The organism is Tsukamurella asaccharolytica (genome assembly GCF_007858435.1).
GTDB lineage: Bacteria > Actinomycetota > Actinomycetes > Mycobacteriales > Mycobacteriaceae > Tsukamurella > Tsukamurella asaccharolytica.
In genome coordinates this window covers 115,344-230,686 of sequence record NZ_VIGW01000003.1, presented here as the reverse complement: position 1 = coordinate 230,686, position 115,343 = coordinate 115,344, and the positions used below count along the sequence as shown (strand labels likewise).

The following is a 115,343-nucleotide window of genomic DNA, read 5'->3' as shown; positions in this document are numbered from 1 at the left end:
GGGCGGAGAAGCGCTCGTCGGACTTGCTGAAGGCCTCGTCGAGCATGAGCGGCGCGAAGGCCGGCTCGTTCGATCCGTCGATGCCGTGGCTGCCCAGGGCGAAGCTCAGCGCCGCCGCGAGGCAGAACGCGACCAGTTTCTCCTGCTCGCCGCCCGAGTTCGTCGCGGTGTTGCGGTAGGTGACCACCGCGGGGGCGTCGGGCTCGGCGCCGACGGCGTTCTCCTTGCCGTAGAAGGAGTAGCCCGTGCGCACGTCGAGGACGTTCTCGGTCCAGCGCCGCGACTCGGGGTCGTCGCCCGTCAGGCGCAGCACCAGGCCGCGGATCCGCTTGAACTGGGCGGCCATCGCCGCCGGCTCGGCGCGCTTCGCCGCGGGGGCGTCGCGCACCATCTCGTCGACCAGCTTGGCGAACTCCGTCGCCTCCGGCGTGGGCCGTGCGGCGTAGGCGATCTGCAGGTACGTGCCCTCGTTGAACTCGACCCGGCGCAGGCCCGCGTTGACGTCGGCGATGCCGCGGGTGATGGCCCGGTGCGTGTCGTCGACCTCCTTGAACAGGTTCGACACCGAGTGGCTGACGTCGGTGGTGATGAGCCGCCGGAACTTCTCGGTCGCGGCCGCGAGCCCGTGCGCGACGAGGTTCTCGTGCACGGCGACGAAGTCCGGTGCGGAGGCGACGTCGGCCGAGAGCTCCGTCGAGGCCTCCGGCCACTCGCGGAGGAACTGCTCGGCGGTGCGCACGATCCGCGCCTCGGCGGCGTCGCGCTCCGCCGTCGCCGCGGCCTGCTGCCGTTCCAGCTCCGCGCGGAGGTCGGCGCGGACCTCGCCGAAGGTGTCGAGCGTGAGCCGGCGCGGCTTCGCCTCGTCGGCCGTGAGCAGGTGCCACAGCGCGGTGGCGAGGAAGTCCTCGTCGGGTTCCGAGAGCTTCGGCGCGCTCTCGCCGTCGATCTTCTCGAACTCGGCCAGCAGATCGTCGAACTCGGTGCCGGCCCGGTTCATGGTCTCGGTGAGCGCGCCGATGCGGGTCTGCGCCTCGGCGAGCTCGCCGTAGGCGTTGTCGGCCTGCAGCTCCAGCTCGCCGAGGTCGGCGTTGCCGGAGCGGGCGTCCGAGATCCGGTCGGCCAGCTCCTCGGCCTCGGCCTTGGCCGCCCAGTGGTCCAGTTCGGCCCACGAGGAGTAGCCCAACACGCCGGCGGCGCTGTCGGCGACGGCCTTGTGCTCGGCGAGGTCGTCGCGCAGCGTCGCCGACGCCTCGGCCGCCTTGGCGTGCACCGCGGCCAGTTCCTCGCGGCGGCGCTGCAGCGCCTCGCGCTTGCTGCCGGTGTTGGTGCCGAGCACCCACTGCGAGCGGTCGGCGACGGCGCGGCGGTCGTCCTTGCGGAACCGTCCGCCCGCGCTCTTGACCAGGCCCTCCGGGGTGACGGCCTGGTCGTGGCGCTCCAGCTCGGCGGGGGAGTCGACGCAGATGTGCCGCGCCGCCCGCGCGACGGCGCCGGCGAGCCAGCGCCCCGCCGGCGAGCTTTCGTCCACGGTCAGCTTGGTCGCGAGGGAGCCGGGCTCCGGGCGGGTGGTGTCCGCACCGTCGACCACCTGGTAGGTGAGAACGCCCTGGACGCGGGTCTCGTTGACGTGGTCGGCGACGGCGCGCTGGTGCTCGGCGGGGACCAGCAGCGTGGTGGCCAGCGGGCGCAGCACGCGCTCGGCGGCACCGGCCCACGTCGCCTGTTCCGCGGGTTCGACGTCGATGAGCTCCGCGGCGTAGGGCAGATCCTCGGCGGGAACGCCCGTGGCGCGGGCGATCGCGTCGCGCTGGTCCAGCAGGGCGGGCGGCAGCAGCGAGGCGCGGCGATCGAGCACGGAGAGCTCGTCGTCGACGGACTCGACGGCGCGGCGGGCGTCCGACTCGTCGGTGTACGCGGAGTGCACTCGGCCCGCGAGCGCCTCGGCCGCTTCGGTTGCGCGGTCGCGGATGCCCGGGACCTGTTCCCGCAGGGCGGCGAACTCCTCCGCCGACTCCGGCGCTCGCTCGCCCAGCTTCTCCACGGCCGCGGCGAACCGCTCGTAGGCGCGCTGGCGGGCCTGGGTCTGCAGCTCGCGGGACTGGAGCTCGGCCTCGAGCACGCCGACCTCGCCCTGCTCCTGCCGCAGGCGGTGCAACAGGTCGTTGTAGCGCATCTTGCGCTCCTCGGCCCTGTCCTCCCAGCGGGCGATCTGCGCGTCCATACCGGCGCGCTCGCCCTCGATCCGGTCCATCTGTTCCTGCAGCAGCCGCAGCCTGTGCCCGCGCAGGTAGGACCGCACGGGCGCGCCGAGCAGGTCGGCCGCGCGCGTCGTACCGACGGTGGCGGAGCGGTAGCGCTCGTAGGCCTCCGGCATCGGGCGCAGCACCTTCTCCTGCGCCTCCGCGCGCGCCGCGGCGCGGTAGGCCTCGTCGAGCTGGGTGAAGTTCTCGACGAGGCGCTCCGCGCGGGCGTAGGTCTGCGGCCGGTCGAGCATGTAGGTGCGGATGAAGGCGTCGAGGTCGCCGACGTTCTTCATCGCCTTGGCCTTGCCCAGCAGCGCGAGCGCGGCGCTGGACGTGCCGATGCCGACCCGGCGGCGCAGCGCGTCCTGGTAGGCGGCCTGGGTGTCGAAGGACTCGACGCCGCTGTGCCGCGAGCGCCAGCCGCGGGTGTCGAAGCCGGCGGTGGCCCACTCCTGCAGGTCCAGGAGATCGAAAGCGCCGGAGTGGAGCTGGTACCAGGACTTGAGCGAGGCGCCGTCGGTGCCGCTACCGGGGAACCACCTCACCGCGACGGCCGTCGTGACGTTGCCGGCGCCGTTGTCGTAGGTCGCCGCGACGGCCGACCACGTCGCCGATTCGCCGCGCAGGTACTGCACCTTGGACTGCTGGTGCTCGTCGTCGTTGACCGACCACGCGCCGCGCACGTAGTCCGCCATCGAGCGGGCCGCGCGCTTGGCACCCTTCGCCGTCATGTCCGCGGAGGCGTTGAAGGACTGGTCATAGGTGGGCAGCAGCACCACCGAGTGCGCGTCCATCAGCGAGGACTTGCCGGAACCCGACGGGCCGGTGAGGATCACGCCCCGCTCGTCGATGGGGAAGTCCTTGTACCCGTCGAAGGTGCCCCAGTTGACCACCTGCAGGCGGGTGAGGCGGTACTGGCCGAGATGCTTGCGGGTCACTGCTGCTCCTGCGTCTCGTTCTCGGGCTCGACGGTGCCGTCCTCGCCGTCCTGTTCATCCGCCCCGTCGACGGGGGCGGCCGCCTCGCCCAGGTCCTGATCGGTGCTGGCGAGATCGCGGTACGCGGCGGTGTACAGGTCCACCTGCTCGGGGGTGAGCAGGGAGGCGATCACCGAGTGCACGGCGTACCGGTCGCTCGTGCCGACCCGGCGGATCAGGCGGCGGGTCTCCAACTGGTTGATCGCCGCGTCGGCCTTCTTCACGAAGCCGGCCTCGTCGGTGTCGCGGGCGGGCCGGAAGGTCAGCAGGTGGTCGATCATCTCCTGGCGCTCCACGACCGCCGTCTCGTCCGGGCTGGAGAGGTGCTTGAGCCGGAGGAACAGCGCCAGCACCGACGCGGCGAGCGAAAGGCTCTGCGCGCGCAGCAGATTGCGCTGCCGCGGGTCGTTCTCACTGACCTGGCGGGTGAAGGCGTGCTTGGTCTCGCGGTTGATCTCCAGCAGCAGGTTCAGCTCGGAGAGCCGGCTGCGCAGCAGCGTCTCCTCGGCCTCGATCACCGCCCAGTTCTTGGACTTCGCAGAGACGTGCGGCGCGGCGATCAGCTCCTGCAGCGCGTAGCAGACCGAGTTCGGCAGGGCTGAGGTGTCGCCGTCGAACCGCGGCGCGGTGTCGGCGCCGCGCAGGGACTTGATGGCCTCGTCGTCGGCGATGGAGAAGTCCGCGAGGTCGATCTCGGGCAGGCCCTCGTCGGCGATGTCCAGCGATTCGTCGGCCAATCTCACTCCTCGAACAACGTGGTGGGCTCGGGCGCGGCCGAGGCGGGGGTCAGGGGCGGGAGCGCGGCGGCGAAGGCGACGTGCGGCACCGTCAGCTCGCGGGGGCCGCGTGTGGTGTGCGCGACGACGGTGACGGACCGTTCCTCGTCGACGGTGCCGTACCGCGCGCCGAGCGACCAGACGCCGACCACGTCGCCGGCGCGGGGGGCGTCGATGGCGTCGAGGACCTCCGTGAGGGTCGCGCCGTCGGACGCGCTGACGGCCTCGTTGACGGCGGCAGCGAGCGCGTCCCAGTCGATCGCCTCCCGGCCGACGAGGCGGGCGGGGTCGATGGTGAACTCGCCGGAGGTTTCGCGCACCTCGGGCGGCAGGGTGACGACGCCGTCGTGGAAGCGCAGGGCGCCGACGGACCTGGTGTCGACGGCCGACATGGGGACGGCGAGGCCGGTGTCGCGGCCGGGAGAGGCGGCGTCGAAGGCGTCGACGGCCGCCCGCTGCGCCTCGGTGATGCGGGCCCGCAGCGATTGGTACTGCAGGAAGTCGCCGTCCTTGACGAAGGTGTTGATGCGCCGATACACCTGCCCGCGGATCTCGTCGACGCGCTGGACCTGCATCCACATGCGATCGAGGAAGCCGGTGAGGGAGTCGCGCAGGTCGTCGGGGAGGTCGACCTCGGTGACCACCGCGGCGACGGAGGTCTCCAGCTGGCGGCGCAGGCGGTGGTCGGAGAGGAGGGTGTAGAAGGCGTCGAAGGCCTTGCCCTCGGGGGTGTTCGCGAGCTCGTCGTGGCCGTCGAAGAGGCGCTGCAGCGTCGTGGCGTAGGCGGTGGCCTGGCCGGCCTCGCTGGAGTCGGAGGCGTCGAGCCCGTGCGTGAGCAGGGCGCGCGTGTGCTCGCGCAGCTTCTCGCCGTAGCCGAGGATGTCGGCGGGCATGCGCTCGGCGAGCGAGCTGACGATCTTGAGGTCGTCCACCACCTTGCCGTGGTCGTACTCGGGCACGAGGCCGGCGCGCAGGGCCTCGCGGCGGCGGGTGAGCTCGGCGATCTGCTCGTCGAGGGCGCGGAGGTGGTCGTCGGGGTCCGCGCTGACTGTGACCGCGACCGCCGACAGCCGGGCAGTGACCAGCTCCAGCGCGGTCTCGGTGGCGACGTTGCGGTCCAGCGACACGGCCTGCACCTGGCCGAGGGCCGTCGTGGCGCCGCGGGTGAGCTGGATGACCTCGCGGTCTGTGTCGTCCAGGGTTCGCGAGACGTAGCCGGCCTTCACCCAGCTGTCGAGGACATCCGGACCTGCGGGCACGGGCCGGGCGCGTTCGGTGAAGTGGTGCGCGAGGGACTGCAGGTCGACGGTGAGCGCGTCCCCCAGCTCCTCCGCGTCGACGGGGCCCGTCCCCAGCCGGGCGGCCATCAGCGCCAGGTAGGCGACGGCGTGGGGGGAGCGGAGCAGGCGGAGCGCGACGTCGCTGTCGGCGTTGTCCGTGAACGCGGCGTACAACTGCGCGGCTGACTGCGCCATCGCGTACCTCCCGTTCGTCAGCGACGGTCCAGTGTATCGGGGCGCCCGTCACCTCGCGGACAGGTCGGGTTCACCGTGGCGGCCTAGCGTGCGGCGGTATGAACCTGCGCCGCCTGTCGATCGCGTCCGTGACCCTCGCGCTGCTGCTCGGGGCGGCTCCCGTCGGGGCGGCGCCGCGCACCGTCGACCTGCAGGCGCACCGGGGCGGGCTCGGCCTGCAGACGGAGTCCACACTGGAGGGCTTCTCCGAGGCGATGCGGCTCGGCGTCACGACGCTGGAGCTGGACACGCAGGTGACGAAGGACCGGAAGGTCGTGATCACGCACGACCGGAAGGTGGACGCGAAGAAGTGCGTGGACACCGCGCCCGCGACGCCGGGCGACCCGCAGTACCCGTACGTCGGTAAGTACGTGCGCGACCTGACCTATGCCCAGATCCGCACCATGAACTGCGGGTACGAGAAGGCGGCCCCGTCGCAGCGGGTGGTGGCCGGCGCCCGCATCCCGGAGCTGCGGGAACTCTTCGACCTCGTGCGCGAGCGTCGCTCGCCGGTGCGGATGAACATCGAGACCAAGGTGGAGGCCGGTGCACCGGCGGAGACGGCGCCGCGCGGCGAGTTCGTGCGGACGGTGGCGGGGGAGATCACGCGCTCCGGCCTCGCCCGGCAGGTCACGATCCAGAGCTTCGACTGGACGGCGCTGCGGGAGATCGGGCCGCTGCTGCCCGGCGTGGGCTGGTCGCACTCACCAACGGCGAGCAGTTCCTGCAGACCGGCAAGCCGGGCGCCTCGCCGTGGCTCGGGCTCGACGTCGATTCCTACGGCGGGGATTGGGTGCGGGCCGCGAAGGAGACGATTCCGGGGCTGACGGCCGTCTCGCCGGTGCAGGGCGACCCGCAGGACGGCGGCATCGGCGAACCGGACTTCGTGCGGTTCACCACACCGGAGCTGATCCGGCGCGCGCACGATCTCGGACTGCAGGTGATCCCGTGGACGGTCAACGACCCCGCGACGATGCGGGCGCTGCTGCGGGACGGCGCGGACGGTCTGATCACCGACTACCCGGATCGGGCGCGGGCGGTGTTCCGCGAGCTGGGGATCGCCCTCCCCGCATCCTCGTAGGCAAGCACCGACCGCGCTCCCGGCGTGCCCGGACGTGGCACCGAGCACGAATCATCATTCACGTGTGCAACACACGACTCAGTGGTGTAGTTTCCCACCGATAGACTCATTTGTCACGGAGGGCAGCATGCGTGTCTCTGGTTTCTTCCGCTCGATCGCTTCGCTCACGGCCGCTGTTGCCGTCGCCGCCACGCTGGCGACCGGGACGGCGGGGGCGGCACCGTCGACCTCGACGGCGTCCCTGACCGACCAGGCGATCGACCGCCAGGCCGCGGGCGACACCGCGGGCGCGCAGGCCGCCATCAATCAGATGCCGATCGACCAGGCGCAGAAGGTCGTGGCGCTGATGACCAACGTCAACAAGGCGCTCACCTTCCCGCTCACCGATCAGGTGCCCGGCGGCGTCGCTCCGGGCACCGCGATCGTGATCCTCGGCTACGGCCTGGAGGACAACGGCGCGCTGCGCCCGATCCTCGTCGAACGGCTGACCAAGGGGCTCGCCGTCGCGCAGGCGTACCCGGCGTTTCCGATCGTCGTGACCGGCGGCGCGCCGAAGGCAGGCAAGACCGAGGCCGCGGCGATGAAGGAGTGGCTGCTCGCGCAGGGCGTCTCCGGCACGCGCATCTACACCGAGGAGAGGGCGGGCTCGACCCAGGGCAACGCCATCAACACGGCGGCCCTCATGCGGCAGAACGGCTTCGGCAACGGCGCGGTGCTCGTCACCTCCGCCGACCACACCCGCCGTTCGGTCGCCGACTTCCTCGTCGCGGGGATCACCCTGCAGGCCGTGGTCGCCTCCGACGCCAAGATCCAATCCGGGCCGATGTCCGCCAGCGGCGTTGCGGGCGTCTACCGGGACGCGCGGGGCGTCGCCAAGATCTGAGCCCGACGGTGCCGCGGGCGGGTTCGTCGCCCGGTCACGGTGATCGGCTTCGCGGCCGAATCTGCGATCGCAATCAGATGCGGGGCGAACGCTGGAACTTGTCGACGCGGTGTGCCACGGTTATCGGCATGACCGCGTACAACGCGCCGCTCGGCGGCCCCGTGTGGATCGATCTCATGACCTCGGACGTCGAGCGGGCGGTGGACTTCTACGGCGCCGTCTTCGGCTGGAAGGCCGATCCGCCCAACGAGGAGTTCGGCGGCTACCGGAACTTCCGGCAGGACGGAAACCTCGTCGCGGGCGTGATGTCGCCGCCCGACGGTGGCGGCGGCCCCGGCGACGTCTGGTCGACCTACCTGCGGGTCGCGGACGCGAAGGCGTCGCTGCGCGCCGCCACGGACGCGGGCGCCTCCCTCGTGGTCCCGGTCGTCCCCGTGGGGGAGCACGGGCGTTTCGTGTACATTATCGATCCGGTGGGCGCCGCGATCGGACTCTGGGAGCCGGCGCAGCACAAGGGTTTCGTCGAGCGAGCCGTGCCCGGCACGCCGTACTGGTTCGACTGCATGAGTCGCAGCTACGACGCGACGAAGGCCTTCTACCGCGACGTCTTCGGCTGGAGCACGGTGGAGGTCGGAAGCGGCGGCGCGGAGGGGTCGTTCGGCCCCGACCGCTACAGCCAGGTGTTCGCCGGTCCGGAGGGGCAGCAGGAGGCGGTCGCCGGCATCATGGACGCGGCTCCCCTCTTCGACGCCGGCATCTTCGGGGACGGCATGCCCTCGTTCTGGCAGATCTACCTCACCGTGGAGGACACGGCCGCCGCCGAGCAGCGGATCGTGGCCGCGGGCGGCGAGATCCTCCGCGCGGCCGAGGTGACGCCGTGGGCCACCATGGGCTCGGCGAAGGACCCGGGCGGCGCGGTCTTCCTCTACGCGACGCCGCCCGCGGGCAGGTAGCTCAGTCCGCCGGCCGGCGCACGCTCGCCTCGACCAGATCGAGGACGGCCTCGAGGCCCGCTGTCGGGCGGCCCGAGGCGAGGTGCGTGACCAGGCCGTCGAGCACGAGATCGAGGTAGCCGAGGATGACGTCGGTGGGCAGGTCGTCGCGCAGCCGGCCGCGCTGCTTCTGCCGTTCCAGGCGGCGGAGCGTGGCGTCGGTGAGTTCTGCGCTGCGCTCGGTCCACTCGGCGCGGAAGTCCCCGTCGTTCTTGAGCCGGCGGGCGATCTCCAGCCGGGTGCCCAGCCAGTCGAAGCGCTCGGGGTGGCTGAGCATGTCGCGCATGACCTGCACGAGGCCCTCCTCGGCGGCGATATCCGCCATCCGTTCCGCGTCCTCGCGGGCCAGCGCCAGGAACAGCGCGTCCTTGTCGCGGAAGTGGTGGAAGATCGCCCCGCGGGAGAGGTCGGTCGCGGCTTCGAGCCGCCGGACCGTGGCACCGTCGTAGCCGTACTCGGCGAAGCACGTCCGCGCCCCGTCGAGGATCTGACGGCGCCGGGCGGCGAGGTGATCGTCGCTCACCTTGGGCATGTGGATGCTCCTGATAACGGGAACGGCGGGCCCGGCCGCTGGGGCCGGACCCGCCGTCACTGGTCGAACTCTGCGATCAGCTCTTGACCATGTTCCGCAGCACGTACTGCAGGATGCCGCCGTTGCGGTAGTAGTCGGCCTCGCCGGGGGTGTCGATGCGGACGACCGCGTCGAACTCCACCTTCGTGCCGTCCGTCTTGGTGGCGGTCACGTGCACCGTCTTCGGGGTCACGCCCTTGTTCAGCTCCGTGATGCCCGCGATGTCGAAGGTCTCGGTGCCGTCGAGCCCCAGCGACTTCCAGGACTCGCCCTCCGGGAACTGGAGCGGGACCACGCCCATGCCGATCAGGTTCGACCGGTGGATGCGCTCGAAGGACTCGACGATCACGGCCTTGACGCCCAGGAGGCTGGTGCCCTTGGCCGCCCAGTCGCGCGACGAGCCGGAGCCGTACTCCTTGCCGCCCAGCACGACGAGCGGGACACCCGCGGCCTGGTAGTTCTGCGATGCGTCGTAGATGAACGACTGCGGGCCGCCCTCCTGCGTGAAGTCGCGGGTGTAGCCGCCCTGCGTGCCCTCGAGGCCGATGGTGTCGAGCACCCGGTTCTGCAGGCGGATGTTCGCGAACGTGCCGCGGATCATCACCTCGTGGTTACCGCGCCGCGAACCCAGCGAGTTGTAGTCCTTGCGGGCCACGCCGTGGGAGTCGAGGTACTGCGCGGCGGGCGTGCCGGGCTTGATCGGGCCCGCCGGGCTGATGTGGTCGGTGGTGACCGAATCGCCCAGCAGCGCCAGGACGCGGGCGCCCGAGATGTCGGAGACGGGCTCCGGCTCCATAGTCATGCCGTCGAAGTACGGCGCCTTGCGGACGTACGTCGACTTCTCGTCCCACTGGAAGGTGTCGCCCTCGGGGGTGTCCAGGTTCTGCCAGCGGTGATCACCCGCGAAGATGGTCGAGTAGGACTTGCGGAACATGTCCTGGCTGATGGCGTTCTTGATCGTGTCGTCGATCTCCTGCGCGGACGGCCAGATGTCCTTGAGGAAGACGTCGTTGCCGTCGTGGTCCTTGCCCAGCGAGTCGGTCTCGAAGTCGAAGTCCATCGTGCCGGCGAGGCCGTAGGCGATGACCAGCGGCGGGGAGGCCAGGTAGTTCATCTTCACGTCGGGCGAGATGCGACCCTCGAAGTTGCGGTTGCCCGAGAGCACCGCGACCACGGTCAGGTCCTCGTCGTTGACGGCCTTGCTGATCTCCTCGGGCAGCGGACCGGTGTTACCGATGCAGGTGGTGCAGCCGTAGCCGCCCAGGTAGTAGCCGAGCTTCTCGAGGTACGGCCACAGGCCGGCCTTCTCGTAGTAGTCGGTGACGACCTGCGAACCGGGGGCCATGTTGGTCTTGACCCACGGCTTGGTGGTCAGGCCCTTCTCGACTGCATTGCGGGCGAGCAGCGCGGCGCCGAGCATGACCGACGGGTTCGAGGTGTTGGTGCAGGAGGTGATGCCCGCGACCACGACGGCGCCGTGGTCGAGGATGAACTCGCCGCCCTCGCCCTGGACGCGCACCGGCTTGCTCGGGCGGCCCTCGGCGCCGTTGGCGGCGGACTGCACGTTGACCGCACCGTCGTCGGCGAAGGACAGAGCGGCGGGATCCGACGCGGGGAAGGACTCCTCGACGGCCTCGTCGAGCTGCGTGTGCGTGGCCGGGTGCTGGTCCTCGACGTAGTTGTGGATGTCCTTGCGGAACGCGGCCTTCGAGTCCGAGAGCGCGATGCGGTCCTGCGGGCGCTTCGGGCCGGCGATCGACGGCACGACGGTGCCGAGGTCGAGCTCGAGGTACTCGGAGTACGCGGGCTCACGATCGGGGTCGTGCCACATGCCCTGCTCCTTGGCGTACGCCTCGACGAGCGCGAGCTGCTCGTCGGTGCGGCCGGTCAGGCGCAGGTAGTTGATGGTCTCGGCGTCGATGGGGAAGATCGCCGCGGTGGAGCCGAACTCCGGGCTCATGTTGCCCAGGGTCGCGCGGTTGGCGAGCGGCACCTCGGCGACGCCCTTGCCGTAGAACTCGACGAACTTGCCGACGACGCCGTGCTGACGCAGCATGTCGGTGACGGTGAGCACCACGTCGGTGGCGGTGACGCCCGGCTTGATCTCACCGGTGAGCTTGAAGCCGACGACGCGCGGGATGAGCATGGAGACCGGCTGGCCGAGCATGGCCGCCTCGGCCTCGATGCCGCCGACGCCCCAGCCCAGGACGCCCAGGCCGTTCTGCATCGTGGTGTGCGAGTCGGTGCCGACGCAGGTGTCGGGGTAGGCCTGGCCGTGGCGGGTCATGACGACCGGCGCGAGGTACTCGATGTTGACCTGGTGGACGATGCCCATGCCCGGGGGGACGACCTTGAAGTCGTCGAACGCGCCCTGGCCCCAGCGCAGGAACTGGTAGCGCTCGCCGTTGCGCTGGTACTCGAGGTCGACGTTCCGCTCGAGTGCGTCGGCCGTGCCGAAGAAGTCGAGGATCACCGAGTGGTCGATGACCATGTCGGCGGGGGAGAGCGGATTGACCTTGTTCGGGTCGCCGCCCAGGGCGGTGACGGCCTCGCGCATGGTGGCGAGGTCGACGATGCAGGGCACGCCGGTGAAGTCCTGCATGATCACGCGCGCCGGGGTGAACTGGATCTCGACGCTCGGCTCAGCCGAGGGGTCCCAGTTCGCCAGGGCGTTGATGTGATCGGTGGTGGTGTTCGCGCCGTCCTCGGTCCGCAGCAGGTTCTCTGCGAGGACCTTCAAGGCGTAGGGCAGCTTCTCGGTGCCGGGCACGGCGCTGAGGCGGAAGATCTCGTACGACTGATCGCCTACCTCGAGCGTGCCGCGCGACGAGAAGGAATCGATGCTCTTGCTCACGTCAGCTCCACTCAACGTTGTGGTGTGCACCGACGGGCTGTGTCGGTGCCTGGAGTCAATATTACAGTACGCTTGTCCTGTGAGGGTTCCTGGGGCTGAACTCTCCCAACGCTGCTCATTGTGCCTCGTTCCGGGCGTGGCCGCGGGCGTGTCGTACTGTGAGGCGCATGGGCCCGCTGCCGATTCTCACCGAAGTGCCGACCGACGTGGATCTGTCCGCGCTCCAGGCGGATCTCGCCGCCGACGGCGTCGCCGTGCTCAACCCCGCGCACGTCGCTGCGGTGCCGCAATTGGTGCAGGTCGTCAAGGACGCCCGGGCGCAGGGGATCGAGAACTTCCAGGTCGTCGTCCTCGCGCACGACTACATCCCGGATACGTCGCTCCGGGACCTCGGCAGCGAACTCGGTCGGCGGATGGACGCCGATGCCGAGCATCCGTTGACCGTCCTCGTGATGTCGCCCAATCAGGTGGCGGGCTACTCCACGCAGCTCTCTCGCTACCAGATCGAGAAGGGGCAGGACGGCCACACGGGCCGGCTCACGCTCAACAACCCGCCGAAGGCCGCCGAGGACTTCGCCACGATCGCGAACGGCGCGACCTTTCCGTGGACGGGCTTCACCGTCGGGCTGATTCTCATCGTCGCCGCTCTCGCGGGATGTGCGCGCGTGGTGACGCGCCGCCGCAGCCGCGCCGTGGACGCCGCACGGCGGGCCGCCGCGGGCGGTCCCGCCCCCGCCGCAGTCGGTGCGGATCGCGCCACCGGTCGGGCCGCTGAGTCCGGGTCCGAAGAGAATGGCGGCTCCACTGTTCCGCGGAACGGATAACGCACATTCATTCGAAATTCCAGCTGTGTTATTAGTTGCAGCTGTCCGATTCGAACAGAATTCGATCTAGCCTGATTCGCGCTGGTCAGAGCGTCAGTTCGGCTACTCACACGAGTGTAATTTGTGAATCGTGTTTTCTAACGTTGCAAAAGTGCCGTACGGTACATCTGAAGCCAATGTTGTGCGTGTTGCCCACGCGTACTCATCGGGTATGAACCAGTCTTGAGATGAGGGAGACACCTTGAGGCGTACGGCACACCCCGCCAGGAACCTCGCTGCGCGGTCGTTGCTCGCGGCAGTCGCCACCGGGTCGCTGGTCGTCGGCACCGTCGCCGGCGCGGGCTCGGTCTTCGCCGAGCCCAACGGACCCGACGCGAACCCCGCCAACGTCGTCGCCGCGCTCGTCGACCGCATCGCGCAGGCGGACCAGCGCATCGCGGACCTCCGCGGCGACGTCGCGACGAAGCGGCAGTCCGTCAACCGCGCCGTCGTGGATCTGCAGTCCGCCCGCGACGCGGCGAACGCCGCCACCGGCGCGATCGCCGTGTCCGAGACCGCGGTCAAGGATTCGGACGCGAAGATCAAGACGGCCCAGGCCACCTTCGATCAGGTGGTCCGCGCCGCGTACGCGCAGGGCAACAGTGCCGGCGCCCTGGTGAACACCCTCGGCGGGAACGATCCCGGCGAGGCCGTGGACCGGGCGACGACGCTGCGCATCGTCGCCGACAAGCAGAAGGCCGCCCTCGGAGACCTCCAGGCCGCCAAGACGCGCGCCGAGGCCTCCCGCACCGCGGCGCGCGCCGCCAAGGTCCAGGCCGACGCTGCCACCGCCGCCGCGGCGGAGCGCAAGACCTCGGCCGAGGACTCCATCACGCAGACGGTGTTGGCACTGAACACGCAGGAGCAGGCCCAGACCGCGCTTACCGCGCAGCGCGAGCTGGCACAGCGGGCGCTCGACCAGGCCAAGCGGGCCGACGACCGCGCCGCGCAGCAGAAGATCTACGCGCAGTACGTCGTCGACGAGCAGCAGACCCAGCAGATCGCCGCCCCGGCGGCACCCGCGGCGCAGCCGGCGGCCCCTGCAGCCCCGGCAGCACCCGCGGCGGGGGCAGCGGCCGCTCCCGCGGCTCCGGCTGCCCCGGCCGGCCAGGCTGCCCAGGCCGGCACCATCAACCCGGCGGACCCGCTGGCGGCGGCCCGGAACTTCGCGCAGAGCATCGTCGGCCAGGCGTCGTCCCTGTTCTCGAACCCGTTCGGCGCCGTGACGGGGCAGGCGGCCCCCGCCGCCCCGGCCGCGCCCGCCGCACAGGCGCCGGCCGCCACCGCCGGCTCGAGCGGCGCGCAGATGATCGACACGGTCGTCCAGCGCGGTATGTCGGTCATCGGCGTGCAGTACGCGTGGGGCGGCGGCACCTGGAACGGCGCGACCAAGGGCGTCCGCGACGGCGGCGTCGCCGACAGCTACGGCGACTACAACCGCATCGGCTTCGACTGCTCGGGCCTGATGGCCTACATGTACGCGGCCGTCGGCATCGCGCTGCCCAAGTACTCGGGGTACCAGTACACGACCGGCAACAAGGTGCCGATCAGCCAGCTCAAGCGCGGCGACATGGTCTTCCGCGGCCCGGGCGGCACCCAGCACGTGGCGATGTACCTGGGGAACAACCAGATCATCGAGTCGCCGCAGTCCGGCGGAGCGGTCCGCATCGCCCCGTTCGACGCCTCGACGTTCCTCTCGCAGGCCGTCCGCGTGATCAACAGCTGACCGCGAGCCATTCAGTACGCTCGTGGTAACGGGCCGCCGCGGTCCGGGATCGGACGGGCCCCGGCGGGGCCGGGGGAACGAACGACGAAGGGGAGTTGCGTGACGCACTCACAGGGGCAGGACGTCGCCTCGAGCGACGAGGTCAAGCTGCTGGAGCGGGCGGTCTACGAGGTCAAGCGCGTGATCGTGGGCCAGGATCAGCTCGTCGAGCGGATCCTCGTGGGCATGCTCGCCAAGGGACACGTGCTCCTCGAGGGCGTCCCCGGCGTCGCCAAGACGCTCGCGGTCGAGACCTTCGCCACCGTGGTCGGCGGCTCCTTCTCCCGCATCCAGTTCACGCCCGACCTGGTGCCCTCCGACCTCGTCGGTACCCGCATCTACCGGCAGGGCAAGGAGCAGTTCGACACGGAGATCGGCCCGGTATCCGCGAACTTCCTGCTCGCCGACGAGATCAACCGCGCGCCCGCCAAGGTGCAGTCCGCCCTCCTCGAGGTCATGGCGGAGCGGAAGGTCTCCATCGGCGGCCAGACCTACCCGATGCCCGACCCCTTCCTCGTGCTCGCGACGCAGAACCCCATCGAGAACGAGGGCGTGTACCCGCTGCCCGAGGCACAACGCGACCGGTTCCTGTTCAAGGTCGTCGTCGGCTACCCCTCCGTCGAGGAGGAGCGGGAGATCGTCTACCGCATGGGCTCCGTGCCGCCCGTGCCCTCGCAGGTCCTCGACCCCGCGTCGGTGCAGCGCCTGCAGCGCGCCGCGAGCGAGGTCTTCGTGCACCACGCGCTCGTCGACTACGTGGTCCGCGTGATCGCCGCGACCCGCACTCCGCGCGAGTACGGCCTCGACGACGTGGCCTCGTGGATCACCTACGGCGCCTCGCCCCGCGCCACCCTCGGCATCGTCGCCGCGGCGCGCGCCCTCGCGCTGCTGCGCGGCCGCGACTACGTGGTGCCCCAGGACGTCGTCGAGATCATCCCCGACGTGCTGCGCCATCGCCTCGTCATGAGCTATGACGCGCTCGCGGACGAGATCACCGCCGACCAGGCGATAGGCCGCGTGCTGCAGACCGTCGCGCTGCCGCAGGTCGTCGGGCAGCCCGTCCCGCAGCAGGCGGCCCCCGGCCCGCAGCAACAGGCGGCGCCCGCGCCGCAGCAGTTCGCGCCCGCGCAGCGGCCGCAGGGCTGACCATGCCGGCCACCCCCTCCGGCCCGCCTCCCGGCCCCGGAACCCGGCGCAGCCCGCTCCCGAGCTTCGCCGGCGGCGAGGTCGACGAGACCCGCATGCAGGCGTCGCTGAAGATGCTCGAGCTGCTGGTCCGTCGGCGGCTGGACGGCGTCCTGAAGGGCGATCACCAGGGACTGCTCCCCGGCCCCGGCTCGGAGCCGGGGGAGTCCCGCCCGTACACACCCGGCGACGACGTGCGCCTGATGGACTGGTCGGTCACCGCGCGCACGACGCATCCCCACGTCCGGCAGATGATCGCCGACCGCGAGCTGCAGACCTGGATCGTCGTCGACCTGTCCGCGTCGATGGACTTCGGTTCGACGGGCGGCACGAAACGGGACCTCGCCGTCGCCGCGACGGCGGCCGTCGTGCACCTGGTGAGCGGCGCCGCGAACCGCGTCGGCTGCATCGTCACGAACGGCGCCCAGCTCGTGCGCGTGCAGCCCAAGGCGGGGCGGGCGCACAAGCAACAGGTGCTCAAGGCCGTTGCCGCCGCGCCCCGCGCCGTCGAGGGCACCCGGGGCGACCTGCGCATCGCGCTCGACGCCCTGCGCCGGCCCGAACAGCCGCGCGGGCTCGTCGTGGTGATCAGTGACTTCCTCGGCGAGGTGGACTACGTCCGCGAGCTCCGCGGCATCGCCGCGCGGCACGAGGTCCTCGCGGTCGAGGTCCTGGACCCGCGCGACGTCGAGCTCCCGGACGTCGGCGAGATCGCGCTCCGCGACGCCGAATCCGGCGCCGTGCGCGAGCTCACCGTGACCCCCGAGCTGCAGCAGCGGTTCGCCGCGGCGGCGCAGGAGCACCGCAAACAGGTAGCCCGCACGCTGCGCGGAGTGGGTGCGCCGGTGCTCGAACTGCGCACGGACCGCGACTGGCTCGCCGACATCGTGCGGTTCGTCGCCGCGCGCCGACGTGGATTGGCTGGTGCTTCCTGACATGGGCGGACTGACCTCGCTCGCCACCCCGGTCTGGCTGCTGGGCATTCTCGTCGTGCTCGCCATCCTGGCGGGGTACGTCTACAACGAGCGGCGGCGCAGCAAACGGGCGCTGAAGTTCGCGAACATGTCCGTGCTCGACTCTGTGGCGCCGCCCGGGGCCAACCGGTGGCGGCACGTGCCGATCGCGCTGCTGAGTATCGGCATGATCCTGCTCATGGTCGCGCTGTCCGGGCCGCAGGCGATGCGGAAGGTGCCGCGGAGCAAGGCCACCGTCGTGCTGGTCGTCGACGTCTCGCTGTCGATGCAGGCCACCGACGTCAGCCCCAACCGGCTCGCCGCCGCCAAGGAGGCCGCGAAGAAGTTCGTCGGCGAGCTCCCGCAGGGCATGAACCTCGGCATCGTCTCCTACGCCGGCACCGCGCAGCTGCTGGTCTCGCCCACGCCCGACCGCACGCTCGCGACCAACGCGATCGAGCACCTCGAGCTGGCGCAGCGCACCGCCACCGGTGAGGGCATCTACGCGGCGATCCAGTCGATCAAGAACATCCGTGACGTGCTGGGCGGCAAGGACGCCGCGCCGCCCGCGCGGATCATCCTCGAGTCCGACGGCAAGCAGACGGTGCCCGTCGACCTCGACGACCCACGCGGCGGGTTCACCGCCGCCCGCAAGGCGAAGGAGGAGGGCATCCCCATCTCGACCATCTCCTTCGGTACGCCCAACGGCACCGTCGACATCGAGGGACAGAGCATCCCCGTTCCCGTCGACGACGCCTCCCTCAAGCAGATCGCGGACCTCTCGGGTGGGCAGTTCTTCTCCGCCTCGTCGCTGAGCGATCTCAACGACGCCTACGGCACCTTGCGCGACGAGATCGGGTGGGAGATGCAGAAGGGTGACAACTCGCGGATCTGGGTGCTCTGGGGCACCGGGCTGCTGGTGCTCGGGGCGGCGGGCGCAGTGATCTTCAACCGGCGTCTGCCATGACCGAACCGGATCCGGCGACGACTCGCGTGCCCGGAGATTTCCCGGGTCGCGAGCGCGATTGATACGTTGTCATCCATGTCGACTTCTGAATTCACGCCCCGGTCCGTCCTCGTCACGGGCGGCAACCGCGGTATCGGCCTCGCGATCGCGCAGCGCCTCGCCGCCGACGGCCACAAGGTCGCGGTGACGCACCGCGGCTCCGGCGCGCCCGAGGGTCTCTTCGGCGTGCAGTGCGACGTGACCGACACCGAGTCGGTGGACGCCGCGTTCGCAACGGTGGCCGAGCACCAGGGCCCCGTCGAGGTGGTCGTCGCCAACGCCGGCATCACCGAGGACACGCTGCTCATGCGCATGAGCGTCGAGAGCTTCGGGAAGGTCGTCAACGCGAACCTCACCGGCGCCTTCCGGGTCACCAAGGCCGCCACGCGCAACATGCTCAAGAACCGCTGGGGCCGCTTCATCTACCTCGGCTCCGTCGTCGGCCTGATGGGCACGCCCGGCCAGGCCAACTACGCCTCCTCGAAGGCCGGCGTCATCGGCCTCGCCCGCTCCGTCACCCGCGAGCTCGGCGCCCGCAACGTCACCGCCAACGTCATCGCCCCCGGCCTCATCGACACCGACATGACGCGCGACCTGCCCGCCGAGTACGTCGAGGGCGCCGTGAAGCAGGCCATCCCCGCGAAGCGGATGGGCCAGCCCGAGGAGGTCGCGGCCGTGGTCTCCTTCCTCGCCTCGGACGACTCCTCGTACGTCTCCGGCAACGTCATCAACGTCGACGGTGGCCTGGGCATGGGCCACTAGGCCCGTACCCGTTCCCCGACGGCGCACCGTCGCACCAGCCCTGCAGCATCGAAGAAACTTGAAGGAGGCACGTCCGTGACCGGACTGCTCGAAGGCAAGACCATCCTCATCACCGGCATCATCACCGATGCCTCGATCGCCTTCTCGGCCGCCAAGGTGGCTCAGGAGCAGGGCGCCAAGGTGATCATCACCGGCATTCCGGAGCGGCTCCGCCTGATCGACCGGATCGCCAAGCGCCTCCCGCAGGAGGTGCCGCCGGCGATCCCGCTCGACATCACCGACGAGGAGTACCTCGGCGGCCTGGCCGACAAGGTCCGCGAGCTCGCGCCCGAGGGCATCGACGGCGTGCTGCACTCCATCGCCTTCGCGCCCCGCACCCTCATGGGCCCGGACGCGCTGCCCTTCCTCGAGGGCCCCGGCCCCGACGTCGCGAAGTCCTTCGAGATCTCCGCCTGGAGCTACGCCTCGCTGGCCCGCGCCGTCCTGCCCGTCATGAACGAGGGCGGCTCCATCGTGGGTATGGACTTCGACCCCCGCACCGCGATGCCCGACTACAACTGGATGGGCGTGCAGAAGGCCGCCCTCGAGTCGGTGAACCGCTACGTCGCCCGCGAGGTCGGCTACGCCAAGAAGATCCGCTCCAACCTGGTGGCCGCCGGCCCGATCAAGACCCTGGCCGCGAAGGCGATCTCGGGCACCGCGACCGACGACGCCAAGAAGCTCAACATGCTCAACCAGTACTGGGACGGCGCCTCGCCCATCGGCTGGAACGTCGACGATCCGGAGGTCGTGGGCAAGAGCATCTGCGCGCTGCTCTCCGACTGGCTGCCCGGCACCACCGGCTCCATCGTCTACGTCGACGGCGGCGCCAGCCACAACACCTGGTTCCCCGAGGAAATGATCAACGCACAATCGTGACCCACGATGCGCTGCTCGTGTTGTCCTTCGGTGGGCCCGAGCACCCGGACCACGTGCGACCGTTCCTCGAGAACGTCGTGCGTGGGCGTGGGGTACCGCCTGAGCGGCTCGACGCCGTCGAACAGCACTACCAGCGGTTCGGCGGCGTTTCGCCGATCAATGAGCAGAACCGCGCCCTCATCGCGGCGGTCTCCGAGGAGTTCGGACGCCGGGGCCGGGAGCTCCCCGTGTACTTCGGCAACCGCAACTGGCACCCGATGGTCGAGGATACCGTCGCCCAGATGAGGGACGACGGCGTGCGCGATGCGCTCGTCTTCACCACCTCGGCGTGGGGCGGATTCTCCGGCTGCCGGCAGTACGACGAGGACATCGCCCGCGCTCTCGCCGCCGTCGGGGCCGGCGCGCCGCGGCTGACGAAGCTCCCGCAGTTCCACGATCAGGAGCTGTTCCTGGAGTGCTTCGCCGATGCCGCCCAGGCCGCCCTGTCGACGGTGCCACCGGGGTCGCGGCTGGTGTTCACGGCGCACTCGATTCCCGAGGCCGCGGACGTCAACGCCGGGCCGCCCGGCGTGTCCAATCTGTACTCGCGGCAGGTGCGTGACGCGGGCGCGAACGTCGCGGCCCGGCTGGGCGTCGCCCACGACGTCGTCTGGCAGTCCCGCTCCGGCCCGCCGCAGGTCCCGTGGCTCGAACCCGACATCTGCGACCACATCCAGGCGCTGTGGGACCAGCGGGTACCCGGCGTGGCGGTCGTGCCCATCGGCTTCATCTCGGACCATCTCGAGGTGATCTGGGACCTCGACACCGAGGCGAAGGATCTCGCGGCCGAGCTGGGCTTGCCCTTCGCCCGCGCCGCCACCCCGATCCACGATCCGCGGTTCGCCGCGATGGTCGCGGACCTGGTGGACGATGCCGATGCGGGCCGATCGACCGGGCTGGGCGTCAGCGTGGACGGCGCGTCCTGCGTCGAGGGCTGCTGCCCCGCGGTGCGGCGGCCTGCCCGCGCGTAGGCGTCACCGCGCCGTCGGGACCGGGATCAGCTCCGGAGTTCGTCGCGGCAGACCGCGTTGACCGCGGCCACCCGCGCGGCGCGGACGGTGCGCCACAGGTCGCGGTAGGCGGCGTCGCCGCCCTGCGCAGAGGCGAGAGTCAGGCCGGCGTACGGGTTCTCCGCGCCCGCGACCAGCAGGATCGCCTCCACCATGCTGGCGCTGTCGAGCACGCGATGCGCGCGCTCGGTGGCGCCGCGCGGCAGGCGGTGCGCGCCCAGGTAGCGGGTAAGTTCCATCACTACGCCCCGCGGGTCCGATGCGTCGTCGGGCGCGGGCGGCAGGCTGGCGAGCGCCGACGGTGCCTCGCGGACCGCGTGCCGGAGCGCGTGCTCGGCGGCGCCGAGGGAGACCGGATCCGGATCGACCAGGGCCGGCTCGTGCAGGAAGGCCTGCCACCGCATCACGTCGGCGGCCTCGGGCGTCGGCACGAGGGCGATCGTCGCCGCGGCGCCGTCGAACAGCACCACCTCGCCGCGCGCCATCGCCGCCTGCTCGAGATCGGTGCCCGCGGGCAGCCCCCGGGCGTCCCCTGGTGCGGGCAGCAGCAGCCGGACGGCGTGCGGCTCCAGGGCGCGGATCTCCGCCAGCAGGTCGGGGAGGTCGCCGTCGACGACGGACTGCACCGGTGCCCACTCGCCGAGCGCCGCGAGCAGCTCGTCCGTGCCCGCCGAGCCCGCCAGCCACGCCGCGGACCACACCGCGAAGCCCTGAGCGGGCCCGGCGGTGGCGCGGCGGGCGAGGGTGGTGACGGGGGAGCTCATGATCGTCCATCGTAGACGCGCCGACCGCGGGGGCACCGTCGTCGGGCACACGCTGCGCCTCACGCGGTTCGCGGGTCCCGCGCCGTAGAATCACCCGCCGTGGCGAACAGCTATGGAGACATCTATTCCGGGCACGCGAGCCGGAAGGCGCGCGTCGCGCCCGAGGTGCCCGCGGACCGCGACCTCGTCGTCGAGGACGCGGCCACCGGCTTCTGCGGGGCCGTCGTCGGCTTCGACAAGAGCTACGACGGGGACTTCGTCAAGCTCGAGGACGGCCGGGGCGCCGTCCGCGTCTTCGCGATGCGCAAGGCCGCCTTCCTCATCGACGGGAAGCCCGTCACCCTGGTCAAGCCGCGGGCGAAGGCACCGTCGGGCCCCACCCGCAGCGCTTCCGGCTCGACCCGGGTGGAGGGCGTGAAGGCGCGCGTCGCTCTGCCCAGCCGCATCTGGGTGGAGGGCATCCACGACGCCGCGCTCGTCGAGCGCGTCTGGGGCCACGACCTGCGGGTCGAGGGCGTCGTCGTCGAACAGCTCGAGGGGCTCGATCACCTCGGCGCCCGGCTCGCCGAGTTCCGGCCCGGACCCGGCCGCAAGGTGGGCGTGCTCGCCGACCACCTCGTCGAGGGCTCCAAGGAGTCCCGGATGACGCAGTCGCTGGGCGAGTACGTGATGGTGACCGGCCACCCGTTCATCGACATCTGGGCTGCGGTGAAGCCCGCCTCAGTGGGCATCGAGGCCTGGCCCGACGTGCCGCGCGGCGAGGACTGGAAGACGGGCACCTGCGCCCGGCTCGGCTGGGGCACCCCGCAGGACGGCTGGCGCCGCGTCCAGGGCGCCGTCACGTCCTTCCGTGACCTCGACGCCTCGCTCATCGGCGCCGTCGAGCGGCTCGTGGATTTCGTCACCGAACCCGCTTCCTGACCCGGCCGCGGGGGCGCGGTTGTAGAATCCGCAGGTGGCACCGACCCCGACGAAACCCGACACCCGGCAGCAGATCCTGCGCGCGGCGCTCGACTGGGTCGACGAGGCCGGGCTGACCCGGATCTCGATGGGCGCGCTGGCCAAGCGCGCGCGCCTGGCGCGAGCCACGCTCTACCAGCACTTCACCGGCAAGGATGCGCTGGTGGAGGCGCTGGTGGCCAGTGAACTGGACAAGTTCTACCGGCGGATCCACGACTTCGCCGACCAGATCGCCGACAACGACGAGCGACTGGCGTCCGGCTTCGGCTACGCCTACGCGTACCTGCGGGAACATCGCGCGCTGCAGCACGTTCTCGCCTCCAATCCCGCGTTGCTGCTGCCCTACATCACCGGCGACTCGCCCCAGATTCAGCAGGGGCGGCGCTTCTTCCTGGGGGAGATCCGGCGCGGCGAGTACCGCGACGGCGCCGACGTGCACGCATTCGCCGACTACTTCGTGCGCCAGCTGCACTCGCTCCTGCTGACCCCGCTCCCGGCCGTCGAGGGCATCACGGACGACGCCGATCACCGGGGGCCGAGCTCGGCGAACGTCGAGGCGGGCCGGCGGTACGCGCAGGCCTTCGTCCTCCCGGTACGCGCGACGATCGCTCAGTGACACGCCCCTGAACTGTTCGAATAGACAGTTCATTGCGAAGTGTCCGTCCGTGGTGTTACGTTCGCCACATGACCGATACGACTCTGCCCGAACGCACCCGAGGCTCCGACATCGATCGCTCACGCGACAGTGTCGCCGACCGGCTCCTCGGTGGTTCCGTCAAGCGCTCGTACGCGCCCGTCGTCGATATCGACTGGGACGCTCCGATCGACCCCGACAAATACTTCCTGCCGCCGCACATGTGCACCCTCTACGGCACGGACATCTGGAACGGCATGACCCGCGAGGAGCAGATCGCGCTCTCGCGCCTGGAGATGGTCAACCTGCTCTCGATGGGCATCTGGTTCGAGAACCTGCTCAACCGCCTGCTCCTGCGCGACCTGCTGGACAAGGACCCCACCTCGCGTGACGCCTTCTACTCGCTCACCGAGATGGGCGACGAGTGCCGCCACATGGTGATGTTCGGGAAGGTCATCGACCGTATCGGCGAGCGACCGTTCCGGCTGCGCGGCTGGCAGTTGGGCGTCGTGAAGTACGTTCTCGCCCCGGTGATCCGCGGCCAAGCCGTGTGGATCGCCGCCCTGGTCGGTGAGGAGATCTTCGACGCGCAGCAGCGGCAGATCAAGGACGACCCGGACCTGCAGCCGATCGTCGCGCGCCTCATGCAGATCCACGTGACCGAGGAGGCGCGGCACATCGGCTACGCCCGGGACGGCGCTCGCCGCGGCGTCGCCGACCGGAGCCGGATGCAGACCCTGATCGTCGGGAACATGCATGCCGGTGCGGCGTTCGGCTTCCGGATGCTGTTCGCCAACCCGCGCATGTACGCCCGCGCCGGCCTGGATCCGAAGGCCGCCTACCGCGCCGCGATCACCAACCCGCACCACATCAAGTCCAAGCAGGACGGTTTCCGCGATCTCGGCCGCTTCCTCGACTCCGTCGGCCTCATGGGCTCGTTCGCGCGGTGGTCCTGGAAAAAGGCGGGGTTCCTCGCGTGAGTGCGGAGGAGCAGCCGCGCGTCGTCGTCATCGGATCGCGCGTCCCCGGGGTCGACGGGGCCGTCGTGGCACCGTCGGACGTGTCGGGCCTGCGGTTCCGGCCCGATCGCGACGCGTGGACCCTTACCACAGCCGCGGGCGCGACGGACTACGACCTCGTGGTGCTCGCCGGCACCGCGGCCACGGTCGAGGTGCCCGTGCTGGATCCGCGCGTCGCTCCGCCCGGCGCCGTCGGACCTGCGGATGCTGACGGCGCCTACCTGGGCATGCTGGTCGACGGGGTGCCGAACCTGGTGCTCCTGGATGGCTCGAAGCTCCAACTGGAGACGCTGCAAGCCTGGCTGCGGTGGATGTACGCCGAGGCGGCGACGCGCCTGCTGTCGCGGCCCCCGGTCACCTCGCGGTGGATCCAGCGGGGCCGCCGCACACCGTCGAGGCCCGACCGGGACGCGATCGACCTGTCCAACGATCACGTGCGCGACGAGGGCGTCTACGCCGGCGAGGCGGTGTTCCGCTCCGGCGACTACGAGGCGGTCGCGGTCGTCCGGCTCGCCGGGCACCTCGAGCCGCTCGACGGCAACTACCACTGGTACGGCACCGTGGACGACGGGGACATCGGCGCAGCGCTCAAGAAGCTGCCGCGCGGCAGTGTGACGGTGTCCGTCGGCGGGGGAGAAGGATCACCCGCGATGGTCACCGACAAGACGGTGTGGGGCACCTACCGCCTCGTCGGTGTGGGTGCACCGCCGTACCCGCTCTGACTCAGCCCCGCCCGCCCGCCGGGCCGACCACGAGTCGGTGGACCTCGTCGACGATCAACGCCGGGTCGGTCAGCGGGACCTGGTGTCCCGAGTTCGCGGCGACGACGTGCCGGCCGGACGGCGAGGCCGCGGCGCGGCTGGCGTGTGCCTCGTTGACGCGTGCGCGGACCGCCTTCCCGAGGCCCCCGCTCTTCGCCCCCGAGATCACTGTGACGGGAAGGTCTCCCAGTTCGGGAGAGGACGCCCGCCACGACCGGAGTTCGGGATAGTAGGTCTTCAGTTCCTGCGCCATCGTCTCGACGGCGCGCGGGGTGGCGCCTTCGCGCGCGAGGTCGGCCCGCACATCCGCGGGAGCGCTGCGGAATAGGAGCCCGCCCAGTACCCGGACGATCCCGGTGCGCGCAAGAACCCGCATGAGCGCCGTTGAGATGGCTGCGCGCCGTTCGAGGTTGCCGCGGAACACATCCACCGCCGCCTCCTCCGACGGATCAACCAGGAGTAGCGCCGCGATCCGCTCCGGTCGCTGCGACGCTGCCAGACGTACGATCAACCCGCCCAGGCTGTGCCCGACCAGGACGAACCGGGTGCTGCTTCCGTTGGCGAGTCCGTCGAGGAGGTCGTTCAGATCATCGGCCATCCGACCGAACGTCCTGTCTTCGGCGTCGGGCCCGCTGCGGCCGAGCCCGGAGCGGTCGTACGCGACCGCGGGCGCGAAGGCGGCGACCGCGGGCTGTACCGCGCCCCAAGAGGATCGGGTCGCACCGGCGCCAGCCTCGAAAACCACGACAGGAGCGCCGTCCGGCCCGTCCAACACCGCCGCGTGCAGGCTCCTGCCGTCCCGCGTGTCCACGTAGCGACTCCGCCCCTGCGTGTGTGTCATGACCTCAGGCTAGCCGCGCGCACCGACAGAGAGCGTCGATGGCGCAGAGAGCGCCCTCCTGTCCGCTTTCTGGCAGGATCGAGGTATGGCAGCGGCGCTCTGGTTCATCGGCGCGATCTTGCTGGCCGTGGCGGAAACGGCGGCCGGCGAGTTCATCCTGCTCATGCTCGGCGGAGGCGCGCTCATCACCGCCGGCGCGACGGGCGTCTTCGATCTGCCGCTGTGGGCACAGGGCGTCGTCTTCGCCGTCTCCTCGATGCTGATGCTCGTCCTGGTGCGTCCGCCGCTGCGGCGCTTCGTCGAGAGCAAGCGGGGCGAGGCACCGTCGTATCTGGAATCGCTCCCCGGCACGAAAGCAACTGTGCTGCAATCCGTCTCGGGCGAAACGGGGCGCGTACTCATCGGCGGGGAGGAATGGTCCGCGCGGACGCCGTACGACGGCGTGCCGATCGCCGTGGGCGTGGAAGTGACCATCGTGGAGATCGACGGCGCGGTCGCCGTCGTGGTCGACAGCTGACTGAACGGGCAACGGAGAGGAAGAGGCATGGACGGCATAGGAATCGGACTGGTCGTACTCGTCGTACTGATCCTCGCGGCGGTGGTCGTGCTGATGAAGGCGCTGGTGCTCGTCCCGCAGGCTCAGGCGGCGGTGATCGAGCGGCTCGGCCGGTACACGAAGACGGTGTCGGGGCAGCTGGCGCTGCTGATCCCGTTCATCGACAAGGTGCGCGCCAGGGTGGACCTGCGCGAGCAGGTGGTCTCCTTCCCGCCCCAGCCGGTGATCACGCAGGACAACCTGACGGTGAACATCGACACGGTCGTCTACTTCCAGGTCACCCGACCCGAGGCCGCGGTCTACGAGATCAGCAACTACGTGGTGGGCGTCGAGCAGATCACCACCACCACGCTGCGCAACGTGGTCGGCGGCATGACGCTCGAGGAGACGCTGACCTCGCGCGAGAAGATCAACGGCCAGCTCCGCGGCGTGCTCGACGAGGCCACTTCCCGCTGGGGCCTGCGCGTCGCCCGCGTCGAGCTCAAGTCGATCTTCCCGCCCCCGTCGATTCAGGAGTCGATGGAGAAGCAGATGAAGGCCGACCGCGAGAAGCGCGCCACCATCCTCTCCGCCGAGGGACACCGGGAGGCGGCGATCAAGTCGGCCGAGGGTGACAAGGCCAGCCGGATCCTGCTCGCCGAGGGCGAGCGTCAGGCGGCGATCCTCTCCGCCGAGGCCGACCGCCAGGCCGAGATCTTGCGCGCCGAGGGCCGGCGGGCCGCCGCGTACCTGGAGGCGCAGGGCGAGGCGAAGGCGATCGAGACCACGTTCTCCGCGATCAAGTCGGGACGCCCGACCCCCGAGATGCTCGCCTACCAGTACCTGCAGACACTGCCGGAGATGGCGCAGGGCGACGCGAACAAGGTGTGGGTGGTGCCCAGCGACTTCAACGCCGCGCTCCAGGGCTTCATGCGCAACCTCGGCACGCCCGGGACCGACGGTGTCTTCCGGTTCGAGCCGTCGGAGGACGCGCCGGCGAGCGCGCCGGACATCGACACCGCCGGCTGGTTCGACACGCCCGATCCGGTCGCGCCCGTCGTCGTGACGAAGGACGAGGTCCCCGACGCACCGGTCGCCGCCGGTCCCACGGCGGCTGTGGCGCCCGATCCCGAGGCACTCACCTCGGAGACGACGCGCGAGCTCTCGTCGGACACCATCGGCGAGCTCCCGCGCACCCAGTCCCCGGGTCAGTTGGGGCAGGGGCACACGCGCTGGCAGAAACCCTCGCCCTACGAGGTCAAGCAGCCGGGTTACGCGCCGCCTCCGCAGCACGAGGGATGACACCGCGGCCGGGCCACGACGCCGGTCACCGGCCCAAGGCCACCGCGACACCGGCGCACGCGACGGCCCACAGCACCGATACGAACGTGCCGATGATGAATTGCTCCGCGGCGCCGGGATTACGCAGCTCCGGGTAGCGCGCCAGTCCCTTGGCGGCCACGATCACGGCGAGGCCCGCGGCGAAGTTCGCGAGCACGCACACCGCGATCGCGGCGCGTTCGAGCACCCCGATCGCGAGGCCGCCGCGGAGTGGCGACTCGGGGACCGGATCGCCGTCGGACTCCTCGCCGTCGCCCTCGCCCGCGGACGGTGCCGGATCCGGCGCGTCCTGCCCGGATGCGCCGGCGAGGGTGAATGCGGCGGTCACCAGGGCGCTGCCTCCCGCCATCGCGGCGACGACGGCCGCGACGCGGACGGCCGCGAGCCCGAAACCGGTGGCCGCCGGTGCCGCGAGCGCGACCACCGCGGCCGCCCCGACGAGCAGCGCGGGGACGGCCGCCGCCGCGATGCCGCCGGGCCCGTCGGTGCCCCGCCGGGCGACGATCACACCGGCGATCGCTGCCGCGAGCAGCAGCGCGACGACGACGCCGATCACGCGCCGGCCCCCGTGTTCGGCGCCGCCGCAGCGAGGAGTTCCACCGCGAGCGTGCGTCCTGCCGGCTCGACCGACCAGCCGGCCGCGGCCGCGCGCTGCGACGCGGCCTGCCGCGAGACGCCGAGTTCCGCGGCGGCCGCCGTGATCGACATGCCCGTGTTCAGCAAGGCCGTCACCTCCCGTCCCTCCCGTGATCTGCGGCCCACGATAAGCCCGAGCACCGACAGGATCGCCTCGGCGCGGCCGGCCGCGGCACCGTCGGGCCCTCGGACCTGCACGGGAACCGCCGCGCCCTTCGCGGCTTCGACCGCCTCCCGCGCCGCCTCGAAGGCGCGCCCCCGGCCCGCCCTGGTCTCGGCGGGGAGGGGCAGTTCGACGGGGCCGACGCCGAGGCCGATGCTCCAATGTCCGTCGGAGAGGAGCGCGAGTGCGGCATCCACGGCGACGGCGGCGTCGTCGGTGACCGCCTGCAGCTCGTCGCCGGCCGTGCGGTCGGGAGGGCGCAGCCACCGGAGGGGCGCCAGGAGTGTGCGCGCCGCCTCGACCCGGTCGGAGTCCGAGCGGCTGTCCCGCTGGTCGGCGGTGAGGACGATCATAGCGCAAGCGTAAGGGCTTGCTTAGGTCAAGCGCAAGGCTTTTGGCTTGCAGGGGTTCAACTCGCCAACGCGGGATGCCGCAACAGGGCCCCGCTCGCGAGGGCGCGGTGCACGGTCCCACGGGCGGTCACGATCCAGCCGGTCACCAGCCCGAGGAAGTAGACGATGGCGAGCACTGCGTATCCGGTGGCGCCGGTGGCGGCCCACATCGCGCTGAATCCGGTGGCGCAGGTGCCGACGGGGAAGGTGAAGGACCACCAGGTCAGTGCGTACGGCAGGCCGTCCGCGGTGCCCAGGGCGGTGCGGAGGGTGAGGGTCAGCGCCACCGCGGTCCACATCAGCACCGCCACCGTGACGGTCCAGCCGTAGTCGGTGCCGAAGCGCTGCAGCCCGGCGGAGAGGTCGCCGCCGACCGCGAGGTGGGCGCCGGCGCCGAGGCCGTTCGCCGCGGTCATCGACTGGCCGAGCGGGCCCAGCGCGATCCAGGCCGTCGGGACCATCGTGGGCGCCCACCGCGGCCCGCGCAGGAGGCGCAGCAGCACCGCGGGCAGCACGATCAGGGAGGCCAGGAGCGTGAAGGCGAAGCAGCCGTAGCTGAACCACAGCAGCGACGTGCGCACGACACCCTCGGCGGCGTAGGGCAGCAGGACCGCGCCGCCCGCCGCGGTCACCATGGGGGAGACGACCGGCATCAGCCAACCCGCGAAGGCGGCGTCCTCGCGGTAATGCCCACCACGGACCATGAGTACGGGGATCAGCAGGGCGAAGAACAGGCCCAGCACCGAGCCGATCACCCACAGGGTGGTGCCCAGGGCGAGGGCGGCGGTCGCGCCTATCCAGTCGCGGCCCACCAGCACCGCGCCGATACCGACGGTGAGGTAGGCCATCGCCATCGCTCCGTAGAAGTTCCCGGTCACGGGGTCGCGGTGATGGCGCCGGGCGAAAGCGGGGTACCGGATCCAGTGTGCGACGGTGCCGGCCGTGAGCACGGCGAGCAGCGCCGCGGCGAGCACCCACACCGCGGCGGCGGCCGGGCGCAGGCCCGGGACCTGCACGGGGAGGCCGACGGCCGCGTTCGCAATGATGCCGGTGCCCATGACCGAGGCGAACCAGTTCGGCGTGAGGTTGGAGACGACCTCCCACGGGCTGCGGAGATCGGCCAGGAGACCGGCCCGGGCCGGACGGGCGGCGCGGTTTCCGGTGGTCGTCGGGTGCATGACGACTACTCTGTCCCGGCCCCGGTGGGCACGGAACCCACAGGGTGTCGATATGTCTATAGACTCATTCTATGGAGACGCCATCGGTGGATTCGCTCCGCCTTCTCGTGGCCGTGGCTGACCTGGGATCGATCTCAGCGGCGGCGCGCGCGTGCTCGATCTCCCAGCCCAGCGCCAGCTCGCGCCTGCGTCACCTCGAACGACAGCTCCGGCTCGACCTACTGGACCGGCGCACCCAGGGGGCCGAGCTCACTGCCGAGGGCGCCGCGATCACCGAGTGGGCGCGGTCCGTGACCGCCGCGATGGACGCGCTGCAGACCGGAGCCGAAGCGCTCCGCTTCGACCACACCGTGCGCATCGCGTGCAGTCAGACCATCGCCGAATACCTCATGCCGGCGTGGCTCGCCCGGCTGCGCGAGTACACCGACGAGGCCGTGCACCTCACGGTCGGCAACACCGCGACCGTGATCGCCGAGGTCCGCGGTCACATCGCGGACCTGGGCTTCATCGAAGGCCCGACGGTGCCCGACGACCTCGCCTCGCGCGTCGTCCGGACCGACCGGATGGTGCTGGTCGCGGCGCCCGGTGACGCCCTCGCCCGACGCGGCGCCGACCGGCCCGTGACCGCGGCGGAACTCGCCGAGCTGCCGCTGGTGACGCGGGAACCGGGGGCCGGTACCCGCGATGCCCTCGAGGCCGCGCTGCGGCAGGTGGGCCTCGAGCCGGATGCGCGGTCCATCGCCCTCGGCACGAACGCTGCCGTCAAGATCATGGTCGCCGCCGGCGGACCGGCCGCGGTCCTCAGCGAGCTCGCGGTGGCCGCGGAACTGCGCGACGGCCGCCTCGTCGAGATCCCCACCGCGGGCGTCGACCTGCACCGATGCCTGCGCGCGGTGCGACGGAAGGACGCCGCACCGCGCGAGGTGGTCGATACGCTCACGGCCGTGGCGAGCGGGCGCGCCGCGGGGCCGCCACGCTGAGGAACGGACCCCCCGGCCCGGCGCCGAAGATCAGGCGCGCCGCCGGAACGCCGAAAGCACGCCGAGGATCACCACGGTGACCAGCACGAGGAACATCGTGTTCGCCGCCGCACCGAACAGGTCGCCGCGGTCGGATTGGGTGAACACCGTGACGGGCAGCGTCCGCCACGACGCGGGGTATACCATGATCGTCGCCCCGAGTTCGCCCATGCACAGCGCCACCGACAGCCCGGCGGCCGCCGCGATGGACGGCAGCAGCAGGGGCAGCCGCACCGTGAGCAGCAGGCGCAGGGACGACGCCCCCAGTGAGCCGCCGACCTTGTCCAGCATAGGATCCAGCTGCGAGACCGCCGCCGACACCATCGAGTAGGCGAACGCGAAGACCAGGATCGCCTGCACCAGGATCACGATCGACGGGGTGCCGCCCAGCACCAGCGGCGGTGCCGAGAAGGCCACGAGCACCCCGAGGCCGACCACCACCGACGGCACGGCGACCGGCAGGTGGAAGAACGCGTCGACCGCGCCGCGCAGCCGCCCGGGGAGGCTCGGTACGGCCAGCGCGGCCCAGGTTCCGGCCACGACCGCGAGTCCGGAGGCGAGCAGCGCCGTCTGCACCGAGACGCCGATGCTCGCCGCGTTCTCGGGAGTGAAGACGCCGGCGACGTGCTCGGTGGTCAGCGCCGACGGCAGGACCGAGGTCCAGCTCGCGCTGAACGCGGTGATCACCGTGACGGCGATCGGCGTGATCACCAGCGTCACCAGGACGACGGCGAAGACCGCCCACACGGCAAGGCGAGCTACCGGATTGCGGACCAGCATCAGCGCGTTCCCTTCGTCATGAGCAGGCGGTACAGGGCGTACGCGCCGATGGAGATGACCAGCTGCACCGTGGCGAGGACGGCCGCCGAGGCGAAGTCCTGGCCCACGATCGAGCGGGTGTAGATCAGCATCGGCACCGTGATCACATCCTTGGCGCCGGTGAATAGCACGATCCCGAACTCGTTGAGGGTGAGCAGGAAGGTCAGCGAGCCCGCGGCGGCCAGCGCCGGGAGCACGGCGGGCAGGATCACCCGGGCGATGATCCGCAGCGGACCGGCGCCCAGCGACGAGGCCACGTCGATCTGCACCGTCGGGAACTGGTCGAAAGCGGCGAGCATCGGCCGCACCACGAACGGGGTGTAGAAGGCGATCTCCGCGAGCACCACGCCCCACAGCGAGGTGGTGAACGAGCCCGTCGGGACGCCCATCGACTGCGCCACCCCGACCGGCCCCAGCAGCACGCCGAGCGCCAGCGGGATCAGGAAGCTCGGGAACGAGACCACGACCTCGATGAGCCGCGCGACCGCGGCGGAGCCGGGGAAGGGCACGAAGGCCAGCACGAGGGCGAGGAAGGTGCCCGCGACCAGGCAGCCGGCCGTCGACAGCGCCGCGACCTTCACCGTGGTGCCCAGGGCATCCACCACGGCACCGTCGGTGAGGGTGTCACGCCAGGTGGCGAGGCCGGCGGGGCGCTCGGCCTTGTCGGTGAACGTGCGCGCGACGATCCCGACCAGGGGGTACACCACGGCGATCAGGATGAACGCGACCGGCGGCAGTACCCACACCCAGCGCGGCACCGCGAACGACGGGCCGGCGGACGGCGCCGGGGGTGTGGGCGGCGCGTCCAGCACGGCCGTCATTGCGGCACCACCATCACGTCGGCGGGGTCGACCTCGACCCACAACGTCTCCGCCGTGAGGGGCGCCTCGGTCAGGACCGGCACGTCGACCCCGATCGCGTCCCCCGTGTCGGCGACCCGCGCCGTCACGTGCCGGACCGCGCCGCGCCACTGCTGCTGCTCGACGGTCACGCGCAGCCCGTTCGACGGTGCGCTGCGGGTGAACCGCCAGGCCCACGGGCGGACAGCGAGGACGTGGTCACCGTCGGGCAGCGGGCGCGTGGTGCGCAGCGCCCCGCCCGGCAGGACGTCCGCGCCGCCCAGGAAGGTCGCGGTGAAGCGCGTGGGCGGCCGGTGGAAGAGCTCGTCGGTGGTGCCGATCGCCTCGAGCCGGGCGTCGCGCATGATCGCGACGCGGTCCGCCAGCGCGAGGGCCTCGCTCTGGTCGTGGGTCACGTAGACCATCGCGACGTCGGGCAGCTCGCCACGCAGGCGCTGCAGTTCGCCGAGCATGTCCTTGCGCAGGCCGGCGTCGAGCGCCGAGAGCGGCTCGTCGAGCAGCACCACGTCGGGGCGGGTGGCCAGCGCGCGGGCGATCGCAACGCGCTGCTGCTGGCCGCCCGAGAGCTGCCGGGGCAGGCGATCCGCGTACTCGGCCATCCCGACCATGTCGAGCACCTCGGCGACGCGGGGCGCGATCGCGGCCCGGTCGGCGCGCCGCGACTTCAGGCCGAAGGCGACGTTCTTCGCGACGGTCATGTGGGGGAACAGGGCGTAGCTCTGCACGACGATGCCGATGCCCCGCTTGGCCGGCGAGAGGTGCGTGACGTCGCGGCCGTCGATGGTGACGGTGCCCGACGAGACCTGCTCGAAGCCGGCGATCGCCTTGAGGGCGGTGGACTTGCCGGAGCCGGACGGCCCGAGCAGCGCGACGGTCTCGCCGCGCGCGACCTCGAAGCTGCAGTCCCGCAGCGCAACCGTCTCGCCGTACACGACGCTCACCTCGTCCAGCCCGACTGCCACCGAACGGCGGACCGTCCGGTCCACGGAGTCGTCGTCGAGCCCCTGCGGAACGGCGGGGACGGCGGTGGAGCGGGCGTCCTTCGGCGCGGTCACTGCCCCGTCGCCTTGTCGTAGTCCTTGATGTCGGCGTCCAAGCCGCCGAGGATCTCGTCCCAGTTCGGGTTCCAGATCTCGACGCCGTCGATCGCCTTCTGGAAGGCGTCCCACTGCGGGCCGGACGGAGTGACGTCGGTGCGGACGGGCGCGCCCCAGGCGCGGGCCGGGACGTTCTGCTGGACGTCCTTCGAGAGCAGGTGCTCCATGAGCTTCTTGCCGTTCGCCGCGTGGGGCGCCTTGTCGGCGAGACCCATGTAGTACGGCAGCGACAGCGTGGTCCGCTTGCCCTGGTAGGTGGGGTAGAAGACTTCGTAGGCGACCTTGTCGGCGGCGATGGCGGCGAGCGCCATCTGCACGTCGGAGTTCGCAACGATCAGCTCTCCCTTGGACGTCTTGGGACCGAGCTTGCCGGTGGACGTCGACGGGCCGACGTTGTTCGGCTGGAGGTCCGTGAGGTACTTCAGCGCCGCCTCCTTGCCCATGATGTGCTGGAGGAGCAGCAGCAGGGCGGTGCCGTCCCCGGCCTTACCGGGCGTGGAGTACTGGATCTTCTGCCGGTAGGCGGGCCCGGTGAACTCGGCCCAGTCGGCCGGCTTCGGCTGCGCCGCGGTGTTGCGGATCATGGCGAAGTAGTTGTTGACCAGGGCGACGTAGGTGCCGTCGGCGGACTTCAGCGCGTCCGGCACGGCGGACGTGTCGACATCGGACTTCACGAGTGAGCCCTGCTGCTGGGCCTGTTGGATGAACGGAGGCAGGGTGACGAGGACGTCGACCTGCGGGTTCGCCTTCTCCTTCTGGGCGCGGGAGACGACCTCGCCGGAGCCCGCCTCGACGAGCGCGACCTTGACGCCGGTGTTCTTGGTGAAATCCTCGAACTCGGCCTTGTACCAATCGCCGAGGCCGTCGGCGCTGTAGACGGTGACGGTGTCCGACGAGCCGGTGCCGCCGCCGGTGCCGCCGCACGCGGCGACCGCGAAGACGGCGGCCACGGCCGTGATCGCAGAGAGGGAACGGGTGATGCGCATGGGGGAGTGTCCTTCGGTGTCTGTGGAGCGCAGGTGGGTGGTGTGGGAGGGGAGTTCGGTCGGGTCAGGTCGGGAAGTGGCGCCGGGCGAGGCCGTGGGCGATGGTCATGCCGACGCCGGAGGTCACGATGCGCACACTGAGGCGCTCCTCCGGTTCGGCGACGAGGTAGGGGCGCACCGGGCTCGAGGCGTAGACGCCCTGCCAGCGCTCGATGATCCGTAGCCCGCCGACGCCCAATACGCGGGCGGCCTCGGTGCGGAGGATCTCGGTGACGGCCTCGTCGAGGAAGGGCTCGACGGCGACATCCGTGTGGTGCGAGTCGCCGATGAGCAGGGTGCCGTCGGGGCGTTGCGTGAACATGACGTTCGCGTCGATGCCCAGCAGGTCGGGCCGGTCGGCCTCCATCCGCGTGCGGAGCGCGGCGGCGGCCGCGGTCTCCGCGAACGCGGGGTAGCGCAGTAGCGAGGTCGCGGTGAGGACGGCGGGCGCGACGACGGCGCCCGGGTCCGCCGCGCGGGCCATCTGCAGGGCGCACCGCTGCACCTGGTGCTCCTCGGCGAGACCGGGGTACAGGTGGTCGAGATCGTGCCCGACGCAGACGATCACCCGTTCCGCCGCGATGTGACCGCGGCTGGTGTGAGCGCGCGCGCCGTCGAAGCCGAGATAGGAGGTGCCGAACCGCACCTGCGCGCCGGCCTGCGCGTCGACCCAGGCGGCCAGTCGCGCGACGGTGACCCGCGGGTCCACCCGCAGATCGGCGAGCAGCGCGGCGCCGCCGACGATGTCGTTCGCGCCGCCGCCGGGGAGCGCAGCCCGGACTTCGTCGACGGTGCGCAGGGCGACCTCGGCGGGCCGTGCCGCGGCGAGCTCATCGAGGACGGCGAGCTCGGTCGCGTGGCGGGCGACGGCGAGTCCGCCGGTGGCGCGGACAGCGAGGCCGGCGCGACCGTCCAGGTCGAGCCATCGCTCGCGGGCCAGCTGTGCGAGCTCGGCGAGGTCGCCGGACTGGCCGGTGACGCACGCGTGTCCGAAGTTGCGGATCGAGGCGCCGACGGCGCGACGGTCGCGGTCGACGACGGTGACCGTCAGGCCCCGGTCGAGGGCTTCGACGGCGTGCGCCAGGCCCACGATGCCGGCGCCGACGACGAGGACGTCCGTTGCGGTGTTCATGGCTCCTAGAGTGGCGACCCGGCGGCACGCTTGGCAAGACAGATCTCCAGATGTCTATACAAGTTGTGTCGCTGTACATCCAGGTAAAGCCATAGTTCACCCGGCGTTCACCCAAGAATCGGGTCGGGAATACTCCGGCTTGTATACTCAACGCTATGAGTGCAGCTCCCCTTCATCAACGCCTCGCCACGGAGTTCCGTGCGCGGATCGCCTCCGGTCGCTGGCCCGAGGGAGAACAGGCTCCGAGCGAGGCCCTGTTGTGCGAGGAGTTCGGAACGTCCCGCGGGCCGGTTCGGCAGGCGCTGGCGACGCTCCGCGCGGAGGGCCTGATCGTCGGCGGCCAGGGGCGCTCGCCGATCGTCCGCCGCAACGTCCCCAGTCACAGCGCCAGCGCCCTCGGATCGTTCACCGCCTGGGCGCGCGAGCAGGGCCGCGAACCCGGGCAGCGCACCACCCTGCAGGCGCGGGTCCCCGCCACCGCGGACATCGCCGAGCGGCTCCAGGTCGACCCCGGCGAGCCAGTGCTCGAGCTCCGCCGCGTCCGCACGCTCGACGGCACGCCGGCCCTCTGCGAGACCATGTACTTCGTCTGGGCGCTGGGGCGGCGCCTCATGGAGTTCGATCCTGACTCCGGCTCGGTGAACCGCTTCCTTCTGGACGCGGGCGCCGACCTCTACGCCTCCACGCATCGGATCGACGCCGTCGCCGCCTCCGCCGAGGACGCGGCGCAGCTCGGTCTCCCGGAGGGCGCCCCACTGCTGCGAGTGCGCCGCACCACCACCGACGCCGCCGGCGACGTCGTCGAATACAGCGAGGATCGCTACGTCCCCGGCGTGACCACCGTGATCGTCGAGAACCGACTCTTCGCGGCGCCCCCGGCGAACCAGCCGGCGCTGCGATCCGTACCCGTCAGGAGAGACGCATGACCGCATCCGACCGCACCATCGAACTCGTCGCGCTGGATATGGCCGGCACCACGATCGACGACGGCGGCGCCGTGTACGAGGCGCTGCGCGGGGCCGTCGAGGACGGTGGGGCGTCCGTCGCGCAGGCCGACCTGCAGGTGTGGATGGGCACCGACAAGGTGGAGGCCATCGCCAACCTGCTGCGACTGGGCGGCGTCGAGCCCACACCCAATCGCGTCGACGCCGGCTTCGCGCGCTTCCGCGAACGCCTGCAGGAGGCCTACGCCGCGAGCCCGCCCACCGCGATCGACGGAGTGCCCGCCGCGCTCGCCGAGCTGCGGGGCCGGGGCGTCAAGGTCGCCCTCACCACCGGCTTCGACGATGCCGTCGCCCTCCCGCTCCTCGCCGCGCTCGGCTGGACGATCGGCGACGGTGCCGACGCGGTCGTCGACGCCGTGGTCACCACCTCCGACGTGGCCGCGGGCCGCCCGGCGCCGTACATGATCCACCGCGCGATGGAGCGCACCGGCGTGCGCGACGTGCGCCGCGTGCTGGCCGCGGGCGACACCGCTGTCGACGTGCAGGCCGCGAGCAACGCGGGTGCGCTCTCCGTGGGGGTGCTCACGGGCAAGGCCGACCCGCAGGTACTCGCCGACGCGGGCGCCGACCACGTACTCGGCGGCGTCGTCGACATTCCGGGGCTCCTCGCCACGTCCTAGAACGGCGGCGGTCGGAGGGGCGCGGTGTCGTCGTAGCCCTCGCCCACGGTTTCGGCTTCGGCACGCTCCCGCTCCCGGGCGCGTTGTTCCGCCGCGGCGGTGCGGTGTTCTCGGTGTTCCTCGCGGAGGAGCTGGTTCTGGGCGCGGAGGGCGCGGCGGGCTTGCGCGCGACGTTTCGCGGCGGAGGCGAGCCAGTCGGGGTTCCTGAGTTTCGCGGGTGCGGGTTCGGGTACGTCCCAGATGATCCGTTCGAGCCCCGGAAGGAGTTCGCGGGCGGTGCCGGGTGGGACGGCGTGGACTCCTCCTGCGGGGTGTCGCCATTCGACGGTGCCGTCGGGCAGCAGGTCGGAGAGCCAGCCCGTCTCGGTCTTGATGCGGTGGTGGAAGCCGCACAGCGGTACCAGGTTCCCCGGTGAGCCACGGCCGGCGACGGCGGTGGTTCCCCCGGTGGCGGGATCGTGGTGGTCGTATTCGGCGACGTGGTCGGCCTGGCATCGGTCTGAGGCCACGCTGCAGCCGGGGAAGACGCAGGTCGGGTAGGTCAGGCGCATGACCAGCAGCTGGTACCAGGTGGGCCGGTATCCGCCGGCGCCGCGGGCGTGGACCTCCCCGGTCGCCGGGTCGCGGCGGCCCAGGACCCGCCACTGCGTCTGCGTGGCGGCGATCAGCTCCCGCGCCTGTTCGACGGTGGCCGGGCCGGTGATGCCCGGGTCCCCGGCGAGGATCACCGCCCCGCGGCGGCGCGGATCGATACCGCTACCGGCCTCGGCGCCCTCGTCGTGCTCGTCCGCGGTGTCATCGGTCGCGACGTGACCCGCCTCGTCTACGGCGTCATCGGTGACCAGGTCGAGTTCGGGTTCGGGCGGGGCCGCCGCCTCGTCAGTGGCGTCGGCCGTGGCGTCGGCGAGGTCGGTCTCGTTGAGGACGATCACCGCCAGGGCCCGGATCTCCTGCGACACCGCACTGGTCCGCGGACGAGCTTGACGCAGGTCGCAGGATTTCTTGCCGCACAGGCATGCCAGGGTCTCGTAGCCCTCGGCCAACGCGACGAGTGCGGCCACCTGCCGCTGCCCCAGGGTGCGGCCATCGTCCCGGCACACCGACTGCGCCAGCGGACCGATCAGCGCGGACAACCGCAACGCCTCCGACTTCGGCATCACCGCCTCCAGATCGACCAACCCGTCCGCACGGGTGTGGAAGTCGAGCCGCTCCCGTGGCGGCGCCGGCGGCGTGTCGCGCGCCGCAGCGGGGTCGAGTCGGGTGAGGACACTCTTCGCTGCGTCCGCCACCGCCCGCACCGTGAGCGACTGCTCGCACCGGACCGCGAGCCACGCGGTGATCCGCTCATCGAAGACCTTCGCGACCTGCCCATCGAGCACCGCGGTAGACGCCCGCAGCACCTCCCGCGCCAACGACAGCGACACCTTTCCGGCGGCGAACAACTCGAACAGGCGCGGGCACCGCTCCCGCAGATCCAGTCCACGATGCACCGCCGCGGCCGCGGCGCTGCGGCCGGTTCCCAGCGCGGCGCCGACCTCCGCCACCAACTCGTCCCAGTCGTCGACGAACCGCCGGGAGGATTCCTCCCGGACTCGACGCGCGTCGTCACGCAACTCGTACAGCCTGGTCAGCACCGCCGACCGTTCCGCCTCCAGCCGGTTCTGCTCCACCGTCAACACCCGCAACCGCGACAGCGCACCCGCCGCGGTCAACCCGGACACCGCACCGTCGAGCACCGCCGGCAGCGGCGTCGACACCCGCCTGCCCAGCGTGAATGCGTCGTCCGAGTAGCTCATAGCTTCTATTATCGTGGGTCACATCGAACAAAAACAGATCTTGACAAGGACTTTCTAGGATGACATAGAGAATCTTCTTCGCGTCAGCGCACGACAGCGCAGGCCCAGATCCTTGCGGATCTAATGATCAAGCCTCAGGTCTTGCGGGCATGCGAGCGTCAAGGAGCAGGCCCGCGATGCCGATGGCCATCAGCGCGCCGCTGATCACCACGAGCCACGGCGACGACTCCCCGGTCAGCGCGTCGCCGAGGAGGACGACCGCGATCGTGCCGGGCGCAAGGCCCGCCACCGTCGCGCCGAAGTACGGCCAGAAGCGCACCGGAGACAGCGCCGACGCGTAGTTGACGAGGGAGAAGGGCGCGGGGGCGATGAGTCGCAGCGACCCGACGGCGAGCCAACCGCGGGCCCGCAGGCGGGCGGCGATCGGGGCGTACGCGCGGTGCTCCCGGGCCCGTGCGATCACGCGCGACGGGTGCCGCCGATCGACCTCCCGCACCCCGAGGAAGGCGATCGACGCCGCGACGGTCGATGCGGCCATGCACACCGCGATCCCCACGACGGGGCCGAACAGGAATCCCGCCGAGACCGTGAAAATGGTCCGCGGGATCGGAAACACCGTGATCACCGCGTGCGCCACGAAGAACAGGACGAGGAACCACGGCCCCGTCGAATCCGCCCAGGCCCTGATCGTGGCGGCGCCGGGGTGCGGTAGCAGCATGCCGAGGACGACCAGTCCGAGGATCGCGGCGCCGCCGACGGCCGCCCGGAGCACCAGTCCGCGGTCGCCGGGCCGGATCCGAGATTCGTTGGCACCCACGGGACGACCCTACTGGGGCGTAGTAGGTGCAATCGGTTAACGTGAGTTCTCGGACGCCGTTGTGACGCGACGGCGGGTGCGGGGTCGTGCGTGTGCGCGGCCACAGGTGAGGAGGCCCACGTGGTGGACAGTCCGTACGAGGCATGGCGCGAGTCCGTCGGCGCCGTGCTCGCCAAGTCGCGCGGCGGCACGGCGCCCGAGGACCCGATCGCCTCGCTGACCGCCCTCACGGAGGACGACGGCGTGCAGATCGCGCCGCTCTACTCGCAGCGCGACGAGCTACCCGAGGATCCGCTGCCCGGCACCTTCCCGTTCGTCCGCGGCGGCAATCCCACCCCGGACGTGCGGCTCGGCTGGAAGGTCGCCGAGCGTTTCGACGCCACCACCGATGCCGCCGACGTGCTGGGCGCGCTGGAGTCCGGTGCGAGTGCGCTGTGGCTCACCCGACCCGACCCCGCGGCGCTCCTCGAGGGCGTCTACCCCGACATGGCGCCGATCCTGCTCACCGCCGGGGGCGGGGCCGCCGACGCCGCGGCGCAGGTCTACGCCGCGCTCGACAGGGCAGCCGAGTCCGACGCCTACCGCGCCGACCTGGTCCGCGTGAGCCTCGGCGCGGCGCCGCTGACCTCGCAGGTCGTCGGTCGTGCCGACGTCTCCGTCGACGAGGCCGTCGAGCTGGCCCGCGCCGCCGACGCCCGCACCGAGGACGTGCGCGCCCTCGTCGCCGACGGTGCCGACCTGCACAACGCCGGCGCGACTGCCGCCCAGGAGCTGGGCCTGACCGCGGCCGCCGCGCTGGACACGGTGCGCGTGCTCACCGCGGCCGGCCTGACCGCCGCCGCCGCGCTTAATCAGCTCACGATCCGGCTCGCCGCGACCGACGACCAGTTCCTCACACTCGCCAAGATCCGCGCCTGGCGCACGGTCTGGGCCCGCGTCGCGCAGCACCTCGGTGCCCCCGCGGCCGGGAACGCGCCCGTGCACGCCGTCACCTCGCTCGCCGCGACGACGCAGCGCGACCCCTGGGTGAACCTGCTCCGCACCACCGTCGCCGCCTTCGGCGCGGGCCTGGGCGGCGCCGACTACGTCACGACCCTGGACTACGACGAGGCTCTGCCCGCCGGCATCGAGGGCTATTCGGCCGCCTTCGCCCGGCGCATCGCCCGCAACACGCAGCTGCTGCTGCTCGAGGAGTCGAACCTCGGCCGCGTCGTGGACCCCGGGGCCGGCTCGTGGCACGTTGAATCGCTCACCGACGACCTCGCCCGCGCCGCCTGGGGCGTTCTCCAGTCCGTCGAGGGCGCGGGCGGCTTCGCCCGCGCCGCCGCGGAGGAGGTCGTCGCGGCGCAGCTCGGCGAGTCCGCCGACCGCCGCGACGCCGCCGTGGCCCGGCGCGCGCGCAAGATCACCGGCGTCAACGAGTTCCCCAACCTGGCGGAGCCGCCCGTGGCACCGTCGGCCGCGACGAACGGCCCCGTCGTGCGGTCGTACGCCGCGCCCTTCGAGGCCCTGCGCACCCGTTCCGACTCCTTCCTGCGCGAGCACGGCGTCCGGCCGCGGATCCGGATGGTGACGATCGGCACCGTCGCGCAGCACAACGGCCGGTCGACCTTCCTGACCAACCTGCTCGCCTCCGGCGGGATCGAGACGGTCCCCGACGCGGCCGAGCAGGCCGCCGGCACCGCGACGCTCGACGGCTCGCCGGGCGTGCGGGTCGCCGCTCTCGCGGGATCCGATGCTGGCTACGCCGCCGAGGGGGAGGCGCTCGCGCGCTCGCTCCGCGACGAGGGGTGGTTGGTGCTGCTCGCGGGCGCGCCCGGCACGGTCGACGACGGCCTCATCGACATCTACCTGCACGCGAAGATCGACGCCGCCGCCGCGCTCGACGATCTGCTGACCCGGCTGGGGGCATGAGATGACTGACACCACCATCGGCAGTTTCGCCGACGTCCCGTTCGAGGAGCTGCCCGGCGCCGCGCCGTCGACCGCCGACGTGGACGCCTTCGTGGAGGCCGCCGCCGCGGCCTACGCCTACACCCCGGACCAGCTCACCTGGACCACCCCCGAGGGCATCGACGTCAAACCGGTCTACACCCGAGCCGACCGCGACGCCGTCGCCGAGGCGGGCTACCCCGTCGACTCGTACCCCGGCGCGGTGCCCTTCATCCGTGGTCCGTACCCGACGATGTACGTCAACCAGCCGTGGACCATCCGGCAGTACGCCGGCTTCTCGACCGCGGCCGAATCCAACGCCTTCTACCGGCGCAACCTGGCCGCGGGCCAGAAGGGCCTGTCGGTGGCGTTCGACCTGGCGACCCACCGCGGCTACGACTCCGACCACCCGCGCGTCACCGGCGACGTGGGCATGGCGGGCGTGGCGATCGACTCGATCCTCGACATGCGCCAGCTCTTCGACGGTATCGACCTGGGCGGCGTCTCCGTCTCCATGACGATGAACGGCGCCGTCCTGCCGATCCTCGCGCTCTACGTGGTGGCGGCCGAGGAGCAGGGCGTCGGACCGGAGAAGCTCGCGGGCACCATCCAGAACGACATCCTCAAAGAGTTCATGGTGCGCAACACCTACATCTATCCGCCCGCGCCCTCGATGCGGATCATCTCCGACATCTTCGGGTACACCTCGCAGATGATGCCGAAGTTCAACTCCATCTCGATCTCCGGCTACCACATCCAGGAGGCCGGGGCCACCGCCGATCTGGAGCTCGCGTACACGCTGGCCGACGGTGTCGAGTACATCAAGGCCGGCATCGACGCGGGCCTCGACGTGGACAAGTTCGCGCCGCGCCTGTCCTTCTTCTGGGGCATCGGGATGAACTTCTTCATGGAGGTCGCCAAGCTCCGCGCCGCACGCCTGCTGTGGAGCGAGCTCGTGGCGGAGTTCGACGCCAAGAACAGCAAGTCCCTCTCGCTGCGCACCCACTCGCAGACCTCGGGCTGGTCGCTGACCGCGCAGGACGTCTTCAACAACGTGGCGCGCACCTGCGTCGAGGCGATGGCGGCCACGCAGGGCCACACCCAGTCGCTGCACACCAATGCCCTCGACGAGGCCATCGCGCTGCCGACGGACTTCTCCGCCCGTATCGCCCGCAACACGCAGCTCGTGCTGCAGCAGGAGTCCGGCACCACCCGGCCGATCGACCCGTGGGGCGGCTCCTACTACGTCGAGACGCTCACGCACGAGCTCGCCGAGCGGGCCCGCGCCCACATCCGCGAGGTCGCCGAGCACGGCGGCATGGCGAAGGCCATCAGCGAGGGCATCCCGAAGCTGCGCATCGAGGAGGCTGCGGCCCGCACGCAGGCACGCATCGACTCGGGTCGCCAGCCGGTGATCGGCGTCAACAAGTACCAGGTCGCCGAGGACACCGTGATCGAGCTGCTCAAGGTCGACAACTCCAAGGTCCGCGCCGAGCAGCTCGCGAAGCTGGAGCAGCTGCGCGCCGAGCGCGACCCCGAGGCCGTCGCGGCCGCGCTGGCGAATCTCACTCGTGCGGCCGCCTCATCGGAGGGCGGCATGGAGAACAACCTGCTGGCGCTCGCGATCGACGCCGCGCGGGCGAAGGCCACCGTCGGCGAGATCTCCGACGCGCTCGAGCAGGTCTACGGTCGGCACCAGGCCGAGATCCGTACGCTCAGTGGCGTGTACCGCGACGAGGCCGGGGCGGCCGACAACATCCACACCGCGACCGAGCTGGTGGAGAAGTTCGCAGAGGCCGACGGCCGTCGTCCGCGCGTGCTCATCGCCAAGATGGGCCAGGACGGCCACGACCGCGGACAGAAGGTGATCGCCACCGCGTTCGCAGACCTCGGCTTCGATGTCGACGTGGGCCCCCTGTTCTCCACGCCGGAGGAGGTCGCGCAGCAGGCTGCCGACAACGACGTGCACGTCGTCGGGGTCTCCTCGCTCGCGGCGGGCCACCTGACCCTGGTACCCGCACTGCGGGACGCCCTCGCGGAGGTGGGCCGCCCGGACATCACGATCGTGGTCGGCGGTGTCATCCCGCCCGGCGACTTCGACGAGCTGTACGCGGCCGGCGCCTCGGCGATCTACCCGCCCGGCACCGTCATCGCCGATGCCGCGGTGAACCTGCTGCACGAGCTGGGCAACAAGCTGGGGTACCAGCTGGCGTGATCACCGTCGCCGAGCTCGCGGACGGGGTGCGGGCCGACAAGCGCGCCCTGTTGGCGCGCGCTATCACGATGGTCGAATCCCGCCGGCCCGATCACCAGGCCCTGGCGCAGGAGCTGCTGCTCGCGGTGACGCCGGGACCGGACGCGCCGATCGCCACCCGCGTCGGGATCACGGGCGTGCCGGGGGTGGGGAAGTCGACCACCATCGAGGCCCTGGGCAACCACCTGATCTCGCTGGGGCACAAGGTCGCCGTCCTCGCGGTGGATCCGTCGTCCACCCGCAGCGGCGGTTCGATCCTGGGCGACAAGACCCGGATGGGCACGCTCGCGGTGAACCCGCGCGCGTACATCCGTCCGTCGCCGACCTCGGGCACCCTCGGCGGCGTCGCGAAGGCCACCCGCGAGACCATGGTGCTCATGGAGGCCGCCGGCTTCGACGTGGTCCTGGTCGAGACCGTCGGCGTCGGGCAGTCCGAGGTCACCGTCGCGAACATGGTCGACACCTTCACCTTCCTCACCCTGGCGCGCACGGGCGATCAGCTGCAGGGCATCAAGAAGGGCGTCCTCGAACTCGCCGACGTGGTGGCGGTCAACAAGGCCGACGGTGACCACGTCGTCGAGGCGCGCGTCGCCGCCCGCGAGCTGTCGAGCGCGCTGCGCCTGATCCACCCGCCCGGCTCCCTGTGGCGCCCGCCGGTGCTCACGCAGAGCGCCGTCGAGGGTACCGGCATCCCCGAGTTCTGGGACGCCGTGCTCCGGCATCGCAGCACGCTGCAGGAGGCGGGGGAGTTCGACCGCCGTCGCCGGCAGCAGCAGGTCGACTGGACCTGGACGATGGTCCGGGACGCGATCCTCGGCCGGGTCGAGCACTCCGACGGTGTGCGGGCCGTGCGGTCCGAGGTCGAGGCGTCCGTGCAGAACGGCTCGCTGACGCCTGCCCTCGCCGCGCAGCGCCTCCTCGACGCCTTCGACGGCCGCTCGTGAGGAGCGCGGCCGCCCGAGCGGCGGGTGCGGGATCCACCGGATAAGCGGACGCCGTTCGCCTGGTGTGTTGTGATTGCGATCACGCAGGCCTACTGTGAAGATTGTGACTTCAAGCGTCGCTGAGCGAATTGCAAATGCTTTGTATGCGTTTGGTTTTCGCTTCGTATACGGCATTCACGGGGCCAATTCCGAGGACCTGTTCGCCGCGCTTCTCCGCGCGCCCGCGGATCGTCGCCTCACGGTGACCATCGCCAAGCACGAGTTCGGAGCCGGCGCCATGGCCGACGGCGCGGCGCGCATGACCGGCCGCCCCGGGTGCCTCATCGCCACCTCCGGGGGCGCCGCCATGAACTGCGTCCCCGCGCTCGCCGAGGCGTATCAGTCCCGCTCACCCGTCCTCGCGCTCATCGGCAGCCCGCCGAGCGCCGCCGAGGGGAGCGGCGCCTTCCAGGACATGTGCGCGGCTCCGCGCACCGTCGACGCCCTCGCGGTGCTGCGCGGGGTCACCGGATTCGCCGCCAAGGTCAGCGGCCCGGAGGGCCTGGCGGCAGCGCTCGACGGCGCGTTCGCGGCGCTCGAGCAGGGCCTGCCCGCGGCGCTCCTCCTGCCGAAGGACGTCCAACTCGCCGAACATCCCGGACCGGTCGGGCGCACCCCCGCGCCGGCCCGATTCGTGGCGCCGTCGGACGAGGTCGTGCGCCTCCTCCGCGCGGCCCGCCGACCGCTGATCCTGCTCGGCGAGGCCGCGTCCCGGGCGCGGCTCGCGGGCCCGGTCGCGGAGCTCGCCGGCGCGACCGGTGCGGTGGTCGCCGTCGGGCCCAATGGCCGGGACGCCGCCCCGCGGACCGGGGTCGTGGGCATCGCGGGGGTCATGGGGCACCCCGCCGTCGCAGGCGTCGCCGCCGACGCCGACCTGATCCTCGCCCTGGGCACCGACCTCGACCTCATGGACCGCACCGGACTCGACGACGTGATGGACGTGACCTGCACCGTGCACGTCGGCTCCGAGCCGCCGCTGCGCGACGTCACGGTCCACGAGGGCACCCCCGACCTCGCCGCGTACGCGCGGGCACTCACGGCCGCCGTCGAAACGCGTCCGCGCGACCCGTGGACCGATGTCACGCCCACGCCGATGACCGTGCCCCGGAACCAGTCCGGCCGGATGACCTGTGCGGACGCCGTCGACGCACTGGCCGGAGCGATCCCCGCCGATGCGCTGGTCTTCGCCGATGCCGGCAACGCCGGGGCGGCCGCGGTGCACCGCCTGCCGCTGGGCAGTGGCGATCGGTTCCTCGTCGCACTGGGGATGGGTGGGATGGGGCACGGCATCGCCGCGGGGATCGGCGCGGCGATCGCCACCGGCAGGCCGACGGTGATCATCGCCGGCGACGGCTCCTTCTTCATGCACGGTATGGAGATCCACACCGCGATCGAGGCGCGCGCGCCGGTCCTGCTCGTGGTTCTCAACAACGATGCGCACGGCATGTGCGTCGCCCGCGAGGACAAGTTCTTCCCCGACCTGCCCAGCATCAACACGTTCCGGCCCAGCCGTATCGCCGAGGGCTTGGGCGCCATGTTCCCCACGCTGCCCGTGCGATCGGCCACCACGCCCGATGCTGCGCGCGCCGCTGCCGTCGGGCTCCTGGCCGCGGCGTGGAGGGGACCGTCGTGCCTGGAGATCGGCACCGACCCGGCGGAGATCCCGCCGTTCGCAGCCCTACTACCCGATACCGCGAAGGAGCATTCATGATCCCGGCGATCGACATCGACGGCACCATCCGGATCGAGAGTCACCCGCGCCCGGTGGCGCAGCCGATCCTCGTCGACCGGATGCGGTCGGTGTACCCGCACGAGCAGATCTACGGCGATTTCTGCCCCGTGCAGTCGTACGTGAACGCCCCACCCGACGAGCTGTACGACTGGCTCTCCGATACCCGTTCCCTCGAGGAGTGGACGTACAGCCTGCGTGGCTTCCGCGAGACGGAGGAGCCGGGCCTGTGGGTCGCGCAGGACATGCTCGGCGCCGACACCGAGATCTACACCCGCACCGTCGCGCAGCCGGACGCGCGCACCATCGACTACCACTGCGCGTGGGACCAGGGGAAACACCTCTGGATGATCTACCTGATGCGGGTGGTCGACGCGCAGCTCGTGCTGAACCGCCCCGGCTCCGTCGTACTCTGGGTCAACTGCCACCACCCGTTCTACGACGAGAACCCGTATCCCGAGACGGCGCCGCCCGACCGCCCGGTCTGGGTGGGTGATCTGTGGGAAACCTTCGGCGCCGGCCACCAGATGGAACTCGAGAACCTCAAGGCCATCGCCGAACACCGGCACGCCAACGGCGAGCCGGTCAAGCCCGAGTGGATGGCCTCGTGACCGCCGCGCTCGTCAACCCGCGCATCGTCGGGTTGGCCTCCTACCTGCCGGAGAACCGGGTGCCCGCCGAATACTTCCGCGAGTACGCCGACGCCGACAGTCGCACGCTCACGTCGAACCCGATGTTCGCGCCGCCCGCCTACCGGCACCACGCCGCAGCCGGGGAGTCGAACGTCGACCTGATGTGCGCCGCGATCGACCGGCTCCGGGAGCAGGTCGGCGACGCGATCGAGCAGGCCGACGTGATCCTCAGCCACTCGCAACTGCCCGACCTGCCCGTGGTCGGCTGCGGCGGCGACGTCGCGCGCCGCCTCGGATCGAAGCCCTCGCTCGTGCTGGACCTCCACAACGGCGGTTGCGCCGCCTTCCTCCTCATGCTGCAGCTCGCGCGGACGATGTTCACCGCCGGGACGGCGCGCTCGGCGCTGTTGCTCACCGCGACCAACGCCGCCGGCAGCGTCTTCACCCAGGACCGGGTGCGGAACCTGCCCCAGGCGGCCATCCCCGGCGACGGTGCCGCCGCGGCGCTCGTCGTCGCCGATCCGCAGGGCGGCGGTCTCGAGGTCCGCGAGGTGGTGTGCGCGCAGCACAGCGAGTACGCGGGCGACATGACCGCGGCGGTCGAACCGCCGCGCAAGTACTGGGAGGCCGGCGAGGGCCAGCTGCACGTCGGCTTCACCGAGGCCAAGATCGCCAAGGTGCTCGCCCGCGGCAACCGGCTCGTCCCGGAGGTCGCACTCGCGGCCGCGGCGGCGGGCGGGCTGCGCGGGCCCGACGTCGGGCACCTCGTCACGAACCAGCCGAACCGCACCTTCCTGCGGAACTGGCGCGAGGCCCTCGAGCTCCCGCCGGAACGGCACCCCGACACCTTCGACGAATGCGGCAACCTGTTCGCCGTCGGCGTCCCGCACACCTTCGCCACGGCCCGCGCCGACGGTCGGATCGGCGCCGGCGAGGACGTCGTACTGGCCGCGTTCGCGCACGCCGGTGACTTCGCCGCCGGGGCCCTGCTCCGCACCTGACCGGCCGAAGCCCTGCGTCCCGGAGGTCCTGCGGCTCTAGCCCGGTAGGCCCAGGCGTCGGCCGAGCCAGTCCAGCTCCGCCGTGAGGCCGCCCGACCACACCGTGAAATTGTGGCCGCCCCGCAGGGGCAGGGTCCGCACCTCCATGCCCGCCCGGCCCGCGGCCGCGGCGACCCGCCGTGCGGCCGCGGTCGAGGCGGCGTCGTCGGTGCCCGCGACCAGCACCCCGGCCGAGTCGGGGTAGCGGTGCAGCGAGAGCTGCGTCATCGGGTCCGCGAGAGCGTAGGCGGCGCGGTCGCCCGCGAAGGCGTCGCGGATCGTGCTCTCGAGCCCGCCGCCGAGGTCGGGCTCGGCCTCCGGCGACAGGGCGAGGAAGGTGCGGAAGACCTCGGGGAAGCGGGTGGCGAGCTGCAGCGCGCAGGTACCACCGTACGAGTAGCCGCCGACCGCCCACGCCTGCGGCGCGGCGTCGACGGCGAGGTTCTGCCGCACCCATGCGGGCACGTCCTCGGCCAGGTAGGTCGCGGCGCGGGCGCGCCGCGTGTCCGCGCACAGCGGGTTGTCGAACTGACCGCCCGTCGTGTCCGGCACCACCACTACGGGGGCGATGCCGCCCTTGCGCTGGGCGTAGGCGTCCATCGTCCGGGCGAGCTTGCCGCCCGCGAACCAGTCGCGCGGCGAGCCGGGCTGGCCGTGGAGCAGCATCAGTACCGGCAGCCGCTCGCGCGCACCCGACAGATAGGCCGGCGGGAGGTAGACCAGGGCCTGCCGGGCGGCGAAGCGGGACCGGACCGGCGGCACCGTCGCGCGCACGACGACGCCGCGCTCGGCGGACGTCCCGGGGTTCGGCCGCGGCACCGTCGCCGGGTAGTCCACCGGCAGCAGGTCCTCCACCGACGGGTACGCCGAGTACAGCGAGTTCACCTGGCCCGCGCCCATCAGCAGCACGACGCCCACCGCGACGCCGCTGAGGCCGGCGGAGCGCCACGACGGGGCCCGCGCCACCCGCACCCCGGCCAGGAGTAACGCCAGCACTGCCAGGGCGATCCACAGCAGCACAAGCGGGTCGAGCCGATCCGGGAACGGCTTCCACACGTCCTCGACGAGGAAGTCGACGAGCGCGCTCGCGGCGAGCGCCGCGCCCAAGCACAGGAGCACGGTGCGCGCGGACCCCGTGCGACGGGTAGCGCTGATCAGGCCTGCCAGCGCGGCGGCGCCCGCGAGGAGCAACAGGAGAGGTACGGGACCTGCTGTGAGCTGCAGGTTCCGCAGGGGGTTCACCGGCCGCACTCCCGTCCTCGCACGCGCTCACGATAGGTGGCCTCGGTAAGACGAACCTGTGGAGAGGCGCCGGATTCCCGACGTTCTACGCTGTGAGCCACGACACTCTCGGACGCCTCCGCGTACGGGGACGCCGGGCCTGACGGTGCTCCGCTACGCCTCCGGCGCATCCGGGGGCGGAGTGGGTGTACCCAGCGACCGGCGGATCTCCTCGAGCTTCGCCTTCGCGGCCTTCTCCCGCTCGGCGAAGGCGCGTTCGGCGTCCTGGCCGGCGGCGGTGCCGTGCGCGAGCTCCTCCGCGCCCACCGCGGTGGTCGTGCGGCGCTCGATCTTCTCCCGCACATGGTCGAAGGTCGGGACCCCGGCGCTCGTGTAGCCGGTGACCTCTTCGTACGACGGTGCCACTGGTCCGCTCGGCGGGAGGTCGACGATCTCCGCCTCGATCGGTTCGGACGAGGCGGTGCCCGGCTCCGTTGGGGCCGGCTCGGTGTTCGGAGGCTGTGCGGCGTCGCCGGGGTGCGTCATGCCCCCAGGGTAGCGCCGGTCGGCGGGAGAGCGCGGACCGTCGACCGCGGCGGTCAGGCGTCCCCGTCGTCCGGTTTCGTCCAGTGGAGCAGGCGATCGACGCCTACGGGGCGCGACCACAGGAAACCCTGCCCGTAGTGGGCGCCGGCCGCGGCGAGGGCGGCCAACTCGGTCGCGCACTCGATCCCCTCGGCGATGACGTCGAGATCGAGGGCCCGGGCCATCGCGACCGCCGCGTCGAGCATCGCCTCGAGCTGCGGGTCGTCTCGACCGACCGCCGCCTTCACCACGGATCGGTCGATCTTCACCAGCGCGAGGTTCAGGTCCCGCAGCTGCGCGAGGCTCGACCAGCCGGTGCCGAAGTCGTCCAGCGCGATCCGGGTTCCGAGCTCGATGAGCCGGTGGGTGGCCGCCAGGACGTGCCGCTCGGGGACGACGCGCTCGTTGATCTCGAGGATCAGGCGCGCCGGATCCAGCCCGCTCCGGGTGATCGCGCTCTCGATGCGTTCGGCAGCTGCGGGTCGGCGAGATCCTCGGAGGCGAGGTTCACCGACACCCAGCCGAGACCCGGCTCCGTGGCGAAGTCGGCACAGACCCGGTTCACCACGATCCGCGCCAGGTCGGGCAGCATGCCGAGCGCCTCCAGGTGCGGGAGGAAGCCCGCCGGGGTGAGTTCGTCGCCCCGGGGGCCCGGGATCCGGGCCAGCGCCTCGGCGCCCACCATCGCGCCGGTCGCGAGGTCCAGGACCGGCTGGTACCGGACCACCACCTCGCCGCGGGCGATCATCGACCTGATGTGGGTCGCCAGGGCCACCCGCTCCTCCTGGGGCGCGTGCAGGCCGGCGGAGTGCTTCACCACCCGGTTCCGCCCGTCCCGCTTGGCCTGCAGCAACGCCAGGTCACCGTCGATCAGCAGCTGCGTGATGCCGTCGTCCGCCACGCCCGATTCGACGAGCCCGATCGAACAGGTGACGGTCAGCTGCAAGCCGTCGATCTCCACGGGCTTCGCCATGGCGCTGCGGACCCGTTCGGCCCAGTCCGAGGTCCGTCGCGTGGCGTCCACGCGCGGGCAGAGGACGACGAACTCGTCTCCGCCGAGCCGTGCCACGAGGTCGGTGGGCAGGCTCGCCGATTGCAGCCGTCGCGCGACGACCTGGAGCACCTGATCTCCGAGCTTGTGCCCGAGCGAGTCGTTGATCCGCTTGAACGAGTCGAGGTCGATCCACAGCACGGCGAGGGCCTCACCGTCGGCGCGGCGCTGCTCGACCACGGCCGAGGCCCGCTCGATGAAGGCGGCACGGCCGAGCAGCCCCGTGAGGTCGTCGTGATCGGCGCGCCAGCGCAGGCGACGGTTCAGCTCCTGGATCTCCGACTCGGCGCGGCGCCGTTCGGTGATGTCCGTGTGCGTACCGATGAGGCGGGTCGGACGCCCTTCGGGGCCGGTCTCCATGACGCGACCGCGATCATGGATCCACAGCCAGCCCCCACTCTTGGTACGCATTCGGTGCTCGAACGAGAACTCCGCCGCCTCCCCTCGGACGACGGCCTGGATGACGCGCAAGCAGTGCTGGTAGTCGTCCGGGTGGACGCGCCCCGCCCAATCCACAACCGCCGTTCCGACGTCCTCGTCGTCGTAGCCGAGCATCGCCTTCCACTGGTGCGAGTAGAAGACCGTGCCGGTGGTGATGTCCCAGTCCCAGATCCCGTCGCCGGCCCCGTCGATCGCGTACTGCCACCGCGCCTCCGCGTGCCGGAGCAGCGCCTGATCCCGCCGTGCCGCCGTGATATCGCGGGAGATGCCGATCAGCCCCACGACCTCGCCGTTCGCCCCCCAGTAGGGTGCCTTGTTCGACAGATAGGTCCGGACTTCACCGTCGACCTCCGGATACTCCTCGACCTCGTACCCGATGCCGGTCTCCATGATCTCCCGGTCCGTGGCGCGCAGGACCTCGGCAATGGCGGGGAAGACGACCGTGTCGTCCGCGCCGATCGCGATCGACTGCGGCACACCCGCCAGTTCCGCGACCGCCGAGTTGATGTACTGGTAGCGGCCCTGCCGATCCTTGATGTACACGAGGTCGGGGGCGGCGTCGATGACCGCCTGCAGAAGACCCGCCACCTGTTCGGAGTGGTGGGCCGATTCCACGGCGCGCTCCTCGAGGCGGCGCTGCGCTTCGCTCATCGCACGCACGGAGGCGACCCGCTCGGAGATGTCGCGCGTGAGGCCCGCGAGGTAGCGCCGTCCGTCGACCTCGTGGGAGAACAGGTGCGCTTCCACGGGGAAGGTGCTGCCGTCCTTGCGGCGATGGATGGCGGGGGTCACCTGCATCGTTCCGGCGTGGGCGATGTCCCAGTGGTGTCCCAATTCCTGCGCGGTGATCTCCACGAAGTCGAGGACGTACATTCCCAGCAGCTCGGCGCGGGTGTATCCGGTGCTCGTGCAGGCGGCGTCGTTGACCGCGACCAGCCTGCCGTCCTCGTCCTGAACGAAGAAGCCGTCGAGCGAGCGGGTGATGAAGGCGCCCGCGATCTCGAGTTCCGGCCCGGGAGCCGCGTCGCCGGGCGGCGACTGCTCGCCGCTCACGGCACCGTCGGGCCGCCGCCGGCCCAGACCTGCGCGATCACGCGCTGCAGCGCGAGCCCGTGACGCACGTCCAGCGAGTGGTCGGTGCCCGTGGCGATCGACGCCAGGAACTCGTCGAGCATGACCCGGAAGCACTCCGTCGACGGCGTCTCCCGGCTCTCGAGTACCGCCAGGCCCCGCGCGGAGTGCGCGGAGAACCGCATGACGGTCGGACGGACCGGCGTGCGCAGCGAGAGCGACACCGTGGACGCCGCGCGCTCGCCGTGGGAGAGCTGAGCGGTCCAGGTGTCGCTGCCGGCGTCGTATCGGGACGAGTCGACCGCGGTGATCGGGCCGGCGATTGCAGAGAGGAGGTCGAGGACGTGCGGCCCCACGTCGAACAGCGCACCCTGCTCCTGGCGCCACGTGGACGCCGCGAACTTCCCGGCGAGCGCGGCCCCGGAGAGCCACTGCGCCTCGGCCGCGACCGGTCCGAGACCGGCGGCGCGGGCGAGGAAGTCCCGGGTCTCGGGAGCGAAGCGACGGGTCAGGGCCACGATCGAACGGACGCCCGCGGCGTCGACGGCCGCGGCGAGGGCGGCGGCCCCGTCGACGTCGAGAGCGATGGGCTTATCGAGGACGAGGTGCTTGCCGGCGCGCGCCGCCTCCGCGGCGAGCTCGGCCTGCACGTCCGGCGGCACGGCGAAGGCGACGGCGTCCACCGCGTCGAACAAGTCGGCGGGGGAGTCGAAGGCCCGCGGGAAGACCTCGGCGGCGGCCGCGGCGTCGCGGGCCCAACCGCCCACGAAGTCGATGCCCGGGTGCGCGGCGAGCGCCGGGGCGTGGGTCTCCCGCGCCCAGGGCCCCGCCCCGACCAGCCCGATGCGCACCGTCACCTTCCAGAGTCTGCCACGGCCGCCTCGTTGCTCCACGCGGAGTGGCGCCGCGGATCACCCTGCAGACCGGCGCCGCCGGCTCCGATCCCGGCGACGGGTGTCGTCCGCAGGATGTCGCCTTCGACGCTATACCCGTTCGAACGCTCCCGCAGATGTCTTGGCCTCCTCGATGAACCGCTCGACGTCGGCCTCGGTGTGGAAGTCGAGGATCGGCGCGGGCTCGGAGATCAGGCCGAAGAGCGCGGCGCCCACGGCGTCGTCGGCGACCGCGCCCGCGAACAGCAGGCCGGCGGCGAAGGCGTAGTCCGGGTCACCGAGGAACAGCCGGGTGACCTCCGCCGCCGCATGGCCCCGCTCCTCCCAGTGCCGGTCGAACTGGTCGGTGATCCATTCGGCGGTGAAGTCCGAGCCCCGCGCCTCGATGGCCTTGACCAGCGCCGCGACCTGGATGAGACCGGTCTGCGCGCCCTGGCCGGCGATCGGGTCGAAGGCGATGGCGGTGTCGCCGAGCGCGAGGACGGGGCGGCCGCTGCGCGTCTGTCCCACGCCCTGGCGCACCGTCGGGGTGACGGAGCCGCGGAGCCACGAGTGCGGGTCTTCCGCGATGACGCGGAGCTTCTCGATGTCCGGAAGGTCGTCCGGGAAGTAGTCGCGGTAGACGCTCACCACCACGTCGAGCGCGCTCTGCGCATCGGTCGCCTCGCCGAAGCGCTGCACCCACTCGCCGCCGGGCTTGGCGAAGCCGAGGACGCTCCACGTAGCGCCGGCGTCCTTGTGCCAGTACGGGCCGATCCAGATCTCGCCCTGGTCCGTGTGCAGGTTGAAGACGTTGTGCGCGCCTCCGCGCTGCCCGCGGGCGGGGAAGACGTCGTCGCCGTGGCCGAGACCGGTGAACGCGGCTGCCAGGAGGTGGCGCTGCGGGGACCGGTAGACGGTCCGCGCCTCGTCGACGGGGAACAGCCCCGACAGCCCGCCCTTGCCGGTGGAGACCAGCGTCAGGTCGTGCGCGGCGGCGATGGCGTCGAGCTCCTCGGGCGTCACGGTCTCCACGTGGAAGGTGCCGCCGGCCTCCTCGAACAGGCGGATGCGGTCGTACGCACGCAGCCGCACGTCGATTCCTGCGGCGGTGTACGTGAAATCGGGGTCGAAGGCGAGCACCTGCTCGAGTGCGCCGGGTTCTCCGGTGTTGAGGCGGGTGTTCATGCCCGTCGACAGCGGGGCGTCGGGGTAGAGCTCCTCCACGAGCGTGTGATCGACGTCCCGGGAGTGACCGAAGAGGACGGCGGTGCCGGTGGCGGGGACCTCGTCGCGGAGCTGCTCAGCGGTGCGATCGCTGTACAGGTCGACGGGGTGCCCGGAACGGGCGAGGACGAGCGCGGCGGTGGCTCCCACCACTCCGGCGCCGATGATGGCGATGCGTGCCTTGGTCATGGTCGTGCCTTTCGGTGGTCGGACTACTCGGGGGCTATGACGCGGTGGTGTCGGTGGTCGCGGTGCGAGCGCCCGCGTTCCACGCGTAGGGCAGGTCGGCGCCGTTGAGAAGGAGATCGCCGACGGCGCGGGCCTTCTGGATGGCCGGGTTGTGCACGGCGAGGGTGCGGGCATTGCGCCAGTGCCGGTCGAGACGCAGGTCGGCGTCGACGATGGACGCGCCGCCGACCTCGAACAGGTCCGTCGTGGCCTTGAGGACGGTGTCGATGACCGCGAGCTGGGCGTGCGCGGCGGCCAGCTCGGCCTCCGGCACGAGGTCCTCGTGGACGCGACGGTCCGCCAGGGCGCCGTCGAGCACGTCGGCGACGGCGAGGACGGACTGCCTCGCCGACCACGCCGCGCTGGAGAGCCGCCCGATCACCTGCTGCACCAGCGGGTCGTGGCGCTGCAGGTCGGCCGCAGCGTGGGAGAAGGTTCGGGTGCGGGCCCGCACCCACTCGACGGTGTCGTCGGTGGCGCGCTGGGCGATCCCGGCGAGACCCGCGAGCTGTACCAACTGCAGGTACGAGGTGGCGTAGGTCGCGCCCGGGGCGCCGTACCCGGCGCCGAGGACGCGGTCGGCGGGGACGGCGACGTCGGTGAAGACGGTGGTGCCGCTCGCCGTGAGTCGCTGCCCGAAGCCGTTCCAGTCGTCCACCCGCTCGACGCCGTCGGCGTTCGCGTCGACGAGGACGCCGACCCGCTCGCCGTCGAGGTCGGCGGCGACCAGGATCTGATCGGCGTACAGGGTGCCCGTGGAGTAGAACTTGGTGCCGGTCAGCCGGTAGCCTCCGTCGTCCTGTTTCGTCAGCGTGGTGGCGTAGCCGCCCACGGATCCCGCTCCGGGCTCGGTGATCGCGTTGCCGACGACGGTGCCGTCAACGATCGCCCGGAGCCACGCGTCGCCCGCGGCGGTGTTCGCGAGTCGCTGATCCTCGACGAAATTGACATGGACGCGCAGCGCCTGGGGGATGTTGGAGTCTGCGGCGGCGAGGTTGATGAGCTGGCGGAAGAACTGTCGCAGTGTCACGCCACCGCCCCCGAGTTCGCTCGGCACCCGCAGTGAGGTGAAGCCGGCCTCTTTGAGCCATGCGATGGGCTCGTGCACGAGCTCGCGGTCGCGCTCGCGTGCGACGGCACCCTCGGCGATCCGGGCGTAGACGGGGCCGAGGGTCGCGTCGAGCTCGGCGTCGGTGTGCGGGGGCGTCAGCGAGGTGGTCATGGCCGACAACTGTGGTCTGCGAACGATCCTCTGACGAGGGTTCGCCGCGCCGTGAACGTATTCCGGCCGGATCGCGCGCCGCGGTGGCCTAGGTTCGACGGAGGGTGCGTCGGCGGGTGTGTGCGCTCCCTGTCGGATCTCCGGGCTTTTCATGCCCGATTCCGCTCCGCGCTGCAATAGAACCTGTTACAACTAGAACACGTTCTGCCGAGCTGAACGGTTTCGCAGGTCAGGAACAGGAGTGCGCATGAAGTTCAACCTCGCCGATGTCTTCGAGGCGGTCGTCGACGCGGTCCCGGAACGGATCCTCTTGAGTTTCGAGGGCGATCAGACCTCGTACGCGGAGATGGACGGGCAGGCCAACCAGGTGGCGCACCTGTTCGCCGCGAACGGGATCGGCGCGTACGACCACGTCGCGCTGTTCCTCAAGAACAGCGTGGAGCACGTGCAGTCGCTCCTGGGCCTCATCAAGATCCGCGCGGTCCCGGTCAACGTCAATTACCGCTATACCGCGCCCGAGCTCGAGTACATCTTCACCAACTCCGACGCGCGCGGGATCATCGTCGAGTTGCCGGAGCATCAGCGCACGCTGGCGACGCTGGTGGACAAGCTTCCCGAGCTGCGGACCGTCTTCGTGATCGGCGAGACCGAGCCGGCACTCGAGGCTGCGGTCGCCGCACTCGACGACGTCGCGCTCGTGCCCTTCGCCGACGCCGCCGAGCAGTCGAGGGAGCGCGACTTCGAGGCGCGTACCGGCGAGGAGCACTACATCATCTACACCGGCGGCACCACGGGCTACCCGAAGGGCGTGGTCTGGCAGCACGACGACTTCTTCCGCAAGCCGCTGTCGGCCGGCGTGCCCTACGGCGGTGAGCCTCGGCAGAACCTCGAGGAGGTCGGCGAGGGAGCGAAGCAGTTCCCGCCCCTGGCGTTCCTCGTGGCCGCTCCGCTCATGCACGGCGCCGCCGCCTACTCGCTGTTCACCTTCTTCGTGCTCGGCTCCCGGATCATCCTCGAACGCGACTTCAAGGCCGCGGAGATCGTGCGGAACATCAAGCGCGATCAGACGCAGACCATCCTCATCGTGGGCGACGCCATGGGCATCCCGCTCGTCGAGGAGATGGAGAAGCAGAAGGACACGGCGGACTTCTCGTCGCTGTTCTCGATCACCTCGGGCGGCGCCATCTGGTCCAAGCACGTGCGGGACCGGATGGCCGCGATCAAGCCCGAGCTGATCCTGCGGGACAACTTCGGCGCCTCGGAGTCCGGCAACGACGGCGTGATGACGCTCGATGAGAACGGCAACCTGCATGCACCGCCCACCGACAAGATGATGGTGGTCGACGAGTCCTTCGAGCAGATCACCGAGACGGGCCAGGTCGGCTACATCGCGCGCGTCGGCAACGTCCCGCTCGGGTACTACAACGATCCCGAGAAGTCCGCGCGCACGTTCCCGACGCTGCCCGATGGTCGGCGGATCTCGGTGCTCGGCGACATGGGGTACCCCGCGGAGGACGGCGGCATCGTCTTCCTGGGCCGTGGCAGCCAGTGCATCAACACAGGCGGCGAAAAGGTCTACGCCGAGGAGGTCGAGGCCACCCTGCACGGGCACCCGGCGATCTCGGACGCCCTCGTGGTCCCGGTTCCGGACGCCCGCTACGGGCAGCGCGTGGCCGCGGTCATCTCCATCGCGGAGGGCAAGGAGACGCCGTCGATCGAAGAGGTGCAGACCTTCGCCCGCGGCGAGCTCGCCGGATACAAGGTGCCGCGCACAATCATCTTCGTGGACCAGGTCAAGCGCACTCCGGCCGGCAAGGCCGACTACCGATGGGCGAAGAGCACGGCTGAGGACGCTGCGCAGGAGGCCTCCGAGGGCCAACCGGCGTAAGACCGCGGTGCGCGCACCCGGGTCACTGAGCTTCCGCCCAGGCCAGGTACGCGGCGCCGCGGGGCGAGAGCTCGTAGCCGACCTCATGGCTGATGGTCAGCCCCATGCCCTTGAGCTTGCGGATGTCGGACTTCATCGGCAGCAACTCGACGCCGCGTTCGGCCGCGAGCTCCTTGGAGACGACGTGTGGGTGGTCGCGGATCCAGGCGAGGATGTCGCGGGTCCACGGGCCGTCTTCGCGGGCGTCGAGCCGCGCGAGGCGCTGCCCGATGGCCGCGAGCTCGGCCGCCTCCGGGATCTCCTCGCGCAGCGCGAGACGCGGGTCCTCGCCGGCCCATTCGAGGTGGATTCGGTAGATGTGCTCGCCGCCGCGCGCGGACCGTTCCCGCCGGGGCGCGTCCGGGTCGCGGGGCGTGAGCAAGGTGCGCAGCGCTGCGGCGTCCCTGACCCCAGCGGCGCGGGCGGCGCGATCGCTGATCTTCTCCACGGAAGCCACGCGGGTCACACGGGTGAAACGCAGCACTCCGGCCGGCGTGAGCTGGGTGCCGCCCACCTTCACGCGCGGGGTGTCCCACCGGCGGTACTGCGTGGTGATCCGGCCCTCGCGGACGCCCTCGGCGACGGCCTTCGGAATCAGCATGGCGTGCTGTCTGCGCGGCGCGCGACGACGTCGCGACAGATCTCCATGTGTCCGGTGTGCTGGGTGAGCTCGCGCAGCATGTGGGTGAGCACCCACTCCGGCGTAGCCGCGGCGGCGTCGCGCCGCGTGGTGCCGGTGGCGTCGGGGTTCCGGATCCCGGTGGCGGCTATCGCCGCCCAGCGCGGCAGGTCGGTGCGCAGTCGGGCGACGACAGCCCGCGCTTCGTCGACGGTGCCTGCCGCGCGGAACTCCGCGGACCGATCGCGGGGGATGTCCTCCCCGGCGAGCAGCGAGCCTCCCCAGTAGCCCAGCGCGCCGCCGACATGGGTGACGAGTGCGAACACCGTGTTCACTCCCGGGACCGGCGGCGCGGTGTTGACCGTCGTGTCGTCCAGGTCGCCGAGCACGCTCTCGACCGTGTCCAGGGTCTCCGCGGCGACGTCGAGGAACGCCGCGATCTGGCCCTCAGCCGCGGGCACGGGCCAGGCCTGCGATGGAGTCGAGCAGGTCGTCGAAGAAGGCCACCTGGTCGGTGGCGACGGCGACCTGTGCGGTGTCCGGGCGATTCCAGCTGCCGTGCACGTCGGCGATCGTTGTTCCGCGAGTGAGCGATCCGGTCAGTTCCACGTCCACGGGGTAGGCCCTCGTCTCCACTATCGTAGGGTCCAGGGCGACCGCGGCGGCGAAGGGATCGTGCATGTGCGCGATGTAGCCGAGGTCCTGGTCGCGGTGGAACTCGAAGTAGAACCGCACGGCGTCGGAGGCGGCGCGGATCACGGGATTACTCGCGGACGAGCGCGTTCCGTCGGCGTCCTCGGGATCGAGGCACTCGGCCGGGGTGCTGCCTGCGGCGTCGGCGAGCCGCAGCAGGTGATCGGGCGTGAGCTCGATCGTCTCGGTGAGATCGAGCGGGCACAGGATGGGCAACGGGGTGCCGGTGCCGTCGAGCTCGCCGTATGCGCGCAGCACCTCCCAGAGCGACTCCGGGTCCACCGCGACGTTCCATTCCGAGGTGGGCGTGGTGTTGCCGGGGTGCCAGAAGGTGCCGCCCATGATCACCAGGCGGCGCAGCCGGGCGAGGATCCCCGGATCGTCGCGCAGAGCCAGCGCGAGGTTGGTGCACGGCCCGGTCACGAGGGCGACGACCTCGCCCGGGTGGGCGCGCGTCAGGTCGGACCACGCCTGTGGGCCCGTGATCTCCGACGGTCCGCGGTCCGGCGTCGGCAGGTCGGCGTATCCGACGCCGAGCGGTCCGTGCGTCTCCTCGGTGGTCATCAGCGGGGTCGACAGCGGAGCGTCGGAGCCGCGGAAGACCTCGATGTCAGTGCGGCCCAGTAACTCCAGCCAGCCGAGATTGTTCTCCACCACCTGAGGACCCGGCACGTTGCCGGCCGTCGAGACGATGCCGAGGAGATCCACCTCCGGCTTGCTCAGGAGGTAGAGCAGCGCCAGAGAGTCGTCCACCCCGGTGTCGCAGTCGAAGATCACCTTGGTCATACCGGAATCGTAACGGCGTTAGGGTGGCGGCCGTGAGCACGACGACTTTACTGCTGTTCCCACACGCTGGGGGCGCCCCCACGTACTACGCCCCGTTCGCCCGGGAGTTCACCCCGGCGGTGCGCAGGATCGCGGTTCCGTATCCCGGACGATCCGGCACGCACGACATCGCGACGCTGGACGGCATCGAAGCGCTCGCGGACGAACTGTGGCGCAAGGTCTCGCCGGAAACTCTGGGTGACACCCGCGTTGCCTTCTTCGGGCACAGCATGGGCGCTCTCGTCGGCTTCGAGATGGCCCGTCGATTCGCGGCGGCGGGCAGTCCGATCGACGGACTGTTCGTGTCGGCTTGCGCTGCACCCGGCCACAGCGGCTTCGACGACGTCGAGGATTCTGACGAGGGTCTGATCGCGGCCGCCGCCACGATGACCGGGATCGACCCCGCGCTGCTGGCCCACGAGGAGTTCTCCGCCCGCATCCTGCCGACACTGCGGGGTTTCCGGGCGATCACGCGCTACCGGCCAGGCGCATCGGCGGCGCTGGCCTGCCCGATCCGTGCCTACGCGGGCTCGGAGGACGTCATCGCCACCTCCGAGCGGATGGTTCCGTGGGCCGAGCGCACTACCGCCGATTTCGGTCTCCGGGGCTTCACCGGCCACCACTTCTACCTGGCCGACCATCTCTCGGATCTCGCCGGCGACGTCGAGGCCACGCTCGCGCGATGGCGCGACGCACAACCGAGCATTTAGTTACCTCCGGGCTGCGTTCCGTTCTCACGCCCGTATTTCGATCGACGTTGCGATCGCAACCTGCGGCTTCTCCGGGGTGACGGTCTGGCCGACCACTTTGCCGCCAATCTCGTTTGGCAAACGGAGAGCGCAATTGCAAAACACCGTGTCATACTCGCGCTTGCAATCGTGAAGCAATGCGTGGTGACCAGCAAAGGCTATTGGCAACTGGGGCGCTTCGGATGGTGGGTGGTCGTTGCGACCGCTCCTGACGGCCCCTCCGTCGAAAGGTGTGTACGGGCATGACTGTGTCGAACTCGGTGGAACTGATCCCCGTCGCTCTCGAGCGCCGCGCGCGCGAATCCGACGATCGACCGGCGTTCACCTTCGTCGACTACGACATCGATCCGGATGGCTACTTCGAGACTCTGACCTGGTCCGAGATGTACGAACGCGTACGAGTGGTCGCGGCGGAGCTCCTTCGCCACGGTGGCCCGGGGGACCGCGTCGCAATCCTCGCGCCGCAGTCGATGGACTACGTCGTGGGCTTCCTCGGGGCTCTCGAGGCGGGATTCGTGGCGGTGCCGCTGTCCGTCCCGCTGTTCGGTGCGCATGATGACCGAGCCGCACGGGTGCTCGCAGACTGTGAACCCGTCGCGGTCATGACGACGACCACGGCGGTCGATGCCGTGCTGCCGACGGTGAACGCACTCTCCGGCCCGCGGGTCGAGGTGATCGAGCTCGACGCCCTCGACTACGACTCGCCGCCGGGAGATTACGTGGTGGACCACGTCGGATCGAGGCCCGCGCTGCTGCAGTACACCTCCGGTTCCACGGGGACGCCGTCCGGTGTGATCGTCACGCACGAGAACGTGGCGCTGAACATCGCGCAGATCGCCGCGGATCAGTTCACCGATGTCGGGGGCTACCCGCCCGAGGACACCACGCTCGTCTCCTGGTTGCCCTTCTTCCACGACCTCGGACTGATGCTCGGGATCATGGCTCCCGTCGGTACCGGCCGCCGTGCGGTGCTCACCAGCCCCGTCTCGTTCCTCCAGAAGCCGTCCCGGTGGATCCGGCTGCTCGCGAGCTACCCCGCCGCGCACTCGGCAGCGCCGAACTTCGCCTTCGAACTGGCTGCACGGCGCACCCGCGACGAGGACCTGGAAGGACTGTCGCTCGCCGGCGTCCACGGCATCATGAACGCCGCCGAGCGGGTCCAGGCCGGAACCGTGCGGCGGTTCAACGAGCGGTTCGCGCCGCTGGGCCTGAGGGACGGTGTGCAGTTGCCCGCGTACGGGCTCGCCGAGGCGACGCTGTACGTGTCCTCGCTCGCACCGGGTACTCCACTTCCGTTCGCCACGTTCGACTACGACATGCTCGCGGCCGGCCACGCCCTCCGAGTCGAGGACGAGGCGGCCTCGGAACAAGTGGGCCTCGGGCACCCTCGGAGCACCCTGTTCCGCGTCGTCGATCCCGAGACCCGCCGCGAGTGCGCGGCCGGCAGGGTCGGCGAGGTCTGGGTGCACGGCGCGAACATCGCGGCCGGATACTGGCGCGACCCGGTGCGGACCGAGGAGGTGTTCGGTGCGCGCCTAGTGGATCCGGAGGACGGCATCCCGGAGGGGCCGTGGATGCGGACCGGCGATCTCGGCGTCATCTCCGAGGGCGACCTCTTCGTCGTCGGTCGGATCAAGGACCTCATCATCATCGACGGACGCAATCACTACCCGGACGACATCGAGGCCACGGTCAGTGCCTTCACCGGCGCACGGACCGCCGCCGTCGCGTTCTCGGGGAAGGACACCGAACAGCTCGCTGTCATCGCCGAGTTGCGCCGCCTGCCGAGCGATCCCGGCGAGGCCGCGGCATTCGTCACCGACACCCGCACCAAGGTCGCCAACGCGGTCGCCCGCGCGCACAATCTGCGCGCCGCCGACATCGTGCTCGTTCCGCAGGGAGCCATCCCGATCACCACCAGCGGCAAGACGCGACGGAGGGAGAGCGCGGAACTGCACCGTACCGGTGGTTTCGCGCGGCTCGGTGGAGATGCGTGAGCGTGGCGGTGACCGAGGGCGCACTGCGCGAATGGTTGACCGACTACCTGGTGACGGTGATCGGGTGCGGCCGCGACGAGGTGGACGGGGATGCTCCGGTTCGTGACCTCGGGCTCGGGTCCACCGACGCCGTCGTCCTGTCCGGTGAACTGACCGAACTGCTCGGCCGGCCCGTATCCGCCGTGGAGCTCTTCGAGCACCCCACCATCAACGCGCTCTCGGCGGCCCTGGCAGGTGCGGACGACGAGGTCGCTGCGGTGGAGCGGTCCTCGGCCGATACGGCCGAGGATTCCGAGGCCGTCGCCGTGATCGGTGTGGGCTGCCGATTCCCGGGCGGGGCCGAAGGGCCGCAGTCCTATTGGTCGTTCCTCGAGTCCGGGGAGTGCGCGGTGGGGCAGGTTCCGGACGGCCGATGGGACGGTTTCATCGGCGCGGGGCACGCCAGTGCCGAGGCGGCGCGAACGACCACCAAGTGGGGAGCGTTCCTCCCGGATCTCGCCGCCTTCGACGCCGAGCACTTCGGCATCTCGCCGAACGAGGCCGAGAAGATGGACCCGCAGCAGCGGCTCGTCCTGGAGGTGACCAGCGAAGCGCTCGAGCATGCCGGAATCGCCACCGATTCCCTCGCGCACACCGCCACCGGCGTCTACGTGGGCGCCTGCGCCGGTGAGTACGGCTACCTCGTGGGCAGCGACCTCAGCGCGGTGGACGGCTGGTCCGGGACAGGCGCCGCGCTGAGCGTGATCTCGAATCGCGTCTCGTACGCGCTGGACCTGCGCGGTCCGTCGGTTACGGTCGATACGGCATGCTCGTCGTCGTTGGTCACCGTGCACCTCGCGTGCCGCGGTCTGCGCTCGCACGAGACCGATCTCGCGATCGCGGCGGGCGTCAACGTGATGCTGTCCCCGGCGGTGACCCGCAGCTTCGATCAGTTGTCCGCGATGTCCCCCACGGGCCGGTGCCACTCGTTCGACGCCGCCGCCGACGGCTACGTGCGCGGCGAGGGCTGCGGTGTCGTCGTGCTCAAACGGCTGTCCGACGCCGTTCGGGACGGCGACCGGGTCCTGGCGGTGGTCCGCGGATCGGCGGTCAATCAAGACGGCAGGTCGAACGGTCTCACCGCGCCGAGTCCGGCTGCGCAAGCCGCGGTGCTGCGGTCCGCGTACGCGGATGCATCGATCTCCCCCAGAGAGGTCGACTTCGTCGAAACCCACGGAACCGGAACGCTACTCGGGGATCCGATCGAGGCGCGAGCGCTCGGCACCGTGCTCGGCCGGGGGCGCGCACAGGGCTCGGAATTGCTGCTGGGCGCGGTCAAGAGCAACCTTGGACACCTGGAGGCGGCGGCCGGCGTCGCGGGCTTCATCAAGACGGTCCTCGCGCTGCAGCACGGTTCCATCCCCGCGAACGTCGGGTACACAACCCCCAACCCGCACATCCCTTTCGACGCACATCGTCTCCGCGTGGTCGGCGAGAGCACCGCCTGGCCGGCGACCGGCCGACCGCGGCGGGCGGGTGTGTCGTCGTTCGGCTTCGGCGGCACCAATGCACACGTCGTGCTGGAGCAGGCGCCTGAGAACACGGTCACCGGCGCCGACGTCGCGGCCGCCGGCGCCCCCGCGAACACCCCAGTCAGGCTCACTGTCCCCGCCGGATCCGCCGCCCGGGTCCGCATTTTCGCGGCAGCTCTCGCGGAGTGGCTCGAGGACTCCGGGGCCCACGTGCCACTCCCGGAGGTCGCGGGCGCGCTGGCCTCCCGCCGCATGCAGACCTCCCAGACCGGGACGGTCGTGGCTGCGGACCACGCCGCCGCCGTCAGGGGACTCCGTGCAATGGCGTCGGGGACACCGGCCCCGGGCGTCGTAGCGCCGCACGCGCCCGTGCGGCGTTCGGGCGTGGTCTTCGTCTTCTCCGGCCAGGGCTCGCAGTGGGCCGGCATGGGTGCCCGGCTCCTCGAATCGGAGCCGCGGTTCGCCGCCGCCGTGGCCGAACTGGAATCGGACTTCGTGGAGCAAACGGGATTCTCGCTGACCGAGACCCTGCGATCCGAGGAACCGGTCGTGGGCATCGACCGGATTCAGCCCCTCCTCGTCGGCCTGCAGCTCGCGCTCGTCGGACTCTGGCGCTCCTACGGGGTCGTCCCCGCCGCGGTCATCGGACATTCGATGGGCGAGGTGACCGCGGCGGTCGTCTCCGGCGGACTCTCCGTCGCCGACGGGCTGCGGGTGATCGCCACCCGTTCCCGGCTGATGCGCCGCGAGCTCTCGGGTCGTGGCGCCATGGCGATGATCGAGATGGACGAGGAATCGGCGCAGCGACTGGTCTCCGAGTTCGAGGGAGTGTCCGTGGCCGTCATCGCTTCTCCCCGGCAGAGCGTGGTGGCGGGCGATCCGCTCGCCATCGACGCCCTGATCGAGAAGGTGGCGGCCCAGGGCCTGATGGCCCGCCGGGTCGAGGTGGACGTCGCCTCCCACCACTCCACCGTCGATCCGATCCTCGGCGAGTTGCGGGCCGCGCTGTCGGGCATCACGCCGCGCACGCCGACCATCGCGGTGCTGTCCACCGTGCGGCCGGGAGACGACGCTCCGGTGTTCGACGCGGACTACTGGGCCACGAATCTCCGAGCGCCCGTGCGGTTCGCCGATGCGGTCGTCGCGGCCGGTGAGCGCTGGGGAACCCTGGTGGAAGTGTCGCCGCATCCGCTGCTGACGCACGCGATCGGCGAATCCCTCCCCGCCGGAGAGCATCGCGTGACCGGGACTCTCGCTCGCGACAGCGACAGCGTCATGGACTTCCAGACGGCCCTGGCGTCCGTCGGGGAGATCACGGCGATCCGGCAGCGCGCACCGCATGTGGACCTCCCACCCACGCCGTGGGTGCACGAGCGGTTCTGGGTCTCCGCCCCGCGCGCCGCCGACGAGGCGTCGACGGTTCCCCGTCCCGGGACCCTCCTGGGCGGACACGTCGCGGTGGCGGGGAGCGCAGCCGCGCACCTGTGGCGCGCACGCCTGGCTCCCGATGCGCGGTCGTACCCGGGCGGGCACAGCATCCAGGGAGTCGAGTTGGTACCGGTATCGGTGCTGCTGCAGACGTTTACAGCGGCGGCGCGGGAGATCGGCGCGGGCGGCGTCGACCGCGTCGCCTTCCTCCGGCCCGTGGTACTCGATCGGCCGCGGTTGATCCAGGTCGTTGTCGAGGGCGATGCGCTGACCTTGTCGAGCGCCACCAGCGCGTCCGGCCCCTTCACCCGGCACGCGACCGCGCGGATCGCGACGGGCGCACCGCCCGTGCCGATCGACGGTCGGGGCCCCGCGGCAGCCATTCGCGCTACGCCGGCCGCTCGGACCGAGTGGGGCGTCGAGGGGACGCCGTATCCGTGGTCCATCGGCGAGGTGCGCGCCGCTGACGGCGTGCTGATCGCCGCTGTCGACACGGGATCGACCACCCCCGACGATGGACCGGAGGACGGCGGTCCGGCGACCGCGCTGCTCGACGCGGCGGTCGCCGTCGCCCGGATGACGGCGCCGGCGGACCACCGTTTGCTGGTGCCGGCGGGGGCGCGGTCGATACACGTCCTCGACCGGGGCTCCGGGACGAAGGGCACGGTGACCGTGCGGATCCCGGCGGGATCCGGCGAGGAATCCGAGCCCTTGCTCGACGGGGTGGATGTCGACATCGCTGCCGAGGGCGGGCAGGCACTGGCCCGCATCCGCGGGCTCGCGTTCGCCCCTATCGAGGATGCCGCCGTGCTGCCGGACGCCGAACCGCACGACATCGTGCACACGCTCGAGTGGCGGCAGTGGACCCCGGAACTCGCGTCGGCGCCGGGCACTGCGGCGGTACTCGGCGACGAGGGGGCCGCCGCGCTCCTGGTGTCGGCGGGTATCGCGGTCGGTGCCGCGCTCGACCGCGCCGATCAGGTGGTCTACGCGGCGCTTCCCACGACCGGAGAGGATGATCTCGCCGCTGCGGAGCGGTACACGTGCGACCTCGTGGAGATCGTCCGGAGAATGGTCGATACGCGCGCCACCGGCCGGCTGTGGGTCCTCACCCGGGGCGTCGCCGACGGTGCCGACGCGACCGCGCCCCCGCAGGCGGCGCTGTGGGGGATCGCGGGGGTCGTGGCGACCGAACATCCTGAGCTGTGGGGCGGTGTCCTCGACCTCGCTCCGGCGGAGCCGTCCTCCGCGGACCTGACCGCAGTGGCGACTGCGCTGAGCGGACGGTCGAGTACGCCCCTGCGAGTGCGGGACGGCCGGGTCACCTCGCCTCTTCCGGTGCCGGTCAACCGGGGTGGCGGGGCGACGCTCCTGCGGTGCCGAACCGAGTCGACCTATCTCGTCACCGGCGGTCTCGGCAGCCTCGGTACCGCCATCGCGCACTGGCTCGCCGACCGAGGTGCCCGGCGGATCGTGCTCGCGGGCCGCACTGCTCTGCCGAGTCGTGCCGAGTGGCCCGACGTGCTCGATCCGGAGCTGCGGCGCAGGATCGACGCCGTCACCGAACTCGAACATCGCGGCGTCGCCGTCGAGGTCGTCGCGCTCGACATCGCCGAGCCGGGCTCTCTCGCAGCCTGGGTGGCCGACCGTGACGAGCGAGGCGCGCCGCCCGTTCGAGGGGTGGTCCACGCCGCCGGGATCGAGTCATCGGCGCTGCTGGCCGACCTCGATCCCGCGACGGTGCGGGCGGTACTCGCACCCAAGGTCGCCGGGGCGCAGGCCATCGACGCGGCGTTCCCCGTCGACACGGTGGACTTCATTCATCTGGTCGGCTCCGCGGGAGCGGTGTTCGGTGTTCCCGGCCAGGGGGCGTACGCCGCCGCGAACGCCTACCTCGACGGGCTGGCCCGCCGACGCGACCACGTCGGTGCCATCGACACCGTCGCGCTCGACTGGGTCGCGTGGGAGGGGATGGGCTTCGGTGCCCGGGCGGAGGTGGTCCGCCAGGAGCTCGAACGTGTCGGATCGCGGCCCGTGCGCGCGGCCGAGGCGTTCGCCGCGTGGGATTACGCCGCTGGCCTCGACCTCCCGCAGGTGGTGATGCTGCCGCGGCAGAGCACCGATGGCGGCGCGGAGCCGACGGAAGAGCGGCCGATCCCGGCGTGGGCGCAGTTGCCGCCCGACGAGGCCCTGCGCGGTATCGAGGACGGGCTGCGGGACATCGTCGCGCGGGAGCTCCGCCTGGATCCCGCCGAGCTGACCGCGGACCGACCGTTCGCGGAGATCGGGCTCAATTCGGTGATGGCCATGTCGATCCGCCGCGATGCGGAGAACCTGGTCGGAACCGAGTTGTCGGTGACGATGCTGTGGAACCACCCCACTCTCGGCGGATTGGCCCGCTACCTCGCGGAGCGCGTGGGGGCGATCGAAGCCGCGCCCGCCGGCGCGCCGGCGGACCCCGAGGAGCAGGACGGAACGGGGCTCCTGGACAGCTTGTTCGACAGCGCGGAAGGAACACTCGATGACTGAGGGGCACGACGCTGCGGCCATACGCCGGTGGATCGTCGACTACGTGGTCGAGCACCTCGATGTCGACCGCAGCGCCGTCGACACCGCGGCTCCGCTGATCGACCTGGGTGTCGGCTCCAAGGACGCGGTGGTGCTGGCGGGCGAGCTGTCCGAGTTCACGGGGCGCTCCCTGTCGCCGGTCGACCTCTGGGAGCACCCCACGATCGAACTGCTGGCGAGCCACCTGGGGGACGACGCGCGCGAGGCCACCGCCGAGTCATTGCCCGCCGATCCCGGACCCGTCCACGGCGATCCGGTGGTGATCGTCGGCGCCGGCTGCCGGCTGCCGGGAGGCATCGACGATCCCGAAGGCCTGTGGGACCTTCTGGAATCCGGCGGGTCCGCGGTCGGCGAGGTGCCCGCGGACCGTTGGGCTCCGTGGTACGGCACGTCCGCTGCGGCGGACGACGTGCTCGCCCGCACCACCCGCCACGGCGGCTTCCTCGACGACGTCGCAGGATTCGACGCCGAGTTCTTCGACATCGCAGCGCGCGAAGCGGCCGGGATGGATCCCCAGCAGCGGATCCTGCTGGAAGTGGCGTGGGAAGCGCTGGAGCGGGCGGGGATCGCGCCCGAGTCGCTCCGCAGATCCAAGACGGGGGTCTTCGTCGGTGCCTGCGTCAGCGAGTACGGCTACCTCGCGGCGTCGGATCTGTCCGAGATCGACGCCTGGAGCAATACGGGCGGCGCCCTCAGCATCATCGCGAACCGCTTGTCGTACCTGTTGGACCTCCGCGGCCCGTCCCTGACGATCGACACCGCGTGCTCGTCGTCGCTCGTCGCGCTGCACCTGGCGGCGCAGTCCCTGCGCCTCGGCGAGTGCGACACGGCGCTCGTCGGCGGCGTGAATCTCCTCCTGTCGCCGGCGGTGTTCCACGGGTTCGACGAGTCGGGCGCGCTCTCGCCCACGGGGCGCTGCAGCGCCTTCGACGCCGCAGCGGACGGATTCGTACGCGGCGAGGGATGCGGCGTGGTCGTTCTCAAGCGGCTGTCGGACGCACAGCGCGACGGCGACGACATCCTGGCGGTGGTCCGGGGTAGCGCGGTCAACCAGGACGGGCGGTCGAACGGACTGTTCGCGCCGAATCCAGCCGCACAGATGGCGGTGCTGCGCAGCGCGTACGAGGCTGCCGGAGTGTCGCCGCGGGAGGTCGACTACGTCGAGGCGCACGGAACGGGTACACCGCTCGGCGACCCGATCGAGGCACGCGCGTTGGGGAGCGTACTCGGTCGTGGTCGGCGACCGGAGGCGCCGTTGCTGATCGGCTCGGTCAAGGGGAACGTAGGCCATCTCGAAGGCGCGGCCGGAATCACCGGCCTGATCAAGACTGTTCTCGCCCTCCGGAAGGGTGAGTTGCCCCAGTCGCCGCACTACAGCGAACCGAACCCGCACATCCCCTTCGGTCAATTGGGCATCGCCGTCGTGGATCAGCGCCGCGCCTGGCCGGAACTCGATCGGCCACGCCGCGCGGGGGTCTCGTCGTTCGGTTTCGGCGGCACCAACGCCCACGTCGTCCTCGAGCAGGCGCCGGACCTCGCGCCCGCGGCGGACCCGGGCGACTCCGTGGTCACGCTCGTCCTGTCGGCGAAAAACCCGCAGCGCCTGGCCGGCTGGGCCGATCGCCTCGCGGAATGGCTCGACGGCGCGTCGCCCGAGCTTCGGCTGGGTGCGGTCGCCGCGGGCCTGGACAGGCGACCCCTACGCGACGTGGCGGCGGCGGTCGTGGCCCGCGACGTCGCCGGTGCCGTCGGTGGACTCCGGGCGCTGGCCGCCGGTGAGCCGCACCCGTCGCTCGCCCCGTCGTTCGGCGGAAAGCGCGGAACGGGAACCGTGTTCGTGTTCTCGGGGCAGGGCTCGCAGTGGGCCGGGATGGCCCGCCGCCTGCTCGCGGAGGATCCGGCTTTCGCAGCGGCCGTGGATGAGCTGGAACCCGACTTCCTCGCGCATGCGGGCTTCTCGCTCCGTGCCGTGATCGAGGACGAAGTGGTCCTCACCGGTGACGCGCAGGTCCAGCCGGCCCTAGTTGGAGTCCAGGTGGCGCTGGCGCACGCGTGGCGCGCCCACGGCGTGGAGCCCGACGCGGTGATCGGCCACTCCGTCGGCGAGGTCTCGGCTGCCGTGGTGGCGGGCGCCTTGACCCCGGCGGAGGGACTGCGGGTGGTGAGCACCCGGGCGCGGCTGATGGCTGAGCTGGGGGGAACCGGGGCGGTGGCGCTGCTCGGCGCCGCGCCCGATCGCGTCGCTGAGTTGATCGCGCCGTACACCGGGGTCGAGATCGCGGTTCTCGCCTCGCCCCGCCAGACGGGCGTGGCCGGCCCTACCTCGGCCGTGGAGTCCGTCATCGCGGCCGCAGCGGAGCGCAATGTCTTCGCGCGGCGCGTTGACATGGAGGTCGCCTCGCACACGGCCCTCACCGAGCCCATCCTCGGGCGGCTCGGCGAGGAACTGGCTGATCTCGTTCCGGCCACCCCGCGAATCCCGTTCCACTCGACCGTGTTCGATACTTCGAGCCCCGCGGTAGACGGTGGATACTGGGTGGCGAACCTGCGCAATCGCGTGGAGCTGCAGCGCGCCGTGGCCTCCGCGGCAGCGCAGCACTCGACCTTCATCGAGGTCAGTCCGCATGCGGTCCTCGCGCACGCGATGACCGAGACTCTCTCGCCCGAGCATCGTGTGCTCGGAACGTTGGCCCGGCATGAGGACGACACGGTGGCGTTCCGCCGTGCCCTGGCGACCGTTCGCGGCCCCGGGCGTGCGGCGGGCGAGCGGACCGGTCCCGCAGCGGCGGTCCTCCCGACCGCCCCGTGGCAGCGCACCGCGCACTGGCTGTCCGGCGCCGGCAGGAGCCGTCGCGCGGCGACCCCTACGGTCCGTACGTTCGACGATGCGGTCCCACAGGACTGGCAGTATCGCCTCGACTGGGTTCCGGCACCCGGTACGCCGCCCCCTACGCCGTCGACCGGGACCTGGGTCGTGGCCGGCGACGGGACCGCGGCTGCCGAGCTGGCAACGGCGCTGGCGCCGGGCACGGCGGTGATCCCGTTGGCGCCGTTCACGTCCGAGCAAGCGCCCGACGATGCCGCGCTCGCCGCTATCCTGGCAGCCGACCACGTGGTGTACGCGCCCGATCCGGTCCCCGATCCGTTCGATCCGTGTGCCGGTTACGCGTTGTTCGGCGCGGGTCGGAGGCTCTTGACGGCGCTGATCGCCGGCGAGGGCGGGAGCCTGCACCTGGTGACCCGCAGCGCGCAGGCTCTGCGGGAGGGGGATCGATCGGACCCGGCACACGCAGTTCTGTGGGGCCTCGGGCGCACCCTGGCACTGGAACACCCCCGGATGTTCGGCGGTCTCATCGACGTCGATCCGTCTGTCCCCGCCCCGGTTCTCGCGGACTACCTTCGGTCGGAGGCGGGGGCGACGGACCGCGAGGATCAAGTGGTGTACCGGGCGGGAGTGCGCCACGTACCCCGGCTGAGTGCCGGGCTCGCTCCCAGCGAGCCGCCCGCGGCCGGCGGCTCCGCACGGATCGACACCGGGGGAGCGCACCTGGTGGTGGGCGCCACGGGCAATCTCGGACCGACCCTGATCCGCGAGCTCGTGCGCTCGGGCGTGCGCACGGTGGTGGCCGTGTCCCGTGATCCGCGCGGTCGGCTCGACGAGCTCACGGCAGAACTGGCCGGGGCCGGAGCGGAAGTCGTCGTGATCGCCGCCGACGCCGCGGACGAGCAGTCGATGGCGCAGGTGTTCCGGCGGTTCGGCTCGGACCTTCCACCGCTCGCCGGAATCCACCTCGCCGCGTTCGGCGGCGGACCCGTGACCCTCGCGCAGATGACCGATTCCCACGTCGAGGCCATGTTCGCCCCGAAACTTGACGCGGTCGCCGTCCTGCACCGACTCTCCCTCACCACGCAGGTCAAGCATTTCGTGCTCTTCACCTCGATCTCGGGACTGACGGGATCGCGCTGGCTCGGGCACTACGCGGCGACCACGACCTACCTCGACGCGTTCGCGTACGCCAGACGCGCCGCGGGCCTCCCCGCCACCGCTATCAACTGGGGCCTGTGGCAGTCCTTGCACGCGTCGCAGGACGCCACGATCCAAGAGACCACTACCGGTTCCGGCCTGATCCCGATGGACGACGGGACCGCGATCCGTGCGTTGGAGGGTGCGATCACGCGGGGTGCGGCACGATCCGTCGTGACCGCGGCCGACTGGCCCCGGCTGGCCGCGGCCTACCGCGTTCGTGCGGCGCTGACCATCGTCGATGAGCTCGCCGCGACCCACGACGACGGGTCGGTCGCCACGGACCTGCGAGTCCGGTTGCGGGAGGCTCCGTTCGATCAGCGCGCCGAGATCATCGCTGATGCGGTGGCGGCCATCGTCGCCGCCGCGCTGGGCCTGGAATCGGTCGACCTCCTCGACTCCGGGGCCGGATTCTTTCAGGCGGGCATGGACTCGCTGACCGTCGTGACCGTCGCACGGACACTCTCGCAGGAGCTCGGCGAGGAACTGCCGACCTCGGTGGTGTTCGACTATCCGAGCGCGGACGCCCTGACCGGCTACCTGCGGTCGATGCTCCCCGAGCTGGTCGACGATGACGAGCCGGACGCCGACGACTACGACGACTTCACCGAAGACGAGTTGCTCGCGCAGCTCGCGGAAAGGTTGAACTGACGCAATGACGAGCCCCACGAGCGACCGCCGCGCGGTGATCACCGACGCGCTGCGCCGGATCGACGATCTCACCGAACGGCTCGCCATCGCCCAACAGAGCGAGCGTGAGCCCATCGCGGTCGTCGGCATCGGATGTCGGTTGCCGGGCGGTGTGACGAATCCCGAGGAGTACTGGGACTTTCTCGATCGCGGCGGCGACGGTGTGGTGCGAGTACCCGCGGACCGATGGGATGCCGACGCGCTCTTTTCGCCGGACCACACTGTTCCCGGCACCATCTGCAACCGCGAGGGCGGGTTCCTCGCACCCTGGGATCCGGCCGCGTTCGATGCTGAGTTCTTCGGGATCTCGCCGCGGGAGGCCGCGGGCATGGATCCGCAGCACCGGCTGCTCCTGGAGGTCGCGTGGGAAGCCCTGGAAGACGGCGGGATCGTGCCGGCGAGCCTGCGTGGGACCCGTACCGGCGTGTACGTCGGTCTCACCACCACCGACTATTCGACGACGCTGGCGGGTGAGCTGTCGTACGAGGAGATCGATCCGTACGTCCCGTTCGGCAGCGCGCACAACTTCGCCGCCGGACGCCTCTCGTACTTCCTCGGCCTGAACGGCCCCGCAGTGGTGCTCGATACGGCGTGCTCGTCCTCGCTCACGGCACTGCATCTCGCCGCGCAGGGGCTGCGGCGCCGAGAAGCCGACGCGGCCTTGGTCGCCGGGGTGAACCTGATCCTCAGTCCCGAGAACAGCATCGCGTGCTCCCGGTGGGGGATGCTGGCACCGGACGGTCGGTGCAAACCCTTCGATGCGACGGCCGATGGCTACGTCCGCAGCGAGGGCTGCGGCGTCGTCGTGCTCAAGCGCCTCACGGATGCGACCCGCGACGGGGACCGAATCCTCGCCCTCGTCCGCGGCACCGCCGTCAACCAGGACGGCGCCAGCAGCGGACAGACGGTGCCGAACGGACCCGCTCAGCAGGCGCTGCTCCGGCAGGCGCTGGCCGCATCGGACCTGAGCGCCTCGCAGATCGACCTCATCGAATCGCACGGCACCGGCACCGCGCTGGGCGACCCCATCGAGCTCGACACGCTCGATCGGGTCTTCGGTGACCGTGCGGGCGGCGCGCCGCTCGTCGTGGGTGCGGTGAAGTCGAACCTCGGTCACCTGGAGTCCGCGGCGGGCATCGCCGGTTTCATCAAGACTGTTCTCGCGCTGCAGCGCGGCCGGATTCCCGGCAACCTCCATTTCGGCGAGTTGACTCCGCACGCTGCCACGGGTGCGGCCCAGTTCGTCTTCCCCACGGCCACGATGGATTGGCCCTCGCTCTCGCGGCCGCGGCGGGCGGGCGTCTCGTCGTTCGGTGTCAGCGGCACCAACGCGCATGTGGTGCTCGAGCAGGCGCCGACGGCGGCCGCCACGCCGGAGGGTGCGGAGCCGGGCACCGGCGCCGGCGCGGCCGTACACCGTCTCGTCGTGTCCGGGAAGACGGTCGAGCGGGTCGCTGCCTCCGCGGCGCAGCTCGCCGACTGGATCGACGGAGTCGGCGGCACCGTCGCACTGCCGGATATCGCCCATGAGCTTGCCTTCCATCGCTCACGTTTCCCTCGGGTCGCAACGGTGGTCGCGGCAGATCACGCCGCCGCCGAACAGGCGCTGCGCGCGCTGGCGGCGGGCCGGCCGGGACTCGGGGTCGTACCCCCGCGCAGCGGCGGGCACGTCCCGGGCGTCGTCTTCGTCTTCTCGGGGCAGGGCGCGCAATGGACGGGAATGGGCCGTCGGCTGATCGCCGACGAGCCCGCGTTCGCGGCCGCGGTGCGCGATCTGGACCCGGACTTCGAACGAGAAACGGGCTTCTCCCTGGAGCAGGCCCTCACCTCCGGCGAGCCGCTCGTGGGGATCGACCGCATCCAGCCCGTGCTCGTAGGGGTGCAACTCGCGCTCGTCGAACTCTGGCGCGCGTACGGCGTCACACCCGACGCCGTCATCGGTCACTCGATGGGTGAGGTGGCGGCAGCGGTGACGGCGGGAGCGCTCTCGGTCGCCGACGGCCTCCGCGTGATCGCCACCCGGTCGCGGCTGATGCGGAGGGATCTCGCCGGCCGGGGCGCGATGGCGATGCTCGAGCTCAGTGCGGCGGACGCGTCGAGCCTCGTCGCCGCCCATGAGGGCGTCAGCGTGGCGGTCGTCGCCTCCCCGCGGCAGACCGTGATCGCGGGCGAACCCGACCAGGTCGACGCGGTGATCGCCGAGGTCTCCGCCCGCGATCTCCTCGCCCGGCGCGTGGAGGTCGACGTGGCCTCGCACCACGCGACCGTCGATCCGATTCTGGACGAACTCCGCGACGCCCTGTCCGACATCGCCCCCGCCGAGCCGCGGATACCGTTTCACTCGACGGTCCGGCCGGGCGAGGACGCGCCCGTCGTCGACGCCGACTACTGGGCCGACAATCTGCGCCGTCCCGTCCGCTTCGCCGACGCGGTGTCCGCGGCGGCCGAGCACGGAACCTTCGTCGAGGTCAGCCCACACCCACTGCTGTCGCACGCGATCACCGACACGGTCGGTGCCGATGCGCATCGCGTACTCGGCACGCTGCTGCGCGATGCCCCGGAGGCTGTCGCCTTCCACACGAGCCTCACCGCGGTGACCGGGCCGCAGTATCCGGAAAAGACCGCGGGCCAGCGCCCGTCCATCGGCCTTCCCACCATGAGTTGGCAGCGCAAGCGCCACTGGATCACCCCGCAGCGCGCCGCGATCGCCGACGCCGCCGGATCAGAGAGCGGACCGGACGGTGGACCGCACGGCTGGTTCCTCCAGCTCGATCATCCGGCGAGACACCTCGAGTCCGAGCCCCTGGGACCCCAGGTCTGGCTGGTGCTGGCGGCGGACGGAGGGGCCGACCTGGCGGCGCTCCTGGGACCGGGTTCCACCGACCTGCCCACCTCCGCGCTCGACGATGCCCCCGCCACCGTGCGCGACGCACTCGCGACCGCGGACCGGGTGGTGTTCGCGCCCGCCGTGCCCTCGGACTGCTGGGACCCGGCGGCCGTACGCACGGTCACCAACCAGCTCGGCAGCCTCGTGCGGCTCCTGCGCGACGCCGACCGACCGCCCCGCCTGACGGTGCTCACCCGCAACGCGGAGGCGGTCGACGACGGGGACGTGGCATGTCCGGTGCACGCTGCACTGTGGGGAGCCGGGCGCACACTGGCGCTGGAACACCCCGAGTTCTGGGCCGGTCTCATCGACCTCGATGCCGCTGCCCCGCCACGGATCGCTGCGCGGGTCCTCCTGGCCGAAGCCGGATCCACTGACGACGAGGATCAGGTTCTCTATCGCGCCGGAGTGCGCCGCGTTCCGCGCCTGCGGTGGTCCGAGGCCGCAACCGGGCGCACCGATCTGGCCCGTGACGGTGCCCAGCTCGTCGTCGGTGCGACCGGGAACATCGGCGCGGACGTCGTCCGCCAGTTGGCACGCATGGGAGCCGGCACCGTCGTGGCCGTATCTCGGCGAGGTGGCCTGCCGGACGGACTGGAAGCCGAGGTGGCGGAGTTCGGCACCCGCCTGATCCCGGTTGCCGTCGACGCTGCCGAGCGCACCGCGATGACGGCCCTGATCGAGCGCTTCGGTGCGGATCTGCCCGAACTCAGTGGCGTGTACGTGACTGCGCTCGCGGGCGGAGCGGGCCAGCTCGCCGACCTCACGAGCGCCGATGTCGACGCGATGTTCCGGCCGAAGATCGACGTGCTCGCGTTGCTCCACGAGCTGACTCTGGACGCGCCGGTCCGCGACTTCGTCATCTTCTCCTCGATCACCGGCATCATCGGATCGCGCTGGCTCGGCCACTACACGGCCGCCAACGCCTACGCGGACGCCGCCGCCGCCGTCCGTCGCCGACTGGGCCTTCCCGCCCGGGTGATCGATTGGGGTCTGTTCGCGTCGTGGGCGGAGGCACAGCCGGACACCGCCTCCGCCGGGTTGCTCCCCATGCCCAACGACGACGCGGTCCGCTGCCTGCCGTACCTGCTCGGCCCCGACGCACCCACGCGCGCCGTCGTCGTGGGCGCGGATTGGCCGAGGCTCGCCGAGAACTTCCGGACCCGCGCACCGCTGCGGGTGGTCGACGAGTTGATCGGCAAGTCCCGGCGCACCGTCGCCGACCTTCCCGTGCCCAGGCACGGACTCCTGCTCGGCGCGCCGGCGGGCGGCCCGCTGGTGAGCGTCTCGGCACACCAGCGGCCCTATCCGCGTGCGCACCGCGTCCGGGGCGTCGAGGTGGTCCCCGTGTCCGTGCTCGCCGCCACTCTGGCGGCCGCGGCGTCGTCGAATGCGCTGTCGGACGTGCGGTTCGAGTACCCGGTCGTTGTGGACCGCCCTCGCGCGGTGCGGGTCGAGGTGGGCCGGGGCGAGATCGTCCTCACGACGAGCACGGACCCCGACGTTCCCGCCGAGCAGTGGATCCGGCACGCCAGTGCGGTGATCGGCGAGGCTGGAGCAGCGGTCCCGGGCGACGCGGAACTGCCGGATCCGTCGGCCGCGACCCCCGCGTACGACGCCACCACCGCGGAGCAGCTCGCCCGCCGGTGGGGGATCGACGGCCGCCCCTTCGCGTGGGACGTCACCGACCACGAGGCCGGTCCGGGTGAGCTGCGCGCCACGGTGGTTGTCCCCGCGGAGGCTGCGAACGCAGCCGCACTGGACGCGGCGGTGCACCTGGCGCGACTCACCGGCCGCATCGACGACGGCCTGATGCTTCCGGCCTCCGTCGATCGGATCATCATCCACGACGACGTCACGGGCGGCCGCGTCGGCGTCCGGGCGGTGCGGCGGCGCGACCGTGGTGACGACCTGATCGTGGACGTCTTCGTGACCGGGGACGACGATCGGATCCGGATCGAGCTCCGCGGCCTACGGTTCACCCTGCTCGAGGCGCATCCGGACCCGGCCTTGATCGGGGCCGATCCGACCGACGCTCCACCGGCGCCGGTCGTTCAGGACCTCGCCGCGATGGCACCCGAACGCGTCGAGGCCGTGCTGCAGGACGCACTGCGAGAGGTGCTCGCGCGTGAACTGGGAACGCATCCGCACGCCGTGGACGTCGACCTCCCGTTCCCCGAACTGGGGCTGGACTCGATGATGGCGATGGCGGTGCTACGTGACGCCAAATCCATTGTTGGGATGGATCTGTCGGCGACCATGCTGTGGGATCACCCGACGGTCGCGCGACTGTCGCGGCACATCACGGCGCTGATCGCGCCCCGCGGCGGCGACGAAGCGGCACCGGACGCCGCTGCGCCCTCGGTCGATGACGAAGCAGGACTGCTGGACGAATTGTTCGACAGCGTGGAGACGCTCTCCGAGGGAGAGGGAACGAACTGATGGCACAACCCGTACAGGCCCCCGAACGGTCCAGGGCCCCGCAGAATGCTGCCCGCGGATCGACGTATGCGCGTGTAGAAGCGATGACCGAGGCGCAGCGCGGTGCGCTGACGGAGCAGTTCTCCAAGGCCGCCCGGATCTCGTCGGCCGAGCCGATCGCCGTCGTCGGGATCGGCTGCAGATTCCCCGGTGGCGCGCTCGACCCGACCGCGTACTGGGACCTGCTGATGCGCGCACAGGACACCGTGGTCGGCGTCCCGTCGGACCGCTGGGACGCCGACGAGTACTACGACCCGGATCCGTCGACGCCGGGGCGGATGCCATCGAAGTGGGCGGGCTTCCTCGACGAGATCCGCGGATTCGACGCCGAGCACTTCGGGATCTCGCCGCGCGAGGCCGAGGCGATGGACCCCCAGCAGCGGATCCTGCTGGAGGTCGCCTGGGAGGCGCTCGAACACGCGGGTATGGCCCCGGAACAGCTCGCGGGACTGCGCGCCGCCGTCATGATGGGCGTGTACTACAACGAGTACCAGGCCTCGACGGCCACCGACCCGGAGAGCATCGACGCGTACTCGGCGACGGGCAACGCGCACAGCGTGACGGTCGGGCGGATCGCGTACCTGCTCGGGCTGCGCGGTCCGGCGGTCGCCGTCGACACCGCGTGTTCGTCGTCCTTGGTCTCCGTGCATCTCGCGTGCCAGAGCCTGCGTTCGCGCGAGACGGACCTTGCGCTCGCGGGCGGAATCAGTCTCATCCTGCGACCCGAGACCCAGCTGGCGCTGGGCAAGTGGGGCATGCTCTCGCCGACCGGGCGGTGCCGCGCGTTCGACGCGGCCGCCGACGGTTTCGTCCGTGGCGAAGGCGCCGGCGTCGTGGTGCTCAAGCGGCTCACCGACGCGGTGCGTGACGGTGACCGGGTGATCGCGGTGGTCCGCGGCTCCGCCATCAACCAGGACGGACGGAGTAACGGTCTCACCGCGCCCAACGCCCCTGCGCAGGCGGAGGTGATCACCCGCGCGTTGGGAGACGTGCCTGCCTCGTCGGTGCACTTCGTCGAGAGCCACGGAACCGGTACCGCGCTGGGCGATCCCATCGAGTTCGATGCGCTCGCCCAGGTGTACGGGGCGGGTGCGGGACGCTGCGCCATCGGTGCCGTCAAAACGAACTTCGGGCACCTCGAAGCAGCCGCCGGGATCGCCGGCTTCATCAAGGCGGCGCTCGCCGTGCACCACGGACAGGTGCCGCCGAACCTGCACTTCACCCGATGGAACCCCGCGATCGCGGCGGAGAAGTCGCGGTTGTACGTGCCAGTCGAAGCCGATCCGTGGCCCGCTGCGTCGGGACCGCGCCGCGCGGGCGTCTCGTCCTTCGGCCTGGGCGGAACCAATGCACACGTGGTCCTGGAACAGGGACCCGACGTAGCGCCCGGCTCCAGCGGAAGCGACGGGGTGCACGTCATCACCGTCGGCGGCACGACGCCGGACCGGGTCCGTGCCCGAGCGGAGGAGCTGGCGGGCTGGCTCGACGGTGCCGGCGCGAGCGCCGTGCTCAGCGATGTCGCGCACACCGTCGCGCGGCAGGGGGACCGGGCGCCCTACAGCGGAGCGGTCGCCGCCCGCGACCGCGCGGGCGTGGTGGCCGGCCTGCGGGCGGTCGCGTCGGGGGAGGCCGCGGCGGGAGTTTCGCCCATCGCGCAGCGGCCGAACGAGGGGGTGGTCTTCGCCTACTCCGGTCAGGGATCGCAATGGGCGGGAATGGGGCGACGCCTGCTCGAGGACGAGCCGGCGTTCGCCGCGGCGATCGAGTCCATCGAGCCGGATTTCACGGCGCAGGTGGGGTTCTCGCTCGAGCAGACGCTCCGTTCGGGCGAGTCGGTGCAGGGCATAGACCGTATCCAGCCGGTCCTGGTCGGTGTCCAGCTCGCGTTGACCGAGCTCTGGCGCGCGTACGGGGTCACCCCCGACGCGGTGATCGGCCACTCGATGGGCGAGGTCACGGCCGCGGTCGTCGCCGGCGGCCTGTCCGTCGCCGACGGACTCCGGGTGATCGCCACCAGATCCCGGCTCATGCGCCGGGAACTGTCCGGGCAGGGGGCGATGGCTCTCCTCGAACTCGACTCCGAGTCCGTCGAACGACTGCTCGTCGACCACGAGGGGGTGTCGGTGGCAGTGATCGCATCGCCGCGACAGACCGTCGTCGCGGGCGCGCCCGATCGGGTCGACGCGGTGATCGCCGCGGTCACGGCGCGGAACCTCCTGGCCCGGCGCGTCGACGTGGATGTGGCGTCACACCACGCGACGGTCGACCCCATCCTCGGCGAACTGCGCAGCGCGCTGACCGGTCTCACGCCGACGACGCCCAGGATCCCCGTGCTCTCCACCGTCTCACCCGGTGTCGAGGCCCCGGTTTTCGACGCTGACTACTGGGTCGCCAACCTCCGCCACCCGGTCGCGTTCGCACCGGCCGCGGCGGCTGCGGGGCAGCGCTACGGCGTCATCGTCGAGGTCAGCCCGCATCCGATCCTCACCCACGCACTGACGGAGAACGTGCCCGCGGGCCGGCGAGTCGCCGTCCTGCCCACCCTGCTGCGGGGCGAGGACGACACGCTCGTCTTCCGTGCCCAGCGGGGACATCTGGGCCAGGCCGTGCCGGACGGGCAGGTGACGGACGTCGCCCGGAAGGTCTGGCGCCACACACCCTATTGGACCTCCGCGAGAGGGAGCCGCACGCGATCGGGACGCGAACATCCGCTGCTGGGCACGCATGTCGAGATCCCCTCGGGCTCGGGTGAACTCTGGCACGCGAACGTCGGACTGGACGAACTGGGGTGGCTGGCCGACCACCGCGTGCAGGGGCAGCCGATCATGCCGGCGGCCGGGTTCGCCGAGATCGCGCTCGGAGCGGCGCGCGGTGCCCTGGACGCCGAGGCAGTGATCGTGGAGGCGCTTCAGGTGGAGCAGATGCTGCCGCTCTCCGATTCCGTACCGCTCACCACACAGGTGACGCCCGAGCCCGGGGGCGGGGTTCGGATAGAGGTCTTCACCCGCGACGCACGGGGCGAGTGGATTCGCCACGCCGAGGCACACGCGCGCCCTGCGGGCCCCGCCGACGGCGTGATCGCTGTCGAACCACCCGCATCGGGCACACCGGTATCGCCGCGCGAGGTGTACGGCGCACTACGTGCGGCCGGTATCGCGCACGACGGTGCCTTCGCCGCTCTCGAACGGGTACTGCGCGACCCCGCCGGTGCGGCGGAGGCGGACGTCGCGCTGCCGCAGGAGGCCGCCGGCCATCCCGCGCTGATCCTGCACCCGGTGGCCGGCGACGCCGCGCTGCAGACCCTGGCCGCGGCGCTTCCGGTGGCGGCCGGCAAGGGCACCGACACCGCATATCTGCCGGTGTCGATCGATCGGATCCGGGTCCACGCCCCCGTGCCCCGGCGCATCATTTGTCGCGCCCGGTTCACCGCCCTGGACGACGACGGTGCGACGGGCGATGTGACGATCCTGGATCGCTCCGGTAGTGCCGTCGCCGATCTCCGCGGCATTCGGTTGCGGCGGATTTCGCGGCGTGCCGTTCCGCTGCCGTTGGACCGTAAGCTGTTCGCCGGCAAGTGGGAAACCGCGCCGGCAGATCCGGCGGCACCCGGCACCGCTTCGGGAGCGTGGCTGGTGCTCTCGCACGATCCCGCTGCGGCGAACACCGTCGAGGCGGCCCTGACCGGTCCCGGACGACGCGTGGTGACGGCCGCCCTCGACGAACGCGGCGTGGCGGAGGCCGTGGCGGACGTCGCCGCCGACCCCGCGTACCCGTTCGCCGGCATCGTGCTTCTCGCGCACCCCGGTGGCGCGCACGACCCCGCCGCGCAGGACGAGATCGATGCGGAGGTGACCGCCGGCCAGGACCTGGTGTGGCGCGTCGCGACCACCGTGCGTGCGGTGACCGCGGGCTGGCACGGGCGTCCCCCGCAGCTGTGGCTGCTGTCGCACGGCGGGCTCCCGGTACTTCCGGGGGAGACCGGCGATCCGGCAGTCGGGTCGCTCACCGGGCTCGTGCGCGTGCTGGCCTACGAACACCCGGAACTCCGAACGACACTGGTGGACGTCGGCACCGACAGCGACGTCGCGGACGTTCTGCCGCGCGAACTCGGCGCACCGACCGGCGACGACCTCGTGGCATGGCGCGGCACCGAGCGGTTCGTGCAGCGCCTCGTGCGCGCCCAAGTGAAGCCGGACGGCGCGGGAGATGCTTCGGGAGCGCTGCGCGGCGACGGGTCGTACCTGATCACCGGTGGCTTGGGCGGAGTCGGCCTGGTCATCGCCCGACGGCTCGTGGAATCCGGCGCAGGGCGAGTCGTGCTGTCCGGCCGCGGAGAGCCGTCCGACGAGGCCGCCACCGAGCTCGCGGCACTCGGCGAAAGGACCGAGATCCGGTACGTGCGCGGCGATATCGCTGAGCCCGGGATCGCCGAGCACCTCGTTGCCGTCGCCGAGGAGACCGGAAAGCCGCTCCGAGGCCTGGTGCACTCCGCGGCCGTGCTCGACGACGAATTGGTCGCCGCGCTGTCGAGGCAGGCGATGGACCGCGTGTGGCGGCCGAAGGTGGCGGGGGCGCTACGGCTCGACCGGGCGACCGCGGGCCGCGACCTGGACTGGTGGGTGATGTTCTCCTCGGTCGCGTCCCTGCTCGGTTCGCCCGGCCAGGGGGCCTACGCCGCCGCGAACGCCTACCTGGACGCGCTCGCCGAGCGCCGCCGCGCCGAGGGAACCGCCGCGACCTCGATCTGCTGGGGGCAGTGGGCGGAGGTCGGACTGGCGCGGTCGTTGGAAATGGGTGTACTCGATCCGATCTCCCCGGCGGAGGGCACCGAGGCACTCGACGCATTGCTCGGCGGCCCGCACGCCCGGGTCGGGGTGGCCCGGCTGCGGTTGGACCGCGCGGCGAGCGCCTTCCCGGAGCTGTCGGGGCTCGGCTACTTCACCCACCTCGTCTCCGAACTCGAACCCGACGACGATGCGGAAGCCTTCGACCCGGACGGCCTCCACGGTCTGACGTTCGCGGACGCCACCGGTGTCGTGGTGGACCGGCTCCAGTCGCGAATCGGCGCGGTGCTCGGGTACTCCGGAGGCGCCACCATGGCCGCGGACCGGCCGCTGACCGAACTCGGTCTCGATTCCCTGATGGCCGTGCGCATCCGGAACGCCGCGCGCGCCGATCTCGGCGTCGAACCCCCGGTCGCGCTGCTTCTGCAGGGCGCGACCCTGTCCGATCTCGCAGCTGACCTGGTGCGCCGCCTCGGCGTCACCGAGGATTCCGCGGCGTCACCGCAAGCACCCGCCGCAGGTTCGGTGCGCGAGCGCGCCCAGCAGCGAGCCGCAGCCCGCCGGAGCGCCTCCGCCCGACGAAAGGTAGAGCCCAGAGCATGACCGCAACGGAACCCATCGGCACCGGACCGGCCGACCCTGCGACGTCGATCGCTGTGATCGGGATGGCCGGGCGCTTCCCGGGCGCCCGGAACCTCGCCGAGTACTGGCGCAACCTGTGCGCAGGTGTCGAGTCGATCGTTCCGCTCGATCGGGACGAGCTCCGACGGGCCGGAATCGGTGACGATGCGCTCGACGACAGGCGCTACATCCGTTCGGGTGCGCCCCTCGCGGGAATCGACGAATTCGACGCCGAGTTGTTCGGCTTCACTCGGGCGGCGGCGGAGGCGCTCGATCCCCAGCATCGCCTGTTCCTGCAAACAGTGTGGGATGCGGTCGAGGAGGCCGGCTACCGGCCGCGCGAGCTCGACGGGGCGGTGGGCGTCTACGGGACGAGCTCCGCGAGCGGCTACCTCCTCAACAACCTGATGTCGCGGCTGGATGTGGACCGGGTGATCGGGCAGGGCGCGAGTTTCGAGATGATCGACCTGTCCCTGCACAACGACAAGGACCACATCGCCACCCGGGTGGCGCACCAGTTCGACCTGCACGGCCCCGCGCTCTCCGTACAGACCGCGTGCTCCTCGTCCGCGGTCGCCGTGCATCTGGCCTGTCAGGCGCTCGTCTCCGGTGAGGTGGACACCGCGATCGCCGGCGGGGCGTCCATCCGCGTTCCCAACATCGCGGGCTACTGGCACGAGCATGGGGCGATGACCTCGCCCAGCGGGCACTGCCGCCCGTTCGACGCGCGGGCCGACGGCACCGTCTTCGGAAGCGGTGTGGGCGTAGTCGTGCTCAAGACCGTGCAGGCCGCGCTCGACGACGGTGACCGCATCCATGCCGTGATCCGCGGCTCGGCGGTCAACAACGACGGTGCGGTCAAGATGACCTACGCCGCGCCGACCGCTGCGGGCCAGGCCGCCGCCATCGCCGAGGCGCACGCCGTGGCCGGTGTGGATCCGGCGGACGTCTCCTTCGTCGAGACCCACGGCACGGGTACACCGCTCGGCGATCCGGTCGAGATCGACGGCTTGCGTCAGGCGTTCGACCTCGCCGAGCGGGACCGGACGGAGCCCTGCCGGCTGGGCTCGGTGAAGGCGAACATCGGACACCTCGAGGTCGCCTCCGGTATCGCCGGCCTGATCAAGGCGATCCTGTGCGTGGAGAACCGGGCGATTCCCGGAACCCTGCACTACACGGCACCCAATCCCGAGCTGCATCTGGACCGGAGTCCGTTCGAAGTCAATCCGGGGCTCGTCGAATGGCGCAGCGCGGGTCCGCTGCGGGCAGGGGTCAGTTCCTTCGGCGTCGGTGGCACGAACGTGCACGTGGTGCTCGAGGAGGCGCCGTCCGCGCCTGCGCCCGCGACGGACTCCGCGGCCCCGTACGCGCTGCTCCTCTCGGCCCGTGGGGCCGAGCGCCTGGCGGTCGCGCGGGCGTCGCTCGCCGACCAACTCGAATCGGACCCCGCCGGCGACCTCGGTGATGTGGCCGCCACCCTGGCGGCGCGTCCGGCCGACGCTACGCGGGGCGTCACGGTGGTCCGAGACCGCGAGCACGCGGTTCGTGCCCTGCGCTCCGGGGACGGCGTGACCGGCTCCGTCCCCGACGGCGCGGCGGGGACCGCCGACCGCGTCGTCTTCCTGTTCCCCGGTCAGGGGGCACAGTACGTGGGGATGGCTCGCGGACTCTACGACGCCGATTCGGTCTTCGCCGAACACTTCGACCGCTGCACCGTCGGATTCGACGCCGCGCTCGGCCTCGACCTCAAGGAGCTGGTGTTCGCCGGACGAACCCGGGAGCTGGAGCGCACCGACCGCTCGCAGCCGGCGCTGTTCGCGGTGGAGTACGCCCTTGCCCGGCTTCTCGAACACCGGGGTGTGCTGCCCTCGGTCCTGGTCGGCCACAGCGTGGGCGAGTACGTCGCCGCGACCGTGGCGGGCGTACTCGACCTCCCGACAGCGATCGCCCTGATCGCCGAGCGCGGCCGAGTGATGCAGACCGCGCCGCCGGGCGTGATGCTCGCCGTCCCGCGCGCCGCCTCCGACCTCGCCGGGCTTCTCGGCGACGAGATCGACATCGCGACCATCAACGAGACGGACGGTTGCGTGGTCGCGGGCACCGCGACGGCGATCGCCGACCTGACCTCGCGGCTCTCCGCGGAGGCGATCACGGCGCGACGGGTGCGCACGTCCCACGCGTTCCACTCGCGCCTGATGGAGGCGGCCGCCACGGAGTTCGCCACGACCTTGTCCACGGTGAGCCTGAAATCCCCGAGGATTCCGCTGGCGTCCAACGTGACCGGCGCCCTGATGAGCGATGAGGAAGCGACCGACCCGAGGCTGTGGGCCCGCCAGATGCGCGCCACCGTGCGGTTCGCCGACGAACTCGCGACCGTGCTCGCCCAGCCGCACCGGGTCCTCGTGGAGGTGGGGCCCGGCGGCGCGTTGACTTCGGCGGCGAAGCGCCATCCGCTCTTCGACGACTCGCACCGTGTGGTGCGCCTCATGCGGCATCCCGCCCAAGATCGGGACGATCACGAGTTCTTTCTGGAGGGGATCGGCGGTCTGTGGGCCTCCGGCGTGGACGTGGACCTCGTCCCGGCCGGGCAACGTGTGCTGGTACCCGGGTACCCGTTCCTACCGGAGCGGCACTGGATCGAGGCGCGCAAGGGCGCCCGGCAGGCACCCGAAGGCGCGGATGCGCCAGGGGGGCAGCGAGTGTCGGCGGCCGACGAGGCCGAGAACGAGTCGAGCGTGGAGGCGACGCTGAGCCGTGTGTGGGCGGCGTGCCTGGGCGCCGACACCGTGGACCCGCACGCCGACTTCTTCGATCTCGGTGGGGACTCCCTGATCGCGATCGGTGTGTCCATGGCCGCGGGCCACGCCGGGATCGAACTGACGCCGCAGGACCTTTACGATCACCCGACGGTGGCCGCGCTGGCGAGCGCGGTCTCCGCCCGGGACGCACAGGGCGGCCTCGCCTCCGATGCGGGGCCGTCCGAGCGCCCGCCACTGCCCCCGAACCTCCTCCGCCTCCTCGACGGCGGAATCGGCGACCATGCCCGGTGGCGCATCCCGATCGTGGTCAATCTGCGCCAGGACCTCGATGTCGGGGATGTGGAGGCGGTGCTCGACGCACTGGTGGCGAGGCACGAGGTGCTGCGCTTGCGGCTGTCGACGGACGGCGAATTCCTCGAGCAGGTCATCGGGGCCGCCGACGACGATGACCGACGAACCCGGGTCGCGGAGGAGACCCTGGCAACCGGTGCGGATCCGGATGCGATCGCCCGCGAACGGGTCACAGCGACCATCGCCGCGGCGGACCCGGACACGCCTGCTCTCACCGCCCTGCTGCTCCGGGTCCCGGACGGTCCGTCACGACTCTGCCTGACTCTGCACGGCACCGCCGGCGATGCTCGGTCCCGCGATCTCCTCATCGCGGACCTACTGACGGCGTTCAGCCAGCGATCTGCGGGCCTCCCGGTGACGCTGGCTCCTCCGCCCGTCGGGTGGGGGGAGTGGAGCCGACGGGTGACGCCGCTGGCGGGGCACCCCTCGGTGCTCGCGTCCCGGGAGCATTGGATCGCGCGATCGGCCACCGGCACGCGGGTCGCAAACTCGGATCCCGCGGAGGCGCCCGTCGCAGCGGACTACAGACGAGTCGCGTCCACGGTGAGTCCCGTGACGGCGGCCGAGCTCGACGATGCCCGGCGCCGTACCGGGATCCGGCTCGACGAACTCCTCGTCGCGGCACTGGCCCGCGGCGTCGAGGCCACCGTCGGGCCCGGACCGGTCACTGTCGAGCTCGACGGTGACGCGCGCTCGGTCCTGCGGCCGGACCTCGACCTGCGCGAGACGGTCGGCTGGTTCGCGGCACCGCATCCCGTGGTGATCAGCGCACCGGACGACGACGCGGCGTTGCTCGACTCGGTCCGCGGAGAATTGCGCGGTGTCCCGCACCTCGGGATCGGGTACGGACTCCTGCGCTACCTGTACGCCCCCACGGCCGCGCGCCTGTCGGCCGTCCCGGCCCCGGATCTGCGGTTGTCCGTGGCGGGAACGATCCCCGAACCGCCCTCTGGTGCTGCGCATTCAGCACCGGTCTGGTTCGGATCAGATCCTGCGATGGCGGTGCGCGATGCCGTACCTGCGTTGGGCACCCCCGTCGAACTACGGGTGTATCGCACCGGCGGACGGATGCACCTGGACTGGTGGTTCGATCAGCGGCGCGTTTCGCCGGACCGCGTTGACCGGCTCGCCGCGGCGGTCACGGCGGCGCTCGAGCGTCTGGGACGCGAAGCCGTCGCCGACGCATCCGCGGACGTCGGCGAGGACGAATGGGAGTTGGTCGATCTGTCCGGAGGAGATGCGGTATGACCGGGACCGATCGTGCGGTGGTCGTCGAGAACCTGACCAAGTCGTTCGGCGACTTCACCGCCCTGCGCGGAATCGATCTCGAGGTGGGCAGGGGGGAGATCCTCGGACTGCTGGGACCCAACGGAGCGGGGAAGACCACGACGGTGGACATCCTGGCCACCCTGTCGCGACCGACGACGGGTCGGGTGGTCGTGGCAGGACACGACGTCGCGAAGGATCCGGCGGCCGTGCGTCGCGCGATCATGCTCACCGGGCAGAACGCGGCCGTCGACGAGCTGCTGACCGGCCGCGAGAACCTGATCCTGTTCGGCCGCCTGCAAGGCCTGCGGAAAGCCGCCGCACGGTCCCGGGCGGCCGAACTCCTCGAGCGCTTCGAGCTGGACTACGCGGCCGACCGCCGGGTCGGCACCTATTCGGGCGGCATGCGGCGCCGGATCGACATCGCGTGCGGGCTGGTCGTTCGGCCCGAGGTCGTGTTTCTCGACGAGCCCACCACTGGCCTGGACCCGCGCAGCCGACAGGGGGTGTGGGAACTGGTGGCACAGCTGCGCGACGAAGGCATCGCGACTCTGTTGACCACCCAGTACCTCGAGGAGGCCGACGCACTCAGCGACCGGATCGCGGTCATCGACCGGGGGACCGTGATCGCGGAGGGCACCGCGGACCAGCTCAAGGAGCGGACGGGGGCCACGGTGTGTGAGATCGTGCCACGGCACCGCGGCGACCTCCAGCGCATCGCCGCGTCGCTCGGACCACTGGCGGGCCGTGGTCGGCACCGCGCCGATACCGAGCGATCCGACCGGATCTCCATCCCGGCTCCGGACGGTACGCGGACCCTGATGGAAGCAGTGGCCCGGATCGACGCGGCCGGGATCGAGCTGCTCGACGTCGCGCTGCGTCGACCCTCGCTCGACGAGGTGTTCTTCGCACTCACCGGCGACGCGCCGGTGCTCCAGCGCGAGGAGGTGACATTGTGACGGCGCGTCCCACTGCCTCACCGGCGCAGCAGTGGTGGGTCCTGACCGTGCGGAGCATCGTGCCGTCCCTCCGCAACGGCGAATTGATCACACAGGTCGCCGCCTCGGTCATGTTCACCGTGGGCTTCTACATCCCCCTCGAACGATTCATGGGTGCGTACGCCGCCGAGATGAGCAGCTATGCGCAGTATCTCACGCCGTTGATCGTGCTCCAGGCGATCTCGTTCGCCGCGATCTCCGGAGGCTTCCGGGCCGCGACGGACTCCATCGAGGGGATCGACCGGCGCTTTCGGTCCATGCCGATCGGGCGGCTCACACCGATGGCGGCGCGCATGTCGGCGAGTATGTACCGGTGCGCGGTGGCGCTGGCGATCTCGTTGGCGTGCGGCCACGTCATCGGCTTTCGCTTCTACGGAAGTATCTGGAACACGGTGGGTTTCGTCGCTCTCGCGCTGCTTTTGGGCCTGACCCTGTCGTTCCTGGGTGATCTGGTCGGTACGGCCACCCGCAATCCGGACGCCACGACCCACCTCATGATGCTGCCCCAGCTGACGCTCGGCCTGCTGTCGGTCGGAGTGCAGCCGGTGGAGCGCTTCCCCGCGTGGATCCAGGGATTCGTCCGGGACCAGCCGATTTCGCAATTCGTCTTCGCACTGCGCGCGCTCGCGGGCGACTCCACCACCGCCGCGGGATCACCGACGTGGAGTGTGATCGGACCCGCCGTCTACTGGGCGGTCGGGCTCATCGTCGTCCTCGTGCCTCTCCACGCGTACGTCGCCGCCAGGAGGAGCCGATGACTACGGCACCGGCGCCGACCGGAACGTTGCCGCCGCGGCCCGCGTCCGAACGCCGCAGCGAGCGATCTCCGCGCGCCCTGGTTCGCCAGACGGGGCTGCTCACCGGCCGGATAGTCCGTCGCTGGATCCGGGACCCGGCTACTCTGGCCGAGACCGTCCTGGTTCCGGTCGCCTTCCTCGTGACGCTGAACATCGTCCTCGGTGACGGCATCTCGCGCCTGACAGGGCATAGTGCCCTCGCCGGTAGCGTGCCGCTCGTGGCCCTGGTCGCGGCGACCCAGGGGGCCACCGTCGGCGGCCTCGGCGTGATGGCAGAGCGGGACAACGGACTGTTGGCACGCCTGTGGGGGATCCCGATCCACCGGACGGCCGGTGTCACCTCGCGTCTGGTCGCCGAAGCTTTTCGGATCGTCGCGGCGACCGCGGTGCTCACGGTGACGGGAATCGCGCTGGGTTTGCGTTTCGAGAACGGCCTCCTCGCCGTTCTGGGGTGGCTGCTGATCCCGGTCCTGTTCGGCGTGGCCTTCGCCGTCGCGGTCCTGACGGTGGCCGTGTACGCGGCGAAGACGATCGTGGTGGAGGCCACCGCCCTCGTGTCCGGACTCTTCATGTTCTTCTGCACCGGATTCGTCCCACTGGAACAGTATCCGCAGTGGTTGCAGCCCGTGGTCCAACACCAACCGTTCAGCAACACCGTCGACGCGATGCGCGGCCTCGCAGTCGGTGGCCCCGTGCTGGCTCCGTTGCTGGAGCTGCTCGCGTGGTCGGTGGGCATCATCGCGGTGTGTGCGGTTCCGCTCGCCGTCGGCTATCGCCGGGCAAGTACCCGAGACTGATCACCCAAGAGAGGCAGAGATGTTCGATTCCTCGGTCCTTCGCCCCCTGGCGGAGAGCGAGACGATGTTCGCCGAGACCCACAACTTCGTCGGGCTCGGTGCCCGCCTGCGCGGACCCGTCGACGTCGACGCCCTCAGCGAGGCCTTCGAGACCCTCCTTGAGGTGCACCCGGTTCTGGCCTCCCGCATCGAGCCGGACGGTGACGGCGGGTTCCGGATCGTCGCGGACGATCTCCTGCATCCGGGTATCGTCGTGGCCGACGCGGGCACGGTCGGTGCGGAGCCCCGGTTCGATCAGGGTGAGGCGCTGGTGCACCTGCACCTGGTCACCGACGGCGACGAATCCGCCGCCACGTTGTACGTCCATCACGCTCTCGCCGACGGCCATCATCAGTTCGCCCTGATCGAGGAGCTCTTCGGCTTCTACACCGACCTGGTGACCACCGGTGAGATCCGTCCGGGGCCACCGCAACCCGCCGCGGAACCGTTGGAGCACGTACTCGCGGAACGGGGAATCGCGCGCCTGCCCCGGTCCGGCATGGAACGGTTCGTCCCCGCGATGTTCGCCTACGACCTACCGCCGTCGCGGCGTGCGGTCACCGCGGAACCACCCGCCAGCCCGATCCGGGTACCGATGGTGCAGCACACGCTCGGCGCCGACGACACTCGCCGGCTGCTCACGCTATCCCGAGAGAACCGCGTCAGCATCAATGGAATCGTCGCGGCCGCTGTTCTTCTCGCGGAGTGGAGGCTCAGGGGCGCAACCGCCGTCCCGATCCCGTACGTCTATCCGGTCGACCTGCGGTACGTGCTCTCGCCGGCGGTGTCTGCCACAGGGTGCACCAATCCTGTCGGGGTGGCCACCTACCTCGCCGAGATCACCGCGGACACGAATCTGTTGGAGCTCGGCCGCGACATCGCGGATACCTTCCGCAGTGATCTCGCGGACGGGGTGATCCAGCAGTCGCTGCTGCACTTCCGGCCGGCGTACGTCGGCAACCCGCCGGGCCTGCCCGATGTTGTGATGCTGACCGACAACGGGATCATCCCGCCGGTGCGAACCCCTCCGGGGGTGGAACTCACCGCGGTGCACGGCGAACTGTACTTCCAGGTGGCTTCCGGAATCGAGATGTACACCAGCAAGATCTTCGACGGCCGGTTGCAGATCGAGTACCACACCCACGACCCCGTGGCTCGGTCGGCGATCGATGCGATCGCCGAACACCTTTCCGCTCTCGCCGGTGGCAGATGAGGACGGGATCAGTCGGACGGACCGAAACCGTAGCGGTGGTATTGAAGCGCACGGTGGACGGCGGGCACCAGACGGCCGACGCCTGCCACAGTGGAGAACAAGCGGGAGTTGCGGTCGAAGGTCTCCGCGTCGAAGAAGGTGCGCTGATCGAGCAGTCGCACGCCGGCGACCCGCTCCAGCACGTCGGCGGGGGATTCCACCCCCCAGTACAGCGTGGATCCGGTGGTGCGGTTGAGCTTGTGCATCCGCTGCGTGCGGATCGCCAGCCGGCTGTAGAAGTCGATCTGGATCTCGCCCGAGGAGAAGTGGTCCACGACTGCGCGAAGCAGGTCGAGTCCCTCGCTCTCCGTGAGGTACATGCTGATGCCCTCGGCGAGCAGCAGAGTGGGACGATCATTCGGGATCTGTTGCAGCCACGAGGGATCCGTCGCCGAGCTCGCCAACAACCGGTACCCGTCGCGCGCAGGGTAGACCTGGCGGCGCAGGTCGATGACCCCGGGGAAGTCGACGTCGAACCACCGCACCTCCGGACCCGGCGCCAGGCGGAACACGCGACTGTCGAGCCCGCAGCCGAGGTGGACGACGGTGGCGTCCGGGTGCTGCTCGAGGAAGTCGCGCGCCCACCGGTCGAACAACGCGGTCCGCACCGTGACGAGTGGCGCCCAGCGTTCGCTCACTCCGAGCGAGGCCCAGTCGTATTCGATGTTAGATACTGCATCGGAGGCGAATCTGTCGCCCAGGACAGGACTCTCGAACTCAGCGTCGAGAGCTTTGAGATAGAGCGTGGTGAGCATGGTCTGCGCTGCCCCGCTAAGGTCGACTGTGGCCTTGTCGGTCATAGGGAGAAGGTACGTCATGGCCGTTGACAATGCACCTCGGTTCGCCGGGATTCGACAAATCCAACAGTCTGTCCCGGACGCGGGAGGGAGTGCCGTGCCATCCGGCCCGGAACCCCAGCGTCGGCTCCGGGTCTTGCTCCTCTCGTACAGCTTCACGGGTCAGGCTGCTCTGCTGGTGAACACCGCCGGTGACGAACTCGCCGGGCGCGGCTGGGAGGTGGTGCGGGCGAGCATCGAACTCACCGACCCGCGCTACGCCGGGCGTTTCGGGCGCTTCCCGCTCCGCCGGGTGTGGCCGGACATGCTCAGCGTGCTGCCGGCCCAAGCCCGCGGGGCGGTCGGCGAGATCTCCGTCTCCGCGGAGGCGTTCGATGGTCCGTACGACCTCGTCTGCATCGGGTCTCCCACGTGGTGGGGCCGCGCCAGTCTCCCCGTCCGGTCGTTCCTGAGCTCGCCCGACGGGCGCCGCGTCCTCGCCGGACGGCGATTCGCGGTGTTCGTCGCGTGCCGGGACAGGTGGCGCGGCAACGCGGACGAGGTCCGTCGGCTCGGAGAGTGGCAGGGCGGACGGTACGCGGGCGAGATGCATGCGACCTACCCCGGCAATCAGCTCGCGTCCATGATCGCGCTGACCGGTTATCTCGGGACCGGGCAGCAGCGGGAGCGATACCTCGGGATGACGGTTCCGCCGACCAACGTGCAACCGGAGCACCTGGAGGCGGCGCGCGCATTCGCGGCGTCGCTCGCGGTCACGGCCCCAACCGAGGGCCGGTGACATGGTGCGAAAGTTCGAGGCGACGGTGTCGTCGCCGGCGGGCGTACGACAGGTGATGTCCGCGTTCGGATCTCCCGACTACTGGCTCGCCCGGTTCGAGCGCTTCGGCGGGGGTCTGGAACTGACGACCTTGGAGACGGACCCCCGTGGCGCAGTCACCGTCGAAACCCTGCAGGATGTCCGGCGCGAGGCCATGCACCCTCTGGTGGCCAAGTTGTACCCGCGGGAGCTGCGGGCGATCGCACGGGAGCACTGGGTTCCGGTGGACGGCGGTGCCGACGGCACGATCGATGTCCGGGTGCACGGCGCACCAGGGGAGGGCACCTCGCGCGCCACGCTCCGGCCGACGGAGAGCGGCTCCGAGCTGCGGATGGAGGGCCACGTCCGGATCCGTGTTCCGGTGCTCGGCGGCCCGATCGAAGGGGTGGTCGCGGGTGCGCTGCGCACCCACATTCCCGATCTGCAGCGGTTCACCGACGAATGGATCCGTACTCATGTCTGAACGTATTCCGTCTACCGAGACCGCGCTGGGCCGCCTGGACATGCCGTTGGTGGAGGCGATGACCACCCAGCGAGCGATCCGGCGTGTGCTGCCCGATCCGGTGGACGACGCACTCGTCCTGCAGTGCATCGAGCTCGCTCAGCGTGCACCGACCGGGCAGAACGGGCAGCAGTGGGAGTTTCTGGTGGTCCGGGATCCCAGTGTCAAGGCGGCCCTCGGCAGGCGGTACCGCCAGGCGTGGAGCCTGTACTGGCGCACGGTCTATCGACGCGTCGCGGCGCGTGACGACGCGAAGGCGCGGATGGCCAAGGCGGTGCAGTGGCAGGTCGACCACTTCACCGAGATTCCGGTGTTGGTGGTCGCCTGCCTTCGGCTCGGCGTGAAGGAGGGGCGCGTTGCCATGGTGCGCATGCCGCACGTCGCCGAGAGCGGCTACTGGGGGTCGATCTATCCGGGGGTGCAGAACCTGTTGCTCGCCGCGCGCGCGATGGGCCTCGGAGCCTCGCTCATCACCATGCCGCTGTGGAACCTCGGCGCGGCGCGGCGGATCCTGGGACTTCCGATCGACGTGACGCCCGTGTGCATCGTTCCCCTGGGGTGGCCGAAGGGACGCTACGGCCCATCGAGCCGCATCCCGGTCGGCGAGGTCACTCACCTTGACCAGTATGGGCGCAGGTACTGGGTGCAGGCCGAACCGTGAGCGTCCGCGCCGGCAGCGCGAATCCCCGCGTCTTTCTGAGGTTTCCGGTACCTGGATTGTCGGTTTCGCGAGACGCTAGAGGATCCCGCCGAGCCACGGTATAGTCCGCGCCAAGGGCGTTTGCGATTCCAAACCACGGAGGTCTTATCGTGCGATCAACCAGGGCTACGGCCGCGTCATTCGCCGTGGCGACAGCCGCTGCGACCGGCGTTCTCACCGCTACCGCACCCGCGCAGGTCGCCATGGCGGGATCGGTGGTCAACATCCCGGCGAATATCATCCAGGGGCTGGCGAACATTCCGGCGTCGCACATCGCTGGAGTCGATAAGACCTCGGATGCCTTGGAACTCGGCGGCAATTGGTGGCTCTACACGCCGGGCAATGTGCTCGGGTACGACCAGGCGGACGTCGCGAAGATCGACGGACTGATGGCGCTGTTGGTGCCGTTCCCGGCGGTCGCGCAGGCGCTTGCGGATCCGATCAACGTGACCTTCCAGGCCAACTTCCCGATGACGGAGAGTTGCACCGGCGCGCCCGCCCCGTGCGCGGACCCGACCTACTGGACCGCCTACTTCAAGGTGATGCCGTGGAAGCTGATCCAGGGTGTCACCTACGGCACCGTGCTCAACACCGTCGACCCGTCGATCGAGATGCCGTGGTCCAATTCCACCCAGCGGATCAACCTGTTCGGTGTCCCGCAGGCCGTCTGGGAGAGCCTGACCAAGGATCCCGAGGGGTTCAAGGCGGTGCCGTCCCTGGAGCAGGCGGTCAACGCGTATCTGCGCCTCGTCACGGCGACCTTCAACTCGCTCAACCCGGTCGTCGAAGGGACGTACTGCCTGCCCTGTCAGGCCCTGGGCGTGAAGGGTGCGCCGGGTTCTCTGTCGCGGATCCCGCTGTTCGGAAACTGGTACACAGTGACGGACTTCGGCCAGGAATTCACCGATGACAACTGGGTCGGACGCCCGGAGGGGGTGCCCCTCGCCCCCGATGTCGACGCGCTCTCGCTGTGGAGCCCGGAGGGGCAGGCGCGCCTCTGGAAGGACATCGACGCCACGTACCAGCGGTTGCTCGCCGGTGACAACAGTGACCTCGAGAAGGCGTGGGGGTCGTTCGAGAAGGTCTTCAGCGGCTTCGGCGCGCTCGTCCCCGAACCGGGCGACCTCGGTGGCACGATCAACGCGATCACCGGGGATTTCACCACGTTCATCGACAGCATCACGTCGACCGTGACCCTGCCGTCCTCGGGTGCCTCCGGCGGCGCGCCGCAGAGGACCTCCGCCGGCGCCGCGGCGTTCGACGGTCCGGAGTACTCGTCCGAGGGTGACGGCTACCAGCTGTCCCGCGCCGCGAGCGAGTCGACGGTCGCCGGCACGGACACGTCGCCCGCGCCGTCGTATTCGGGTAAGCATCGTGCCCCTGATCCGGCCGCGACTCCGTCCACGCCGAATGCATCGCAGCCCGAGGTGGCGGAGTCGACGAGCGTCGCGCCGATCATCGCGCAGACGCCGGTATCGGTCGGCGATTCGCCGGCCGGAACGGCCGACGCCGGTTCGGGTTCGGGCGCCGGCGGCTCCGGTGAGGCAGCCGACGGCGGCGAGTCGACCCCGGGGCCCAGCGGGTCGAGCGATTCGGGTTCGCAGCCCTCCGCCACGTCCGGATCCTCGTCGAACACCGCGGGTTCCACCCCGTCGTCGAGCGGATCGGGATCGGATGCCTCGCCGTCCACCTCGGTCGACAACGGTGCCTCCGACGGTGACGATGCGGACGGTGCTGCATCGAGCTAGTCCGCAGTTCAACGCTTTCCGCGTTGTCCCTCACTGACCGCCGTCATCATCGCCGCGGAGCCGGTGTACCGGGCGAGGGCCGCTGAAGCATGGGGGGCGACGGCGCCGAATGCCGTGACGGCGCGCATCGACCACGGCGCCACCACGACCTCCCCCAGGTTTCGCTCGACTGCACGGACGGTGGCCCGAGCGACCTGGGCGGCGGTGCGGGTCGTGATTCGCGGCACGCGCACGCCGGCGTCCGCGAACATACCGGCATCGCGAACGGGTCCGGGAAGCACCGACGAGACGCCGACGCCGTCGGGGCGGAGATCCTCCCGGAGCGCGAGAGCGAAACCGCGGAGCCCGAACTTGGTGGCGTTGTAGAGCGCCATCCGGCCCGAGGCGGACCGACCCGCCAGCGAGGAGAGGAACACGACATGGCCGCTGCCGCGTTCGCGCATTGCATCGGAAGCCAACCGCGCCAGCATGATCGGCGCCCTCAGATTGACGTCGATGGCACGATCGATCTCTTCGGACGTGTACTCCCACACCACACCGGAAGCCGGCAGACCGGCTCCGGCGATCACGACATCCACCGGGCCGGCGGCGGCGAGCAGAGACGCGGGGCCATCGGGGTGGCTGAGATCCGCGGGCACGACCGTGCCGCCGACCCGCGATGCCAGCTGCTCCAGCGCGTCGGCCCGGCGACCGCTGAGCACCAGATCGGCGCCGCGCGAAGCGAATGCGGTGGCCAGCGCCGGCCCGAGCCCGCCGCTCGCTCCCGTGATCAGAACTCGTGCAGACCTCAGCTCCATGCTGTGCAGAGTACCCCCGCGGGAGTGCCGGGAGGTGCGACAAGGTGAGCAGCGCATCGTCGCAGACGTACGACATCGTCATCGTGGGAGCCGGATTCGGCGGCATCGGGGCTGCGGTCGCGCTGAAGGAGTTGGGCTACGAGAACCTCTTGATCGTCGATCGGGAGGACGGGCTCGGCGGTACATGGCACGTCAACCGGTATCCGGGGCTCACGGTGGACGTGCCGTCCACGACCTTCTCCTACTGGTTCGAGCCGAACCCCGACTGGTCGGGGCTGTACGCGCGGGGCCCTGAGCTCAAGGCCTACGCGGAACGCGTCGCCGAGAAGTATGACGTGCGCCGGCACATGCGATTCTCCACGGAGGTCGCGGGGGCCCGCTGGGACGAGGACGAGAATTGCTGGCGGGTGACCTTCACCGCCGGCGAGTCCGTGAAGACCCGGTTTCTGGTGTGCGCGACCGGGTTCCTGTCACAGCCGGCGAAGCCGGACATCCCGGGGATTGATTCCTTCGAAGGAACCGTGGTGCACACTGCACGCTGGGATCCGAATCATTCGTTCGTGGGTGAACGCGCAGCCGTGATCGGCACGGGATCCACCGCGGTGCAGGTCATCCCGGAACTGGCTCGGGCCGTCGCAGAGCTCACGGTGTACCAGCGCACCCCGATCTGGGTGATGCCCAAGCTGGACGTCCGTTTCCCGGCCGGCCTGCGGCGCCTGTTCGCCCGGTATCCGTGGACACAGCGGGCGATCCGGTTCGCGACGGACTCCTTCATGGAGTTCCTGATGGTCGTCGCGATGTGGCGGTACCGTTGGTTCCGTCGACTCAATTCCACAGCTGCACAAGCGGCATGGGTGCACCGCTTCCTCTCCGTGCGCGACCGCGGGCTCCGTTCCGCGCTCACGCCGGCCTACGACTACGGGTGCAAGCGGCCGACGGTGTCCAACGGGTACTACCGCGCGTTGGGACAGCAGCACGTGCACCTCGACACCGCGGGCATCGTCCGGATCGAGCCGGACGCGGTGGTCAGCGCGGACGGGGTGCGCCGTCCGATCGACACCCTCGTCCTCGCGACCGGCTTCGACGTGTGGAAAACGAATCTGCCCGCGTTGGAGGTGATCGGCAGGGACGGCAAGGATCTCGGGAAGTGGTGGCGCGATACCCGCTTCCAGGCCTACGAGGGTGTCAGCGCGCCGGGATTCCCGAACTTCCTCACCCTGGCCAGTCCGTACTCATGGGTCGGACTTTCCTGGTTCAACACCGTCGAGTACCAGATGCGGCACATCCGCCGTCTGTTCGGGGAGCTGAGCCGTCGTGATGCGCGCAGCTTCGAGGTCACGGAGGCGGCGAACAACCGGTTCCTGGCGCGGATGGAGGAGCTCCTGGAGGACTCGGTGTTCCGCCTGGGTGACTGCGTGTCATCGAACTCCTACTGGATCAACGGGCGCGGAGAGGCCCCGCTGTTCCGCCCGACGACGGTGCGCGACGCGGTGCGCACCCAGGACCGGTTCCCCCTGAGCGACTACGACTTCAGGTGATCGTCACCACGGCGACGGCCGGTAGTCCTTGAGGAAGCAGCCGTACAGGTCCACCCCGTTCTCACCCTGGACGATCGGATCATAGACGCGGGCGGCACCGTCGACCAGATCGAGCGGGGCACGGAAGCCCTCCTCGGCCAGGCGCATCTTGGTGTGGTGCGGCCGCTCGTCGGTGATCCATCCTGTGTCGACGGCGGTCATGAGGATGCCGTCCTGCTCCAGCATCTCCGCGCTGGAGGTGCGGGTGAGCATGTTCAGCGCCGCCTTCGCCATGTTGGTGTGCGGGTGGCCGGGGCCCTTGTAGCCGCGGCCGAACTGGCCCTCCATGGCGGACACGTTCACGACGTACTTGCGGCGCGCGGGCGAGGCGGCCAGCGCGGGCCGGAGCTTCGAAATGAGGATGAACGGCGCCACGGAGTTGCACAGCTGCACCTCGAGCAGTTCGAGCGGCTGCACCTCCTCGACGGTCTGCACCCAGGAGTTCGTGTGCACGAGGTCGGGGAGCAGGCCGCCGGCGTCGATGGCGGTGCCGTCCTCGATCCGCGCGGCGGACGACGAGCCGCCCCGCAGAGCGAGTGCGGTGAGCGAGGCCGGGTCGAGCGCCGAGAGGTCGCCGGAGACGTCGCCGGTGTGCCCGTCCAGGGCCTCGGTGAGGGCGGCGGGATGCGCGGAGCTGGCGCGGCCGAAGCGGATGATCCGGCCCGCCAGCTCGGGCGGGACGTCGCCCGACTCTGCGTCGACGAGCGCCGAGTACGCGCCGGGGGAGCGGCGCACCGTCTGCGCGGCATTGTTGATGATGATGTCCAGCGGCCCCCGGGCGGCGACGGCGTCGGCCATGGCGCTCACTTGCGACGGGTCGCGCAGGTCGATGCCCACGATGTGCAGGCGATCGAGCCACTCGGCGCTGTCGGCGAGCTCGGCGAAGCGGCGGGCGGCGTCGGTCGGGAACCGGGTGGTGATCGTCAGGTCGGCGCCGTCGCGCAGCAGCCGCAGGGCGATGTACATCCCGATCTTGGCGCGGCCGCCGGTGAGCAGCGCGCGCCGGCCGGTGAGGTCGGTCGTCGCATCGCGCTTGGCGTGGCTGAAGGCGGCGCACTCGGGGCAGAGCTGGTGGTAGAAGGCGTCGATCCGGGTGTAGGGCTGCTTGCAGATGTAGCAGCTCTGGGGGCGCAGCAATTCTCCTGCGCTGTCGCCGACGGTGGGGGTGGTCAGCAGGATCCCGGCCGTCTCGTCGTCGATGCGCTCCGCGTTGCCGGTGGCGGTGCGCTCGAGCACGTCGCGGTCGGCGGCCTTGACCTTCGCCCGGGCGGACTTACGGCGCTCGCGCTTGAGCAGCTTGAACATGTGCCCGACGGCGCGCTGCACCTCGACGGACTGCGGATCTCCGTCGTCGAGCCGCGCGGCGGTCTCGAGCACGCGGTGGAACGCGGCGAGGTCTTCCGCGGAGATCGGGTCGGTGGGTTCGGGCATGGGGACGATTGTCCCTCATCCCCCGAGCGGCACCGTCGCCTCGTGCGCCGTGAGGTCGACCACGACGGCATCCTCGGACCAGCGGAGGTCGGTGATCGTCAGCGCGTCGACGGCCGGCGGCACGATCCGCGCCCGCAGGGCGGTGATCCACGAGTTGATCGCCCACGCGATCGGGATCGGCACCGGCACGACGCTGACCGGCATGGACAGGTCCGTGGCGCGGAGCGCAATCCGTCCGTCCCGTAGCGACACGGCCACCACCACCCGTACGTCGACGCCGAGGCCGAACGCGACGGGCAGCCCCACGGTGACCGCCACAGAGCGGCGGTGCGGGAGCAGCGTGAGGGTACGGACCACGATCGCCGCGTCGCCGGGCTTCTCGCGGGCAGACTCCACCAGGTGCCGCATCCAGGACAGCCGCAGCTCGGCGGTGGCGGTGAGGGAGCCGACGGTGACGGCGTCGCGTCCGGGCACTACGTCCGTCGCGGCGGCGGTGAGTACCAGGACCCGCGGGTCGTTAGCGGCGTGGCGGGTTTCGAGGTGCAGCGCCGGTATCCGGCGGTGGCGCGCCAGCGGGACCAGGGCGAGGCGCGGCCCGAAGGCCACCGTCGGTGCGGCGCCGAGAAGGTCGGCGACGGAGCGGACGATTTCCGATCGCACCCGGGCTCGGGCCCATGTCTCGGCGGCGAGCAGGGCGAGCGCCACGAGGAGGACGATCGCGAACGCGGCCGCGACGGACATCGGCATCCGGTCTCCCTCCCTCGTGCGCGTCAAGTATGCGACGTCCGCCGACCGGAGCGTCGGTAGCGGGGTGCGCGCTCGCGCCGCGCATGTCCGAGCGCTCGTGGTCTACTCGACCGATGCCGACGATCCAGATCTGCGTCATGGGAGTCTCCGGCTCGGGGAAGTCGACGATAGGAGCCGAACTGGCCTCCCGCCTGGGCCGGAGCTTCGCCGACGGCGACGACTTCCACAGCGAGGCGAACCGCGCCACGATGGCCGCGGGACAGCAGCTGACCGACGAGGACCGGTGGCCGTGGCTCGCCGCGATCGGCGCTTACCTGCGCGAGGAAATGATCGCTGGACGCTCGACCGTGGTGGCGTGCTCGGCGCTCAAACGGGTGTACCGGGACCGGATCCGCGCCGCGGGCGCCAGCGTCTACTTCGTCTTCCTGAACGGCGACGAGGAGCTGCTGCGGGCGCGCATGCAGCGCCGCTCCGGACACTTCATGAAGGCCGGGATGCTCGAATCGCAGCTCAGCATCCTCGAACCCCTGGGGGACGACGAGTTCGGCGTGACCGTCGACGTCACCGATGACGTCGCGCAGATCGTCACCGCGGCTCTCGCCGCCTTCGCCGAGGCCGAGGTCCCGGGCATCGCCTGAAGCTCAGCCCTCCTCGGCGACAGGGCAGTGGGTGCGGCTGTAGATCGTGGGCATCCACAGGTTGCAGTGCGCGCAACGATCCGGCTCGTCGGGGGGGTAAGCGTCACGGGCGCTGGAGCGCGCCCTCGAACATCATCGACTTGTACGGGTGGCCCACGGCGGTGTTCCACTGCGAGACGACCAGCCGCGCGGACTCCATCGTCGACCCCGGGACGAGGTAGCCGCCGTAGAGCTGGGCGACCCGGCCCGCCGCGTGATCCTCGTCCTCCCAGGACGAGCCCTGCAGCAGGGTCACGGCATCGGACCACTCCCCGTCGATCCGGTCGGCGAAGCGCGCGGCGATCCGGTACCCGGCCGCGTCGAAGTACGTCAGCACCCACGTGCCCTCGACGATCGACAGGCTCAGTTCGCCGTAGCCCTGCCCCAGCGCCAGATCGGTCGGCGGGTTACCCCAGGCCCAGCCCGTGTCCGGCTGCCAGCCCCAGGTCTCCCACTCGACGTTGATGCCGTCCCGGAGGGTGCCGAGGGTCGCGGTCGGCATGCGGTGCAGCCGCAGCCCCTTGTCGCGGGTGAGGCCGCCCGTGGAGACGTTGTAGGTGTAGCCGTCGGGTGCGGGGCACAGCGCCCACATGCACCAGGCGCCGTCCGCGTGCCCGGCGTTGTACTGCGCCACCTCCCGCCAGGTCGCGGCACCGTCGTCACTGCGCCACAGGCCGGTCTGGACGACGGTGTCGAGGCTCTGCATCGTCATGGTGTGCAGGTACAGCGCGCCGTCGACGCGGATGCAGGTCGTCGGCAGGATCGTCGTGTGCGAGACGGTGCTGCGCGGATAGTCGAGCAATTTTCGGGCGCGGCGCGGGTCCGGTCCTGCCGGGCGGCTCACGACGCCGTTCTGGTCGCCGAAGAGGCCGACGGGGGAGCGCATCTCGCCGGCCCCGACGCTCAGTCCCTCGAAAGTATCGCCGAAGACGTAGAGGACTTCGTCGTCCACGCGACACGCGATGCCCAGATCGGTACCGCCGACACCGAACCGGGTGACGGGGGTGATGTCGCGGAGCTTCCGGAATCGGGCTGGTTCGATCGAGTGCGGCACACCGACAGACTGCCAGACCTCGCGCCGTCGTGCTCCGCTCCCGCTGCGGGGACAGGTTCGGCATTACTGTTCCAAATGTCCGGTCCACCGCGGAATCCGTCGCGGTCGCGCTCGAACGGGCGCACCATCGAGGTATGGACACATTCACCGGGCGGGAACTCTACGACGCCTTTCACGCGGACTTCGACGCCGTCACCGATCGTGACGCGCGGATCTTCGATGCCGAGGGGCGGCTGGTGGCCGCGGGGCGGCTCTCGGGACTTCGTTTCGACGACTCGGACGGAACAGAGAAGGTGGAGTACAGCTTCCTGTCGTTGCACGACGACGTGCTGTGGGAGCCCACGCACCGGATCGTGCTCGCGCCGCAGCCGGTCCAGTAGAAAGACGAGAACCCCGACCGGGGCCGGGGTTCTCGTGTTGTGCGCGGAGGGGGACTTGAACCCCCACGTCCATTAGTAGGACACTAGCACCTCAAGCTAGCGCGTCTGCCATTCCGCCACCCGCGCTGGGAAGCTCGTTCACAGTAATCCACGCGCACCCGCGAAGCCAAATCGGCACGTCGGGGCACTCGCGCATCCGATGAGGCGACCGGCGGTCCGTGGTACTGATATGGGTGTGGCTACTGCAGTGAACGCGCTCGACGAGGTCGTCGAGACCGTGAGCGCCCTCATCCGATTCGACACCTCCAACACCGGGGAGCTCGAGACCACCAAGGGGGAGGCCGAGTGCGCCCGGTGGGTGCAGGCCCGCCTCGAGGAGGTCGGCTACGAGACGGTCTACGTCGAGTCCGGGCAGCCCGGCCGGGGCAACGTCTTCGCCACCCTCCCGGGCGCGAACCCCAAGCGGGGCACGTTGCTCGTGCACGGCCACCTCGACGTAGTGCCCGCCGAGCCCGCCGACTGGAGCGTGCACCCCTTCTCCGGTGCCGTCGAGAACGGCTACGTCTGGGGTCGCGGCGCGGTCGACATGAAGGACATGTGCGGCATCATGCTGGCCCTCGCGCGGCAGTTGAAGTCGTCGGGCACCGTCCCGCCCCGCGACATCATGTTCGCCTTCCTGGCCGATGAGGAGGCCGGTGGCACGTGGGGATCGCACTGGCTCGTGCAGCACCGCCCGGAACTCTTCGCGGGCGTCACCGAGGCGGTGGGCGAGGTCGGCGGCTTCTCGCTGACCGTCGACACCCCGTCGGGCAACAAGAAGCGCCTGTACCTGGTGGAGACCGCCGAGAAGAGCATGTGCTGGATGCGGCTGACGGCGAAGGCGCGGGCCGGGCACGGCTCGTTCGTGCACGAGGACAACGCGGTCACGCTCCTCGCGGAGGCCGTCGCGCGACTCGGCCGCCACACGTTCCCGCTCGTCCTCAGCGACAGTGTGATCGAGTTCCTCCGTGCCCTGGACCGGGAATCGACCATCGACATCGACCTGGACGGTCCCGACCTCGAAGGCCAACTCGCGAAGATCGGTGGACTGGCCCGTATCGTCGGCGCGACGCTCCGCGACACCGCCAACCCCACCATGCTCAAGGCCGGCTACAAGGCCAACGTGATCCCGCAGACCGCCGAGGCCGTGATCGACTGCCGCGTCCTGCCCGGCCGGCAGGCCGCGTTCGAGAAGGAGCTCGACGAGATCCTGGGGCCCGACATCGAGCGGGAGTGGATCACCAAACTGGACTCCTACGAGACCGGTTTCGACGGTGCCCTCGTCGATGCGATGAATGACGCGATCCTCGCGTTCGACGCCGACGGCCGCACCGTGCCGTACATGCTGTCGGGCGGGACCGACGCGAAGGCCTTCGCCAAGCTCGGGATCCGCTGCTTCGGGTTCGCCCCCCTGCAACTGCCCGAGGAGCTGGACTTCGCGGCGCTGTTCCACGGCGTCGACGAGCGGGTCCCCGTCGACGCGCTGAAGTTCGGCACGCAGGTCTTCGAGCACTTCCTGATGAACTCCTAGAACCACAGAGAATCGCGCAACACGAAAGGATTCGAGATGACCGTTCCGTTCGATCCGTATGCGGGGCTGCCGGCCCTGCCCGCACTCACCGTCACCTCCGAGAGCATCGTCGACGGTGCCGAGCTCCCTGTCGCGCACCGCAGCGGGATCATGGGCGCCGGCGGCGAGGACGTCTCGCCCCAGCTGTCCTGGACCGGCGCCCCCGCGGGCACTAAGTCCTACGCGGTGACCTGCTACGACCCCGACGCCCCCACGGCCTCCGGGTTCTGGCACTGGGCGGTCGCGAACATCCCCGCCTCGGTCACCTCGCTCGCCGCGGGGGCGGGCGACGGTGCGCCCGGCTCGCTGCCGGAGGGCGCCCTGACGCTCAACAACGACGCGAGCCTGCCGCGGTACGTCGGCGCGGCGCCGCCCGCCGGGCACGGCCCGCACCGGTACATCTTCGTGGTGCATGCGCTCGGCGTGGAGAAGCTGGATCTGCCGGCCACCGCGACGCCCGCGTACCTGGGCTTCAACCTCTTCGGAGCCGCGATCGCGCGCGGCTCCATCACCGCCACGTACGCGCAGGTCTGATCGACCTGCGAAGGCCGCGCCCGGAACTCCGGGCGCGGCCTTCGTCGTACGGTCCGGGCCTCAGCGGTCGACGCCCACGGCGTCCGCGATCGACGCGAAGCCGTCGGCGCGCAGCCGCGCCGCGAGCTCCTTGTGCACGGAACGGGTCCACGTCGGCCCGCCGTAGATGAACTGGGTGTACACCTGCACCAGCGACGCGCCCGCGCGGATGCGCTCGTAGACGTCGTCGACGGTCTCGATACCGCCCACGGAGATCAGCACCAGGTCGTCGCCGACGCGGGCGGCGAGGCGACGCAGCACCTGCAGCGAGCGCGCCCGGACGGGGCGCCCGGACAGGCCGCCCGCGCCGATGGCTTCGACCTCGGCGTCCGGCGTGGACAGGCCTGCGCGGCTGATCGTGGTGTTGGTCGCGACGATGCCGGCGAGGCCCAGCTCCACCGCCAGGTCGGCGACGGCGTCGATGTCCTCGTCGGCGAGGTCCGGGGCGATCTTCACCAGCACCGGGACCGTCACGGTGTCGAGGACCGCCTGCAGGAGCGGACGCAGCGACTCGGTCGCCTGCAGGTCGCGCAGCCCGGGGGTGTTGGGCGACGAGACGTTGACGACGATGAAATCGGCGAGGGGACCGAGCAGCATGGCGCTGACCCGGTAGTCGTCGGCGGCGCCCTCGAGCGGGGTGACCTTCGTCTTGCCGATGTTGGCGCCGATCGGCACCGCGGTGGGGCCGGCGTCGCGTTTGCGCAGCTCGTTGGCGGCGGCGCCGGCGCCGTAGTTGTTGAAGCCCATCCGGTTGATCAGGGCGTGGTCGGCGGGGAGCCGGAACAGGCGCGGCGCGGGATTGCCGGGCTGCGCGTGGGCGGTCACCGTACCGATCTCGGCGAAGCCGAAGCCCAGCGCGCCCCACCCGTTGGCCGCGCGCGCGTTCTTGTCGAAGCCGGCGGCCAGGCCGACGGGCGCGGGGAAGCGGACGCCGAAGACGGTCTGCTCGAGGATCGGATCGCGGACCGCGAGGCCCTGCCGAATACCGGCCCGGACCGGGGGGATGGCGGTCGTTCCCCGGATCAGGCCGAAGACGAGGTGGTGGATCCGCTCGGGGGAGACGAGGAACAGCACGTTCAGGAGCGACCGGTAGATCGCCTGAGATATCGCCGACATGGTGCTCACAACCCCTTCGTGGCGTCCGGCGGCAGCATGCCGGACGTTTTCGTGCGTTTGCGGCGGAGCAGGACCCGCCGCGAACCGTCGGTGTACAGCCGCACGCGGGACAGTTCCCACCCGCCGAACTCGGCCTCGATGGTCAGCCGCATCGCTGCGGTCACCCGGGAGACCTCCCGCGGCAATCGCAACGGCAGGAAATCGTACTCGTCCTCGTCGGGGGCGCTCCGCGTGCCGCTGGTCAATGTCCGTTCCCTATCGCGTCGGGATCGCCTGGATGCCGGCACCCGTCGCCGACTGCACGTAGAGGGTCCCGGTCTTCGCGTCCACCGCGATCGCGTTGGGCTGACGGACGGTGGGGTACAGCTTGCGCTGCTCCGGGATGCCGGTGTTCAGCGCATAGCCGACCACCTCGTTCGTCGCGGTGCGGGTCACCCACATCAGCTTGTCGGTCTCGTCGTAGCCGACCGCCCAGGGCGAGCCCTTCTCCGGGTACTGGAACTTCGCCATCAGCGGCGCGACGGTGTAGCCGATCACCTGGTTCTTGCCGGTGTCGACCGCGAACAGTCGACCGTACGGGTCGACGGCGGCGTTGGTGACGCCGCGGCCGACGCGCAGGCCCTTACCGAGCTTGCCACCCGCCACGTCGACCTCGGCGACCGACGACTGCAGCCGGTCGACCACGGCCACGTCGTCGCCGTGCACGAGGATCCGGCTCGCCTCGACGGGGCCGGTGATCGTCCTCGGTGCCGATGACTCCCCGAGCCCGATGATCCGCCCGTCGGACGTGCCGGCCAGCACGGAGATCCCGTCGGCGCCGTACGGCGCCGCGGTGAGGACGTCACCGTCGACGTCGAAGGTCGTGCGTCCGACCGTCACGGAGCCGTCGGCGCCGGCGTCCCGAGGGAGTACCACGACCTGTTTCCCGGCCGCGACGAGGAATCCGCCGTCGCGGTTCGGGACGACCTGGCTCGCGCGCGCGGAGAACGACGACCGGGCGACCTCCTTGAGTCCACCGTCGACCGAGTACAGCACCACTTCGGAGCCGGACAGCGCCGCGAGCCGTCGACCGACCGGGTCGAAGGCGAGGCCCTCGCCCGCGGCGGAGGGCACGACGGCACCGGCCGGGGAGGTGGCGGGCTCCGGCGCGACCGCCGGCTGAGCCGGGACGATCGTCGGGCGGTCCTCCCGTGCGGGCGTCGTGGAACAGGCGGTGAGGGCGACTGCTGCGACGACCGCGAGGGCGGCGGTCCGGGTGGCGAAGGTGCGGGTCATGATGCTTCGAAACTACCGCCCGGGCCCACTCCGGCTCCGGCCGGTAGCCTGCCCGGGTGGACATGACGTGGTTGCAGGCGATCGTGCTGGGCTTGGTGCAGGGGTTGACGGAGTTCCTCCCCGTCTCGTCCTCGGGGCACCTTCGGATCGTCTCGGAGCTCTGGTTCGGCGACGATGCGGGGGCCTCGTTCACCGCGGTCACCCAACTCGGCACCGAGCTGGCGGTGCTGATCTACTTCGCCAAGGACATCTATCGGATCGTCATCGCGTGGTTCCGGGGGCTGTTCGACCAGGCTCAGCGCGGCGTGGACTACCGCATCGGCTGGTATGTGATCATCGGCACCATCCCGATCGGCGTGCTGGGATACCTGTTTAAGGACGAGATCCGTACGGCCGCCCGCAACCTGTACCTGGTCGCGACCATGCTGATCGTCTTCTCGATCGTCATCTTCGCCGCGGAGTACGTGAGCTCCAAGGTCTACGCGAACCGGCAGCGCTCCCTGGAGCAGGTGACGGCGCGCGATGGCATCCTCATGGGCCTGGCGCAGTGCCTCGCCCTCATTCCCGGCGTCTCCCGCTCCGGCGCCACCTCGAGTGCCGGCCTGTTCCTGGGCCTCACGCGCGAGGCGGCTGTGCGCTTCTCCTTCCTGTTGGCGATCCCCGCGGTCACGGCGTCGGGCCTGTTCAGCCTTCCGGACGCGTTCGCGCCGGCGGGTGAGGGCCTGCACGCCTCGGGGCCGCAGCTGCTCGTGGCGACCGTGATCGCTTTCGTCGTGGGCTACGCGGCGATCGCCTGGCTGCTGAGCTTCGTGGCCAAGCATTCGCTCAATTGGTTCGTCGGCTACCGCATCGTGGTCGGCTTCCTGGTGCTCGGGCTGCTGTGGGGCGGGGTGATCAGCGCGACCTGAGTGCCGCCCGCGCCGCCCCGATGAGGGGGTCGTCGGCCGCGCCGCTCCGGTAGGCCAGCGCGGTGTGCCGCACCACGTCGAGTGGAGTGAGCAGCACGTTCTCTGGTAGGTCGACCGCGGCCAGGTCGGGGATCACGGCCACTCCCTGCCCGGCCTCCACGAGGGCAAGGACGGCGGCGAAGTCATCCGTGCGGTGCCGCACGCGCGGCGTGAAGCCGGCGTTCTCGCAGGTCCGCACCGTGGCGTCGTCGCACAGCGTGCCGATGGTGCCGGAGATCCAGCTCTCCTGCGCGCAGGCGGCGAGCGCGCGCGGCCGGTCGCGGCGGGTCGCGAGGTGGACGGCCTCGTCGAAGAGCGGTTCGGTGTCGAGCGCGGGCTCGTCCCGCTCCGGGAGGCAGTCGTAGCGCTGGATCAGCGCGACATCGAGCTGGCGTGAGCGCAGCTGCTCGGGCGCGGTCGCGGGGTCGATCTCGGTCACGCGTACGCGCAGGAGCGGATGGTCGCGCGAGAGCCGCAGGAGCGCCGGGGTGATCACGGTGCGCATGGCGGATCCGAAGGCCCCGATCCGCAGCTCCCCGGCGACCTCGGCGCCGAGGGCGTCGAGGTCGGCGCGGGCACGCTCGAGGCGTTCGAGCACCGCGTCGGCGTGGCCGACCAGGATCCGGCCCGCCTCGGTGAGGCGGACGCTGCGGCCGGTGCGTTCGAGCAGTGGCCGCCCGGCCTCCTTCTCGAGCGTCGCGAGCTGCTGCGACACGGCCGACGGCGTGTAATCGAGCGCCTGCGCGACGGCGGCGATCGTGCCCCGCAGCGAGAGCTCCCGCAGGAGGCGCAGGCGATGCACATCGAGCATAAGCGCAGCTTACGCTCGACATCGCATTCTCGCGCTGGACCTACCGCTCACCGTGCCGGAACCTGAGACCATGCAGCTCACCGGCCTCCACGTCCCGCTCGTCACGCCCTTCGCAGCCGACGGCACCGTCGACCTCGCCTCGCTCGAGCGCCTCGCGCACGAGAGCCTCGCCGACGGTGCCGACGGCCTCGTCGCGCTCGGCACCACCGGCGAACCCGCGACCCTGACGCCCGCCGAGCGGGCCGCGGTGACCGACCGGATCGGAGGCGTCTGCGCCGAGCACCGCGCCGTCTTCACGGTGGGCGCGGGCAGCAATGCGACCGCGGACACCGCGGCCGCGTTCGGGCGCATCGATTCGCGGGCCGATTTCGCCCTGGTCGTGGTGCCGTACTACACCCGGCCCTCCGAGGCGGGGGTGATCGAGCACTACCGCCGGGTCGTGGCCGCGAGCCCCGTGCCACTGATCGTCTACGACGTGCCCCAGCGCACGGGCCGCACGCTCTCGCTCGAGACGCTCCTCGAGCTCGCCGCGATCGACGGGGTGGGTGGGTTCAAGCACGCCGCGGGCGGCGTCACGGAGACGACGGTGCGGCTGCTCGCCGCACTCACCACGGCGAGTCCGGGCGCCGTCTCGGTCCTCGCTGGCGACGACCCCTTCGTCGGCGCGGTGCTGGCCCTGGGCGGGCACGGCGCGATCTCCGCCACCGCGAACGTCGCCGCAGGGGAGTTCGCCCGGCTGCTCGCGGCGTGGCGCGAGCACCGGATCGAGCAGGCCCGCGTCATCGGAGGCGCGCTCTGTGACCTCTCCGCCGCGCTGTTCGCCGAGCCCAATCCCACGGTGATCAAGGGCGTCCTCGCCGCTCAGGGGCGGATCGCCACGCCCGCGGTGCGGCTCCCGTTGCTCCCCGCCTCCGCCTCCGCCGTCGCCGCAGCCTCGGCGCTCGTGCCGTCCGTCGGGGCGGTGTAGCAGTTATGCCCTGAGCGATCAGCGAGCCGGTGCGGACGTCCCGCACGCATAGACTCGAGGACATGACCGTGATCCTGCTGCGCCACGGCCGCTCGACCGCGAACACCTCCGGGGTGCTCGCGGGCCGGGCCGAGGGTGTCGCGCTCGACGACGCCGGCCGCTCCCAGGCCGCCGACCTCGTCGGCCGCCTCGCCGGCGTCGACCTGGTGGCCGCCGTCCGCTCCCCGTTGCTGCGCTGCGAGCAGACCCTCGCGCCGCTCGCCGCAGCGCACGGCCTCACCCCCGAGGTCGACGATCGGCTCGTGGAGGTGGACTACGGATCCTGGACCGGCCGGGCGATCAAGGACCTGCTGCAGGAGCCGCTGTGGAAGGTCGTGCAGCAGCAGCCCTCGGCGGCGGTCTTCCCCGGCGGGGAGGGGCTCGCCGACGTCCAGGCCCGTGCGGTGGCAGCGGTGCGCGAGGCGGACCTGCGATTCACCGCACAGCACGGTCCCGGCGCCGTGTGGGTCGCCTGCAGCCACGGCGACGTCATCAAGGCCGTCGTCGCCGACGCGCTCGGCACGCACCTCGACCAGTTTCAGCGGTTGTTCGTGGCGCCGGCGTCGGTATCGGTCGTGACGTACGGCCCGGCGCGCCCGCTCGTGCAGTGCGTGAACTCCTCCGGCAGCGTCACGCTGCCCCACCACCCGGCCAAGGAGGCCACTGTGGGAGGCGAGGCATGAGCCGCTCCGTCCATGTTTTCCGCGCCCCCGACAGGTTCGTCGTGGGCACCGTCGGCCAACCCGGCGATCGCGCCTTCTACCTGCAGGCGGTGCACGAGTCGCGCATCATCTCCGTGCTCCTGGAGAAGCAGCAGGTCGAAGTGCTCGCCGAGCGCATCGCCGCCCTGCTCGACGAGGTGGCCCGTCGCTTCGGCACCGCGATGCCGGACGCCGACACGCCCGTCACCGACCTGCAGCCGCTCGTCATGCCCGTCGATGCGGAGTTCCGCGTGGGCACCATGGGCCTGGGCTGGGACTCCGAGGCGAAGGCGGTGGTCATCGAGCTGCTCGCGATCACCGAGCAGGAGCTCGACGAGTCGGTGGTGCTGGCCGACGACGCCGAGGAGGGGCCCGACGCGGTCCGCGTCTTCCTCACGCCCGTCGCGGCGCGGGAGTTCGCCAACCGTTCCGAGAAGGTCCTCGGCGCGGGTCGCCCGGCGTGCCCGCTGTGCGGGGAGCCCCTCGACGCCGACGGGCACATGTGCGTGCGTCTGAACGGCTATCGGCGCGGCGGCGCCTTCGGCTCCGAGGGCGAGTAGGTGGATGTCGCGGTGGACCTCGAGAGCGCCGATCTGACGATCCTCGGCCGGATCACCAGTGCCTCCAACGCCACCCTGCTCTGCGAGCTCGGCGAGACGGGGGAGCGGGCGGTCTACAAGCCCGTCCGCGGCGAGGTCCCGCTGTGGGACTTCCCCGACGGCACACTTGCGGGCCGCGAGGTCGCGTCGTACCGCGTCTCGGAGGCACTCGGTTGGGGTCTGATCCCCGAGACGGTGCTGCGCGACGGCCCGCTCGGCCCGGGGATGGTGCAGCGGTGGATCGACGAGCCGGATGAGAGCCCTGAGCTCGTGGACCTGTTCCCGCTCGACGGGGTGCCCGACGGCTACCTCACGGTCTTCACCGGCTACGTCGAGGACGCGGACGCGCCGGACGGCATCGCCGAGGTCGCGCTCGCGCACGCCGACGACCCGCGGCTGCGGCGCCTCGCGGTGCTCGACGTGCTCATCAACAACGCCGACCGCAAGGGCGGCCATGTGCTCACCGGCCCGGACGGCCGCGTCCGCGGCGTGGACCACGGCATCTGCCTGCATGCCGCGCCGAAACTCCGCACGGTGCTGTGGGGGTGGGCGGGTCGGCCCGTCGGCGACGAGCTGCTCGCCGACATCGAGTCCTTCCGCTCCGCGCCGCCGGACCTGGCCGGGCTCGTGACCGCCGAGGAGCAGGAGGCCCTCGTCGCGCGGGCCGCGATCCTCACCGAGCTCGGCGCGATGCCGCTGCCGACCCCGAGCCGGCCGATCCCGTGGCCGCCCTTCTGACCTCCCGCTGAACAGATCAGCCGCGCCGCCACGGCAGCCACCGCGGTCGACGGTGCTGTTGTGCGTGCGCCGCGTGCGCGTCCCGCTTGTGCCGGCACACCGCGCCGGCGGCGGCGACCTCGTCCGGATCGAAGCCCTCGGGCACGGGGCCATCGGCGACGAGGGCCCGTACCAGCGCCTCCTGGCGCTCCCGCAGGCTCATGTCCACGCCGCCCTCGCGTGCTCGGTGATCGGCGCGCACCGCGCCGCCGCGGCGATCGCGTCGAGCTCGTCGAAGAGTTCCGCCGCGGGCGGGTAACGCCCGTCGCGCTCCAGCATGAACGGAACGTCGGCGCGCCCCCGCAGGGCCGTGACCAGCGCCAGGACTCCGGCATTCACCGGATCGGTGTGCGTGTCGTGGTACCGGCCGCCGCCCTCCGCGCCGCCGGCGACGTGACTGTAGGCGATCCGGTCGACGGGCAGCCGCGACAGCTCGTCGTGCGGGTCGCGGCCACGGTTGAGCGCGTTCGCGTAGACGTTCGCCACGTCCAGCACGAGGAGGGCTCCGGTGCGCTCCAGCAGCTCGGTCAGGAACTCCGCCTCGGTGTACTCCTCCTCGGGCCACCGCAGGAATGCCGCGATGTTCTCCACCGCGAGCGGCACCGGCAGCGCATCCTGCGTGCGGGCGATGTTGCGCACCAGCACGTCCAGCGCCTCGCGGGTGCGGGGCACGGGCAGCAGGTGCCCGGCCTCGACGCCGCCCGCGCGGACGAAGGCGATGTGCTCGCTGACGAGGGGCGCGTCGAAGGCCTCGGCGCACGCCGCCAGACGGTGCACCCGTGCCGGCTCGAGCTCGTCGACCCCGCCCAGGGAGAGCGCGACCCCGTGCGGCACCACGGGCACTCTTCGGTCACGGAGCGCCAGCAGCAACGGGTCCGGCACTGCCCGGCCGCGCCGCAGGCCGACCGATTCCGCGATGACCTCGCAGAATCCCGGGCGCAGGTCGGCGATGACGCCAGCGATCTCGCGCCGCCACCCCAGGCCGAGCGGGCCGAGGGCGGGAACGGTGCGCGTCATGACGCTCATCCTCCGCACCCCCCTCCGCCCCCGCACCCTCCGCCTCCACAGCCGCCTCCGCCGCCACACGACGATCCGCCGCCGCTGCAGGAGGAGCCACCACAGGTGAAGGAGCTACCGCAGGACGAGCCCCCACCTCCTCCGCCTCCTCCTCCGGCTCCGCCTGCCACGGCCATCGTCGCGGCGTAGCGCGGGTCGATCTGCCAGAGCGCGGCGGTACCGAAGAGCGCGACGGACATGCCCACAGCCGTGGCGCCGTAGGTGGAGAAGGCGGGTCGCAGGGCCGGCTTGAGGTAGCTCGCGCGGGCCTTCGCAGCCGCACAGAGCCGCGCTCCGGCGCGGGTGGTGCGGGGCACCGACGCCAGCGGGCGGAGGAGGAAGACGGCCGTGAGCACGGACGGGACGAGGTAGGACAGGATGGCCGCTCCCACGGGAACGCGCCCGGTCAGGATCACCACCGGCGTGCAGACGATTCCCGCGACCACCACGGCCGCGAGCGGCACCACGCCGAACCGGGAACGCCAGCGCTCGGTGCTCGTGCGCAGGTAGCCGCGTGCCGCGAGCCCGTCCTCGAGCTCCTTCAGCGGTGCGAGCTGGTCGTGGAGCAGCAGGTTCACGGAGAACTGCGAGCCGTCGAGCCGGTGCAGCATGCGCCGGGTGAACTCGTCCGCGTCCGGGGGCAACGGGTGCGCGGGGTCCGCGCGGCCCTCGGCGTCGAGGTGTCCGCCCGCCCGGAGCAGGCCCATCGTCGCGAGCAGCGGGGCCTGCCAAGACCGTAGGCAGGCGATCTCCGCCACGGTGAGCGGCGGGTAGGCGACCACCGGACGCCGTACCGCGGTCAGAAAACGCCAGGTCAGGGCGAACGCAAGTGCTCCGAGGAGGAGGTAGAGGAACCAGCGGGTCTCGGCGGGGAACAGTCGGTGCAGGACTTCCTCGAATTCATTGCGGGACATGACATTCACCTCCTGGTACGAGCTCTTCGTCGAATGTGGGTAAAGCATGGCGTCAGATCGCGCCGCCCGCTAGAGACCGGGGGCAAGAGTTTGCTGAGAGTTCCTGTGGCACAGGACTGCCCCTCGATGTTCGCTCTTCGTCCACATCTCGCCGGCATCGGTGCGCGTCGGGATTCGCGGGGAGCGGCTGCGCTCCGGCGCGGCCCGGAATCTCCGTCCGCGCACGGGCGCATAGGGTGGGGGCATGCGTTCCTGGCCGAGTCCCACCGTCCCCACCGTGCCCGGACCGTCGGTCCCGCTGCGCCTCTACGACACGTCCGACGCCGCGGTGCGACCGGTCAACCCCGGGCCGGTGGCGGGCATGTACGTCTGCGGT

General features: G+C 71.2%; 91 protein-coding genes, 1 tRNA gene and 1 pseudogene (2 of these 93 cut by a window edge). 54 read left to right on the top strand and 39 right to left on the bottom strand.

Going from position 1 to position 115,343, the window contains the following annotated elements; translation table 11 throughout:
• The 3 genes in view from FK529_RS07435 to FK529_RS07425 are tightly spaced (each overlapping or abutting the next) and all read right to left on the bottom strand, a layout consistent with a single transcriptional unit that may run on beyond the window.
• Nucleotides 1–3,181 carry the 5' portion of an ATP-binding protein gene (locus FK529_RS07435; protein WP_146560347.1) on the bottom strand. The gene continues 182 nt to the left of window position 1, outside the view, so 3,181 of the gene's 3,363 nt are visible here — the first part of the coding sequence; it begins with the start codon at nt 3,179–3,181; its stop codon lies off the left edge, out of view.
• Nucleotides 3,178–3,963: a DUF4194 domain-containing protein gene (locus FK529_RS07430; protein WP_438947178.1), complete on the bottom strand. Its 786-nt coding sequence runs from the start codon at nt 3,961–3,963 to the stop codon at nt 3,178–3,180. Before FK529_RS07430 ends, FK529_RS07435 begins: the two co-directional genes overlap by 4 nt.
• Nucleotides 3,960–5,471 carry a DUF3375 domain-containing protein gene (locus FK529_RS07425; protein ID WP_146560346.1) on the bottom strand — a complete coding sequence of 504 codons (1,512 nt, stop codon included), beginning with the start codon at nt 5,469–5,471 and terminating at the stop codon, nt 3,960–3,962. Before FK529_RS07425 ends, FK529_RS07430 begins: the two co-directional genes overlap by 4 nt.
• 98 nt (nt 5,472–5,569) lie before the next feature.
• On the opposite strand from FK529_RS07425, the gene FK529_RS07420 reads away from it, so the two are divergent.
• From FK529_RS07420 to FK529_RS07410, 4 genes are all read left to right on the top strand, one after another.
• The gene (locus FK529_RS07420) at nt 5,570–6,337 is read left to right on the top strand and encodes a glycerophosphodiester phosphodiesterase family protein (protein WP_231702980.1); all 768 of its coding nucleotides are present in this window, start codon (nt 5,570–5,572) and stop codon (nt 6,335–6,337) included.
• Nucleotides 6,304–6,591 (top strand): glycerophosphodiester phosphodiesterase, encoded by a 288-nt coding sequence (locus FK529_RS20525; RefSeq protein ID WP_231702979.1) that lies wholly within the window; start codon nt 6,304–6,306, stop codon nt 6,589–6,591. The genes FK529_RS07420 and FK529_RS20525 overlap by 34 nt, the downstream gene beginning before the upstream one ends.
• A 127-nt stretch (nt 6,592–6,718) precedes the next feature.
• Entirely contained in the window at nt 6,719–7,474 is a 756-nt protein-coding gene (locus FK529_RS07415; protein WP_146560345.1) for a YdcF family protein, read from the top strand.
• A 128-nt stretch (nt 7,475–7,602) separates the two neighbouring features.
• Nucleotides 7,603–8,427, top strand: a complete 825-nt coding sequence (locus FK529_RS07410; RefSeq protein ID WP_146560344.1) for a VOC family protein — start codon at nt 7,603–7,605, stop codon at nt 8,425–8,427.
• Nucleotide 8,428: 1 nt separating this feature from the next.
• Here the strand turns inward: FK529_RS07410 and FK529_RS07405 are convergent, their stop codons facing one another.
• Together FK529_RS07405 and acnA are read right to left on the bottom strand one after the other, a co-directional pair.
• A complete protein-coding gene (locus tag FK529_RS07405) occupies nt 8,429–8,998 on the bottom strand; it encodes a TetR/AcrR family transcriptional regulator (RefSeq protein ID WP_146560343.1) in 570 nt (189 codons plus the stop codon).
• Between the two features lie 76 nt (nt 8,999–9,074).
• The gene (gene acnA / locus FK529_RS07400) at nt 9,075–11,891 is read right to left on the bottom strand and encodes an aconitate hydratase AcnA (protein WP_146560342.1); all 2,817 of its coding nucleotides are present in this window, start codon (nt 11,889–11,891) and stop codon (nt 9,075–9,077) included.
• Nucleotides 11,892–12,058: 167 nt separating this feature from the next.
• Between acnA and FK529_RS07395 the strand changes: the two genes are divergently transcribed.
• From FK529_RS07395 to FK529_RS07360, 8 genes are all read left to right on the top strand, one after another.
• The gene (locus FK529_RS07395; protein WP_146560341.1) at nt 12,059–12,715 is read left to right on the top strand and encodes an Rv1476 family membrane protein; all 657 of its coding nucleotides are present in this window, start codon (nt 12,059–12,061) and stop codon (nt 12,713–12,715) included.
• A 241-nt stretch (nt 12,716–12,956) separates the two neighbouring features.
• A complete protein-coding gene (locus tag FK529_RS07390) occupies nt 12,957–14,480 on the top strand; it encodes a C40 family peptidase (RefSeq protein WP_146560340.1) in 1,524 nt (507 codons plus the stop codon).
• A gap of 9 nt (nt 14,481–14,489) precedes the next feature.
• The gene (locus tag FK529_RS07385; protein WP_438947185.1) at nt 14,490–15,665 is read left to right on the top strand and encodes an AAA family ATPase; all 1,176 of its coding nucleotides are present in this window, start codon (nt 14,490–14,492) and stop codon (nt 15,663–15,665) included.
• A 2-nt stretch (nt 15,666–15,667) separates the two neighbouring features.
• Entirely contained in the window at nt 15,668–16,639 is a 972-nt protein-coding gene (locus FK529_RS07380; protein WP_146560338.1) for a DUF58 domain-containing protein, read from the top strand.
• 1 nt (nt 16,640) lies between these two features.
• Nucleotides 16,641–17,624, top strand: a complete 984-nt coding sequence (locus tag FK529_RS07375) for a VWA domain-containing protein (RefSeq protein ID WP_146560649.1) — start codon at nt 16,641–16,643, stop codon at nt 17,622–17,624.
• A 75-nt stretch (nt 17,625–17,699) separates the two neighbouring features.
• Nucleotides 17,700–18,425, top strand: a complete 726-nt coding sequence (fabG1, locus tag FK529_RS07370) for a 3-oxoacyl-ACP reductase FabG1 (protein WP_146560337.1) — start codon at nt 17,700–17,702, stop codon at nt 18,423–18,425.
• A 75-nt stretch (nt 18,426–18,500) separates the two neighbouring features.
• Nucleotides 18,501–19,343, top strand: a complete 843-nt coding sequence (inhA, locus tag FK529_RS07365; RefSeq protein WP_146560336.1) for an NADH-dependent enoyl-ACP reductase InhA — start codon at nt 18,501–18,503, stop codon at nt 19,341–19,343.
• A complete protein-coding gene (locus FK529_RS07360; RefSeq protein WP_146560335.1) occupies nt 19,340–20,353 on the top strand; it encodes a ferrochelatase in 1,014 nt (337 codons plus the stop codon). The genes inhA and FK529_RS07360 overlap by 4 nt, the downstream gene beginning before the upstream one ends.
• A gap of 26 nt (nt 20,354–20,379) precedes the next feature.
• On the opposite strand, the gene FK529_RS07355 is transcribed toward FK529_RS07360, so the two are convergent.
• A complete protein-coding gene (locus FK529_RS07355; protein WP_146560334.1) occupies nt 20,380–21,156 on the bottom strand; it encodes an Rv1486c family protein in 777 nt (258 codons plus the stop codon).
• Nucleotides 21,157–21,255: 99 nt separating this feature from the next.
• Between FK529_RS07355 and FK529_RS07350 the strand changes: the two genes are divergently transcribed.
• The 4 genes from FK529_RS07350 (at nt 21,256) to FK529_RS07335 (ending at nt 24,491) form a co-directional block, all read left to right on the top strand.
• Nucleotides 21,256–22,077 (top strand): DUF3097 domain-containing protein, encoded by an 822-nt coding sequence (locus FK529_RS07350; protein WP_146560333.1) that lies wholly within the window; start codon nt 21,256–21,258, stop codon nt 22,075–22,077.
• A gap of 34 nt (nt 22,078–22,111) precedes the next feature.
• The gene (locus tag FK529_RS07345) at nt 22,112–22,732 is read left to right on the top strand and encodes a TetR/AcrR family transcriptional regulator (RefSeq protein WP_146560332.1); all 621 of its coding nucleotides are present in this window, start codon (nt 22,112–22,114) and stop codon (nt 22,730–22,732) included.
• Between the two features lie 68 nt (nt 22,733–22,800).
• Nucleotides 22,801–23,730, top strand: a complete 930-nt coding sequence (locus FK529_RS07340; RefSeq protein WP_146560331.1) for an AurF N-oxygenase family protein — start codon at nt 22,801–22,803, stop codon at nt 23,728–23,730.
• Nucleotides 23,727–24,491 (top strand): DUF4873 domain-containing protein, encoded by a 765-nt coding sequence (locus tag FK529_RS07335; RefSeq protein ID WP_146560330.1) that lies wholly within the window; start codon nt 23,727–23,729, stop codon nt 24,489–24,491. Before FK529_RS07340 ends, FK529_RS07335 begins: the two co-directional genes overlap by 4 nt.
• A 1-nt stretch (nt 24,492) precedes the next feature.
• On the opposite strand, the gene FK529_RS07330 is transcribed toward FK529_RS07335, so the two are convergent.
• Nucleotides 24,493–25,371, bottom strand: a complete 879-nt coding sequence (locus FK529_RS07330; protein WP_146560329.1) for an alpha/beta fold hydrolase — start codon at nt 25,369–25,371, stop codon at nt 24,493–24,495.
• A gap of 85 nt (nt 25,372–25,456) precedes the next feature.
• Between FK529_RS07330 and FK529_RS07325 the strand changes: the two genes are divergently transcribed.
• Together FK529_RS07325 and FK529_RS07320 are read left to right on the top strand one after the other, a co-directional pair.
• Nucleotides 25,457–25,888 (top strand): NfeD family protein, encoded by a 432-nt coding sequence (locus FK529_RS07325; RefSeq protein WP_146560328.1) that lies wholly within the window; start codon nt 25,457–25,459, stop codon nt 25,886–25,888.
• 27 nt (nt 25,889–25,915) lie between these two features.
• Nucleotides 25,916–27,208: an SPFH domain-containing protein gene (locus tag FK529_RS07320; protein ID WP_146560327.1), complete on the top strand. Its 1,293-nt coding sequence runs from the start codon at nt 25,916–25,918 to the stop codon at nt 27,206–27,208.
• 25 nt (nt 27,209–27,233) lie between these two features.
• Here FK529_RS07320 and FK529_RS07315 read toward each other — a convergent pair whose 3' ends face one another.
• The 3 genes from FK529_RS07315 to FK529_RS07305 are packed head-to-tail and all read right to left on the bottom strand — an operon-like array spanning nt 27,234 to nt 29,616.
• Nucleotides 27,234–27,803: a hypothetical protein gene (locus tag FK529_RS07315; protein WP_146560326.1), complete on the bottom strand. Its 570-nt coding sequence runs from the start codon at nt 27,801–27,803 to the stop codon at nt 27,234–27,236.
• On the bottom strand, nt 27,800–28,399 hold the full coding sequence (locus FK529_RS07310; RefSeq protein WP_146560325.1) for a hypothetical protein: 600 nt from the start codon (nt 28,397–28,399) through the stop codon (nt 27,800–27,802). Before FK529_RS07310 ends, FK529_RS07315 begins: the two co-directional genes overlap by 4 nt.
• A gap of 56 nt (nt 28,400–28,455) precedes the next feature.
• Entirely contained in the window at nt 28,456–29,616 is a 1,161-nt protein-coding gene (locus FK529_RS07305; RefSeq protein WP_146560324.1) for a TDT family transporter, read from the bottom strand.
• Between the two features lie 71 nt (nt 29,617–29,687).
• Between FK529_RS07305 and FK529_RS07300 the strand changes: the two genes are divergently transcribed.
• The gene (locus tag FK529_RS07300; protein ID WP_146560323.1) at nt 29,688–30,596 is read left to right on the top strand and encodes a LysR family transcriptional regulator; all 909 of its coding nucleotides are present in this window, start codon (nt 29,688–29,690) and stop codon (nt 30,594–30,596) included.
• 30 nt (nt 30,597–30,626) lie between these two features.
• On the opposite strand, the gene FK529_RS07295 is transcribed toward FK529_RS07300, so the two are convergent.
• The 5 genes from FK529_RS07295 to FK529_RS07275 all read right to left on the bottom strand — a co-directional run bounded on the left by FK529_RS07295 (nt 30,627) and on the right by FK529_RS07275 (nt 35,568).
• Complete coding sequence (locus FK529_RS07295; protein WP_146560322.1) at nt 30,627–31,415, bottom strand: ABC transporter permease; 789 nt, start codon at nt 31,413–31,415, stop codon at nt 30,627–30,629.
• Entirely contained in the window at nt 31,415–32,275 is an 861-nt protein-coding gene (locus FK529_RS07290; protein ID WP_146560321.1) for a 2-aminoethylphosphonate ABC transporter permease subunit, read from the bottom strand. The genes FK529_RS07295 and FK529_RS07290 overlap by 1 nt, the downstream gene beginning before the upstream one ends.
• Nucleotides 32,272–33,300 (bottom strand): ABC transporter ATP-binding protein, encoded by a 1,029-nt coding sequence (locus tag FK529_RS07285; protein ID WP_146560648.1) that lies wholly within the window; start codon nt 33,298–33,300, stop codon nt 32,272–32,274. The genes FK529_RS07290 and FK529_RS07285 overlap by 4 nt, the downstream gene beginning before the upstream one ends.
• Before the next feature lie 65 nt (nt 33,301–33,365).
• Nucleotides 33,366–34,397 (bottom strand): 2-aminoethylphosphonate ABC transporter substrate-binding protein, encoded by a 1,032-nt coding sequence (locus FK529_RS07280; protein ID WP_146560320.1) that lies wholly within the window; start codon nt 34,395–34,397, stop codon nt 33,366–33,368.
• Nucleotides 34,398–34,461: 64 nt separating this feature from the next.
• Complete coding sequence (locus FK529_RS07275) at nt 34,462–35,568, bottom strand: TIGR03364 family FAD-dependent oxidoreductase (RefSeq protein WP_146560319.1); 1,107 nt, start codon at nt 35,566–35,568, stop codon at nt 34,462–34,464.
• A 155-nt stretch (nt 35,569–35,723) separates the two neighbouring features.
• Between FK529_RS07275 and FK529_RS07270 the strand changes: the two genes are divergently transcribed.
• Together FK529_RS07270 and FK529_RS07265 are read left to right on the top strand one after the other, a co-directional pair.
• Nucleotides 35,724–36,494: a GntR family transcriptional regulator gene (locus FK529_RS07270; protein WP_146560318.1), complete on the top strand. Its 771-nt coding sequence runs from the start codon at nt 35,724–35,726 to the stop codon at nt 36,492–36,494.
• The gene (locus tag FK529_RS07265; protein WP_146560317.1) at nt 36,491–37,192 is read left to right on the top strand and encodes a phosphonatase-like hydrolase; all 702 of its coding nucleotides are present in this window, start codon (nt 36,491–36,493) and stop codon (nt 37,190–37,192) included. The genes FK529_RS07270 and FK529_RS07265 overlap by 4 nt, the downstream gene beginning before the upstream one ends.
• On the opposite strand, the gene FK529_RS07260 is transcribed toward FK529_RS07265, so the two are convergent.
• Nucleotides 37,189–38,988, bottom strand: coding sequence for an HNH endonuclease signature motif containing protein (locus tag FK529_RS07260; protein WP_146560316.1), 1,800 nt, complete (start codon nt 38,986–38,988; stop codon nt 37,189–37,191). The genes FK529_RS07265 and FK529_RS07260 overlap by 4 nt on opposite strands.
• 127 nt (nt 38,989–39,115) lie before the next feature.
• A complete protein-coding gene (locus FK529_RS07255; protein WP_193559670.1) occupies nt 39,116–39,805 on the bottom strand; it encodes a TVP38/TMEM64 family protein in 690 nt (229 codons plus the stop codon).
• Between the two features lie 120 nt (nt 39,806–39,925).
• On the opposite strand from FK529_RS07255, the gene FK529_RS07250 reads away from it, so the two are divergent.
• From FK529_RS07250 to FK529_RS07225, 6 genes are all read left to right on the top strand, one after another.
• Nucleotides 39,926–41,719 (top strand): methylmalonyl-CoA mutase family protein, encoded by a 1,794-nt coding sequence (locus tag FK529_RS07250; RefSeq protein ID WP_146560315.1) that lies wholly within the window; start codon nt 39,926–39,928, stop codon nt 41,717–41,719.
• A 1-nt stretch (nt 41,720) separates the two neighbouring features.
• Nucleotides 41,721–43,952 (top strand): methylmalonyl-CoA mutase, encoded by a 2,232-nt coding sequence (scpA, locus tag FK529_RS07245; RefSeq protein ID WP_146560314.1) that lies wholly within the window; start codon nt 41,721–41,723, stop codon nt 43,950–43,952.
• Nucleotides 43,952–44,935: a methylmalonyl Co-A mutase-associated GTPase MeaB gene (meaB, locus tag FK529_RS07240; protein ID WP_146560646.1), complete on the top strand. Its 984-nt coding sequence runs from the start codon at nt 43,952–43,954 to the stop codon at nt 44,933–44,935. Before scpA ends, meaB begins: the two co-directional genes overlap by 1 nt.
• A 94-nt stretch (nt 44,936–45,029) precedes the next feature.
• Complete coding sequence (locus FK529_RS07235; RefSeq protein ID WP_331456317.1) at nt 45,030–46,685, top strand: thiamine pyrophosphate-binding protein; 1,656 nt, start codon at nt 45,030–45,032, stop codon at nt 46,683–46,685.
• Nucleotides 46,682–47,314, top strand: coding sequence for an SRPBCC family protein (locus FK529_RS07230; RefSeq protein ID WP_146560312.1), 633 nt, complete (start codon nt 46,682–46,684; stop codon nt 47,312–47,314). The genes FK529_RS07235 and FK529_RS07230 overlap by 4 nt, the downstream gene beginning before the upstream one ends.
• Nucleotides 47,311–48,336 carry a 3-oxoacyl-ACP synthase III family protein gene (locus FK529_RS07225; protein WP_231702977.1) on the top strand — a complete coding sequence of 342 codons (1,026 nt, stop codon included), beginning with the start codon at nt 47,311–47,313 and terminating at the stop codon, nt 48,334–48,336. The genes FK529_RS07230 and FK529_RS07225 overlap by 4 nt, the downstream gene beginning before the upstream one ends.
• Nucleotides 48,337–48,372: 36 nt before the next feature.
• Here the strand turns inward: FK529_RS07225 and FK529_RS07220 are convergent, their stop codons facing one another.
• The 6 genes and pseudogenes from FK529_RS07220 to FK529_RS07190 form a co-directional block, all read right to left on the bottom strand.
• Entirely contained in the window at nt 48,373–49,617 is a 1,245-nt protein-coding gene (locus tag FK529_RS07220) for an alpha/beta hydrolase (RefSeq protein ID WP_146560310.1), read from the bottom strand.
• Nucleotides 49,618–49,770: 153 nt separating this feature from the next.
• On the bottom strand, nt 49,771–50,142 hold the full coding sequence (locus tag FK529_RS07215) for a hypothetical protein (protein WP_146560309.1): 372 nt from the start codon (nt 50,140–50,142) through the stop codon (nt 49,771–49,773).
• A 53-nt stretch (nt 50,143–50,195) separates the two neighbouring features.
• Nucleotides 50,196–52,726, bottom strand: a pseudogene (locus FK529_RS07205) (sensor domain-containing protein).
• Complete coding sequence (locus FK529_RS07200) at nt 52,723–53,601, bottom strand: Gfo/Idh/MocA family protein (RefSeq protein WP_231702976.1); 879 nt, start codon at nt 53,599–53,601, stop codon at nt 52,723–52,725. Before FK529_RS07200 ends, FK529_RS07205 begins: the two are co-directional and overlap by 4 nt.
• 126 nt (nt 53,602–53,727) lie before the next feature.
• Nucleotides 53,728–55,032 (bottom strand): styrene monooxygenase/indole monooxygenase family protein, encoded by a 1,305-nt coding sequence (locus FK529_RS07195; protein WP_146560306.1) that lies wholly within the window; start codon nt 55,030–55,032, stop codon nt 53,728–53,730.
• Nucleotides 55,033–55,066: 34 nt separating this feature from the next.
• Nucleotides 55,067–56,293, bottom strand: a complete 1,227-nt coding sequence (locus FK529_RS07190) for an acyl-CoA dehydrogenase family protein (protein WP_146560305.1) — start codon at nt 56,291–56,293, stop codon at nt 55,067–55,069.
• 247 nt (nt 56,294–56,540) lie between these two features.
• Here FK529_RS07190 and FK529_RS07185 point away from each other — a divergent pair, with 247 nt between their 5' ends.
• Nucleotides 56,541–58,181 carry an AMP-binding protein gene (locus tag FK529_RS07185; RefSeq protein WP_146560304.1) on the top strand — a complete coding sequence of 547 codons (1,641 nt, stop codon included), beginning with the start codon at nt 56,541–56,543 and terminating at the stop codon, nt 58,179–58,181.
• A gap of 22 nt (nt 58,182–58,203) precedes the next feature.
• Here the strand turns inward: FK529_RS07185 and FK529_RS07180 are convergent, their stop codons facing one another.
• The 3 genes from FK529_RS07180 to FK529_RS07170 are packed head-to-tail and all read right to left on the bottom strand — an operon-like array spanning nt 58,204 to nt 60,318.
• The gene (locus FK529_RS07180; protein ID WP_146560303.1) at nt 58,204–58,821 is read right to left on the bottom strand and encodes an ASCH domain-containing protein; all 618 of its coding nucleotides are present in this window, start codon (nt 58,819–58,821) and stop codon (nt 58,204–58,206) included.
• A complete protein-coding gene (locus FK529_RS07175) occupies nt 58,815–59,300 on the bottom strand; it encodes a mycothiol transferase (protein ID WP_146560302.1) in 486 nt (161 codons plus the stop codon). The genes FK529_RS07180 and FK529_RS07175 overlap by 7 nt, the downstream gene beginning before the upstream one ends.
• On the bottom strand, nt 59,287–60,318 hold the full coding sequence (locus tag FK529_RS07170; protein WP_146560301.1) for a nucleoside hydrolase: 1,032 nt from the start codon (nt 60,316–60,318) through the stop codon (nt 59,287–59,289). Before FK529_RS07170 ends, FK529_RS07175 begins: the two co-directional genes overlap by 14 nt.
• Before the next feature lie 32 nt (nt 60,319–60,350).
• Between FK529_RS07170 and FK529_RS07165 the strand changes: the two genes are divergently transcribed.
• The 11 genes from FK529_RS07165 to FK529_RS07115 all read left to right on the top strand — a co-directional run bounded on the left by FK529_RS07165 (nt 60,351) and on the right by FK529_RS07115 (nt 92,317).
• Nucleotides 60,351–61,067 carry a thioesterase II family protein gene (locus FK529_RS07165; protein ID WP_146560300.1) on the top strand — a complete coding sequence of 239 codons (717 nt, stop codon included), beginning with the start codon at nt 60,351–60,353 and terminating at the stop codon, nt 61,065–61,067.
• Between the two features lie 281 nt (nt 61,068–61,348).
• Nucleotides 61,349–63,103 carry an AMP-binding protein gene (locus tag FK529_RS07160; protein WP_146560299.1) on the top strand — a complete coding sequence of 585 codons (1,755 nt, stop codon included), beginning with the start codon at nt 61,349–61,351 and terminating at the stop codon, nt 63,101–63,103.
• Nucleotides 63,104–63,105: 2 nt separating this feature from the next.
• Nucleotides 63,106–68,571 (top strand): type I polyketide synthase, encoded by a 5,466-nt coding sequence (locus tag FK529_RS07155; RefSeq protein WP_231702975.1) that lies wholly within the window; start codon nt 63,106–63,108, stop codon nt 68,569–68,571.
• Nucleotides 68,564–73,285, top strand: a complete 4,722-nt coding sequence (locus tag FK529_RS07150) for a type I polyketide synthase (protein ID WP_146560297.1) — start codon at nt 68,564–68,566, stop codon at nt 73,283–73,285. Before FK529_RS07155 ends, FK529_RS07150 begins: the two co-directional genes overlap by 8 nt.
• A gap of 4 nt (nt 73,286–73,289) precedes the next feature.
• Nucleotides 73,290–78,653 carry a type I polyketide synthase gene (locus tag FK529_RS07145; RefSeq protein WP_146560296.1) on the top strand — a complete coding sequence of 1,788 codons (5,364 nt, stop codon included), beginning with the start codon at nt 73,290–73,292 and terminating at the stop codon, nt 78,651–78,653.
• An 83-nt stretch (nt 78,654–78,736) separates the two neighbouring features.
• Complete coding sequence (locus tag FK529_RS07140) at nt 78,737–84,079, top strand: type I polyketide synthase (protein WP_231702974.1); 5,343 nt, start codon at nt 78,737–78,739, stop codon at nt 84,077–84,079.
• The gene (locus FK529_RS07135; protein ID WP_146560294.1) at nt 84,076–88,455 is read left to right on the top strand and encodes a type I polyketide synthase; all 4,380 of its coding nucleotides are present in this window, start codon (nt 84,076–84,078) and stop codon (nt 88,453–88,455) included. The genes FK529_RS07140 and FK529_RS07135 overlap by 4 nt, the downstream gene beginning before the upstream one ends.
• On the top strand, nt 88,452–89,432 hold the full coding sequence (locus FK529_RS07130; RefSeq protein WP_146560293.1) for an ATP-binding cassette domain-containing protein: 981 nt from the start codon (nt 88,452–88,454) through the stop codon (nt 89,430–89,432). Before FK529_RS07135 ends, FK529_RS07130 begins: the two co-directional genes overlap by 4 nt.
• Nucleotides 89,429–90,229: an ABC transporter permease gene (locus FK529_RS07125; protein ID WP_231702973.1), complete on the top strand. Its 801-nt coding sequence runs from the start codon at nt 89,429–89,431 to the stop codon at nt 90,227–90,229. Before FK529_RS07130 ends, FK529_RS07125 begins: the two co-directional genes overlap by 4 nt.
• Nucleotides 90,226–91,065: an ABC transporter permease gene (locus FK529_RS07120; RefSeq protein ID WP_146560291.1), complete on the top strand. Its 840-nt coding sequence runs from the start codon at nt 90,226–90,228 to the stop codon at nt 91,063–91,065. Before FK529_RS07125 ends, FK529_RS07120 begins: the two co-directional genes overlap by 4 nt.
• 19 nt (nt 91,066–91,084) lie before the next feature.
• Nucleotides 91,085–92,317, top strand: a complete 1,233-nt coding sequence (locus FK529_RS07115) for a phthiocerol/phthiodiolone dimycocerosyl transferase family protein (protein WP_146560290.1) — start codon at nt 91,085–91,087, stop codon at nt 92,315–92,317.
• An 8-nt stretch (nt 92,318–92,325) separates the two neighbouring features.
• On the opposite strand, the gene FK529_RS07110 is transcribed toward FK529_RS07115, so the two are convergent.
• A complete protein-coding gene (locus FK529_RS07110; RefSeq protein WP_146560289.1) occupies nt 92,326–93,156 on the bottom strand; it encodes a class I SAM-dependent methyltransferase in 831 nt (276 codons plus the stop codon).
• Nucleotides 93,157–93,289: 133 nt separating this feature from the next.
• Between FK529_RS07110 and FK529_RS07105 the strand changes: the two genes are divergently transcribed.
• From FK529_RS07105 to FK529_RS07090, 4 genes are all read left to right on the top strand, one after another.
• Complete coding sequence (locus FK529_RS07105; RefSeq protein ID WP_231702972.1) at nt 93,290–93,931, top strand: flavodoxin family protein; 642 nt, start codon at nt 93,290–93,292, stop codon at nt 93,929–93,931.
• A 1-nt stretch (nt 93,932) separates the two neighbouring features.
• Nucleotides 93,933–94,433, top strand: a complete 501-nt coding sequence (locus FK529_RS07100) for a DUF2505 domain-containing protein (RefSeq protein ID WP_146560287.1) — start codon at nt 93,933–93,935, stop codon at nt 94,431–94,433.
• Nucleotides 94,426–95,133: a nitroreductase family protein gene (locus FK529_RS07095; RefSeq protein WP_146560286.1), complete on the top strand. Its 708-nt coding sequence runs from the start codon at nt 94,426–94,428 to the stop codon at nt 95,131–95,133. Before FK529_RS07100 ends, FK529_RS07095 begins: the two co-directional genes overlap by 8 nt.
• Nucleotides 95,134–95,318: 185 nt before the next feature.
• Nucleotides 95,319–96,920, top strand: coding sequence for a hypothetical protein (locus tag FK529_RS07090; RefSeq protein ID WP_146560285.1), 1,602 nt, complete (start codon nt 95,319–95,321; stop codon nt 96,918–96,920).
• 8 nt (nt 96,921–96,928) lie between these two features.
• On the opposite strand, the gene FK529_RS07085 is transcribed toward FK529_RS07090, so the two are convergent.
• Nucleotides 96,929–97,717 (bottom strand): SDR family NAD(P)-dependent oxidoreductase, encoded by a 789-nt coding sequence (locus FK529_RS07085; protein WP_146560284.1) that lies wholly within the window; start codon nt 97,715–97,717, stop codon nt 96,929–96,931.
• 44 nt (nt 97,718–97,761) lie between these two features.
• Here FK529_RS07085 and FK529_RS07080 point away from each other — a divergent pair, with 44 nt between their 5' ends.
• Nucleotides 97,762–99,255 (top strand): flavin-containing monooxygenase, encoded by a 1,494-nt coding sequence (locus FK529_RS07080; RefSeq protein WP_231702971.1) that lies wholly within the window; start codon nt 97,762–97,764, stop codon nt 99,253–99,255.
• Nucleotides 99,256–99,258: 3 nt separating this feature from the next.
• On the opposite strand, the gene FK529_RS07075 is transcribed toward FK529_RS07080, so the two are convergent.
• Nucleotides 99,259–100,725 carry an SDR family NAD(P)-dependent oxidoreductase gene (locus tag FK529_RS07075; protein ID WP_146560283.1) on the bottom strand — a complete coding sequence of 489 codons (1,467 nt, stop codon included), beginning with the start codon at nt 100,723–100,725 and terminating at the stop codon, nt 99,259–99,261.
• A gap of 15 nt (nt 100,726–100,740) precedes the next feature.
• Nucleotides 100,741–101,472 carry a hypothetical protein gene (locus FK529_RS07070; RefSeq protein ID WP_146560282.1) on the bottom strand — a complete coding sequence of 244 codons (732 nt, stop codon included), beginning with the start codon at nt 101,470–101,472 and terminating at the stop codon, nt 100,741–100,743.
• A gap of 113 nt (nt 101,473–101,585) precedes the next feature.
• On the opposite strand from FK529_RS07070, the gene FK529_RS07065 reads away from it, so the two are divergent.
• A complete protein-coding gene (locus FK529_RS07065) occupies nt 101,586–102,110 on the top strand; it encodes a gluconokinase (protein WP_146560281.1) in 525 nt (174 codons plus the stop codon).
• A gap of 103 nt (nt 102,111–102,213) precedes the next feature.
• Here the strand turns inward: FK529_RS07065 and FK529_RS07060 are convergent, their stop codons facing one another.
• Nucleotides 102,214–103,203, bottom strand: a complete 990-nt coding sequence (locus FK529_RS07060) for a DUF4185 domain-containing protein (protein WP_146560280.1) — start codon at nt 103,201–103,203, stop codon at nt 102,214–102,216.
• Between the two features lie 134 nt (nt 103,204–103,337).
• Here FK529_RS07060 and FK529_RS07055 point away from each other — a divergent pair, with 134 nt between their 5' ends.
• The gene (locus FK529_RS07055) at nt 103,338–103,583 is read left to right on the top strand and encodes a hypothetical protein (protein ID WP_146560279.1); all 246 of its coding nucleotides are present in this window, start codon (nt 103,338–103,340) and stop codon (nt 103,581–103,583) included.
• A gap of 40 nt (nt 103,584–103,623) precedes the next feature.
• Here the strand turns inward: FK529_RS07055 and FK529_RS07050 are convergent.
• A tRNA-Leu gene (locus FK529_RS07050) sits at nt 103,624–103,709 on the bottom strand.
• A 103-nt stretch (nt 103,710–103,812) separates the two neighbouring features.
• Between FK529_RS07050 and FK529_RS07045 the strand changes: the two genes are divergently transcribed.
• Complete coding sequence (locus FK529_RS07045) at nt 103,813–105,153, top strand: M20/M25/M40 family metallo-hydrolase (RefSeq protein ID WP_146560278.1); 1,341 nt, start codon at nt 103,813–103,815, stop codon at nt 105,151–105,153.
• Between the two features lie 36 nt (nt 105,154–105,189).
• Nucleotides 105,190–105,726: a YbhB/YbcL family Raf kinase inhibitor-like protein gene (locus FK529_RS07040; protein ID WP_146560277.1), complete on the top strand. Its 537-nt coding sequence runs from the start codon at nt 105,190–105,192 to the stop codon at nt 105,724–105,726.
• Between the two features lie 60 nt (nt 105,727–105,786).
• On the opposite strand, the gene FK529_RS07035 is transcribed toward FK529_RS07040, so the two are convergent.
• The 3 genes from FK529_RS07035 to FK529_RS07025 are packed head-to-tail and all read right to left on the bottom strand — an operon-like array spanning nt 105,787 to nt 108,156.
• Complete coding sequence (locus FK529_RS07035) at nt 105,787–106,860, bottom strand: quinone-dependent dihydroorotate dehydrogenase (RefSeq protein WP_146560643.1); 1,074 nt, start codon at nt 106,858–106,860, stop codon at nt 105,787–105,789.
• Nucleotides 106,861–106,886: 26 nt separating this feature from the next.
• Complete coding sequence (locus FK529_RS07030; protein WP_068525595.1) at nt 106,887–107,126, bottom strand: DUF5703 family protein; 240 nt, start codon at nt 107,124–107,126, stop codon at nt 106,887–106,889.
• A gap of 10 nt (nt 107,127–107,136) precedes the next feature.
• A complete protein-coding gene (locus FK529_RS07025; RefSeq protein WP_146560276.1) occupies nt 107,137–108,156 on the bottom strand; it encodes a YncE family protein in 1,020 nt (339 codons plus the stop codon).
• Nucleotides 108,157–108,218: 62 nt separating this feature from the next.
• Here FK529_RS07025 and FK529_RS07020 point away from each other — a divergent pair, with 62 nt between their 5' ends.
• The gene (locus FK529_RS07020) at nt 108,219–109,064 is read left to right on the top strand and encodes an undecaprenyl-diphosphate phosphatase (protein WP_146560275.1); all 846 of its coding nucleotides are present in this window, start codon (nt 108,219–108,221) and stop codon (nt 109,062–109,064) included.
• On the opposite strand, the gene FK529_RS07015 is transcribed toward FK529_RS07020, so the two are convergent.
• Nucleotides 109,051–109,914 carry a LysR family transcriptional regulator gene (locus FK529_RS07015; protein WP_146560274.1) on the bottom strand — a complete coding sequence of 288 codons (864 nt, stop codon included), beginning with the start codon at nt 109,912–109,914 and terminating at the stop codon, nt 109,051–109,053. The two genes, FK529_RS07020 and FK529_RS07015, sit on opposite strands and share 14 nt — an antisense overlap.
• Before the next feature lie 70 nt (nt 109,915–109,984).
• On the opposite strand from FK529_RS07015, the gene dapA reads away from it, so the two are divergent.
• The 4 genes from dapA (at nt 109,985) to FK529_RS06995 (ending at nt 112,958) form a co-directional block, all read left to right on the top strand.
• Nucleotides 109,985–110,881: a 4-hydroxy-tetrahydrodipicolinate synthase gene (gene dapA, locus FK529_RS07010; RefSeq protein ID WP_146560273.1), complete on the top strand. Its 897-nt coding sequence runs from the start codon at nt 109,985–109,987 to the stop codon at nt 110,879–110,881.
• Between the two features lie 62 nt (nt 110,882–110,943).
• Entirely contained in the window at nt 110,944–111,603 is a 660-nt protein-coding gene (locus FK529_RS07005; protein ID WP_146560272.1) for an MSMEG_4193 family putative phosphomutase, read from the top strand.
• Nucleotides 111,600–112,181: a DUF3090 domain-containing protein gene (locus FK529_RS07000; protein ID WP_146560271.1), complete on the top strand. Its 582-nt coding sequence runs from the start codon at nt 111,600–111,602 to the stop codon at nt 112,179–112,181. Before FK529_RS07005 ends, FK529_RS07000 begins: the two co-directional genes overlap by 4 nt.
• Complete coding sequence (locus tag FK529_RS06995; protein WP_231702970.1) at nt 112,182–112,958, top strand: SCO1664 family protein; 777 nt, start codon at nt 112,182–112,184, stop codon at nt 112,956–112,958.
• Nucleotides 112,959–112,974: 16 nt separating this feature from the next.
• Here the strand turns inward: FK529_RS06995 and FK529_RS06990 are convergent, their stop codons facing one another.
• Genes FK529_RS06990 through FK529_RS06980 form a run of 3 tightly spaced genes read right to left on the bottom strand, consistent with a single transcriptional unit; the run spans nt 112,975 to nt 114,967 of the window.
• A complete protein-coding gene (locus FK529_RS06990; protein ID WP_146560270.1) occupies nt 112,975–113,160 on the bottom strand; it encodes an SCO6045 C-terminal-like domain-containing protein in 186 nt (61 codons plus the stop codon).
• Entirely contained in the window at nt 113,157–114,014 is an 858-nt protein-coding gene (locus tag FK529_RS06985; RefSeq protein ID WP_146560269.1) for an MbnB/TglH/ChrH family RiPP precursor modification enzyme, read from the bottom strand. The genes FK529_RS06990 and FK529_RS06985 overlap by 4 nt, the downstream gene beginning before the upstream one ends.
• Before the next feature lie 5 nt (nt 114,015–114,019).
• On the bottom strand, nt 114,020–114,967 hold the full coding sequence (locus FK529_RS06980) for a TIGR04222 domain-containing membrane protein (RefSeq protein WP_158635070.1): 948 nt from the start codon (nt 114,965–114,967) through the stop codon (nt 114,020–114,022).
• A 244-nt stretch (nt 114,968–115,211) separates the two neighbouring features.
• Here FK529_RS06980 and mshC point away from each other — a divergent pair, with 244 nt between their 5' ends.
• Nucleotides 115,212–115,343, top strand: the 5' end (the start) of a protein-coding gene (gene mshC / locus FK529_RS06975) for a cysteine--1-D-myo-inosityl 2-amino-2-deoxy-alpha-D-glucopyranoside ligase (RefSeq protein ID WP_146560267.1). It continues 1,113 nt past the right edge of the window; the window shows 132 of its 1,245 coding nt (coding positions 1–132); it begins with the start codon at nt 115,212–115,214; the stop codon falls past the right edge of the window.

Coding starts and splice junctions, on each gene's coding strand:
- FK529_RS07025 (WP_146560276.1), bottom strand. CDS start 108,156: ATGACCCGCACCTTCGCCACCCGGACCGCCGCCCTCGCGGTCGTCGCA.
- FK529_RS07270 (WP_146560318.1), top strand. CDS start 35,724: ATGAGTGCAGCTCCCCTTCATCAACGCCTCGCCACGGAGTTCCGTGCG.
- FK529_RS07340 (WP_146560331.1), top strand. CDS start 22,801: ATGACCGATACGACTCTGCCCGAACGCACCCGAGGCTCCGACATCGAT.
- FK529_RS07170 (WP_146560301.1), bottom strand. CDS start 60,318: ATGACCAAGGTGATCTTCGACTGCGACACCGGGGTGGACGACTCTCTG.
- FK529_RS06980 (WP_158635070.1), bottom strand. CDS start 114,967: ATGTCCCGCAATGAATTCGAGGAAGTCCTGCACCGACTGTTCCCCGCC.
- FK529_RS07185 (WP_146560304.1), top strand. CDS start 56,541: ATGAAGTTCAACCTCGCCGATGTCTTCGAGGCGGTCGTCGACGCGGTC.
- FK529_RS07120 (WP_146560291.1), top strand. CDS start 90,226: ATGACTACGGCACCGGCGCCGACCGGAACGTTGCCGCCGCGGCCCGCG.
- FK529_RS07085 (WP_146560284.1), bottom strand. CDS start 97,717: ATGGAGCTGAGGTCTGCACGAGTTCTGATCACGGGAGCGAGCGGCGGG.
- FK529_RS07260 (WP_146560316.1), bottom strand. CDS start 38,988: ATGAGCTACTCGGACGACGCATTCACGCTGGGCAGGCGGGTGTCGACG.
- FK529_RS07140 (WP_231702974.1), top strand. CDS start 78,737: ATGACCGAGGCGCAGCGCGGTGCGCTGACGGAGCAGTTCTCCAAGGCC.
- FK529_RS07420 (WP_231702980.1), top strand. CDS start 5,570: ATGAACCTGCGCCGCCTGTCGATCGCGTCCGTGACCCTCGCGCTGCTG.
- FK529_RS07055 (WP_146560279.1), top strand. CDS start 103,338: ATGGACACATTCACCGGGCGGGAACTCTACGACGCCTTTCACGCGGAC.
- FK529_RS07110 (WP_146560289.1), bottom strand. CDS start 93,156: ATGACCGACAAGGCCACAGTCGACCTTAGCGGGGCAGCGCAGACCATG.
- FK529_RS07265 (WP_146560317.1), top strand. CDS start 36,491: ATGACCGCATCCGACCGCACCATCGAACTCGTCGCGCTGGATATGGCC.
- FK529_RS07150 (WP_146560297.1), top strand. CDS start 68,564: ATGACTGAGGGGCACGACGCTGCGGCCATACGCCGGTGGATCGTCGAC.
- FK529_RS06985 (WP_146560269.1), bottom strand. CDS start 114,014: ATGACGCGCACCGTTCCCGCCCTCGGCCCGCTCGGCCTGGGGTGGCGG.
- FK529_RS07000 (WP_146560271.1), top strand. CDS start 111,600: ATGAGCCGCTCCGTCCATGTTTTCCGCGCCCCCGACAGGTTCGTCGTG.
- FK529_RS07215 (WP_146560309.1), bottom strand. CDS start 50,142: ATGACGCACCCCGGCGACGCCGCACAGCCTCCGAACACCGAGCCGGCC.
- FK529_RS07040 (WP_146560277.1), top strand. CDS start 105,190: ATGACCGTTCCGTTCGATCCGTATGCGGGGCTGCCGGCCCTGCCCGCA.
- FK529_RS07395 (WP_146560341.1), top strand. CDS start 12,059: ATGGGCCCGCTGCCGATTCTCACCGAAGTGCCGACCGACGTGGATCTG.
- FK529_RS07405 (WP_146560343.1), bottom strand. CDS start 8,998: ATGCCCAAGGTGAGCGACGATCACCTCGCCGCCCGGCGCCGTCAGATC.
- FK529_RS07190 (WP_146560305.1), bottom strand. CDS start 56,293: ATGACCACCTCGCTGACGCCCCCGCACACCGACGCCGAGCTCGACGCG.
- FK529_RS07095 (WP_146560286.1), top strand. CDS start 94,426: ATGTCTGAACGTATTCCGTCTACCGAGACCGCGCTGGGCCGCCTGGAC.
- FK529_RS07330 (WP_146560329.1), bottom strand. CDS start 25,371: ATGACACACACGCAGGGGCGGAGTCGCTACGTGGACACGCGGGACGGC.
- FK529_RS07275 (WP_146560319.1), bottom strand. CDS start 35,568: ATGAACACCGCAACGGACGTCCTCGTCGTCGGCGCCGGCATCGTGGGC.
- FK529_RS07410 (WP_146560344.1), top strand. CDS start 7,603: ATGACCGCGTACAACGCGCCGCTCGGCGGCCCCGTGTGGATCGATCTC.
- FK529_RS07380 (WP_146560338.1), top strand. CDS start 15,668: ATGCCGGCCACCCCCTCCGGCCCGCCTCCCGGCCCCGGAACCCGGCGC.
- FK529_RS07135 (WP_146560294.1), top strand. CDS start 84,076: ATGACCGCAACGGAACCCATCGGCACCGGACCGGCCGACCCTGCGACG.
- FK529_RS07145 (WP_146560296.1), top strand. CDS start 73,290: ATGACGAGCCCCACGAGCGACCGCCGCGCGGTGATCACCGACGCGCTG.
- FK529_RS07415 (WP_146560345.1), top strand. CDS start 6,719: ATGCGTGTCTCTGGTTTCTTCCGCTCGATCGCTTCGCTCACGGCCGCT.
- dapA (WP_146560273.1), top strand. CDS start 109,985: ATGCAGCTCACCGGCCTCCACGTCCCGCTCGTCACGCCCTTCGCAGCC.
- FK529_RS07325 (WP_146560328.1), top strand. CDS start 25,457: ATGGCAGCGGCGCTCTGGTTCATCGGCGCGATCTTGCTGGCCGTGGCG.
- FK529_RS07280 (WP_146560320.1), bottom strand. CDS start 34,397: ATGCGCATCACCCGTTCCCTCTCTGCGATCACGGCCGTGGCCGCCGTC.
- FK529_RS07115 (WP_146560290.1), top strand. CDS start 91,085: ATGTTCGATTCCTCGGTCCTTCGCCCCCTGGCGGAGAGCGAGACGATG.
- FK529_RS07015 (WP_146560274.1), bottom strand. CDS start 109,914: ATGCTCGATGTGCATCGCCTGCGCCTCCTGCGGGAGCTCTCGCTGCGG.
- FK529_RS07075 (WP_146560283.1), bottom strand. CDS start 100,725: ATGCCCGAACCCACCGACCCGATCTCCGCGGAAGACCTCGCCGCGTTC.
- FK529_RS07300 (WP_146560323.1), top strand. CDS start 29,688: ATGGAGACGCCATCGGTGGATTCGCTCCGCCTTCTCGTGGCCGTGGCT.
- FK529_RS07045 (WP_146560278.1), top strand. CDS start 103,813: ATGGGTGTGGCTACTGCAGTGAACGCGCTCGACGAGGTCGTCGAGACC.
- FK529_RS07005 (WP_146560272.1), top strand. CDS start 110,944: ATGACCGTGATCCTGCTGCGCCACGGCCGCTCGACCGCGAACACCTCC.
- FK529_RS07230 (WP_146560312.1), top strand. CDS start 46,682: ATGATCCCGGCGATCGACATCGACGGCACCATCCGGATCGAGAGTCAC.
- FK529_RS07130 (WP_146560293.1), top strand. CDS start 88,452: ATGACCGGGACCGATCGTGCGGTGGTCGTCGAGAACCTGACCAAGTCG.
- FK529_RS07070 (WP_146560282.1), bottom strand. CDS start 101,472: ATGCCGATGTCCGTCGCGGCCGCGTTCGCGATCGTCCTCCTCGTGGCG.
- fabG1 (WP_146560337.1), top strand. CDS start 17,700: ATGTCGACTTCTGAATTCACGCCCCGGTCCGTCCTCGTCACGGGCGGC.
- FK529_RS07310 (WP_146560325.1), bottom strand. CDS start 28,399: ATGATCGTCCTCACCGCCGACCAGCGGGACAGCCGCTCGGACTCCGAC.
- scpA (WP_146560314.1), top strand. CDS start 41,721: ATGACTGACACCACCATCGGCAGTTTCGCCGACGTCCCGTTCGAGGAG.
- FK529_RS07195 (WP_146560306.1), bottom strand. CDS start 55,032: ATGACCAAGGCACGCATCGCCATCATCGGCGCCGGAGTGGTGGGAGCC.
- FK529_RS07065 (WP_146560281.1), top strand. CDS start 101,586: ATGCCGACGATCCAGATCTGCGTCATGGGAGTCTCCGGCTCGGGGAAG.
- FK529_RS07305 (WP_146560324.1), bottom strand. CDS start 29,616: ATGCACCCGACGACCACCGGAAACCGCGCCGCCCGTCCGGCCCGGGCC.
- FK529_RS07355 (WP_146560334.1), bottom strand. CDS start 21,156: ATGAGCTCCCCCGTCACCACCCTCGCCCGCCGCGCCACCGCCGGGCCC.
- FK529_RS07020 (WP_146560275.1), top strand. CDS start 108,219: ATGACGTGGTTGCAGGCGATCGTGCTGGGCTTGGTGCAGGGGTTGACG.
- FK529_RS07100 (WP_146560287.1), top strand. CDS start 93,933: ATGGTGCGAAAGTTCGAGGCGACGGTGTCGTCGCCGGCGGGCGTACGA.
- FK529_RS07375 (WP_146560649.1), top strand. CDS start 16,641: ATGGGCGGACTGACCTCGCTCGCCACCCCGGTCTGGCTGCTGGGCATT.
- FK529_RS06990 (WP_146560270.1), bottom strand. CDS start 113,160: ATGAGCCTGCGGGAGCGCCAGGAGGCGCTGGTACGGGCCCTCGTCGCC.
- FK529_RS07295 (WP_146560322.1), bottom strand. CDS start 31,415: ATGCTGGTCCGCAATCCGGTAGCTCGCCTTGCCGTGTGGGCGGTCTTC.
- FK529_RS07290 (WP_146560321.1), bottom strand. CDS start 32,275: ATGACGGCCGTGCTGGACGCGCCGCCCACACCCCCGGCGCCGTCCGCC.
- FK529_RS07320 (WP_146560327.1), top strand. CDS start 25,916: ATGGACGGCATAGGAATCGGACTGGTCGTACTCGTCGTACTGATCCTC.
- FK529_RS07180 (WP_146560303.1), bottom strand. CDS start 58,821: ATGCTGATTCCGAAGGCCGTCGCCGAGGGCGTCCGCGAGGGCCGGATC.
- FK529_RS07160 (WP_146560299.1), top strand. CDS start 61,349: ATGACTGTGTCGAACTCGGTGGAACTGATCCCCGTCGCTCTCGAGCGC.
- FK529_RS07425 (WP_146560346.1), bottom strand. CDS start 5,471: ATGGCGCAGTCAGCCGCGCAGTTGTACGCCGCGTTCACGGACAACGCC.